Raw genomic sequence first — 115343 nt, 5'->3', positions numbered from 1 at the left:
GCCTGTACTGGATCATGGCCCCATCATCGCGCAAGGTATCGTGCCTGTGATAGCAGACGACACACCTGAAACGTTGGCGGGCCGCGTGCTGCAGGTGGAACACAAAGTCTATTCGAACGTGGTACGCTGGCTGGCCGAAGGGCGCATTTCGCTCAATTCCATGCAGCGCGTGCAGGTGCAAGGCATTGCCAGCCGCTCCTTCGTCTTGACGCCAGGCGGCGTCCAGCCATATCAAAGGTAATCATGAACAGTACAGACAAGCCTCGGCGCGCTCCGGGCAAACGCCCCGCGCCTGGCAGGCAAGAACACGAACGTGGCGGTGCGCGGGTCAGCCAGCGCGACCGTCACTCGCCCGCAGCACGCGGCAACGACACCGTGGCGCGACAGGCCGAGGGCGGCACTTACGTCAGCCGGCCTTACGTGATGGCTGCCGTGCGTATTGACCAGGTACGCAGCGTACTGGGCGAGATTCTGCAATGGAAGTTCCCCGCCGATGCGGTATTGTCGCGATATCTTCGCGCGAATCCAAAGCTGGGCGCCCGTGACCGCGGAGAAGTTGCCGAAGCGGTATTTGATGTATTGCGTCATTTACGTCGCTATCGGCAGTTCGCCGAAAGCGGCAGCGGGCCGGCTGCGCGCCGTCTTGCCATCCTCGGGCTGGCCTCAGTGTTCGAACGATCGATACTGGATGCCGGTCTTTCAGAGGACGAGCAACATTGGCTGGATCACGTCCAACGCATCGATGTAAAGAGCCTTTCCCGGGCAGTACGAGACAGTCTGCCTGACTGGCTGGATGAGCGTCTGTCCAAACTGCACGATGCCGATGCACTGATACAGGCGCTCAATAAGCCAGCCCCCTTGGATGTGCGTGTCAATCCTCTCAAGGTAGAGCGTGCCGGGATGCTGGAACTGCTGCGCAACGGCGCCGCCGCGCGCTATAACCCCGAGCCCACGCCTTATTCGCCTTGGGGTATACGCATGCAAGGGCGTCCCCCCATCAATCGATGGCCTATGTTTGAAAAAGGCGAGATCGAAGTCCAGGACGAGGGCAGCCAGATTCTAGCTGCCCTCGTGGCGCCCAAGCGTGGCGAAATGATCATCGATTATTGTGCAGGTGCTGGCGGAAAAACACTGTTGCTCGGTGCCCTGATGCGTTCCACCGGCCGTTTGTACGCCTTTGATGTGTCGGCTGCCCGCTTGGCACGGGCGAAGCCGCGCTTCGCCCGCAGCGGTCTGTCGAACATCGTGCCAGTCGTGATCAACCCTGAAAACGACCAGCGCGTGAAGCGGCTGCGGGGCAAGGCACACCGTGTGCTTGTCGATGCGCCTTGCAGCGGACTGGGCACATTGCGACGCAATCCCGACCTGAAGTGGCGTCAACACCCCGATTCGCTCGACGAACTGCGCCAGATGCAGGCCAGCATTCTTCGTCAAGCCTCGCGTTGTGTGGCACCCGGCGGACGCCTGGTCTATGCCACATGCAGCGTGTTGCCGGAAGAGAATGAAGAGCAGGTTGAGGCCTTTTTAGCCGAAAATCCCGATTTTAGCCTTCTTGATGCAAGCGCAATCGTGTCTGATCGTTGTAAAAATCTGACGCTCGAGGGACCTTATTTAAGCATGCGTCCCGATGTCCATAACACTGATGGCTTTTTCGCTGCGGTAATGGAACGAAATAAAGTGTCGGTTGTCGAATCCGGTGTTCAAAAACGCAAAGACACATCCGAGCACGACCCCGCGCTGGCCCCAGAGGCGGTCACAGATGAGCCCGACTCTGCCCCAGGGGCCGAACCAACCAAAGAGTCCCTTGCAACACCGCAGGTATGAAGGACTCGGCTGCCACATGCGAGACCGCTCGGGCAGTCAAGAATATCTTCGTCGGCCCTCAAAACAACCGTTATATCCAGGTTGTTGATAGGGAAAAGCCGCGTTAATACTTGATTTGCCTCAAAATTAATTTGAAACTTAACTGTCATAACTTGGGCAACTCAGCTACACTTTTGAGTGTCTTAACATGAGGCCTTAACTAGGTTTATGGACTACATATTTACATATTTGTCAGCCGGTTTGTTGCAGTGGTCATGGTGGCAGGTTGCCATCGCCGCATTGGTGTTCACACACATCACGATTGCTGGCGTAACGCTGTTTTTGCATCGGAATCAAACACACCGCGGCCTGGATCTCCATCCTGTCGTGATGCATTTTTTCCGTTTTTGGCTCTGGCTTACTACGGGTATGGTCACGAAAGAATGGGTGGCCATACACCGCAAGCACCACGCTTACGTCGAACGTGAAGGCGATCCGCATTCGCCCGTCGTTTTTGGCATAGGCAAGGTGTTCTTCCGTGGCGCCGAACTGTACCGCCAGGAATCCACCATGCCCGACACCATCAATCGATTCGGACACGGCACTCCCGACGACTGGATCGAGCGCAATCTATACACCCGCCACAGCCTGATGGGCATCCTCATCATGCTTGGCATCGACCTGGCCCTGTTTGGCGTATTGGGACTTACGGTGTGGGCTGTGCAAATGGCATGGATTCCATTCTGGGCAGCAGGGGTGGTCAACGGTCTGGGCCACTACATTGGCTATCGCAATTATGCCAGTCCCGATACCAGCACCAATGTGGTGCCCTGGGGTATTATTATCGGCGGCGAAGAGCTGCACAATAATCACCATGCACATGGCACATCGGCCAAGTTTTCGGCTAAATGGTATGAATTTGACCTGGGCTGGGCATATATTCAGATTCTACGGGTCTTTGGCCTTGCCAAAGTACGCAGGGTGGCACCCAAGCTGAAGCTTGATCCCGCTAAGAGCACCGTCGACGCAAGTACCTTGCAGGGTGTCATTACGCACCGATACGAAATCCTTGCGCGCTATACCGACTTGTTGAAAAAAGCGGCCAGCGACGAGCTCGCCAAGCTGAAACCAGCACGGCAGCAAGGAAGTCCCGATTGCCGCTGGGCTTTGCTCAGCCGCAGTAAAGAATGGTTAGGCCGCAACGACGAATCGCTGGAACCTGCGCAGCGAGCACAACTTAAAACTGTGTTGGACGAAAATCAATCGTTGTCCACCTTGGTGCAAATGCGCGGCGAACTGACCCGCCTGTGGGAAAGCTCCAGTGCCAGCAGCGAGCAACTGCTTGCCGATCTCCAGGCCTGGTGCCAGCGGGCACAGCAAAGCGGTATTGAAGGCCTCGAGCAGTTTGCCAACCGGTTGCGCCGCTACGCGGCATGATCTCCAGTCTCAACCCTGAACAGCAAGCCGCCGTAACACTCCCTCCCCGCCACGCTTTGGTTCTTGCAGGCGCGGGGAGCGGCAAGACCCGTGTCCTTACCACGCGTATGGCCTGGCTGATTCAAACCGGCCAGGCTAGTCCCTTTGGGCTGCTCGCTGTCACCTTCACCAATAAATCCGCGCGTGAAATGCTCACGCGATTGACTGCGCTGATGCCAATCAACACACGCGGAATGTGGGTCGGCACTTTTCACGGCTTATGCAATCGTCTGCTGCGCGCACATCATCGTGATGCAGGCCTTATTCAGACATTTCAGATTCTTGATACGGCTGACCAGCTGGCGGCCATAAAGCGCATGATCAAAGGTGCTGGTATCGACGACGAGAAGTTTCCGCCACGCGATGTTCAGCGCTTCATCAATGGAGCTAAGGAAGAAGGACTGAGGCCGCATAATGTGGCCGCCGATGATCCGCATCGACGCCGACTGGTCGAGATCTATCAGATGTATCAGGATCAGTGCGAGCGTGAAGGTGTCGTCGATTTTGCTGAATTGTTGTTGCGTGCATTCGAGCTATTGCAGCGTAACGCGCCGGTGCGTGAGCATTACCAGCGCCGCTTTCAGCATATTCTGGTCGACGAATTCCAGGACACGAACACTTTGCAGTACCGGTGGCTTACGCTGCTGGCGGGCGGCGGGGCATCCATTTTTGCAGTGGGTGACGACGACCAGTCAATTTACGCTTTCCGCGGTGCAAATGTAGGCAATATGGCGGACTTCGAGCGGGATTATGCACAAGGGAACGTGATCAGGCTGGAGCAGAATTACCGCTCTTATGGCCATATACTGGATTCGGCCAATGCCCTTATTTCGCACAATACCGCAAGGCTGGGCAAGAATTTGTGGACGCAGCAGGGTGAAGGCGAGCCTGTGCGCGTCACCGAGCAGGCGTCCGACACGCTCGAGGCCAGGTGGATCATTGATGAAATAAAGGCCTTGATCAACGATGGGCGCCTGAGGCGGGAAATCGCCATTTTGTATCGCAGCAACGCCCAATCGCGCATCATCGAGCACGCTCTGTTTTCAGCGGCCATCCCTTACAAGGTGTATGGCGGATTGCGCTTTTTCGAACGCCAGGAAGTCAAGCACGCGCTGGCTTATTTGCGGCTTATGGACAATCCGCATGACGATACGTCATGGTTGCGGGTGGTCAATTTTCCGGCGCGTGGCATAGGCGCGCGCACGCTGGAACAGCTGGCTGACATCGCGCGAGAGCAGAGTACGAGCTTGTTTCGGGCGGTACCTTTCATGGCGGGCAAGGGCGGGATCAATCTGGCGCGCTTCGCCGAACTGATACAGCAGCTGGCGCACGAGGCGCAGGTCCTGACTCTTCCTGAGCTTGTCGAGCATGTCGTCCACCATAGTGGCTTGCTGGCGCACTATCAGAACGACCGCGAAGGAGCCGACCGGCTGGAGAATCTCCAGGAACTGGTCAACGCCGCAGCAGCTTTTGTGGCGGAAGAGAATTTCGACAATTTGCCTGCCGGACGCATTGCCGATGATCGGGACACAACGATTGGCGACAATGCAGAACAAGGTTCTGCCATGTCACCGTTGGCGGCCTTTCTTACCCACGCATCGCTCGAGGCCGGCGACAATCAGGCTCAGGCTGGCCAGGACGCAGTTCAGCTAATGACCGTTCATGCTGCAAAAGGTCTTGAATTCGATTCAGTGTTCATCACTGGACTCGAAGAAGGGTTGTTCCCTCACGAGAACAGCCTGCTCGAGGCGGCAGGGGTGGAAGAAGAGCGGCGCCTGATGTACGTAGCCATTACCCGAGCCCGTGAGCGTTTGTACCTGACGCTGGCGCAGAGTCGTATGCTACACGGCCAGACTCGCTATGCGATGCGCTCGCGCTTTCTCGACGAAATTCCGGATGAGCATCTGAAGTGGCTTACTCCGAAAGAAGGGCGTGCCGCTGTGCGGGAAAATACCTGGAGCGGGGCTTTCCGGCGCGGGGACGCCTACAATCGGCCAGATAGTGGCACGCTGGCTCCACGCATGCCACGCAGTCTTACCACCGGCGTAACAGTGGGCGATCAACATTTCCGGATAGGGTCCGGCGTGCGTCACGCCAAATTCGGCGAGGGAACCGTTATCGGCTTGAGTGGAATGGGCCAGGATGCCCAGGCCCAGATTCAGTTCCGCGAGGCCGGCAGTAAAACGCTGGCGTTGGGCGTGGCCAAGCTGGAAATCATCGTCGGATAAGGGGGGGCAAGGTGCAAAACCCGACAGTGGTCCCGGCCTATCTTATTGGCCATATTGTCGTCAAAGACCCGCTCAAGTGGGCGGAGTATTGCAGCAAGGTGCCGGCGACCGTCGCTGCGTGGGGGGCCACACTGGTTTTCCGCGGCGCGCACGCACAGGTGCTGGCGGGCGATCATGCCTTTACCGATACCGTAGTCATACGCTTTCCCAGCCGCGCCGCCTTGAACGACTGGCATGAATCGGCGGCCTACCAGGCAATAGTTCCCATACGCTTGCAGGCCGCCGACGTCGTCATCATCAGCTACGACGAGCAATAAAACCTGGGCGTCAGGTCGGCCCTACGGCTAGGCGCTTGATCAACTTGCGGCAAGCGATTCCAGCTCTTCCTGCAGCGCCAGCCACTGCTCTTCGAGCATGCCGTGCTTCTTGCTTAATTCACCATGCTCGCTTAGCACTTTCAGGCGTTCGTCGCGGCGCGCGTCCGAATAGAATTCCGGATCGGCAATCAGGACGTCGAGGCGCTTCAAGCGGCGGCTTGCCGCTTCCATGTCGGCCTCGACCTTTTTCAGCTTGCTATCCAGAGGCTTGCGCAACAGGGCGATGCGCTGCCTTTCCTCGGCTTCGTGGCGGCGTTGCGCCTTGCGGTCCACGCTTGCCATCCCGGCATTTTCCCCTTGTGCTTCATTGCGCGCTTCGGCGCGTACCGTTGCGGCCCGCGCGGTCAGCCAGTCCCGGTAGTCTTCCAGGTCGCCATCGAATTCCTGCACCTGTCCATCGGCCACAATCCAGAAATTGTCGACTGTTGTGCGCAACAGATGGCGGTCATGCGATACCAGCAAGACACTACCCGCAAACTCCGCCAGGGCGGTGGCAAGGGCTTCCCGGGTATCGACGTCCAGGTGATTGCTGGGCTCATCAAGCAGCAGCAGATTCGGTTTTTGCCACACAATCAGCGAGAGGGCGAGCCGGGCCTTTTCACCGCCTGACATGGGAGCTACCTTGCTGTTGACCGTATCGCCGCTGAATCCGAACCCGCCCAGATAGTTGCGCAACTCCTGTTCCCGTGTTTGGGGCGCGAGCCGCATCAGATGCTGGAGCGGGGTCGATTCCAGCTCCAGCATGTCCAGCTGGTGCTGCGCAAAGTAGCCAATCTCAAGGCCTTTGGACGCCCGGCGTTCGCCCGCGAGCACCGGCAGTTCTTCAGCAAGTGTCTTGATAAGCGTGCTTTTTCCGGCGCCATTGACGCCCAGTACGCCGATGCGGTCGCCGCCGCGCACCATAAGCTGCAGATTGCGCAGAATGGGGCGCGCCTCGCCATTGGCGCTTGTATAGCCTGTCGACACTTTGTCGAGCACCAACAAGGGATCCGGCATACTGGTCGGAGCTGGGATACGTATGTCTATGCCTGATTCAAGTTTCAGGGGCGCCAGCACTTCCATGCGGGCCAGGGCTTTCACGCGGCTTTGTGCCTGCTTGGCTTTTGTGGCCTTGGCCTTGAAACGGTCGATGAAGCTTTGCAGCCTGGCGGTTTCCCGGCTCTGGCGATCCAGCGCCAGATGCGTCAAGCGTATACGTTCGGCGCGTTGCGTCAGGAAATCTTCGTAGCCTCCTTTGTACCGTATCAGCTTGCCCTGATCGAAATGCAGTATGGTTCTGGCGACGGCATCCAGAAATTCGGTGTCGTGCGAAATAAGCAGGACAGTACCCTCATAGGCGACCAGCCACCGCTCCAGCCATAGCATGGCGTCCAGATCCAGGTGATTGGTCGGCTCGTCGAGCAGCAGCAGATCGGAGGGCGCCATCAGGGCGCGGGCCAAGGCCAGGCGCATCTGCCAGCCACCGGAGAAACTGTTTACCGGGTTTGTCCATTGGTCGGGTGCGAAGCCTAGGCCGGCAAGTAACTGCTCGGCGCGAGAAGGGGCGCTCCATGCGCCTGCCTCGATCAAGGCGGATTCCAGTTCCGCGATGCGATGGCCGTCGGAGTCCGGCGTACTGGCGCGCTCGGCCTGGATAGCGCGTAGCTGCGTATCGCCGTCCATGACAAATTCCCGGGCCGGATTACTGTTGTGGCTGATTTCTTGTTCGACGCTGGCTATACGCCAGCCTGAGGGCAGGAACACAGACCCCGCATCGGCATCGAGCTTTCCTTGCAGCAATGAGAACAGCGTGGATTTTCCTGCGCCGTTCTTGCCCACTATGCCGACCCGCTCGCCGGGATTAACCACGAAATCAGTGTTATCCAGAAGCACTTTCGCGCCCCGGCGTAATGTCAAACCTGTAGCGCGGATCACGAGGCCAATTGTTCCCGGGTCAGCAGCAATATCTGATCTTCGGTATTGGCAGTGCTGAGCCACACCGGTTCAAGGGTCGGAAATGCTGCAATAAAGTTTTCATATTCATTTCCGATCTCGAGCACCAGTATGCCTTCCGGCGCCATGAAGTTCGGTGCTGCGCTCAACAGGCGGCGAACCAGATCCATGCCGTCTTCGCCACCGGCCAGCGCCATGGTGGGCTCATGCCGATATTCGGGCGGGAGCGCTTCCATGGAGTGGTTGTTGACGTAAGGGGGGTTGCATACGATAAGTTGGTACTCGCATAGTGGCAACTGATCGAACAGATCGCTGCGGTGCGTCGTGATGCGACCATCCAATCCAGATAGTTCGATATTCTGGTCTGCTACCTCGAGTGCATGCTCGGAAACGTCGACGGCGTCCACCTGGGCGTTCTCGAACGCCAATGCCGCCAGCACAGCCAGGCAACCGGAGCCCGTGCACAAGTCGAGTACGAACTCGACTTCATCGGGATTGGCAATCCATGGACTCAAGCCGTCGGACAATAGCTCCGAAATCGGCGAGCGCGGCACGATGACGCGCTGGTCCACCACGAAACGATGACCCTGCAGCCATGCTTCTCCTGTCAGATAAGCGGCCGGTACGCGTTCTTCCATGCGGCGTGCAATGAGCGTGAGGAAGCGTTCGCGTTCCTCGGGCAGCACGCGTGCGTCCATGAAGGGCTCCAGTGTGTCAAGAGGCAGGTGCAGCGTGTGCAGCAGCAGGTACGCCGCTTCATCCCAGGCGTTGTCACTGCCGTGGCCGAACGATAGGTTGGACGCATTGAACTGGCTGACTGCATAACGCAGCAGATCGCGAAGGGTGAATAGCTCGTGGTGGGCAGTGACTTGCATGCTGGCTCCGTTCAGACTTTATCGAGCAAAAGTTGCTCGAGGGTGCGGCGATAGATGTTTTTCAATGGTTCAAGGGTGTCCAGCCTGATGTGCTCATTAACTTGGTGAATACTGGCATTGATAGGCCCGAATTCGATGACTTGTGGGCATATCCGGGCGATAAAACGTCCATCGGATGTGCCACCTGTGGTGGAGAGTTGTGTATCGACGCCCGTTTCCTGCTTGATGGCATTTGCAAGGGCTGCACTCAGTTCACCCTTTGGGGTGAGAAAGGGTTTGCCGCCCAGAGTCCATTGCAAATCATAGTCCAGTTGATGTGCGAGCAGGATGGCCTGCACCCGGCTCTTGAGTGACTCTGGCGTGCTTTCAGTCGAAAATCGAAAGTTGAAATCGACGACCGCCGTGCCGGGCACGACATTTGTTGCCCCAGTACCCGCATGCAGGTTCGACACCTGGAACGTCGTGGCAGGAAAATAATCGTTGCCGGCGTCCCACTGCTGGGAGGTCAGTTCAAGCAGGGCAGGTGCCAGCAGATGAACAGAATTGCGTGCCAGCTGCGGATAGGCAACATGCCCCTGCTTGCCCTTGATCGTCAGCTTGCCGGACAACGATCCACGCCTCCCGTTTTTCACGGTGTCGCCCAGGGCGGCCACCGAAGTGGGTTCGCCGACGATGCAATAGTCAAGCTGTACACCGCGACGGCTGAGTTCGTCACAAACCTTGACGGTACCATCGACGGAAGGACCTTCTTCGTCTGCGGTGATGAGCAGGGCTATCGACCCTTTGTGATCGGGATGCGCAGCTACGAATTCTTCGGCAGCGACGACAAAGGCCGCAATCGAACTTTTCATGTCGGCGGCGCCGCGTGCATACAGCAAGCCGTCGCGCTCCGTGGGGATGAAGGGATCGCTATGCCATTGGTCCAGCGGCCCGGTCGGAACGACATCAGTGTGGCCGGCAAACACCAGCAAGGGCTGCGTCGTGCCGCGCCGCGCCCATAGGTTCGCCACCTCGCCGAAAATCATGCTTTCGCAGTTGAAACCCGCTGAATTCAAGCGGTTTGCCAACACGCCCTGGCAATCATGGTCCAAAGGAGTGACTGACGCCCTGGCCAGCAGGTCCTTGGTTAGTTGCAGCACGACGGAATCGGACATCAGGCCCTCAGCAATTCGTTGATGCTGGTTTTGGAGCGCGTCTGTGCATCGACACGCTTGACGATGACTGCGCAAGCCAGGCTGTGCGAGCCGTCAGCAGAAGGCAGCGAACCCGGCACGACGACGGAACCCGAAGGAATGCGCCCGTAGGTGATTTCGCCGGTGGCCCGGTCGAAGATTTTCGTGCTTTGTGACAGGAAAACACCCATGGCCAAAACCGAATTTTCTTCCACAATGACCCCTTCCACGACCTCGGAGCGGGCACCGATAAAGCAATTGTCTTCAATAATGGTCGGATTGGCCTGCAGGGGCTCGAGCACGCCGCCTATGCCCACGCCGCCGGACAGGTGGACATTTTTACCTATTTGCGCGCACGATCCAACCGTTGCCCACGTGTCGACCATGGTGCCTTCAGCGACATAGGCACCGACATTCACGTATGACGGCATCAAGACAACGTTTCTGCCGATGAAGCATCCTTTGCGTGCCACAGCGGGCGGCACCACGCGAAAGCCGCCGTCGGCGAACGCCTTCGCATCGTAGTTCTCGAATTTTGAAGGCACCTTATCGTAAAACTGAAGTGCACCCTGGCCCATTACGGTATTGTCTTCGAGCCGGAAGGAAAGAAGCACGGCCTTTTTTACCCACTGATGCACCACCCAGTCGCCATCGATCTTTTCGGCAACGCGAAGGCTTCCAGTGTCGAGGCAGGCGAGCGTTTCCTGTACCGCTGCGCGTACATCAGCATGCCCGGAGGTGGGGGAGAGCTCGGCGCGACCTTCCCAAGCGTTTTCTATAGTGGATTGCAGTTCGATAGTCATGGATTTTCTTTTATGTCTCTATTGAAGTGAACGTAAGTGTGTGATCGGATTCAAGGCGCGGCGGCGCGGGTAACGAATTCAGCGATGCGGCGCGCCGCATCGACGCATTGCTCCAAAGGGGCCACCAGGGCGATGCGTATGCGGCCAGCACCGGGGTTGACGCCATGGGCCTCGCGCGCCAGGAAGCTTCCCGGCAGCGCAGTGACCCCAGTCGCGCCGTACAGGTCGCGAACGAAATCCGTATCGGAGTAAGGTGTCTGAGCCCACAAATAAAAGGATGCATCGGGCCACCCGGTATTCAGCACCGGAGCAAGTATGGGCACCACTGCCTCGAACTTCTCGCGGTACAGCCGACGGTTCTCCACGACGTGGGCTTCATCGTTCCATGCCGCGATGCTTGCGCGGGACACCACGGCACTGATCGCGCTGCCATGGTACGTGCGATACAGCAGGAACTGTCCGATCAGCTTGCTGTCTCCGGCCACGAAACCTGAGCGTAGTCCCGGAACATTGGAGCGCTTCGAAAGACTGGAGAAAGAGACAAGATTGCGGTAATCGTGGCGTCCAAGCAGGCTGGCAGCCTGCATGCCCCCCAAAGGCTTGCTGGCTTCGTCAAGATAGATTTCGGAATAGCACTCGTCCGAGGCAATGGCAAAACCATATTCATCCGACAGGGTGAATATGATTTGCCAATCGTTCAGCGACATGACATTTCCGGCGGGATTGCCTGGTGAACACACAAATAGGAGTTGGGTCTTGCGCCATACTTCCGGGGGTACGGATTGCCAGTCATAGCCGAAATTGAGGTCGGCCCGCGCATTGATGAAATAGGGTTGGGCGCCAGCGAGCAACGCGGCCCCTTCATAGATCTGGTAGAAAGGATTAGGGCATACTACCACTGCGTCGGAGTTCGGGTCGATTACGGTCTGGGCAAACGCAAACAAGGCTTCGCGCGACCCCAAGGCAGGCAGTACCTGTGTTTCCGGGTCGGGTTGTGTTATGTCATAGCGGCGCGCGATCCAGGCGGCAATGGTGCCACGCAGGGCGGCATCTCCCTTTGTGGGCGGGTAGACCGACAAGCCGTCCATTGCGTCCTGCATGGCCTTAACGATGAATGGCGGAGTGGCGTGCTTGGGTTCGCCGATAGAAAGATTCACCGACGGAACCTGTTGTGCAGGCGTACCGGCCTGGGCAAGCAAGCGTCGTAGTTTCTCGAATGGATACGGATGGAGCGCGCTTAAATGGGGATTCATGGCTGCTGCAACAGAATGATAAGCTGGCGATTTTAGCAGGCTTGTCTTGCTGAGCGCCCCAAATTCGACGGCGGTATGTTTGCGCTGCCCAGCCTCGAGGCATCCTGTGCCTATCGGCACAACACCACGGCTAAACTTGAATAAGGGTGGTGCGAACGGAGAGACTCGAACTCTCACACCTCTCGGCGCCAGAACCTAAATCTGGTGCGTCTACCAATTCCGCCACGTTCGCATGTAAGGAAGCCCGCCAGTGTAGCTGAGCTTCGCTACGCATGCAAGTCTGATGGTAAACGTTTCAATAGATGGCGGCCTCGCCTGCGGGGCGGCGCTTGAAGCGCCGATGCACCCAGTAATATTGCTCCGGTGCCAGCCGAACTTGCGCTTCCAGGAATTGATTCATGCGTAAAGCGTCAGCCGTAGGATCGCCGCAAGGAAAGTTATCGAAGGGTTTGAAAATACTTAGCTTATAGCCGACATAACCAGGCGACACGCCGGTAATAAAGGGCACCACCCGCGCGCCGGCGAGGCGTGCCAGGCGCGATACGGCAGTCAGCGTACACGCCTGTACGCCGAAAAAAGGGACAAAGACCGAATCCCGCAGGCCAAAATCCATATCTGCCGCGAGCATGATGGGCTTGCCGGATTTCAGTACGTTGAGTATCTCTCGCGCGCTGCCGTTGCGTGCAATCATTTCGGTGCCAAAGCGACCGCGCTGCTCGCGCGAGATGTCTTCGGTGGACTGGTTGGACATGGGGGTATAGACGGAGGCTACAGGGTGCAATATCGAGTAATACATGCAGCCGGCTTCGATCGCCGTGAAATGAAAGCCCAGGAATATGGTGGGCTGTTCGTAATTGTCCTTGAGCTCGATGGCGCTTTCGAGCTTGACCAGCCTGGTAAGCGCCTTTGCGCTGCCATACCATTGAATCCCGCGCTCGAAGTAACTGCGGATAACGTGGCGGAATGTTGAGCGTGCCAATTCCTCGCGCTGACGCACGGTCTTCTCGGGAAAGCACAGGCGCAAATTTGTGTGGAGGATATGCTTGCGTTTGCCGGGTATCAGATAAAGCAGCGAACCAAGCGCCTCGCCGGCTCGGGCGACGAGTTCGTAGGGCAGGGCAGAGAACGTGCGGAGCAGCGAGGAGGTAAACGCGTTTTGTATTCTGTATTTCATTAATTCGGACGCTCAGGTGAGCACCCTTTAGTGGATTGATTTTAAAGTGATTTTATTTGTGGTTAGAATGCTAACACGCTACCCGGCCTATACGAGTAACAAAATACCGGTTGCCTGATCATGGTGTTTTTCGAATCAGGCTATAGTTTGCGTCAGGAGCCGTTACATCATTACCATTACTTTCCGGTAAAATGTCCTGTTCATTTGTTCAATTACTTATTTAAATAGGTCCCTAATGCAGCCTGCGGTTGAAATATTGTCCGGCCTGGAGCGCCGTGTTGATCTGGTCGTGTCGGTTGCCGACGTCGAAAAAGAAGTCCAGGCTCAACTGAAGCGCGTCGCACGCACTGCCAAAGTCCAAGGTTTCCGCCCGGGGAAGGCTCCGCTGTCCCTTATCGAGCGTAGTCATGGGGCTGGCATTCGCTACGACGTAATTAATACTGAAGTGGGTCGTTCGCTTGAGAAAGTCATCGGCGAAAGCAAGTTGCGCGTGGCTGGTACGCCCAACCTCGAACCCAAGACCGAAGGTGTCGATGAGGGCTCCATGGCGTTCTCGGCCACCTTTGAGGTTTATCCGGAAGTCGCCGTGCCCGATCTGACGACCCTGGAAGTCAAGCGTGCTCGTGTTGAAATTGGCGACACCGAAGTGCAGCGCACTATCGATATCCTGCGCAAGCAACGCGCCACTTACGAAGTCCGCGAAGACCGTGCTGCGCAAGACGACGATCGCGTTACGCTCGATTTCGTCGGCACTATCGACGGGGCGGCTTTCGATGGCGGTACTGCCGAGAAATTCCCGTTCGTCCTAGGTCAGGGCCGCATGCTTCCTGAATTCGAAACCGCTGTGCGCGGCATGAAATCGGGTGAATCCAAGACATTCCCGCTGACATTCCCCGAGGAATACGGCAGCAAGGAGGTCGCCGGCAAGACCGCTGAATTCAAGATTACCGTCACTGAAGTCGCCGAAGCTGTATTGCCCGAGATGAATGCCGAGTTCGCCAAGTCGCTGGGTCAGCCCGAGGGTGACGTCGAGAAGCTGGTGGCCGACGTACGCGCCAACATTGAACGCGAGGTCAAGTCGCGCGCCCAGGCACGCACTAAATCCAGCGTCATGGACGCCCTGATCGCAGCCTGCTCGTTCGACGTACCGAAGTCGCTGGTGCAGAACGATGCTCAGGGCCGGGTCGTCGCAGCGCGTGAAGAGCTCAAGCAACGCGGTGTACCGAATGCCGATTCCATGCCTATCCCGGCAGAAGCTTTTACCGCGGAATCCGAGCGTCGCGTGCGTCTGGGGCTGCTTGTTTCGGAACTTGTCCAGAGTGCCGACCTGCAAGCCAAGCCTGAACAGGTCCGCACCCGCATCGAGGAATTTGCGCAGAACTACGAGCAGCCTGCTCAGGTGGTAGCCTACTATCTTTCCGATCGTCAGCGGCGTGCCGAAATCGAAGCCATCGTCCTCGAAGATAACGTGGTCGAACACGTGTTGTCGCAGGCCAAGGTAACCGACGAAGATGTCGCTTTCGATGAACTCATGGGGACTAACTAAATGTCACGATTTACCGATTTTTACGCCTCTATGTATGGTGGTGACTCGGTGACCCCCTCGGGGTTGGGCTATGTGCCCATCGTGATAGAACAGTCGGGTCGCGGCGAGCGTTCCTACGACATCTACTCCCGTCTATTGCGCGAACGCGTAATATTCTTTGTCGGACCGGTCAATGACCAGTCCGCCAATCTGGTCGTGGCGCAGTTGCTGTTCCTCGAGTCCGAGAATCCCGATAAAGATATTTCCTTGTATATCAACTCGCCCGGCGGGTCGGTCTACGCCGGCCTCGCCATCTACGACACCATGCAGTTCGTGAAGCCCGATGTCTCTACGCTGTGCACGGGTATCGCGGCCAGCATGGGCGCGTTCCTGCTCGCTGCGGGTGCCAAGGGCAAGCGTTATACGTTGCCCAACTCACGCATCATGATTCACCAGCCATCAGGCGGTGCTCAGGGGCAAGCTTCCGACATCCAGATTCAGGCTCGCGAGATCCTCAGTCTGCGCGCGCGCCTGAACGCCATCCTGGCTGAAAGCACTGGCCAACCGGTTGAGCGCATTGAAGTGGACACTGAGCGTGATAATTTCATGTCGGCCGAAGATGCGGTATCGTATGGTTTGGTAGATAAAGTACTGGCCTCCCGCACTGACGAAGTGTAATTGGCCAGCCTCCTGGTAGCGCGTTGCGCACTACCGGTTATTACCGACAGGGCGCGTGTCCTGTCCACTGAACTGAACGAAGAGTTTTATGCCCGAAAAAAAAGGATCGTCGGACGATAAGGTTTTGCATTGTTCGTTTTGCAATAAAAGCCAGCACGAGGTTCGCAAGCTTATCGCCGGACCCTCGGTTTTTATTTGCGATGAATGCATCGACCTCTGCAACGATATCATTCTTGAAGAAACACAGGAAGCCGCCCGGGATGCCATACGCAACGAATTGCCGACGCCTCATGAAATCAAGTCATTTCTCGACGGCTACGTTATCGGGCAAGACACCCCCAAGCGCACACTTGCAGTAGCGGTTTACAACCACTACAAGCGCATCCGCTATGGCGACGTCAAGGGTGACGACGTGGAGCTGTCCAAGAGCAACATCCTGCTTATCGGGCCCACCGGCTCAGGCAAGACGCTGCTGGCGCAGACGCTTGCCCGCATGCTGGACGTTCCTTTTGTTATGGCAGACGCGACCACCCTTACCGAAGCCGGTTATGTGGGCGAAGACGTCGAGAACATCGTGCAGAAGCTGCTCCAGAACTGCAATTACGATGTCGAAAAGGCGCAACGCGCCATCATCTATATCGATGAAATCGACAAAATTTCGCGCAAGGCAGACAACCCATCCATCACGCGCGATGTGTCTGGTGAAGGTGTGCAGCAGGCGCTGCTGAAGCTCATCGAAGGCACCATCGCGTCTGTACCTCCCCAAGGCGGGCGCAAGCACCCCAACCAGGACTTTGTCCAGGTCGACACCACCAATATCCTGTTCATCGTAGGCGGTGCTTTCGACGGGCTGGAAAAGGTCATTCGCGATCGTACCGAGCGTTCAGGCATAGGTTTTTCGGCATCGGTGCGTGCCAAATCCGAACGGGGTGTGGGAGAACTTTTCGCTGAAGTCGAACCCGAAGACCTCATCAAGTTCGGTCTTATCCCGGAACTGGTCGGTCGTCTCCCGGTTGTCGCCACCCTCGAGGAGCTTCAGGAAGACACGCTGGTACGTATTCTTACCGAGCCCAAGAACTCTCTGCTCAAACAGTTTCAGAAACTGTTTGAAATGGAAGAGGTCGAACTCGATGTGCGCCCTGAGGCACTGGCCGCCATTGCCAAACGCGCAATCAAGCGCCGTACAGGCGCACGCGGCTTGCGGTCCATCGTGGAAGGCGCGCTGTTGGGAACCATGTATGAACTTCCATCGCAGAAAAACGTCAAACGGGTTGTGGTCGATGAAAACGCCGTAAGCGGCAAGGGTACGCCCCTGCTGATTTATCAGGACGATGCTGAGTCGCCCTCGCAGGTTCAGCAAGCCGTACCGAAGAAAATGAAGGATGCCGCGGCGTAGGCATTCCGGCAAATTAACCCTGGGGAACAGTATTCCGGATTGTGTCTTGAATATTTGGCTATCGTCACTACATACACCTACAGGTAGTACTGCAAAAGGGAGGCCCTGGCTTCCCTTTTGCATCTAGAGGTCTATTTTAAGGAAATTACTATGTCTGCGAGCCAGATTCTTACTTCGGAACCCACGGACTTGCCGCTGTTGCCCTTGCGCGATGTGGTGGTATTTCCGCACATGGTGATTCCGCTTTTTGTTGGGCGCCCCCGCTCGATCAAGGCCCTTGAACTGGCCATGGAAGCAGGCAACAACATCGTGCTGGTCGCCCAGAAGTCGGCCGGCAAAGACGATCCGACTCCCGAAGATTTATACGAAATCGGTTGTGCCGCCAGTATTCTGCAAATGCTCAAGCTTCCCGACGGCACCGTCAAGGTTCTTGTCGAAGGCTTGGAACGTGCCCGCATCAAGCAGGTAACTGATGTCGAAACGCATTTCATGGCACAAGTCGTGCAGGTCGAATCCGAGGTCACCGAAGGTGCCGAGTCCGAAGCATTGCGCCGTGCAGTCGTTGCACAGTTCGAGCAATATGTGAAGCTGAACAAAAAGATCCCCCAGGAAATTCTTAGTTCGCTCACAGGAATTGACGACGCTGGCCGTCTTGCCGACACTATCTCCGCGCACCTGCCATTGAAGCTCGAGCAGAAGCAGCAAATGCTCGAAGTCACCGGTACCATCCAGCGATTGGAAAGCCTGCTGTCGCAACTCGAATCGGAAATCGACATCCTTCAGGTCGAGAAGCGTATTCGTGGTCGCGTCAAGAAGCAGATGGAAAAGAGTCAACGCGACTACTATCTGAACGAACAGGTCAAGGCTATCCAGAAAGAACTGGGTGAGGGCGAAGACGGCGCCGATATCGAAGAACTTGAAAAGAAAATCGCGGCCGCGCAACTGCCCAAAGAAGCGCAAAAGAAAGCCGATTCCGAACTCAAGAAGCTCAAGCTGATGTCGCCGATGTCAGCCGAAGCTACTGTCGTGCGAAACTACATCGATACCCTCATCGCCTTGCCATGGCGCAAAAAGAATCGAATCAATAATTCGATTTCGAACGCGGAAAGCGTACTCGATGCCGATCACTACGGACTTGAGAAAGTCAAGGAACGGATTATTGAGTACCTCGCCGTGCAACAGCGTGTCGACAAGCTCAAGGCGCCCATTTTATGTCTTGTCGGGCCTCCGGGCGTCGGCAAAACGTCCCTGGGTCAATCCATTGCGCGTGCCACTAACCGAAAATTCGTGCGCATGGCCTTGGGCGGCGTGCGCGACGAGGCTGAAATCCGCGGTCATCGGCGCACCTACATCGGGTCCATGCCGGGCAAGATCCTGCAGAACATGAGCAAGGTGGGTGTACGCAACCCCTTGTTCCTGCTTGACGAAATCGACAAAATGGGCGCCGATTTCCGTGGTGATCCATCGTCGGCTTTGCTCGAGGTACTGGATCCGGAACAGAATCACACATTCCAGGACCACTACATCGAAGTTGACTTTGATCTGTCTGACGTGATGTTCGTGGCGACCAGCAATACGCTGAACATTCCGCCGGCCTTGCTTGACCGCATGGAGGTCATACGTCTGTCGGGCTATACCGAGGATGAAAAAGTGCATATTGCATTCGATCACCTTCTTCCCAAGCTTATGAAGAATAACGGTGTACAGGAAGGCGAGGTCACCATTGAAGAGTCAGCCGTGCGGGACATCGTGCGCTACTACACTCGCGAAGCAGGAGTCCGTGCGCTGGAAAGGGAGATCAGCAAGATTTGCCGGAAGGTCGTCAAAAAAATGCTGGCCTCCAATCCCGCACCCCGTGTACGGGGCAGGAAAGCCGCAGCTATCGCCGACATCGAGCGCGTAGTCGTCAATTCCGACAATCTTGCCGACTTCCTGGGCGTACGGCGTTTCAGCTTTGGCATGGCCGAGAAGGAAAACAAGGTTGGTCAGGTGACTGGCTTGGCATGGACTGAAGTGGGCGGTGATCTGCTGACCATTGAAGTTGCCGATATGCCGGGCAAGGGTGCTGTGCTGCGCACCGGGTCGCTTGGCGATGTCATGAAAGAATCCGTTGAAGCGGCGCGTACGGTAGTCCGCGCGCGTTCGCAGAAATGGGGTATTCCGAATACGTCCTTCGAGAAGCGTGACCTGCACGTGCACTTTCCTGAAGGCGCCACACCCAAAGACGGACCATCGGCAGGCATCGCCATTACCACTGCCATGGTGTCCGCACTAACTGGTATTCCAGTGCGCGCAGATGTAGCCATGACGGGTGAAATAACGTTGCGTGGCGAAGTGTTGGGTATAGGCGGCTTAAAGGAAAAACTTCTTGCGGCGCATCGGGGCGGCATCAAGCTGGTCATGATTCCCGAGGAAAACGTAAAGGACTTGGCCGAAATTCCGGACAACGTCAAGAACCACCTCGAGATCATTCCAGTACGCTGGATCGATCGTGTGTTGGAAGTGGCGTTGCAGAACATGCCAACGCCACTCTCTGACGAGGAAGTGGCTCGTTTGGCTGCGGAATCGCTGGCAAATTCCAAGCGTACTGATGAGTCTTCCGGTGGCTTGATGAAGCACTGAGACCGTTAAATCAGGTCGCATGACAAGAAAGGACATCCAATCGTGGATGTCCTTTCTTTTGGGAGACCTTGGTGGATTATTGCAAGGTTGTCGTTCGGATGAGACCGACCGCAATGCCTTCTAGCGAAAATTCGTCGTCGGGCGTGACGATAATTGGCGAAAAGTCCGGGTTTTCCGGTAGGAGTTCGATTCGGTTTCCCGTACGCGACAAGCGTTTGACCGTTACCTCGTCGCCCAGACGCGCCACGACAATTTGACCATTGCGAGCATCGGGTGTTTTCTTGACGGCAAGGAGGTCACCGTCAAGGATACCGACGTCGCGCATGCTGAGCCCGCGCACGCGCAGCAGGTAATCGGGGACCTGGCTAAAGAGGGAGGGTTCTATGCCGATCTCGCGTTCGACATGTTCGGCAGCGAGAATGGGGCTGCCCGCGGCAACGCGCCCGACCAGCGGAATGAGCATTTGTCTGAGGGTGCTGGACACGTGATCAAAAGCGTGGGCGGGGCCGTTGTCGGATGCCGGAATGAGGCGTATGCCACGCGATGCGCCAGCGGTGAGCTCGATGGCCCCTTTTTTTGCCAGGGCCTTCAGGTGATCTTCGGCAGCATTGGCGGACCGGAAACCCAGTGCATGCGCGATTTCGGCGCGCGTGGGCGGAAACCCTGTGCGCGAAATTTCGTTGCGGATAAGATCGAGAATTTGTTGCTGACGCTCGGTGAGCTTAACGGCCATGGCAATCCAGACTGTGTTTTTATACAGTCTGGATTTTGCAACACTTTAGAGAAAAGATCAAGCGACCAGCCGTGTCAAGCGAGCACCTTGGCAATCGAAGCAGCGACATAGTCAATATTGTGGCTGTTCAGGGCAGCGACGCAGATGCGGCCACTGCTGACGGCGTACACGCCGTATTCGTCGCGCAGCCGGTCCACCTGGGCGGCGGTGAGGCCTGAATAAGAGAACATTCCGCGTTGCTTCAACACGAAATCGAAATTTTGCTTAATGCCGTGGTCTTTGAGCTTTTGCACCAACTGGATGCGCATGGCGCGTATCCGATCGCGCATGCCGGCAAGTTCACTTGCCCACAATGTGTACAGTTCTGGTGTATTGAGCACAGTGGAGACGACGGTGCCACCGTGTGTCGGGGGATTCGAATAATTTGTACGAATGACGCGTTTGAGCTGGCTGAGCACCCGCGTGGATTCTTCTTTGCTGGAAGATACCAGTGTGAGGGCGCCAACGCGTTCGCCATACAGGGAGAACGATTTCGAGAACGAGGAGCTGATCAGCATGGTGAGATCGTGCTGCGCGAACAAGCGCACAACCGACGCGTCTTCTTCGATGCCGTCGCCGAAGCCCTGGTAGGCAATATCCAGGAAAGGCACCAGGTTTTTGGCTTTGACGATTTCAACGATTTGTTGCCACTGTTCGAACGTGGGATCGACGCCGGTAGGGTTATGGCAGCATGCATGAAAGAGGACTATGGTTTGCTCCGGCAATTTCTGCAGGCATTCCAGCATGCCGTTGAAGTTCAAGCCATGGGTTTCTGCGTCGTAGTACGGGTAGGTGTCCACCGTGAAACCAGCGCGCTCGAAGAGCGCACGGTGGTTTTCCCAGCTTGGATCGCTGATGACAACTTTTGATTGGGGTAGCAGCTGCTTGAGAAAGTCAGCACCGATCTTGAGCGCGCCAGTACCTCCCAGTGACTGGGCTGTCAAGACCCGGCCCGAGGCCAGAAGTTCAGAACCTTGTCCGAACAGCAAGGTCTGAGCTGCCGTGTTGTACCCAGGAATGCCTTCGATAGGCAGGTAGCCGCGAGCGGCGGCGGCTTCGATACGCCCAATCTCCGCCATGCGCACAGCTTGCAGCAAGGGCAGGCGGCCTTCATCGTCGTAATACACTCCGACGCCGAGATTGACCTTGCCCGCACGCGTATCTGCGTTATATTGTTCGTTCAGGCCAAGGATGGGGTCGCGCGGGGCGAGTTCGACGGATTCGAATAGTGAGTGCATTTTGAAGGATTGGGGGGCAGTAAGGAATGGATACGGAAAACCGCGGGATTAATGTGATAATAAGGGGTTTACCCTGAAAATGTCCAGTATGAACCTACCGGCGCCCGGTTTCATCGAATACCCCAACAGTCCGTTTCAGCTCTTTCGGCCGTATCCGCCAGCGGGCGACCAGCCTGCCGCCATTGATGCGCTGGTTGAGGGAATCAATGACGGTCTAATGTTCCAGACCTTGCTGGGCGTGACCGGATCCGGTAAGACATACACCATGGCCAACGTCATCGCCCGCACCGGTCGGCCGGCCATTGTGCTGGCGCCCAACAAGACGCTTGCAGCGCAACTGTATGCTGAAATGCGCGATTTTTTCCCGAATAACGCGGTGGAGTATTTTGTATCTTATTACGACTACTACCAACCGGAAGCTTACGTGGCGGCGCGGGACCTGTTCATCGAGAAAGACTCGTCTATAAACGAACATATCGAACAAATGCGGCTCTCTGCGACAAAGAGCCTGCTGGAGAGGCGCGACACCATTATTGTAGGCACCGTATCTTGTATCTACGGGATCGGCAATCCCGGCGACTATCACGCCATGGTGCTGACGCTGCGCGCCGGCGACCGTATTGCCCGCCAGGAACTGCTCGGTCGCCTGGTTGCGATGCAATACGAGCGCAATGATGTCGAGTTCGTGCGGGGTGCTTTCAGGGCACGTGGTGAAATCATCGATGTGTTTCCCGCCGAGCATGCGGAACTCGCATTGCGCATCACCTTGTTCGATGATGAAATCGAGACGCTGGAGATGTTCGATCCCCTCACTGGCAAGATCAAGCACAAGCTGCCTCGCTTCACCGTTTTCCCGAGCTCCCATTACGTGACTCCGCGCGGCACGGTGCTTCGGGCCATTGAAACCATCAAGCAGGAATTGCGTGAGCGCCTGGCGTTCCTCGTAGCCGACGGCAAACTGGTCGAGGCCCAACGACTCGAGCAGCGCACACGCTTCGATCTTGAGATGCTCCAAGAATTGGGTTTCTGCAAAGGCATTGAGAATTACTCCCGACACTTGTCAGGCGCCGCGCCAGGCGAACCGCCGCCCACGCTCATAGACTACCTTCCCGCCGATGCCTTGATGTTCATCGACGAAAGCCATGTGACCCTGGGGCAGCTCAGTGGCATGTACTTGGGGGACCGTTCGCGCAAGTCCACCTTGGTCCAATTCGGTTTTCGCCTGCCCTCGGCGGTCGACAATCGCCCGTTGAAACTCGAAGAGTTCGAGCAGCGGATGCGTCAGTGCGTCTTTGTGTCGGCCACACCGGCGGCATACGAAAAAGAACATTCTGACAATGTTGTTGAACAGGTCGTGCGCCCGACAGGCCTGGTTGACCCCGAAGTTGAAGTGCGGCCCGCCACTACGCAGGTCGACGACCTGGTGGGCGAGATCAAGAAGCGCGTGGAGGTCCAGGAACGAGTGTTAGTGACTACCCTGACCAAGCGGATGTCCGAAGACTTGACTGATTACCTCAGCGAGCATGGAATCAAGGTGCGCTATCTGCATTCCGATATTGATACGGTGGAGCGGGTCGAGATCATCCGCGACTTGCGCCTGGGCGTATTCGACGTCCTCGTCGGTATCAACTTGCTACGCGAAGGACTGGATATTCCCGAGGTGTCGCTGGTTGCAATACTGGATGCGGACAAGGAAGGTTTCCTTCGCTCCGAACGCAGCCTGATTCAAACCATGGGGCGAGCCGCGCGCAACCTGAATGGCAGGGCGATTTTATATGCTGACCGCATTACCGACTCAATGCGCCGCGCTATGGGCGAGACCGAAAGGCGGCGCTTGAAGCAGCTGGAGTTCAATGAAGTCAATGGGATTACGGCCCGCAGTGTCAGCAAGGCTGTGCGCGAAATGATAGATGGCGTGATGGTTACGCCTGTTGAGAAATCCGCTGCTGATGATATATCTCCGGATGTGCTGCATGACGACAAGTCATTGGCCAAGGAAATTCGACGCCTGGAGAAGCTCATGATGGACCATGCCAGGAATCTTGAATTCGAACAGGCGGCCGCCGCACGTGATGCATTGAATCGACTTAAACAAAAGGCGTTATTTTCCTAGTCTGCGTAAGGTAGGCCGATCGTACAGATGTCGTTAATGTGCAACATTATCCCGACATACATATCGTCGTAACAATTTTGATTGCGCTTTCAGGTCCTGGAAACCGCATATCATATCAAGATACATACGGGTTTACCCTCATTCATCGTCGTGTTTCCCGGACATGAATTCGTTTGGTGCAGCGCATGATCGCGTGCCCATATCTTGTTTTTTCAATGACCTATGCTGCGATCGCGGCCTCGTTCAAAAGCTGGTAAGGTGTTGTTGCAGCTACGTTTTTGGTTTTGTCAATGCGTGCCACGATGTATATGTTTGCTTGCAAAAACTCTTGCCTTATTGCGGGTTTTCCCTCACACTCTTACCTATGATGACTAAGGTACTTTTCGTTTGCATGGGTAATATCTGTCGCTCGCCAAGCGCAGAGGGTGTCTTTCGCCGTTTAATCGACGAGGCGGGGCTCTCTGGGGTCGTGGGCGTAGATTCAGCTGGCACCCACAGCTTTCATATTGGCGAGGCGCCCGACGCTCGCGCGCAGGCTGCCGCGCGCAAGCGCGGCTACGAATTATCCCATTGCGTTGCCCGGCAGATCACCGCCGACGACTTCCGGGAATTCGACCTTATTCTTGCCATGGACTGGGAAAACCTGTCGGCCATGCAGCAGCAATGCCCGAAAATCTATCAGCACAAGCTCATGTTGTTAATGCGCTTTGCCAACGAATTTGAAGAGGCCACCGTGCCCGATCCCTACTATGGCGGGCCAGAAGGGTTCGGCAAGGTGCTGGATTACCTTGAAGACGCGTGTCAGGGCGTGCTCGAAATGGTGCGCAAGCGCGCTACCCAATACCAGGCGGCATAAATTCATACACTTGCAACCAAAACCGTGCGACCGCACGGTTTTTTTTTGCCACGTTCCGGACGGACAACCGGAGACGCTCGCATTGACGATGAATTACCCTAGCAAATTAGTCGGGAATTGACTATACTTGAGTTAATTAGTCGGGTATGGCTCACTGGCTGATTTCATCTCCATCTGTAAAAGTTTTGGCAAGGAATTCACCATGCGTCTAACGACCAAAGGGCGTTTCGCCGTGACCGCCATGATCGACCTGGCACTACGCCAGCAAAGCGGTCCTGTCACCCTGGCTGGCATCAGCGATCGCCAGAATATATCGCTATCCTATCTTGAACAACTATTTGGGAAACTGCGTCGCCACGAGCTGGTCGAAAGCATGCGCGGGCCGGGTGGTGGCTACTCTCTCGCGCGGCTGGCCCGCAACATCACTGTGGCCGACATCATATTCGCGGTCGACGAGCCGCTGGACGCCACCAGCTGCGGAGGCAAGGAAGATTGCAATATCGGCCGGAATGGCAATAGCGGTAAATGCATGACACACGAACTGTGGTCCACGTTAAATCGTAAAATGGTAGATTATCTGGATTCGGTGTCATTGCAGGATCTGGTGGATCAGCAGCGTATGCGACTGCTACAAGAAGCGACCAAAGATCAAAAGACCGTGCGCGTAGACCGCCCCGCAACCATCGCCATAAAATCCATAGCGCCCGCCTAACAAACCAGGAACTTTCGTCCATGCCATCACGTCCGATCTATTTCGACTACTCGGCAACTACGCCGGTTGACCCGCGGGTTGCCGAGAAGATGATCCCGTGGTTGTCCCAGAATTTCGGCAACCCGGCATCGCGTAGTCACAGCTATGGATGGGATGCGGAAGAGGCCGTCGAATTGGCGCGCAGCCAGGTCGCTGAACTGGTCAATGCCGACCCGCGTGAAATCGTCTGGACGTCAGGTGCTACCGAGTCCAACAACCTTGCGTTGAAGGGCGCAGCAGCTTTCCATTCGGTGCGGGGCAAGCACATTATCACAGTGAAGACTGAACACAAGGCGGTTCTGGATACGTGCCGGGAGCTCGAACGACAAGGCTACGAGGTCACTTACCTGCAGGTTGAAGATTCCGGGTTGCTGGACCTCGACCTCTTCAGGGCGGCGTTGCGGCCCGACACCATCCTGGCTTCCGTGATGTTCGTCAATAATGAAGTTGGTGTGGTCCAGGACATCGCCGCCCTCGCACAGATATGTCGAGAGAAGGGCGTCATTTTCCACGTTGATGCAGCACAAGCCACCGGTAAAGTCGACATCGATCTACAGGCGCTCAAGGTGGACCTGATGTCCTTTTCCGCACACAAAACGTATGGACCGAAGGGCGTTGGTGCCTTATATATATGTCGCAAGCCGCGCATACGTCTTGAAGCTCAAATGCATGGGGGAGGTCACGAGCGAGGTTTCAGATCCGGCACGCTCGCACCGCACCAAATTGTAGGCATGGGCGAGGCGTTCAGTCTGGCCCGGCTCGAAATGCAGGCAGAGATCGACCGCATCCGGGTATTGCGCGACAGGCTTTGGGAAGGGCTGTCCAGGATTCCAGAGGTTTACCTGAATGGCGACCCTCTACAACGCGTGCCCCATAATCTGAATGTCAGCTTCAACTACATCGAGGGCGAATCACTGATCATGGCACTGAAAGAGATCGCCGTCTCCAGCGGTTCCGCGTGTACGTCGGCCAGTCTGGAGCCCTCGTATGTACTGCGCGCCTTGGGCCGCAGCGACGAGCTCGCACACAGTTCCATCCGATTCACCCTGGGGCGCTATACAACGGCCGCCGATGTGGATTTCGCGGTAAATTTGCTGACGACCCGCGTGGCACGGTTGCGCGATATGTCGCCGCTGTGGGAAATGTTTCAGGAAGGTGTCGACCTCGATACGGTACAGTGGGTCGCAAGTTAAGGGAAGGGTGACGCATACGATGGCTTACAGCGATAAGGTGATCGATCACTATGAGAATCCGCGCAATGTTGGCGCATTCGACAAGGCCGATATTCGCGTGGGAACCGGCTTGGTCGGTGCGCCCGCCGACGGTGAAGTGATGAAACTGCAAATCAGGGTTGACGAATCGGGTATCATTGAAGATGCATGCTTTAAAACGTATGGTTGCGGTTCAGCAATTGCCTCGAGTTCGCTCGTCACCGAGTGGGTAAAGGGAAAGACGCTGGACCAGGCAATACAGATCCGCAATACGGAAATTGCTCGGGAACTTGCTTTACCGCCGGTAAAGATTCACTGTTCCATTCTGGCCGAAGATGCCATCAAGGCGGCGGTCCGGAACTACAAGGAAAAGCACCAGGACTAATCATGGGAATTACGCTTACACAACAAGCGGCTGACCATATCAGCCGGTATATCGAGAAACGAGGCAAAGGGCTGGGCCTGCGCCTGGGCGTGCGTACAACAGGATGTTCGGGCATGGCCTACAAACTCGAGTACGTCGACGAACCAGCCCCCGGAGACCAGGTGGTCGAGCAGTTTGGCGTCAAGGTGTTTGTCGACCCCAAAAGCTTGCCTTTTCTTGAAGGAACGCAACTCGACTACGGTCGCGAAGGCCTCAACGAAGGCTTCAGATTCTCCAATCCTAACGAAAAGGCCACTTGCGGCTGCGGCGAATCGTTCACAGTTTGATTAGGGTCGATCGAACATATTGGGCATTGCCGCGGCAACGTCACATGCATTCAACCCAGCTCGGGTATAGTGATTGACTCCATCAATTTTCTATCACGAGCATGGCTAACACTACTTTACGCTTCGGTTTGGCGGCAAACCGTTTGCACCATGAAACCTATGGTGCCGCGATCTTTGAGTGGCTGGAATGCTCGGCCGCCGGAATACGTCAGCTTGGAATCGAGCTGCACACTGTCGGCCGAACTTACGATGCCATCCAGCGTTCAGACCTGCTGGAAGCCTATCCTGGCCTGATCCGCTATCCGTATGGCCGCGAGGGCGGTCTTATGAAACTCGTGGCAAGGGTCACCGAGGGGCGCGACGGCGCTTCGCCCTTTGACGGAGCAATTTATCTCATCGATCCCGTCGATCCATCGTCCATTTTTCCGGAAGCATTGGCGCTGAAGCGTCAGTGTATTACGCATGGCCGCCCATTTGTCTCGACCCTGATGGGTGCTATCGAATGGATAGAGGTGGAAAGGCTTTCGACGGGCCTCGATCCCAATCCTGCTTTGCAGCCGATGTTCGATTTTACGGGGCAAACGCTGGCCATGATCGCGCACGACGCCCTGAAAGACCAAATGGTGCAGTTCGCCAGCGTGCACTTTGATCTACTGTCCCGGTTCGCCATGCGGGTCGGTACCGGAACAACCAGTTCGCGCTTGAACGAGCTGGCGTGGTCGCGCGGTTGGCCTGGCGAACAGCCATGGGTGCAGCCGTATTTAAGCGGTCCCTTGGGTGGCGATGCGCAAATCGCCGAGCTGGTTCTTGAACGACGTTGCCAACGGGTCATATTTTTCGAAGACCCACATGTGGCGCGACAGCACGAGGCGGATATCCAGCTGCTGGAAAGGGCGGTCCGCGTCGTTACTGACAAGGCCAGTTGCATTGCGTCGCCGGCCGTTGCTCATAAATGGGCTACGGCAATGGCACGGCTTGCATGATGCCCCTTGGGCGATGATCGAGCCTGGTTGGCCCGGCACTCGCCTATAGGGGGATGCAGAACGCCATCGACGGGGGCATATGGACCAGCTGCGACGCCGCCAGCTAGTCTTCCTTGCGCAGATGCGGAAAAAGTATGACGTCCCGTATGCTGGCGCTGTCGGTCAACAGCATGACCAGGCGGTCGATGCCAATCCCGCAACCGCCGGTGGGCGGCATGCCATATTCCAGTGCACGGATATAGTCGGCATCATAAAACATGGCTTCCTCGTCGCCGGCGTCCTTGGCCTCGACCTGTGCCAGGAAACGTGCTGCCTGATCTTCAGGATCATTCAGTTCGGAAAAACCATTGGCAATTTCTCGGCCCGTCATGAATAGCTCGAAACGCTCGGTAACCCCTTCCTGCGTGTCGGACGCCCGGGCCAGCGGCGAGACCTCGACCGGATAGTCAATGATATAAGTAGGGTTCCACAACTTAGCTTCAGCAGTTTCTTCGAACAGCGCCAGTTGCAATGCGCCGATGCCGGCACGCGCAAGTACCGGTCCGTTCACATCGGCGCCCAAGCGATTTAGCTCAGTGCGTAGAAAGTGCTCATCCTCCAATTGGTCTGCGGCATACGTTGGCGCATATTTCAGTATGGCCTGCACGATGGTCAGGCGGTCAAACGGCTGACTGAGGTCCAACGTCTTTTCCTGATAGTTCAGCACAGCACTGCCTGTGGCTGCGATGGCCGCCACGCGTATGAGCGATTCGGTGAAGTCCATCAGCCAACGATAATCGGTGTAAGCCGCATAGAACTCCATCATGGTGAATTCTGGATTATGGCGAGGGCTCACACCTTCGTTGCGGAAGTTTCGGTTTACCTCAAACACGCGATCGAACCCGCCAACGACCAGTCGCTTCAGGTAAAGCTCCGGCGCGATGCGCAGGAACATTTCCATGTCGAGCGCGTTGTGATGCGTAACGAATGGCTTGGCGGCGGCGCCTCCCGGTATGGCGTGCAGCATGGGGGTTTCCACTTCGAGAAAGCCCGCATCGAGCATGAACTGGCGGATGCTGCCTACGGCCTTGCTGCGTGCGACAAACGTACGACGTGTTTCTTCGGTCATGATCAGGTCGACATAGCGCTGGCGATAGCGCAACTCCTGGTCTGCCACGCCATGGAACTTGTCGGGCAGTGGACGCAGCGACTTGGTGAGCAGTCGGACGGAGGTGGCGTGTACCGATAATTCACCCTTGTTCGTCTTGAATACCGTGCCTTCTATACCGAGTATGTCGCCAATATCCCAGGTCTTGAACTGGGCATAGACGTCCTCGCCGACATTGTTCTTGTCCAGGAAAATCTGGATGCGGCCGGTGCTGTCCTGCAAGGTGGCGAAGCTGGCTTTGCCCATCACGCGCTTGAGCATCATGCGGCCAGCCACCACGGTGTGCTTGGAAATTTCCGCCAAGGCTTCTTTATCGAGACCGTCGTAGTCCGTGTGCAGCGCTGCGGCGGTGTTATCGGGCCGGAAATCGTTGGGATAAGCAACGCCGGTAGCGCGCAGTTTTGCCAGTTTGCCGCGACGTTCCGCGATCAGGTGGTTCTCGTCAATGGCAAGTGGGGAGGGCGTAGGTTCGTTCATTATGGTTGGTTTCAAGCGTGATTTCGGATATCGTCGAGCACGGTGGTGCCGAAGCTGTCGTGCGCGATGTAGCGCAGTATTTTTTCGGCGATGGCGGCGGGAGTTGAGAGTTGGCCATGCTCGTGCATTTGAGCGAAGCGTTGCACGTTGGGGAATTGGCTGGGGTCGCTACTGCGTATTTTCGCTTGCATTCCGGTGTCGATGACGCCCGGCGCAAGGGATGCGACACGGACACCGTGATGTTCGGCATCCAGTACCTGCGTATAGTGATCCAGCGCCGCCTTCGTGGCGCAGTAGACACCCCAGCCTGGCGTGGGGTTGCGGCCGGCGCCGGAAGATATATTGAGTATGCGCCGGTCGGACGTTGCGGGTGCGGCACGGAGAAAGGCGGCAATGAGCACGATGGCGCTGGTCACGTTCAGATTGAATGCCCGGGCAATTGCCGAGGCATCGGAAAGGTCGCCAGCCTGGCTTATGGGTTCGACTGTCCCGGCATTATTGATGAGCACGTAGCGTTGCGCATGGCGAGGCAGCTGGAGCGCAATGCTGTCGGCACATGCCTGTGCGGCCAACGGGTCGGACAGGTCGGCGCACATTTGCTCGAGCACCGCGCCGGATACCGATGCCTGCTGAGTCAGTTCGGCGTTCTCGCTTCGGGCAATGCTGATGAGGTGCGTGCCGGGCTTCAAGAGGCTGGTGGCCAATGCCTTTCCCAGGCCGCGGGAGGCGCCGGTTACGATGGCGACCGTCGATGCTTCCACTTTATACTCCTTGTTTCAGACTGGCTTGAATGAAAGGATCGAGATCGCCATCCAGCACCTTCTGTGTATTGGATATTTCCACATTGGTGCGCAAATCCTTGATGCGGCTTTGATCGAGCACGTAGGACCGGATCTGATGTCCCCAGCCCACATCGGTCTTGGAGTCTTCCATCTTCTGCTGTTCGGCCATGCGATTGCGCATCTCAAGTTCGTACAACCGCGACTTCAACATTTGCATGGCTTCAGCGCGATTACGATGCTGCGAGCGGTCATTCTGGCACTGGACGACGATGCCGGTGGGCATGTGGGTCAGGCGCACGGCCGAATCGGTTTTGTTGATGTGCTGTCCGCCCGCACCGCTGGCGCGATAGGTGTCGACCCGCAGGTCTGCCGGGTTAATCTCGATTTCGACCGAATCGTCGACCTCGGGGTAGACGAACACGCTGGCAAAGGAAGTGTGACGGCCATTGGCGGAGTCGAATGGGCTTTTGCGAACGAGGCGGTGTACGCCGGTTTCAGTGCGCAGGAATCCAAATGCGTATTCGCCCATCACCTTGATGGTGGCGGACTTGATGCCGGCGACTTCACCGTCGGATACTTCAAGAATTTCGGCATTGAAATCCTTGCGCTCACAATAGCGCAAATACTGTCGAAGCAACATGGATGCCCAATCCTGCGCTTCGGTGCCACCGGCTCCGGCCTGGATATCCATGAAACAATTCAGCGGATCGGCAGGATTGGAAAACATCCGTCTGAACTCAAGATCTTCGAGTCGCGTTCCGATGGACTCGATATCGTGCTCGACCGCAAGCAATGTTGCCTCGTCATCGTCTTCGATGGCCATGTCGAACAGCTCTTGGGCATCGGCCAGGCCGATGCCGATTTCAGTCAGGGTGTGGACCGTGTTTTCCAGGCTTTTCTTTTCGCGGCCCAGCTCTTGTGCGTGTTTCGGGTCGTTCCAGACCTCGGCGCTTTCAAGCTCGGCGTTTACGACGTGCAGGCGTTCGGACTTGGCATCGTAGTCAAAGATACCCCCGTAGCGCCAGCTGGCGGTCCGCGTAGTCGTGCAGGCGGGCGGCGAGTTGGTTTTGACGTTCGGCTTCCATAACTTTTCCTGAATATGTTGAACTTGCAATGATGCGAGTAAGGGTGAACCAAATATTTTACCTTGTGCGAAGCGTAGAATGCGGCTTATCGCCGAGAACAGGTCGAATTAGCCATGAAAACAATAGATTCCTCACTACCATCCGGACATACTGACTCACCTTTCACAGCGCCGGAAAGCCATGGCGAAATTCCGGTTACGCTGCTTGGCATGTCGCCGGCGAACTTCGGCATGGTCATGGCGACGGGTATCGTGTCCTTGGCCGCCCATGCGTTAGGCTATGCGTCGGTTGCCATGTGGCTGCTCTGGCTGAATACCGGCATGTACGGTATTTTGTGGCTATTGACAGTCATGCGTGCCGTTCTGTATCCGCGCGCCGTTTGGGACGATTTGCTGGACCATCTTCGGGCGCCTGGCTTCTTCACGACGGTCGCGGCTACCTCCATTCTGGCCTGCCAATTCATGGTGCTGGCCCACGATACTCGTGTCGGGCTGGTTCTGTGGAGCGTCGCCGTGTTCCTGTGGTTTGTCTTTACCTACTGGATATTCACAGCGCTGACGGTCAAGCGTGACAAACCGACGCTCGACCGCGGCATTAATGGAGGTTGGTTGTTGGCGGTGGTGGCAACGCAATCGATAGCGGTGAGCAGCGCCTTGCTTGCCGCGGTCAGCGCCCAGCCTTATCGGCTTGAACTCAATTTCCTGGCCTTGTCCATGTGGCTCTGGGGCGGCATGCTTTATATATGGATGATGTCGCTGATTTTCTATCGCTATACCTACTTCCGGCTGGCGCCGGACGATCTTACGCCGCCGTACTGGATAAATATGGGCGCCATGGCAATCTCGACCCTGGCGGGATCATTGCTGGTGGCTAACTCGGCCGATGCGCCGTATCTGATCTCTTTGCTGCCATTTCTGAAGGGTTTCACCATTTTCTATTGGGCTACAGGAACCTGGTGGATACCCATGCTCCTGATACTGGGCGTGTGGCGCTACGTGTATAGGCGCTTTCCGCTGCGCTATGACCCGCTGTACTGGGGCGCGGTATTTCCGTTGGGCATGTATGCCGCCAGTACGTGGCAGCTCAATGCCGCCATGGGATTTGATTTCCTGAACGCCGTGCCCGCACTGTTCTTTTTTGTTGCGGTATTCGCGTGGAGCCTGGCGTTTATTGGAATGCTGCGGCGTGTTTTCAGGGTGCTTACTCCTTGATGGCGCCCGTCATGCCCGACACGTAGTATTCGACGAAGAACGAATACACAATCGCCACCGGCAATGATCCGATAAGTGCTCCGGCCATTAGCGCGCCCCAATGATAGACGTCCCCCTCTATCAGTTCCGTCACGATTCCTACCGGAACCGTCTTCATCTCGGTGGAGGAAATAAAGGTCAGGGCATAGATGAACTCATTCCATGACAGTGTGAAGGCGAAAATGCCGGCTGAAATCAGACCGGGCACCGACAGCGGAAGAATTATTTTTATAAGAATCTCCCATCGGGTGGCGCCGTCGATCAGGGCACATTCTTCGAGCTCGTAGGGTATGGACCGGAAATAGCCCATCAGAAGCCAGGTGCTGAATGGTATGAGAAATGTAGGATAGGTGAGGATCAACGCCATCCGGGTGTCGAACAGGCCCAGCTGGAACACGATGGCCGCCAGTGGTATGAACAGTATCGACGGAGGAACCAGATACGCGAAGAAAATGCCCAGACCTACTTGTTTGGACCCCTGGAAGCGCAGACGTTCGATGGCATAGGCGGCAAAGACGCTGGCCGCCAGGGAAATGAAGGTTGCCACGGTGGAGATGAGTATCGAATTCCACAGCCACCCTGGGAAGGGCGTTTCGAACATGAGTTTATAGAAGTGCTTCAAGGTTGGAGCGAGCACCCAGAACGGGTTGCCGGAACTCAGCGCCATTTCTTCATCGGGCTTGAACGCAGTGATGACCATCCAATAGAACGGAAACAGCAGCACGAATACGAATATGCCTAATGGAATGTAGATCGTGACCCAGCGTCGCGGAATCGATTGAAGATACTCCATACCCTGTTTTTCATTCTTGTCGTCTTTCTTTCGCTTTTGATCACTGTTCATCACTTGTCTCCGCCTTGTTGCCATGCACGCCGTTGCAAACCGAAGTAGGAAAACATGATGGCTGCCAGCAGGAACGGCACCATCATTATGGCCAGGGCGGCCCCCTCGCCGAGCGATCCACCCGGAATCGCCCGCTGGAAGGAAAGGGTAGTCATAAGATGCGTGGCGTTGAGCGGTCCGCCGCGGGTAAGGACATAGATCAGTTGAAAGTCAGTGAACGTGAACAGGACGGAGAACGTCATGACGACGGCAATAATGGGTGTCAGTAAGGGTAGGGTGACGAAACGGAATTGTTGCCAGGGCGTCACACCGTCGATCGAAGCGGCCTCGTACAAGGCGGGCGATATGGTTTGTAAGCCTGCAAGCAGCGTGATGGCCACGAACGGTATGCCCCGCCAGACATTGGCGATTATGGTCGAGAGGCGAGCCATCCAGGGGTCGCCCAGGAAGTTGATATAAGTGTCGATAATGCCGATCTTGACCAGCACCCAACTGATGATGGAAAACTGGGCATCGTAGATCCACCAGAACGCCAGGGCGGACAGCGCCGTCGGAACTATCCACGGCAGCAGCACGACGGAACGGAAAAACGCCTTGAACGGCAGATTCTTGTTCAGCAGCAGCGCAAGCCACAGGCCCAGCGCGAACTTCAGGACGCTGGCAATAAAGGTATAGAACAGGGTGTTGAACAAGGCCAGCTGCGCCACGGAATCGCCGGAGAGGTAAATGTAGTTTTCCAATCCTACCCATTCCCCGGCACGCCCAATCTTGGCGTCAGTGAAGCCCAGCCATATTCCGAGTCCAAGCGGGTAGGTCAGGAATAGCAAAAGCAGGACGGCGGTCGGAAGCATGAAAGCCAGGCCCAGCCAGTTTCTATTGTTCAGCACACGGGAAAGCATAGTCGTCCTCGGCAAGTTCCGCCGGTCTGCGCCGTGCAAATGCCGACGCAGACCATGGGGCAGACTCAAATCACTGCTATACGGGTTCGATTATTCAGGTCTTGTAGTAACGTTTGGCGCGTTCGGCCGCTTGTTCCGCTGCGTCTTTGGGTGACTTGGCGCCGCTCGCGGCGTTGGCGATCATATCGAGCAACACGTAGTCGGCCATGACTGCCGCGGAGGCAGTTCCAAGCGGACCCGCGTGGCCGTTATCGAGCATGAGCGCCGCCGCATCGCGATAAACCGTATGCTTGGGATCAACCGTCCAGACGGGGTTGGCCTCGTAGGCTTTCAAAGGCTGGCTGACGTAGCCGATGGCTGCTTCCATCCATGGGTTGTATTGTTCGGCCTCCAACATGAATTGCAGATACGCTTTGGCTGCATTCGGGTACTTGGTGTGCTGGAACAGCATCATTTGCGTGATTTGCATAAGTTCTGTGGGCTTGCCGATGGGACCTATGGGCAAATGCGCATGCTGGATGTCTTTGGCCAACGCTTGCCATTTGGGGTCGGTGGAATTCTTGGCGGCGTAGTAAACCGAGATGCCGTTGGCCGTGACGCTGACCTGATTGTCGAGGAACGCTTTGTTGTTGGACGGATCCTGCCACGACAGTGTGCCGGGGACGAAGGTTGCATACAGTTGCTTCGCGTATTCAAGCGCTTCCCACGTTTCGGGTGAATTGATGACCACATTGGCTTTTTCATCGACCATCATCCCCCCGTGTGACCATAGCAGCCAGTGCGCCCAGTTATTGCCGTCGCCTACCGCCTTGCCAAGTGCGAACCCCACAGGAGTGTCCTTCGCTTTCAGGGCCTGGCACAGCTTGAGGAAACCCGCCGTGTCTTTCGGAATACCATCGAATCCGGCGGCCTTGACCTGGCTCTCGCGATATACGATGGCGTTACCCACCACCCCCAGGGGCAGGGCGATCCATTTGTCGCCGCGCATGCCATACTTTTTGCATACGTCGTACCAGCCGCCATATTTCTTGTCGAGATAGTTGGCCAGTTCGGACAGATCGATCAGTTTATCGGGGTACTGATGCGGGTCGTCGAACCAGCCAATGACAATGTCGGGCCCGCTGCCGATATTGGCGGCAACCGCCGCCTTGGGTCGGACGTCTTCCCAGCCCTCAGAGTCCACCCGCACTTCGACGCCGGTTTTTTCCGTGAATTTTTTTGTGTTGGCGTTCCAGAGATCTTCGTCTCCTTGTACAAACCGTTTCCATCTGAGAACACGCAATTTCGCGCCATCTTCGGGCTTGTACACCAATTGGTTGCCGGTGGCGGCAAATGCATTGCCTCCCACAGCCGATGCGGCAGCAATACCTGCTGTCGAAACGAGGAAATCGCGTCTTGTAAGTTTTGTCATGTCATCCACTCCTTTGGTTAGTGGGACAACGTCCCATGCCGCGGTGCTACATCGTCAAAGCCTCCAGAAATCAGACGCGCGTCAGTGCGTTGCCGGACTGCGCATCGAACAAATGAGTGTGGTTGGCGTCGGGCGCCAGATGCAATACGTCGCCAGCGGCAAAGTCGTGCCGTTCGCGGAAGATCGAAATGATGTTGACATCGCAAAACCGCGAATAGACTTCGGTATTGGCGCCGGTGGGTTCTATGACGGTGACCACGGACTTCAAGCCGGCGCCAGGGGAACCGATAGTCAGATGTTCGGGTCGCACGCCGTAAATGACTTTGTCGCCATCCGACCCCATGCCTTGTGCGCTTGCCGGCGCGGGCAAGACAGTGCCGTCGGGAAACTCCACCTGTGAATCTGTTGCCCCGTGGCGCAGAATGCCTGGAATGAAATTCATGGCGGGCGAGCCGATGAAACCTGCCACGAACAGATTGCGGGGATGGTCGTAGATTTCCAGCGGCTTTCCGAATTGCTCGACGATGCCGTCGTGCATGACGACGATTTGATCGGCCATGGTCATGGCTTCGATCTGGTCATGTGTCACGTATACCGACGTGGTGCGCAGGCGCTGGTGCAAGGCCTTGATCTCGGCGCGCATCTGCACCCGCAATTTGGCATCCAGGTTGGACAACGGTTCGTCGAACAGGAACACTTGTGGATCCCGCACAATGGCGCGACCCATGGCCACGCGCTGACGCTGGCCGCCCGACAGTTGGCGCGGATATCGGTCCAGCAGCTCACCCAGGCCCAGCACTTCGGACGCCTTGTCGACGCGTTGCTTGATGACGGCTTTATCCGACCTGGCCAATATCAGTGAAAAGGCCATGTTGTCGTACACCGTCATGTGGGGATACAAGGCATAGTTTTGAAACACCATGGCGATGTCGCGTTCCTTGGGCGCCACATTATTGACCACTTTATCGCCGATAAGAATTTCCCCGTGCGTGATTTCTTCGAGCCCGGCCAGCATGCGCAACAGCGTGGATTTTCCACAACCGGATGGCCCCACCAGCACTGCAAATTCGCCATCCTTTATGTCGATGTTTACACCCCGGATGACCTGCGTACTTCCAAAGTATTTTTGTACGTTTCGAATTTGCACTGATGCCATGCCGCTTTCCTTTGTCTCGGGGGTTATCGGTCTTTGCTGCCCTACCTTCCTTCAACCACTACATAAGACGGGCGCCCATTGCTGGCCCAGTCGACCAGGTTCTGGGCCGCCTTGCGCCGGAGCTCTTTTTCGGCCACTACCGAATAGAACGCCGCATGGGGTGAGAGGAGAACGCGGGGATGTTGCACGATGCGTGCGTCCGTAGCGGGCGGCTCTTGCGGCAAGACATCCAGTGCGGCGCCGTCGAGGCGGCCTTCGTCCAGAGTGTCCAGCAAGGCGTCGATATCTACCACCGGGCCACGCGCCGTATTGACTAATACGCTGCCGGGCCTCATGAGATCGAGTACATCCTTGTTGACGATATTGCGTGTTTCCTCGGTGAGGGGAACATGCAAGGAGATAGCGTCGGCCCTGGAAAACAGTTCGTTCAGCGTGGCGCGCTCGACGTAGGATGGGAAGTCGCCATCGAGCAGATAAGGATCGCAGGCGATGACGTGCTTGAAGCTATTACGGCTGATATGTGCCATACGCTTGCCGATACGGCCCAGTCCAAGGATGCCAACGGTCATGTCGGAAACGCGGCGTATGGGGCCTGCCGAGGAAAAATGCCACATGCCGTTCTTGACGTCGCGATCGTAAAAGGTAATGTGCCGCAAGAGGGACAGCATCATGGCAAAGGCGTGGGTCGCCACTTCGCCCACGCCATAGTCGGGCGAGTTGCCCACCCATACGCCATGTGCTTTGGCGTCGGCGGTATTTACCGTGTCGAAACCGGCACCGTAGCGGCTTACGATGCGTATATTGGGGCGCGCCTGGAAGACAGCAGCATTGACCGGCGCATATTGCACCAGTAAACCGTGGCAGCCTTCAGAGGCCGCAATGACGTCGGCTTCCGTACGGCACTGCGCCGTGACGACTTCGATGCCTGCGTCGCGATACAGCGACTGTTCAAGTTCGAGGTCGGGAAAGTCATAGTCAGTGATTAGAATTTTCATGGCCTGCTTCGTGTTGTTCAACGCATTTACCCTCGAGTCGTGGTTGGGGTGGAGCCTGCTTACATGGTGGGACCCAGTATCCAGGGCGCGAACTCATCTTCACCCATGCCATGCTCTTCGCTTTTGGTGGCGGCTCCGGACGCGATCTCGATGATGCGGTTGAAAATCTCTTCACCTTTCTGTTGCACCGTGCTGGCGCCGTCAAGGATGTCGCCACAGTTGATATCCATGTCTTCGCTCATGTGGCCATACATCAATGAATTGGTGGCCAGTTTCAGCGAGGGGGAGGGCTTGCAGCCATATACCGAGCCGCGGCCGGTGGTAAAGCATATGACGTTGGCGCCTCCGGCGACCTGGCCGGTGGCGGACACGGGGTCGTAGCCGGGGGTGTCCATGAACACCAGGCCGCGCGTAGTGACAGGTTGCGCGTATTCGACCACGTCCGATAAATTGCTGGTGCCAGCCTTGGCAACGGCGCCAAGCGACTTTTCGAGTATGGTGGTGAGGCCGCCCGCCTTGTTGCCCGGAGACGGATTGTTATTCATTTCGCCGCCCAACCGCTCTGTATAACGTTCCCACCAGTGAATACGGTCGACCAGCTTTTCACCGATCGCGCGCGATACGGCCCTGCGAGTGAGCAGATGTTCCGCACCGTAGATTTCGGGGGTTTCGCTGAGGATCGCGGTGCCTCCATGCTGCACCAGGAGGTCCATGGCAGCACCCAGTGCGGGATTGGCCGTGATACCCGAATAGCCGTCGGAGCCGCCGCATTGCAGCCCGACTGTGAGGTGGCTGATGGGGAGGGGTTCGCGTGCGACCCGATTGGCGACAGGGAGGAGCTCGCGTACGAGTTCGATGCCGCGTTCGATGGTTTTTCGCGTGCCGCCAATATCCTGGATGGTCATGACGCGCAGGCGGTCGGACTCGGCCAGGCCTTCGGCGCCCAGCAGGGAGCTGACCTGATTCGATTCACACCCCAGTCCAATGAACAGTACCGCGGCAAAATTGGGATGCCGGATATAGCCGGCGGTGACGCGTCTCAAGACATCGATGCCTTCGCCGTTGCTGGCCATGCCGCAGCCCGTTTTGTGCGTGATCGACACAACACCGTCGACGTTGGGAAATGCTGCCAGCGCTTCGCCGCGAAAAGCATCGGCGATCTGGCGACAGACCGTGGCCGAGCAATTGACGCTGCTGATGACGCCTATGTAGTTGCGGGTTGCCACAGTGCCGTTCGGGCGCACGATGCCCTGGAACGTCCGTTGCTGGTCGGGAACAGGTGTGTCGATGACATCGGCGCAAAAGGCATAGTCGCGTTCGAAATCGTGCATGGCCAGATTGTGCAAATGGATATGCTGGCCGGGTGTGATGTCGCGTGTGGCAAAACCGATGATCTGGTTGTAGCGACGCACCGGCGCTCCGGTGGCAATGGACGTGGCGGCCAACTTGTGTCCGGCGGGGATGGCGTCGGACGACTTGATTAGATGGTCGGGTAACGGTGTGCCCGGCGGGATGTCGCGTGTCGCAATCAGTACGTCGTCGTTGGGATTGAGTCGAAGTGCAGCAGGCGCCATGCTGCGCCTGCTGATGGACTCGACTGCTATGGATATCTCTTGCGCCACGTTGTTTTTCCTGTGCGTTTGTCCGGATGGGTCGCTGTGGGTGTTGACGGGATGAATGCCTTTCTCCGCGCAGTCTATTACACCTGCGTTTGCAGGTAAAGTGGTATTACCAATTCGACTTCCTAGGATTTACCCGCAGATAAACATGGCGGGATTTGGCTTGACAACGCCATGCTGCTATGGAAATCTAGCCCTTGAATGCGGTCAGGCCAATTGACCAAATATCATCAGAATAATTCCAACAAGGAGAGCACAGGTGGCACAACGCAATCATTATGGTTTTACGGGTCGGCATGCCGTGGTGACAGGAGGGGCGGCGGGAATTGGATTGGCGATTGCTCATCGCTTGATAGAAGGCGGCGCAACAGTCAGCTTGTGGGATCGTGACGCCGCGATGCTGGAGGATGCACTGAAAACATTCAAGCAGAATGTGCCGCGCACTGTCAGCGTCGATGTTTCCCTTGAGGAGTCGGTCAACGCTGCCAGGGACGCCACGCTCGGTGCGGGCGATGCCATCGATATTCTTGTGAACAGCGCTGGCATTACCGGACCGAACACCACCGTTTGGGACTATCCGGTTGCAGACTGGGACCAGGTCATGAGCGTGAACCTGCGCGGCCCGTTCCTATGTTGCCGCGCCGTGGTCCCGGTCATGCGCAAGAAAGGTTATGGCCGAATCGTCAATATAGCGTCTATCGCCGGCAAGGAAGGCAACCCGAATGCCTCGGCGTATAGCGCCTCCAAGGCGGGCGTCATCGCCTTGACCAAGTCGTTGGGCAAGGAACTCGCGCAGACCGGCATCAACGTCAATTGCATTACACCTGCCGCAGTGCGTACGGGCATGTTTGCACAGATGACTCAGCAGCACATTGATTTCATGCTTTCCAAGATTCCCATGAACCGATTCGGCACCCCGGATGAAATCGCATCGATTGTGGCCTGGCTTTCCTCCGAAGAGTGCTCGTTTTCAACGGGCGCCGTCTTCGATATTTCCGGCGGACGGGCGACCTACTGATGACTGCACATCGATATTCCGCGCCGGACCTTGTCCGCTACGCCACCGACGTGCTGGGCGCCGCGGGCATGGACGCGGCACTGGCGACGGCTGTGGCCGAGACCCTGGTTGAAGGAGACCTGCTGGGGCACGATACGCACGGACTGGCCTTGCTTGCTCCTTATGTAAAGCAGATGCAGGGCGGCGCCATGGCGCTCTCCGGCTCAGCCGACGTGGTGTCCGACCGGGGCGCTTCTTTACTGTGGGATGGCCGCCGTTTGCCGGGCCCGTGGCTGGTGCACCAAGGACTCGACACCCTGGTGCCACGCGCCCGGCAGTACGGCAGTGCGACCCTGGTCATACGCCGCAGCCATCATATTGCCTGCCTCGCTGCCTACCTTCTGCGTGCCACCGAGCAGGGAATGATGTTGCTGCTGGCCAGTTCCGATCCAGCGGTGGCCAGCGTCGCCCCGTTTGGCGGGCGCCGGGCCGTGTTCACCCCCGATCCGATTGCAGCGGGTATTCCCACCTCCGGCAACCCGCTGCTTGTCGATATCTCGTCCTCTATCGTGACCAATGGGTTGAGCGCGCGTTTGCAGAAGGCTGGCCAAGCTTTCAAGTACGATTGCATGCTGGATGCACAGGGCAAACCTAGCCGCGATCCGGCTGTTCTGGAAACCGATCCGCCCGGTACCATCATGCCGATAGGCGGGCAGGAATACGGCCATAAAGGCTTTGGGTTGGCGCTTATCGTCGAGGCGCTGACCGGCGGACTGGCTGGCCATGGTCGAGCGGACGCGCCCGCGGGCTGGGGCGCCACCGTGTTCATGACGCTCTATGATCCATCCGCTTTTGCGGGCACTGACGCCTTCGAGCGCCAGACCGACTGGATCGCCGACGCATGCCGTAGCAACCCACCCGTGCCCGGCGTGGAGGCCGTACGGATGCCCGGCGATCGGGGCATGGTCCGCCGCGCCGAACAGCTGGCCGACGGGGTGGCGCTGCATGCTACCATCGGGCCGATGCTGGCTGAGTGTTCGGAACGTTACGGCATAGCGTTCCCATCTCCGATCGGTGGTTAAATGTAGCCCCGTATAGCAATCAATCCGCGGTGAATTCCTATTATGCCTATCAAGGTCATCGAGCCACAGCGCCTTTATCGGCAGATCAGCGATCAGTTGCGTACGCTTATTGTCGCCGGGGAGTTCCCCGTCGGTTCGCGGCTTCCTTCCGAGCGCGACCTGGCGGTGCAACTGGGGGTAAGTCGACCCTCGCTGCGCGAGGCCCTCATCGCTCTGGAGGTGCAGGGCTATATCGAGGTGCGGATGGGTTCGGGGATCTACATCTGCGAACCGCCGGCGCCATCCAGAAACCATCCTGACCTTTCCGGCGAAGAGGGGCCGCTGGAAGTCATACAGGCGCGCATCCTGCTGGAAGGCGAAGTGGCCGCGATCGCCGCGAAAGCGGGAGACAAGCCCCAGTTCGACGCCATCGAGGAAGCCATCGACATGATGGAAGCCGATGCCTTGGCGGGAATAAAACCCGTTGAAGCCGATAGGCTGTTTCATGTGCGTATTGCCGAGGCTACCGGCAACAGCGTGCTGGTCGATGTGGTAAAGCGCATGTTTGATTTTCGCATGGGGCCGCTTTTCGACCAGCTCGACAGCCACTTCGAGACCAATGACGTTTGGCAGGACGCCATCCGCGAACATCGCGCGATATTGAAGGCGCTGCGCAGCAAGAAGCCAGAACTGGCCAAGTCGGCCATGCAGAATCACATGGGCATTGCCTTCAAGCGCCTTACTTCCAGCCTTGTCACCGGCAGGAAGCCGGCTGCGCGGCGTCGGCGCGCCACCGTTGCGGAATCTACTGCGGTGAGCCCTCGTGCAGTCGCCTTGTCGCGCAAGGGAGGCAAGTGAGCCCGGCCGTGCTTGTGACAAGATTCAGCTAGAAAATTTTAAGTTCAGGCAGCCATAAGGAAATGGCGGGGATGTATGTAATCAACGCCAGGAAGCTCAGCAAGATCAACAGCCATGGCGAGGCTGCACGCATGACTTCCCCGATAGACATTTTGGTGATCCCTGCCGTAACGAAAAGGTTCAGCCCGATAGGAGGGGTGACCATGCCGATTTCCAGATTGACGACGATGATGATGCCCAGATGGACCGGGTCGATGCCCAATTGCATGGCGATGGGGAACAATATGGGAGCGAGAATCAGTATGATGCCCGTCGGCTCCATGAACATGCCGGCAATGAGCAGCAGGACGTTGACCACAATTAAAAACTGCCAGGCGGCCATATCCCATGCAATGATCTGTTCGGCGATGGCCTGCGGGATACGTTCGGTGGTGAGGACATGAGCGAAAAGCAGGGCGTTCACGATGATGAACATCAACATGACGGTGACTTTCGAGGCGTCCAGAAGCACTTCCGGCACTTGCCGCATTCCAATATCGCGGTACACGAAAACCGCAACGAAAAAGGCATACACGGCTGAGACGGCGGCGGCTTCGGTGGGCGTGAAGATTCCGCCGTAAATACCGCCCAGGATGATGACGATCAGCATCAGGCCCCAGAAGGAATCGCGCGCGGCGCTGAATGTTTCTTTCAATGACGCTCGGGGCTGGCGCGGCAGCTTCTTGACCCGGGCGACGATATAGATGGCAATCATCAGCAGCAGGCCCAGCAAAATACCTGGCACGACACCAGCCATGAACAGCTTGCCCACTGACGTTTCGGTGGCTGCACCGTATACCACCATGACAATGGAGGGCGGAATGAGTATGCCCAGCGTGCCTGCATTGCAGATGACGCCGGCGGCGAAGGCTTGCGGATAGCCCGATCGCACCATACCCGCGATGACAATGGACCCGACAGCAACCACAGTGGCAGGTGACGAGCCCGAAACGGCGGCAAACAAGCAGCACGCGAGGACCGATGCAATGGCCAGGCCGCCATGCAGGTGGCCGACTGCTGCAATGGCAAATCGGATCATGCGCTTGGCGACGCCGCCCGTGGTCATGAACGCTCCCGCCAATACGAAGAACGGAATGGCCATCAAGGTGAAGTGTTCCGACGTCTCGAACATTTTCAGGGAGAGCGAGGCGAGCGAATCATGACCAAAAAGAAGGATGGTCAGTATGGACGATAGCCCCAGTGACACGGCCACCGGCATGCCCATGAACATGAATGCGAACAACATGATGAAGAGAGCGGCAGTGGTCATTTTTGCTCCGTGGGCAGGTCTTCATCGCTGCGATACTTGAGCGCATCTTCGACTTCATCGCCAAGCAGCGCGGCATCCTTGCCGCGAAGCATGTTGTACATGACCTGCCCGAAACGCAGCAACAGCAGACCGAATCCAACGGGCATGACCAGACGGGGTATCCATTGCGGAATGGGGATGTCCTGAGCCAGTATGCCGATGTCATACATCTTGCTGACATAGATCCAACCGCCGACAAATACAATGCCGCTATACAGAATGCAAAGCAATGTAGCTGCCAGCCCGACGCGATGGGCCAGCTTGGGCGGCAGGATTTTGACGAGCGCATCCACGCCGATATGCGCACCCACCCTGACCCCGTAGGAAATCCCGAGGAAGATCAAGCCGCCAAACAGAAAGGTGGTCAGTTCCAGCGCCCAGACAAAGCTGTAATTGAATACATAGCGCGCTATGACCTGACTAAAAGTGACGAGCGTCATTGCGGCCAGCAAAAAGGCAATCAATCCCTCTTCCAGTCGCTCGAACCAGACTTTCTTCATCGTGTTGCTCCGGATGTCGGGCGTAAGCAAACGGCCGTGCCGGCACGGCCGTAATCTGGAATCTATGAATTGGATTTAAGCGCCGACTGGATCAGTTCCGGGCCAATGTCGCCTTCGAACTTCTTCCACACGGGCTCCATAGCCTTGCGCCAGGCGCCCACATCTTCCTTGCTGAGCGTCTGCACCTTGGCATTATTGGCCTCGACAATCCGCTTGCGATCACGCTCGTTGAGTTCAGCGGCAAGATTGTTGGCATAAGTCGTGGCTTCGGCCATGGCCTTTTCCAATCCGCCACGCACATCTGGCGGCAGCCCGTCCCACCATTTGGCATTTGTCACAACCATATAGTCGATGACGCCATGGTTGGTATTGGCGATGGTTTTCTGGACTTCGTGGAATTTCTGGGAGTAGATGTTGGACCAGGTATTTTCCTGTCCGTCCACCACGCCGGTTTGCAGCGCCTGATAAACCTCGCTGAAGGCAAGCTTTTGAGGATTTGCGCCCAACTGCCGGAATTGCGCTTCGAGAACGTCGGACGCTTGGATGCGGAATTTCAGGCCCTTGACATCTTCAGGCCGCGTAAGCTTGTCTTTATTGGTGGAGAGCTGTTTCAAGCCGTTATGCCAGTATGCAAGACCTTTGAGGCCACGATTGGTCATGGAATCGAGCAAAGCCTTGCCTTCTGCGCTTTGCTGGAAGCGGTCGACAGCCGCCATGTCGTCGAACAGAAAGGGAAGGTCGAACAGCTGGACTTTTTTAGTGTAGCGATCGAACTTGGACAGGGAAGGCGCTATGAACTGCACATCGCCAAGCAGGACGGCTTCGAGTTCCTTGGCGTCGCCAAATAACTGGGAATTCGGAAATACCTGTACCTGCACCTTGCCGGGCAAGTATTTTTCGGCGAGTTCCTTGAATTTGATGGCGCCTTGACCTTTGGGCGTGGCATCGGCCACGACATGGCTGAATTTGACGACGATAGCGTTTTGCGCGAATGCGGTAGCGGAAAATGACAGGGCAAGACTGCTGCCCAAGATTGTGAGTATCCTGGTTGCGGTTTTCATTTAGGGCTGTCTCCGTGTAGTTATCGCCGCTCGAACTGGCCGACTGTGCGTTAACTCTACCGGTCTACATTCACTATGTCAAAAATTAGTTACGCTTCATAGGTCAGATTGCCGGAATAAGGAGTGAAGTCGCGACGCGCCGGGTTTTCGTCGGGCGCTGTCGCATGCGGCTCTTCCGTCACAGGGTGGTACGCATTCGCAAGAGTGAACCTTGCCACGGTCGCGGCCAGACCATCGGCTTGTTCCTGTTGTGCCAGCGTGGCTTGGGCGGCCAGCTGTACTTGCTGTACATTTTCTTGCGTGATGGTGTCCAGGTGGCCCACTGCCAGCGCTATCTGCGCCATGCCATTGGCTTGCTCGCGCGACGCCGCGGCAATTTCTTTCATGATGCCTTGAACCTGCTGTACGGATTGCACAATTTCATTCATGGAGCTGCCTGCGTTGTCGACCAGGGACGCACCGGCGTCCATCTGCGCGGCCGACTCCGCTATCAGGTCTTCGATATCTCTTGATGCCTGGGCAGACCGCAACGCCAGGCTTCGAACCTCCGTGGCAACCACGGCAAAGCCCTTGCCTTGTTGGCCGGCACGCGCCGCTTCTACTGCAGCATTGAGTGCGAGGATATTGGTCTGGAAGGCGATACTGTTGATGAGCTTGACGATATCCGTCATTTTTCTCGAACCTCGACGAACTTGCTGCATGGTGTCCACGGCGATCTGCATGGTAGTGCTTCCACGCGCCGCGCACCCGGCCGCCTGGTTGCCGAGTTGCCAGGCGTGCTGCGCATGGTCGGCATTCTGCTTTACTGTGACGTTCAGTTGTTCCATTGCAGTCGCCGTTTGCTGCAGGTTGGCCGCCTGTTCGTCGGTTCGATGCGACAAGTCTCGATTGCCCCTGGATATACGGCGTGAGGCAATGGCTATATGCATGCTGCGATCCCGTACCTCGCCCACGGCGCGATTCAATCCCCGTCCTATGCCATTGAGTGCTTCGAGTAATTCGCCGAGTTCGTCGCGCCGGCTGATGCCGATCTCTGCGCTCAGGTTTCCGCTTGCGAGTTCCCGCGCAAGCCACACACCCTGGTCGAGAGGACGCTTGATAACCCGATAGAGTGCCCATAGAGCGAGAATGCTCGACACCAGCAGTACTGCAATGCTCAGGACCGCTACCCGATAGGCCATTTTGTTGGCCACCCCCGCCTGGCGCAGTTCCTGCTCGTAGCGTTCGGCCTGCATGGTGTCGAAATCGTCTATTGTGCGGGCAATGGCGTTCGAGGCATCGGTGTATTGTTGACCAAAGACCATGACCTTGGCCATCAGTGCGTTCGGCAGCGCCACCTTGATGCCGCCATGTCCATCATCGAATTGGCCGCTGGCCGTGCTTATCGCTTCTATCTCGGTTTTGGCCAATCCGGCACTTTGCGCAAGCGCCGATTCCAGCTTGCTCATCTCGGCGCTCGTGAATCCCGCCGATTGGAAGCGTTCGATCATGGATTGTTGAGTGCCCCGATCGTTGGTAGCCTCGCCGCGCAGGATAGCCGCATGATGCATATAGCTTTCCTGGAACTCGGGCTGCTCGGTCGCCACGAACGCCATGACATCCCGGGTCATGGCGCGGGTGATTGTCTTGTATTCAGTAGCCAGTTCGGTGGCCGCATAGCGCAATCCTTCTATTTCTTTCACCTTGTCCGCGCTTCGAGCCAGGTTATAGAGGGCGCTTAGGACCAGCAGCGACAATAACGTCAAGACGGCGAGGAAGAAAATAAAGCTTTTTTTTAGTGAGAAGAAATTCGACATATCTGCTTTTCTTGGCTGTCCGGTTTTTGTGCAGCCTGGACGCTTACGCCGCGGCCAGGCTGTTCGTGGTCGGCGAATTATTGCAGTGCATCATTGCAGGTATGTGACAGGAAGCAAACGACATGTTTGGCGGCATGCTACTGTTTTCCTCGTCGGTTCATTCATCCACAGAAGGAAACATACGTGAGATTCATCCATGCCGCGGATATACATCTGGACAGCCCCCTTACCGGCTTGAGCTCCTATGCCGATGCCCCGGTCGAAAGATTGCGCACGGCAACGCGCGACGCGTTCACCAACCTGGTCAGCCTCGCAATCGACGAACAGGTGGACTTCATGGTGATTGCAGGGGATCTTTATGACGGCAATTGGAAGGACTACAACACTGGGCTTTATTTTGTGAAGGAGATGGGGCGGCTGGACAAAGCCCATATTCCTGTTTACCTGCTTCATGGGAACCACGACGCGGAAAGCGAGATGACGCGCAAATTATTGCTGCCCAGAAACGTTTCTGTGTTCGAGAGCCGAAAGCCTAGCAGTTTTCGTCTGGACTCCCTGGGAGTTGTGCTGCATGGCCGCAGCTTCAAGGATGCCGCCACGCTGGAGAACCTGGCTGGCACCTATCCGGACGCTGTGCCAGGCCTGATCAATATCGGGGTTCTGCACACGGCTCTTGAGGGCAATGCCATGCATGCCACCTACGCACCTTGCAGCCTTGCCGAACTGCATGCCAAGGGCTACGACTACTGGGCTTTAGGACACGTGCACGAATACGCCTTGTGGCGTGGCGATTCCCTCGTGGTCTTCCCCGGCAATTTGCAGGGGCGCCATATCCGGGAAACAGGTCCCCGCGGCGCCGTACTGGTCGAATCTGGGCCGTCGGGCGCGTTGGATGTACAACGTGTCTATGTGGATGTCTTGCGTTGGCACCGGCTTGATGTCGATGTGGCCGGCTGTTCAAATTTTGAGGACGTGGCGCGCACCATAGGGCAGGCGCTGGAAGGCTTGGTGGAAGCCACGACGGAATCGATACCGCTGGCTGTTCGGGTAATCGTCAGCGGCAGAACGGCGGCGCATGGCGAACTCTTCAGTATGGAAGCGCAATTGCGCCAGGAGGTGCTCGCATCGATTGCGGCCCTGGGCAATGACAGGGTCTGGCTGGAAAAGGTTCGGCTGGATACCCATGCGATAGATGATGGCCAATCGTTGCGCGAACGCGCCGATGCGTTGGCCGATCTCCAGGACTTGTTGGCCGGCGCTCAGGACGACCCGGTTTTTCTGAAGGCCTTGCACGCCGATTTGTGCGGGCTGCTGGGCAAGGTGCCGCTGGAATTGAGAAATGCCGTGCCACATTTCGACGATATCAAGGGCGGCGATCTCACCGCGCTGATAGGCGAGATTCGGCCGTCGCTGGTCGCCCATCTGGCAAAGGGAGAATAGCGGCATGCGACTCAACCATCTGGAACTTTCACGTTATGGCAGGTTTACCGACAGGAATATCGAACTCCCTTTGGCCGCCCATGATTTTCACATGATCGTCGGCCCCAACGAAGCCGGAAAATCCACGCTGAGACAAGCGTTCTCGGATCTGCTTTTCGGTTTTCCGATACGTACCACGCTGGACTTCCTGCATCCCAAAAGCGAGCTCAGGCTCCAGGCCATCATCGAGCATGCTGGCGGCAGGCTGGATTTTCAGCGCGTCAAAGGCAATAAGAATACGCTGCGTGCACCCGACGGCACGCCTCTTCCCGACACCGTGCTGGATGCCTATCTGGGTACGGCCACCGGAGATTTCTTCGACAAGATGTTTGGTCTGGACCATCCGCGCCTGGTGCGTGGCGGCAACGATATGCTCAAGGCACAAGATGACGTTGGACAGGTGTTGTTCCAGGCGGCCGCCGGGGTGGCGAGCCTTGGAAAGGTATATGAAGCGTTGCAAGCCGAGGCCTCTTTACTGTGGTCGCCCAAGAAATCCAAGGAGCGCTTATGGTATATGGCGCAAGCAGAACTCGATGGGGCCAACGCTGCGCTGAAAGACGTAACCGTGCGGGCTCGCGAGTGGACAGAGGCGCACGGGCGCGTGCGGGACTTGGAGCAGGCAATGACCGAAGGGCGGGAGCGACAGCAGCAGCTGCTCGCGCAACGGGTGCGGCTCGAGAGAATACGGCGCCTGGCCCCTGCGGTGGCCGTGCTGGGGGAACATGAAAGGTCGCTACAGAGACTAGGAACAGTTATCCAGCTGCCAGTCGATGCGGCCGACGTTCTTGCGTCGGCCGAGATCGAATTGGCCAGGGCCGAGCAAAGAAAGAGCACTCATAGTGCACACGCGGCAAGGCTTGTGGCGGTTCTCAGGGACATCAGCATTGACGAAAAGGTGCTCTTGCTGGGCGCTGATATCGAGGCGCTCGATACCCTGCGTCATCGATATGCGACACATGAGCAAAATATTCAGCGTTACGAGGGGGAATGTGCGTCGCTATGGAAAGACGCTGTGGAAGCGGCTCTGGAATTGGGTTGGCCTGCTGCGGAATCCATGGACCCCGCCGCGATGCACGCGTGGTTACCGCCCCTTCCTGTGCGTCGGCGCATCGAACAGCTATTGAGAGATCTTGGCGGCCTGCGCCAGGCCTTGCAAGTGGCCAATCGCGCCGTGCAAAGCCGGGAGTCCGAGATCGCAGCGTGGCGAGCGAGATTGAATCAGTTGCCCGTCATTGACGTACCCGTTGAATTACGCGCTGCGCTGGACCGCGCTACAGCGCTGGGCGAGCCGCAAGCCGCGCTCGACAAGGCTGCCGTCGCGGTAGATAGGGCGCAGATGGACCTGGATAAGGCATTGGCAGCGCTAGGGACATGGTTCCATGATGTGCCGAGGCTCATTTCCTTGCAGTTACCATCCTCGCAGGCACTCGCGCGTCTGCTCGCGCAGCGCCAGGAGCTATCATCGGACGTGAAAGCAGCCAGGTCCCGGCTTGCCGAACTATCCGAAGCCGTCGGCCAACGCGAATTGGCATTACGTCAGTATCTGCAAATGCACCATCCGGTTACGGTCGACGATGTTCTCCAAGCGCGTGAGCATCGCGACGGCATGTGGCGTTCCTTGCGCAATGGCGCCGTATCGCTCGAATCTGGGGCGCCGGCATTCGAGGAGACCATGGTCCGGGCCGATTCGCTGGCCGATGCACGGCTGGACAATGCCCAGGAGGCGGCCGCGCTTCAAAGCCTGCAGCATCTATGCGAACAGGAGCGGCAAAAACAGGATTATGCCGGGCAACTGTGCCGTTCTGTCGAAGCAAGTTTGATGGAGTTCGACGATGCATGGCGCGACACCTGCCGCCGTCTGGGCGTGCCGGGCATGGCCCTGGACACCATGCCCGAATGGTCGGCACAAAAGGATAAAGCACTTGGGGCGTTGCAGCAGCTAGCCCTGACGCGGCAAGAACACGAATCCGTGTTGGCCGTTCAAAGAGGTGTGCTCCATGCCCTGCACAAGGCAATGAATGCAGCGGGATTACCCATATCGACCACCGACACGCTGACGGTCAGTTGCCTGCGGACCCACGAATACATCAATGCAGGCGAAGCCGCCCGCGTCAGGCGTGCAGCGCTGGCGGACCAGTTGACGGAAGCCCAACCCATATTGGCGGCATTGCAGCAAGCCGGTCGCGTCGCCGCCGGCGATATGGAGCAGTGGACGCTGGAATGGACGGCGGCCCTGGCCGAGGCAGGTCTGGCTGGCGAACGGGTGGCAGCGGAAGTTCAGGCGGCCTTGGGCTTAATGGAAACCATCGCGGACAAGCTCAAGTTGATACGGCAGAGACGGGTTGAGCAGATGGATGTCATGCGCAGCGAACTGCAGGGTTTCCAGAACATGGCCGCCCGGCTTCTGCAAGCTTTGGATCTCGATCCCGCGGGCGTCGAGCCGGGCCAGGCCAGTCGTGACCTGATGACCAGGCTGTACACGACCCGTCAAGCCCAGGAACAGAAAACGGTTTTACGCCGCGAGTTGCAGGATGTTCAGGCGCAACTGCAACAGGCCGACGAAGCGATTCTGTCCGCCAGCGCAAGGCTGCGTCCTTTGTTCGAGCGCGCAGGCGTCGTCAACAAAGACGAGTTGAGACAGGCGATTGCGCAATCGGACCGGCATAGAGCGCTCTCGGAAACGGTAACGAAGGGGCAAGCCGAACTCTGGACCATTGGTGATGGCTGCACCCGGACGCAGATCCAGGATGAAGTTGAAAGTGTGGATCACGCGCAATTGATCGCACAACTGGATGTATTGAATGCCGATATCGACTCCGGTACGATCGAGCAGACCCGTCTTGCCGTCGAACTGGCTGATGCAACTCGACGGCTCGATGCCATCGCGGGTACCGACGCTGCAGCCAAAGCCGAGTCGCAACGCCAGGAGGCGCTGGCGCGCATGGCCGACGTGACTGAGCGGTATATCAAGGTGTTCACCGCCGCGCGCCTGTTGCGATGGTCCATTGATCGTTATCGCGAGCAAAAGCAGGGCCCGATGCTGGCACGGGCGGGAACGATGTTTTCCAGCCTGACCTTGGGCTCTTTCGAGCGTCTCGCGGTCGACTTCGATCGCGAGCCCATGGTGCTCGAGGGCTTGCGCCGCGATGGGGTTCGGGTGGGAATTGGCGGCATGAGTGACGGGACACGCGATCAGCTTTACCTGGCATTGCGCCTGGCGGCGCTGGAACTCCACCTGCAACAGGCCCCAGCGTTGCCATTTATCGCTGACGACTTATTCATCAATTACGACGATGCGCGAGCCGAGGCGGGCCTGCGCGCACTTGCCGACCTGTCGCGGAGTACTCAGGTCATCTTTCTGAGTCACCACGATCATTTGCTTCCAACGGCGCGCAAGGTGTTTGGTGACGGCATGAACCTTGTATTGCTGTAATCCGGACTGCGAGTTCTATATTCCTTTCATGCATAAGCAAAGACGATAAAAGTTCTTGTGGCACATTAGCGGGCTTAGTAAAGTTCGATATAACCGATCCGTAATATGAGATGCAATGAAGCTGTCCTTCAAGAATATAGACAAACAGTTCTCCGGCTTGCCCGTTATTGAGAACTTCAGCCGCGACATACAAGACGGTGAACTGGTCGCTTTGGTCGGTCCATCGGGTTGCGGTAAGTCGACGCTGCTGCATATCGCCGCCGGGCTTGAAAAGCCATCGGCGGGTGTAATGCTGGTCGACGGTGTACCGATTTTGGGGCCGGATCCTGAACGTACCCTGATGTTCCAGGAAAACGCGCTGTATCCATGGCTGACGCTGGAACAGAACGTGTCGCTGGCGCTGGAGTTTCAGAGCATGAATAAGCAGCAGTCACGCGAACAGGCGCGCGAATGGCTGAAAAAGGTCAAGCTGCAGGGCTTTGAAGCATACTTTCCCCACCAGGTGTCGGGAGGCATGCGTCAACGCGCGGCGCTTGCGCGGGCCTTTATTTCGAATCCCAAAGCCTTGCTGCTTGACGAGCCATTTGGCGCGCTGGACGCGCTGACGCGCATGACGCTGCAAGATGCGTTGCGCCAACTGATACGCGAGACTGGACCGACTGTATTGCTGGTTACCCATGATGTGGACGAGGCATTGTTCCTGGCTGACCGCATCCTGGTTTTCAGTTCCCGTCCCGCGACGGTGCTCAAGGAATTCAGTCTGTCACGGCACGAAAAGACGCATGATCTGTCGGAATTTGCAGCCATGCGCAGGGAAATCCTAGGCCTGCTTGGCATTCACGCCGAGCAGGATGACGTTGCCAAATTAATCGAGGAAATGGAAGTATGAAGCTATCACGTTTATTGATCCCTGCACTGGCCGTGATGGCCATGGCCGGACAGGCTTTCGCCGCCGAAAAGTTCAAAGTCGGCTATCTGCGCGTCATGGACGACGCCCAGGTAATTGCGGCGTACGAAGGCGGGTTTTACAAGAAGCACGGCCTGGACGTCGAGCTGGTCGAGTTCAAGTCGGGGACCGACTTGATCAAGGCCATTGTGGGCGGCCAATTGGACACCGGTGTGCTTGGATTCACCAACGCTGCCTCGTGGTCATCCAAAGGCGCCGACTTGAAAGTCGTGGGTGGCGCCCAACATGGTTTCCATGCCATTTTGGTGCGTGACGATGCCAATATCAAGGATGTTGCTGGCCTGAAGGGTCATACGCTGGCCTCACAGAAAGAGGGCAGCACCGCAGATACCGTGCTGCGGGGCGTGGTGCTAAAGGATGCCAAGCTGGGTCCGGATGATCTGACTATTATGGGGGTAAGCCCCCAAGTGGCGGTCCAGTCGCTGGTCGGGGGCCGGGTGGATGCGGCTTTTCTGTTCGAGCCCCAAGCCAGCATTGCCCGTCTCATCGCGCCGGTCACACAAATCTACGAGATTGGCGAAGTCTGGCCTTTCCCATGCATGGTGGTTATCACTTCAGGCGACATCTTGAAGAAGAATAAAGAAGGCGTCTGGAAATCGCTTGATGCCCAGCGCGAGGCAATTGAACTGATGGAGCAAAAGCCTGATGAAGCCGCCAAGCTTATTGCCAGCTATTTTATTGCAGAGCCTACGCTCAAGACACTCAAGCATGGCGACGTGCCCCGCGAGAAAGTCATCAGCGATGCCATCAAGAGCCAGACGTTCAGTGCCGTGCTGACGCCCAAGGAATTGGATCGCATGCAGGAAATTGCCAACATCATGCAGGAGGCCGGTGCCTTGAAGACCAAGGACGGTTCCGAGTTCGTCGTCAGGAATATTGTCGATCTGGAATGGCAAAACACACGCAAGCTGTAATTGGTCGATAATTCCAGGCCTTGCGTTGCGGGTAGCCTCCCGCAGTCGCGTCCTATTGTTCGAAGATGGCCGGGATAGCCCGGCCATCTGAATTTAAAAGCATTTATGAGCACCCAGATTCGCCTCACCGGTTACCGAAAGAAGCTTGCCATGGTTGTCGCGGTCGCGGCCATATTATTGTTCTGGCAGGTTGCTGCCTGGATACTTCCCGACTTTCTCATGCCGGGCGTTCCCACGGTCATGGTCCGTCTTTGGGAAGACGTACAAACGGCCGAGTTCCGCAGTGTGCTGGCAGGCAGCTTGACACGGCTCGGTTTTGGCTACGGTTTTGCCTTGCTGTTCGGCATAGGCTTCGGTCTAATCGGTGCCGTTCTGTTTTTCTTTCGTGAAGTGCTCAAGTCGGCCATCATCATCCTGCAGTCCATTCCTTCCATTGCGTGGGTGCCCTTGTTCCTGATCATGATGGGGTTTGGCAATATGCCCATCATTGTCGTGATTGCCTTGGCCGCGTTCTTCCCGGCCGCATTGTCGGTGATGAATGCCACGGAAAGCGTGCAGAATGTTCACGTCTCCGCCGCACGCGTCATGGGGGCGAGCCGTTGGGAAATGCTCAAGCGTGTGTATTTACCGGCGGTCATGCCAGAACTCATTACCGGAGCCCAGCTGGCGTTTGGCAATGCCTGGCGGGCCTTGATTTCGGCCGAGATGCTGATCGGTTTCGGACAGGGGCTTGGCCGTTCACTTGCCTACGCAGGCGAAACGGCCGATATGATCGGAGTGATGGCCAACATTCTTACCATCGCCATTTTGGCAACCTTGATCGACCAAGTCATTCTGGAAAACTTGAAGCGCAAGCTGCTCCGCTACCAGTACGTATAGCCATGAACTATTTTGCCTTGCCACATCGCGCTGTCATGATCCGAGGAGTTGCGACGGTTGCCTTGTCGTATGCCAGCATGGGCATCGCATTTGGTCAATCGATGCCGGGCCAGCCCCCGGAGGATGCGCTGCTGGCCGGTGTGCAGTATGTGCCACCAGCGTTCGTTGCTGGTGAAAAGGTGCGCACGCCGGAGAGCGTTGCCGCGGCGCTGGTCCAAGACCTTGCCAAGCGCTTGGTCCTCCCAGGGCAAACCGTTAGCGTCGGTCTTGCCAAACCCGACGATGTGCTTGCTGCCGGGAAGGCCAGAGTGCTGCTTGTGCCGGTCGGCGACCCCGAAGCCCTGGCTCCCGCCACCAGGATGATTCCGACGGGGTATTCGTCGGGCGCCATGGCCATCATGCGTAATGACACGGACATCAAGACCTGGGAACAATTGAAGGGTCGCACGGTCTGCCTGGCAGAGGGTGGACGTTACTCGGGTCAAATCTCGGCCCGGTACGGTGCGGTCGAGAAGTCATTCAGGGCGCCCGCCGACTCACTGCTCGCCCTGCGTATTGGCAGTTGCGACGCTGCCGTACACGATAGCGCCATATTGAATGAGTTGATCAAGCTTCCCGAATGGAAAAAATTCTCTGCGCGCTTGCCGGTCAGAGACATGGCGCCCCTCGCCATAGTCATATCATCCAGTGATCCGCTGTCGCGCGGAGCACTAAGCGAGGTGACCAGGCACTGGGCGGACAGCGCCTATCTTCAGAAGCTTACGACGTCGGCGGCGCAGGACATTGCATTCGAGGTATACCTGGACCAGACGGTCACCGACTGCCATTAATCCGGTATGCCGCGGCGCTGGCGCATGGCGCGTCCAATGCGGGTGATTTCACTCTCGCTTAACAATCGCTTGGCCATGGGAAGCAGTTCGTCTTCTTCGAGCTTCATATGACGTTCGTACAGATGCGTGAACGAATCCACCTCATCCTGGTCCAGCAAGGCCGGCTTGCCCACTTCTACTTGCTGCAATGAAATCCGCAGGCCTTTCCACATCGCTTCGAGCCGGCGGTGGTCGGCCGTAAGGCCCCCGGTCAGTTCCCGGATGCAGACCGCGTCGGATCCGGCCATAGACTCGATGAGGGCGGGAAACAGGTTTTGCTCTTCGTCAGCGTGATGATGGAGCGCCGCAGTGTCGAAATAACGCAGGATGCCGGTGGCGGCCGTGCTGGCCTGTGTGTCGCTGCCGTGGAGGCGCAGGTGCGCAGCCAGGCGTTTCAGCGTGATGCATTGCCGCTGGATCCTGTGATGGCACGCGGCCAGCATCTCGAGTGGCACTTCGACACTGGCGGTCGGGCCGGAATAACCCGGAAAGTCTGTTCCCATGAAATGGTCCGTATTGCGGTTGGTCGTGGCAGAAAAACGAGCCTCTGAATCCTGTATTCTTCGATGTTTCCAACACACATCGACACCAGGCATCATGGGCACAGTTAATCATAGCGCGAAGCGCGACGGCTTCACATCAGGCTTTGGTGTATTGGCCGCCACATTGGGGTCGGCCGTCGGGCTTGGGAATATCTGGAAGTTCCCTTCCCTGACGGGCGCCAACGGCGGCGCCGGTTTTCTACTGGTCTATTTTCTGGCGACCCTGCTGATCGGCCTGCCCGTGATGATTGCGGAGATTTCGATCGGTCGTCAGGCCAAGGCAAATCCCATCACAGCCTTGCGCGGGCTTGCCCCGGGGAGGGCGTGGTGGTTGATCGGTGCATCCGGTGTGTTGGCGTCGTTCCTTATCATGGCCTTTTATTCCGAGGTCGTCGCCTGGGTCTTTGCCTATGTGCTCAAGGCGATGCGCGGATCCATCCTCAGCAACGATCCCGTCGTGACGCAACGGGCTTTCGATACGCTGATCAGCGACCCCTTGCAGTCCTTGCTGTGGCAGTGGCTGGTGCTGCTCTTCATCGGGAGCATCCTATTGTGTGGGGTCTCCAAGGGCATTGAAGCCGTCACCAAGCGATTGATGCCGCTACTTTTCCTGTTGCTGCTTCTGCTATGCAGTGTCAGCCTGTCTTTGGACAAGGCGGGCGATGGACTGGCTTTCCTGTTCAGCCCGGATTTCAGCAAGCTCAGCGCGTCCGTGGTGCTCACGGCCATGGGGCTTGCCTTCTTCAAGCTTTCCATAGGCATGGGCACCATGATGACCTACGGAAGCTATTTCCGTGATAACCAGAATATTCCGCGCACGGCATTCCGCGTCATGACTGCCGATCTTTGCGTTTCGCTGCTGGCGGGCATTGCCATTTTCCCGGCGGTGTTCACGTTTGGGTTTGCGCCATCCGCCGGTCCGTCGCTTGTGTTCATCACCATACCCGCGGTATTTGCCCAGATACCCATGGGACATGGACTGATGGTGGTGTTCTTTGTGTTGACGGCAGTGGCCGCGACGGGTGCGATGCTTTCCTTGATGGAAGTGCCAGTGCTTATCCTGCATGAGCGCTTCGGCTTGTCGCGAGCACGCGCAACGCTGTACACCCTGGTCATATTGGCGATCGTCGGGTCTGGCTGCGCCTTGTCCAATAACGCACTGGCAGAGTTCCGTGTATTCGGCCTGAACCTGTTCGATCTCAGTGACTACCTTTCTTCCAACATTCTCTTGCCGATAGGCGGAATATTCATTGCGCTATTCGTCGGCTGGAGCTGGGGACGGGAACGCTTCACGTTCGCCGTCTCGAATGGCGGCGCATTGAATAACGCCCGCCTTGCCGGTGCCATATTTTTCTTGCTGCGCTATGTGTCGCCGGTACTCATCCTGATTGTCATGTTGAGGGGACTGGGGTTGCTGTGAACGGCCGGATCACAGCTCTGCATGCCTTGGGAATCGGCTTGTGTCACGTGTCCGCCCGGCGGCACATCGTCGATGAGCCACACATTCCCGCCTACGGTGCATCCTTTGCCTAGGGTGACGCGCCCCAGTATTGTTGCGCCCGCATAGATGACGACATCGTCTTCGACGATGGGGTGGCGCGGTAGACCTTTTTCCAACTTGCCGTTGGCGTCGGTCGGAAAGCGCTTTGCGCCCAGCGTGACGGCCTGATAAATGCGAACCCGCTCGCCGATGATGGTGGTTTCTCCGATTACCACGCCGGTTCCATGATCGATAAAGAAGCTGGGGCCAATGCGCGCGCCAGGATGAATATCGATACCGGTTTGCGAATGGGCGAGTTCGGCCGACATGCGGGCCAGCAGCGGGAATTCCTGGATATAGAACTGGTGCGCAATCCGATGGTGGATCATGGCGAGGACGCCCGGATAGCAGAGCAGGACCTCGTCCACGCTACGGGCAGCGGGGTCGCCGTGATAGGCTGCCAATACGTCGGTGTCAAGCAAGCGGCGTATGTCGGGCAGGGCGGCGGCGAAGGCCTGTACAGCCGTGGTCGCCCTGGCTTCGATCTCCGGCTCGGTGAGCCCGTGGTGCCGCGTTTGATACCTGAGTTCGAGGCAAACCTGGCGTAGGAGGGCGTGCAGCGCCGAGTCCAATGTGTGGCCAATGTAGAAGTCCTCGCTTTCCTGGCGCAGATCCAGGGGACCCAGCCGCATAGGGAACAGCACGCCCTTGAGGTCATCCAGTATCTTGGTCAGGGCCTGGGGCGAAGGGAACTCACGCCCGCCCGGCTCGCGGGAGCGGCCCTGAGAAGTACGCCAATCCTGACGTATCGCATTGAGCGAATTAACGATGGGGCTGATGTCGAAAACTGCCATGGAATGATGGGCTCCGGCCTGGATTCTGCAACCAGGCGTCATATGCCTGGGGTAAGTAAGTATGATACCAATCTATTTGGCAGTGCTGGAACCGGATCCATGGATTACAAACTTACCCCCTCTACCGCATTCTTACTTCTCGTTCCGCCTTTTTTGTGGGCTGGTAATGCCGTGGTAGGGCGTCTGCTCAGCGACTTGATACCTCCGATCACGCTGAATTTTTTGCGCTGGGCGATCGCCTTCCTGATTCTGCTACCCATTGGCTATTCGATATTCCGCAGGACTAGCGGCCTATGGCAAAACTACAGACGCTATGCGCTACTCGGACTACTGGGCATCGGCCTTTATAACGCCTTGCAGTATATCGCGCTGCATACCTCCACTCCCATCAATGTGACCCTGGTTGGCGCCAGCATGCCTGTATGGATGTTATTGATCGGCTTTTTGTTTTTCGATGCCAAGGTAGCGCGCAAACAGGTCATAGGGGCCGTCCTGTCGGTATTCGGCGTGGTTATCGTGTTGAGCCATGGTGAATGGCATCAGCTATTGGGACTGCGTTTCGTGGTTGGAGACGTCTTCATGGTGGTAGCCACCGTGGTTTGGTCCTTTTATAGCTGGTCTTTGAGCCAGGCCAGGGATCCCGCCGAGATTCGCCGTAATTGGGCCACGTTCTTATTGGCACAGATTTCGTTCGGCGTGGTGTGGTCAGGGGTTTTTGCAGCGGGCGAATGGGCGCTCACCGACAGCGTTATACACTGGGGCTGGCCGTTGGTGGCGGGTCTGGCGTACGTGGCTGTGGGGCCTGCCATAATCGCTTTCCGCTGCTGGGGGCTAGGCGTGCAACGCGCCGGGCCGAACACGGCCGGATTCTTCAATAACCTGACGCCTTTGTTCGCCGCGCTGATGTCGTCGGCATTCCTGGGTGAAATGCCGCAGACATATCATGGTGTTGCGTTTGCGCTGATCGTCAGTGGCATCGTGCTGTCGTCGCGGCGCTAGTACCTCCAAATGCGCCTTCAGGCAGGCTGAACAATGCCAGGAACGATCGCACTATGGCTTTGTCGCCCGTCAGCGTGATGACGCCTTCCTGTAGCGCCTCGTCCAGGTCGATCTTGCCATAAGCCAGCCCGAGCAGCCCGTCTGTGCTGGCCTGAATGCGAGCGTCCGGACTGTCGGGCATGCCTCTGCCGAGTTCGATTCGCGATTCGGCGACCCTGGCAAAGAACACATCGTCCTCAAGGCGGATTTCCAAGGATGCGGATAAGTTTTCTGCATTTTCAGGGACAAACATGGTGCGCAAGGAAAGGATCATTGCGTCGGCGCCCAAACCGGAAGGGCGTGGAAAAGACGCTGATTGCACGCCCCAATGGGCGAGCTGCAGAACGATGGGTTCCAACTGCTGCCCCCACGGTGTGAGCTGGTATGCCCAAACACTGGCTGGCGGTGGCAATCTCAAGCGCTGAACGACGGCGGCCGCTTCAAGTTCATTCAGTCGTTGCGCCAGGACATTGGGACTGATGCCGGAGAGGCCGCGCCGCAGATCGCTGAATCTTTTGGGGCCAAGGAGAAGTTCGCGCACGACCAATAGGGCCCATCGTTCTCCGATAAGGTCGAGCGCATGTGCGGCGGCACATGCATCGTTGTAGCTTCGTTTTATTGCCATGCGTAAGAGTTTATCATTTTTAGGACTGATAGGTTGTTCTTTAGGACTACATGATAGTAAATTGTGATCGACGGGCCGCATTCGGCGGTCTGGCGCACGCCGTTCGAGCGCGTCGTCACTTCCAAAGGAGAGACATTATGGATACAGTAACCAGTGCGAACACCGAAGCCCAGGCGCAGATCAGGACACGGGTGGAAAGTTGGCTGAAGGCGGTGGAAGCGAACAATCTGAAGATGATCATGTCGCATTACGCGCCTGATGTGGTGGCATTCGACGCCATCGTTCAGTTGCAATTTAAAGGGGCTGACGCATATGGCAAACACTGGGAAAATTGCATGCAGATGTGCAACAGTTCCATGACCTTCCAGCTGCGCGAACTGGACATTGCGGTGGACGGCAACCTGGCTTTCGCCCATTGCCTGCTCAGTTGCGGTGCAAAGGATGAAACAGATGAGCAAAGGGTGTCCTGGATGCGCATGACCACATGCTACAAAAAGACGGGTAGCGCATGGCTGATCGCCCACGAGCACATATCCGCGCCCTTCGATGTTCAAACCAATAAAGCATTGTTCGACATAGAACCTGACGGATCAATCAAGCTCATGGCCACGCCTCGTGGCATGAACACGGTCACGCCGCATCTTGTATGTGCGGGCGCCGCCAATGCAGTCGAATTCTATAAAAAGGCGTTCAATGCCACGGAAATGGGCAGGCTGGCCGGGCCTGACGGCAAGCTTATGCATGCCGCCGTCCGCATCGGCGATTCGGTGGTCATGTTGATGGACGAGTTCCCCGAATGTGGGGCCGTGGCACCCACGACGCTGAAAGGCACGCCGGTATCAGTGCATCTTTACGTGGACCACGTCGATATGGCAATAGAACGCGCCGTGGCGGCTGGCGCGAAAGTCATCATGCCTGCCGATGACATGTTCTGGGGCGACCGCTATGGCGTGCTCGAAGACCCGTTCGGACATCACTGGTCCATTGCCACGCATATCCGTGACCTTAGTCATGAAGAAATAGTGGAAGCATCCAAATCGGCCATGTGCGGCGCGGACGCCCAGCAAAAGACTTAGCCGCCCACCTGATTACGGCTGACAGAAACAAGCCCGTGACACCACTTATGGTGCGACGGGCTTTTTCCTACTTGACCGGTTTCGCCGCAGTCAATGTTGCGGTGTCGACATAGGCCTCGTCGTTGCTGAAGCGCTGGTAGAGGGTGGCGACCAGCGGCCCCGAAATGTTGTGCCAAACGCTGAAGATGGCGCTCGGCACCGCCGCAAGCGGAGAGAAGTGTGCAGTCGCCAGCGCCACGCCAAGCCCGGAATTCTGCATGCCGACCTCGATCGACATTGTTTTACGCTTGGCCACGCTCAGGCCGGTGACTTTTGCCAGCCAGTAGCCCAGCAACAGTCCCAAGCCGTTGTGAAGCACGACTACGGCAAAAATCATCAGGCCGCTCGTCGCAATTTTTTCCTGATTGCCCGCCACGACGGCGGCCACGATGGCCACGATGGCCACGACAGACACCAGCGGCAGCACGTCCACGCAAGCTTTCACCTTTTCGCGCAACAGTGATTGCGCAACGACACCTAATGCGATCGGCAGAAGCACGACTTGTACGATCGACCAGAACATCGCGCTCGCGCTGACTTCAAGCCATTGGCTGGCCAGCAGGTAGATGAGGGCCGGCGTCACTATCGGCGCCAACAACGTTGTTACGGAGGTTATTGCGACCGATAGTGCGACATCTCCGCGCGCCAGGAAGGTCATGACATTCGAAGCGGTGCCCCCAGGGCAGCAGCCGACGAGGATCACACCGACAGCGATTTCCGGCGGCAGTTGCAAGCCGGTGCTGAGTCCCCATGCCAGGCCTGGCATGATGATGAACTGCCCAAGTACGCCGATCAGGACAGTGCCTGGGCGCTTGAATACCTCGGTGAAGTCGGCCTTGGACAGTGTCAATCCCATTCCGAACATGATAATGCCCAACAGAGGCACAACGTAGGGGCCGATCCAACGGAATTGTGCGGGGGCGAAAAAAGCAAGTATTGCAAACAGCAATACCCAGATTGCAAATGTCTTGCCAACAAAGTGGCTCAGGCGGGCAATAGCCTGCATGGTGAACTTCCTCAGTGCGTAAGTAGGATGGAGCAGTCGCGATTTGCCCACGCCAATTCGGTACATGGCGTAATGGCGAAGCGGGTGCAGGATGCATGCGATACCGCGCACGATGGCGGTAAACCCTTATTGTACTCTCCGATGAAATGCGCTTGATTCCGGTGGAGTGATTGCGCTTGCACGTATTCCAGGGTGCGTCATAATTTCGGGTCCATGAATTCAAATGATTCCCGATGAGTATTCCCAGAACCCGCCTGGTTGCCTACGCATGTCTTGCTCTCAGCATGTCCCTGGTGGGCTCTTACGTTGCGTTGTCCAAGCCGCTGGCGTTGGTATTTCCGGTTTTCCTGTTGGGATGGTTACGCTTTGGCATTGGTGTTATTGCGATGTCGCGATGGCTGCATAAGCCGGCAAGCGAACCACAGCTCTCGATCCACACAAGAATTCTTATATTCCTTGAGTCGTTCCTCGGGAATTTCCTGTTCACGATATGCATGTTGTATGGCGTTAGCATGACGACCGCGGTATCGGCGGGTGTCATCATGTCCACGATCCCCGCCGCTGTAGCCCTCATGAGCTGGGTTTTTTTGAAAGAAACCATCGGACTGCGCGTATGGGGCGCGATCGTATGTGGTGCGTTGGGAATAGGGCTGCTTTCGTGGGGAGGCGTGCAAGCGAGCCTTCAAGGCGGCGACACGCTGGGGCAGACGGCGGCGCCGGCGATGGCTTGGCTTGGGGACTTGCTGATCGTCGGTGCTGTGCTGTGTGAAGCAGCCTATGCCGTGATTGGCAAGAAACTCACGGCAGTCATGGGACCCAAGCGGATCAGTGCCGTCATCAATCTATGGGGTTTCTTACTGATGACCCCATTTGGTATTCATGCGGCCCTCGACTTCGACTTTACTGGCGTCCCGTTTCAAATGTGGTTGCTGCTCTTGTTCTATGCGCTGGCTGCCAGCGTGTGGACAGTCTGGTTGTGGATGACCGGCTTGAAATCCGTGCCCGCGTCGCGCGCAGGCGTCTTCACGGTCATGCTTCCTGTCACCGCGGCCCTGGTCGGTGTCATGTTGTTAGGCGAAGCATTGGGCGTGGTGCAGATAGTCGCTTTCGCGCTTGCGCTCGGAGGCCTGCTGTTGGCCACATTGCCGGCAAAAGATTCCACAGCCAGATGACGCAGCGCCAGCTGCGAGGGCGGCGTGACCGGCGCCTGTTCTTACTGGCGGTAGTCGGTCGCACAGGCGTGTTCGATGATCAGTTGTGCCGACACGACTCCGTTCCAGACGTTCTGGTCCAGCCGGTATGCCACATCGGCGTACTCCGGCAGCATGTCGGCGTGATTGAACCAGATGGCGTCGAAGCGTTGATTGCCTCGTTCGAGGTTCAACTTCAAGTGCTTGTCTTTCAGCAGCCGCTGTTGCCGCACGTGGAAGGTATCGCGGAAGACGGGCGCGGGGAAACCTGCACCCCAAACTTGTTGCTGCAGCAATCCTGCCACCTCCGCATTGGCGTATCCGGTTTCCAGTGATCCGTCGGTTTCGATGACGGGATCAAAGCTGGCCTTGCCGCTCAGCTCAATCACCGCCGCGTCGAAACCTTCAATGAACTGCGCGTACGCATCTTCACGCAGCGTCAGTCCAGCGGCCATGGCGTGGCCTCCGAACTTCAGGATGATGCCTGGATAGCGTTTGGATACCAGGTCAAGGACGTCGCGCAAATGCACATCCGGAATGGAGCGGCCGGAGCCGCGCAATTCGCCCGAGTCCGAACGGGCGAAGGCCAGCGTCGGACGCCAATAGGTTTCTTTCAGGCGTGACGCGACCAGGCCAACGACGCCCTGGTGCCACTCGGGATGATAGACACATACCGTGGCGCCGATGACCGGCGTGGATGCCTCGATTGCCGCAAGCGCTTCTTCACGCATGGTCGTTTCAATGCCACGACGCTCCTGGTTCATGCCATCGAGCTGCCGAGCGAGCTCGAGCGCTTCCCCTTCGTCATCCGTAATCAGGCAGTTGATGCCTATGCTCATGTCAGCCAGTCGCCCCGCGGCATTGATGCGGGGTCCCAGGGCAAAGCCCAGATCAAAGCCACTGGCTTGGCGTGGCTCGCGCCCGGATACGGCGAACAACGCGCGGATGCCTGCCTGCATCTTTCCGGCCCGCATTTTCTGCAGGCCCTGTGTGACAAGCACGCGATTGTTGGCATCGAGCTTGACCACGTCGGCCACCGTGCCCAACGCCACCAGGTCGGCCAGGCTGTCAAGTCGGGGACCGCCATCTTTGGGATAGACGCCGCGCTGCCGCATTTCGGCGCGCAGGGCCAGCAAAAGATAGAAAATGACACCTACGCCGGCCAGATTCTTGGATGGAAACCCACAGCCCGGTTGATTCGGATTGACGATAGCGAGCGCTTGAGGCAGCGTATCTCCCGGCAGGTGATGATCCGTGATGACCACATCGATGCCGGCGAGCTTTGCAGCCTGGACACCGTCGACGCTGGCAATGCCATTGTCCACGGTGATGAGAATATCAGGCTTACCCGACGGGTGCTGAACGGCCAGGCTTACCACCGCCGGTGAAAGCCCGTAGCCGGTTTCGAACCGGTTCGGCACCAGGAAATCGACAATGGCACCCATGCTGCGCAGGCCGCGCATGCCGACCGCGCAGGCGGTTGCGCCGTCGCAATCGTAGTCAGCCACGATCAGCAGGCGCTTGCCATTGTGGATGGCGTCAGCCAGAATGCTGGCGGCATGCTGGATGTGGGTGAGTTTTCCCGGCGGAATCAGGGCGCCCCAGACAAGCTGGGTATCGCCAAGGCAGCTTACGCCTCGCGCTGCCCACAAACGCGCAAGCAATGGATGTATGCCTGCCGCCTCGAGGGCTTGACTGGCCTGGAAGTCGGCCAGCCGATTGCTTAGTTTTGGGGTGACCACCACTTTCTCCATGCTAGACGACTGCCCGGAAGCCATTGTATCCATTGCCCCCATGGCATTGGTTGGACCTCCACGATGCGGTCCGTTCCCATCAATACGACGCCTGGGGTCGGCCCGCCTGCCAAGGGCTTGAACACGGCAGCTTCCAGCTGCTGAAGCGCGGCGAGCCATCCCCCCCAGTCATGGCTCGTGGCCGGCGCAAGCAAGGCATCGTGCGTCTGCGCGTCGCTTGTCTTGTCCTTGCCGAACGTTAATTGTTCGGCGCTGGCACCGCCGAACAGCCAGAGGCTGTTAATGGGCACCAGACTTTGCCTGTAACGCGTCTGGTTGACAGGGTGTTCGAACCAGGCCATCTGCAGTTCATTGACCAGGCGCCGCCAGGGGCGTGCGTCCACGTCCTGCGGCCACCAGTCGTTCACCGTACTTATGCTGACGAGCGCCGGGCTGGCGCTTTGCGGCGCAAATCCGGCGGGCAATTCAAGCCGCCAGCGTTCGATGCTGTCGGCATGTAGCGTAAAACCCGAATCGGCAAACAAGGGTTGCGCCGATTCGAACAAGGCTACACTCTGCTCTCGCGTGATCGCGAGCTCACGAGCCGGCAGCAAGGCGGCGCCATCCCGGGACGGCGATACATGCACCAATTCGGTCAGCCAGACAGATGTATTGTCTGCCACTGGCTGCTGCAGCCACAGAGGAGCCAGGCCTGCGCTAAGATTCTGTTCTTTCCGGGGCTTGAATCCACTGGCGGCCAACAACCACTGCTCGTGTGGCGTGCAGCCGCTCGATGCCGGATCGGCCGCAATGGTGCGGGCGCGTCCTTGCTCAAGCCAGCGCACAAGTGTCGGTGCGGCGTTTTGCAGATAGGAAGTCAGTTCGCGCGCCTCGCGAGGGTCGGGCAATGCCCCAGGTAGTACGATTTGCATTCCTGGATTGTAGTGTTAATGGAAAACGGTGGCTTCAACAATGGCATATGAATTTTGGATAGGCGCGCGCTATGCGGGCTTGGCGCGTTCGAAGCGTCGTGTCGGCAGGGGCGACCGTTTCGTTTCGTTTATTGCGGCCAGTTCGATGGCCGGTATCGCGTTGGGCGTGGCCGCGTTGATCGTGGTGCTTTCCGTCATGAACGGATTCCAGACTCAGGTCAGGGACCGCATGTTGTCGGTGTTGCCCCACATCGAACTTTATGTGCCTCGCACCGATCCCGAGCAGGTGCTTATGCAATGGCAGGCGATCGCGGATATGGCGAAGGAAAATCCGGAAGTCACTGGTGCAGCGCCTTTTGTTGCAGCACAAGCCATGATAGTGCGCGGCGAAGCCTTGAGCGGGGTGCAATTGCGCGGTATCGATCCACTGCGTGAAAGTGACGTTTCGGATGTCGGGGGTCAAATGATTGCGGGAGATATCTCCGCACTGAAGGCGGGCAGCTACTCAATAGTCCTGGGCAACCAATTGGCCACAACGTTGGGGGTCAATGCGGGCGATACCGTCATGGTGCTTGCTCCCCAAGGATCCATTTCGCCCGCGGGGTTCACCCCGCGCATGCGCCAATTCACGGTCACTGGACTGTTCTCTTCCGGTTACTACGAATACGATGCCACGCTGGCTTTCATCAATTACGAGGATGCCGCCAAGGTGTTCAGGGATAGTGGAACCAGCGGTGTGCGATTGCGTATTTCGGACATGCAGCGGGCACCCTTGGTCGCCCGGAGTTTGAGCAAGGCCTTGCCGCCATTCGTGCACGCGCAAGACTGGACGTTGAATAACCGTACATGGTTTGCCGCCGTTCAGACCGAGAAACGCATGATGTTCCTGATACTTGCCTTGATTGTGGCGGTGGCGGCCTTCAACCTGTTGTCTTCGCTTGTCATGGCGGTCAAGGACAAGCGCTCCGATATCGCCATATTGCGCACATTGGGTGCCAGTCCACGCGAGATCGCGAAGATATTCCTGGTCCAGGGCTCGCTTATTGGTATCGTTGGAACCCTGCTGGGGCTCGGCTTCGGAACCCTGGTGGCGTATAACATTGACGTCATTGTTCCCTTCATTGAACGTATGCTGGGCGTGCAATTCCTGCCGCAGCAAATTTATTTCATCAGCGAGCTGCCCTCCAATCCACAGATCAACGACATTCTCGTTGTAGCCCTTACGTCGCTGGTATTGTCCCTGCTGGCTACCCTTTATCCCAGCTGGCGTGCGTCCAGTCTGCAACCGGCAGAGGTGCTGCGCCATGATTGATACACCCGTCGTCCACGCGCTGAGCGCGCGTAATCTGGTCAAGACATATCATGAAGGCGGCGTGGCCATCGAAGTCCTACGCGATGTAAGCCTGCACGTGGATGCGGGCGAAATGGTAGCCATTGTAGGGGCCTCGGGCTCGGGGAAAAGCACCTTGCTGCATACCCTTGGTTTGCTCGACCTCCCGACCTCAGGCTCGGTATCGATCAACGGTGAGTCAGCCGACGGCCTGAACGAGGCCCAGCGCAGCAAGCTGCGGAATCGAAGCCTGGGTTTCGTTTATCAGTTCCACCACCTTCTATCCGAGTTTTCGGCGCTGGACAATGTCGCGATGCCGCTTATCGTGCGGCGTGAAAAACGCGGCCTTGCCCGGGAACAGGCTCAACTCGTGCTGGAACAAGTTGGGTTGTCGGCCCGTATTGACCACTATCCAGGACAGCTATCGGGAGGTGAACGTCAGCGCGTGGCGTTGGCCCGCGCTTTGGTAACGCGGCCGACCTGCGTGCTGGCCGATGAGCCCACCGGCAATCTTGATCGCAATACCGCTGAAAGCATGTTCGAGTTGCTGGTGCGCATGAATCGGGATTTCAATACAGCCTTTGCCATCGTCACACACGATCCGGCACTGGCTGCCCTGGCGCATCGCCAACTGGCCATGGAGAAGGGTCGGCTCGTCGACCCCGAGGTGCCTCCACTGAATTTGGAGAAATGAAAAATTGGGTAGCGCGCTCAAGGAATTGCGATGTTGATCGACACGCACTGCCACCTTGATGCCAGTGAGTTCACGGCAGACCGTGCCGCGGTAATCGAGCGTTCCGGCGAGAAAGGCGTGGGTGGCATCGTGATTCCTTCGGTGGCACGTTTCAATTTTGAGATTGTGCGTGAGCTTGCGCATTCGTTCAGAGGTGGCAGCTATGCGCTGGGAATACATCCCATCTTCATACCCGATGCCCAGCACTCGGACCTCGCCGAACTTGAGATCCAGATACGGCAGTCGCTGGATGACCGACGCTTTATCGCAATAGGCGAGATCGGGCTGGACTTCTTCGTTCCCGCATTGAAAACGCCTGAGATGCGCGAGAAACAGGAAACGTATTATTCTGCCCAGCTGGATCTTGCACAGCGCTACGGCTTACCGGTGCTGCTGCATGTGCGACGCTCACAAGATATATTGTTGAAGCATTTGCGCCGGCGGCCTCGCATCGGCGGAATCGCCCACGCCTTCAATGGCAGTTTCCAGCAAGCGCAACAGTTTATCGATTTGGGTTTCGCGCTGGGTTTTGGTGGCGCAATGACCTATGGCCGAGCCCTGCAGATACGACGCCTGGCAACGCAGCTACCCATGGAGTCGTTGGTGCTGGAAACTGATGCGCCGGATATCCCACCGGCATGGCTCAGCCGACCAGGAGAAGCGATACCGCGCAATGAACCGGCTGAAGTGGCCGGAATAGCGCAAGTGATGGCGCAGCTTCGCAATGCAGATCTTGAAGACATTATTCTTGCATCGGCGGCAAATGCCAGGCGGGTGTTGCCGCGCCTGGCGGGGGCGGCTTAATTTATCTTGAACCCGGTCTTCTTCACGACTTGCGCCCAGCGGGCCTGTTCAGCGATCAGCAAGTCGCCCAATTCACATTGAATGTCGGTATGTCCATGATGGCTTGCGTCGGTGATATCCGAAGGGAGTTTCATGTCCGTCTAGTACGTCATTTCCACCAGCTCCGACAGTACGCTAGTCGATTTGGAGCATGCGAGCGTGACTGGGCGTATCTGTCTGCTGGCTTTCGTCGCTGCGACCGGGGCGGTGCAGTGTCTGCCCGAACTGCCCACGCAATCGCTATGGTGGGGAATCCTGGCAGGCGCGGGGCTCTTGTCTTCTACGGTTTGTTTACTTGGGCCTGCGATTCGGTGGCGTGTGCTGCTACCGGTGTGGGCCGCGCTGGTCGGGCTGCTCATCACTGTAGCCAGGGCGGAACACAGGCTGGCGGATGAACTTCAGCCTATCAACGAAAATCAAGTATCGAGGGTTGTGCTGCGTATTGCCGCGTTACCCAAGTCCAGTCACGAAAGCCGCCAATTCGAGGCGGAGGTTCTATCCTCCAAGCCTGAGGGTGTGCCCTCGCGCATCCTGGTCACCTGGACGGCCCCGAACTGGGCTGGGCCTTATAGCGGAGCGGGCCGAAATGCCGGCCTAAGCGCAGCCGCCCATGCCGTCTTTCCTGACCTGAGGCCGGGTCAGATCTGGCGTATGGCGTTGACGTTGAAAAAACCTCATGGCAACCAAAATCCGCATGCGTTCGACTATGAAGCGTACATGTTCGCGCGGGGCCTGAGGGCGACTGGGAGCGTACGCGGCGAGCCCCGATATATCGGCGACGATCCCTGGGCGAGTCTGTCGATCATCGCGCAACGAGCACGCTATCACGTGCGGTACGCCATGCAGCCCTATCTGGAAGGCAAGCGCTATGGCGCCGTGCTGCTCGCGCTGGCAATCGGGGATCAGGCCAGTGTCGATGCTTCCGACTGGTCGGTATTCAATCGAACAGGCATTACACACCTGGTCTCAATCAGCGGATCCCACATTACGATGATCGCGGCGCTTGGAGGCAGCCTGGTCTACTGGCTATGGCGACGCATACGAATACGCGGTCACTATCTGGCCGAAAGGTTCCCAGCGCAGCTGGCTGGGGCCATGGCGGCGTTGGTGGTCGCATGGGTTTATTGCCTGCTGGCGGGGTGGGGGGTTCCGGCCCGCCGAACTTTCCTGATGCTGGCTGTAGTGGCAATCGCTTATATGTTGCGCCTGCCCCTGAACGCATCGCGGTTGCTCTCGCTCGTGGCATTTTCAGTCGTGCTTCTGGATCCCTGGGCATTGCTCGCCAGTGGATTCTGGCTGTCGTTTTCCGCCGTGTATATCCTGATGGCAAGCGCCGGGTGGTGGGGACAATCGGCGCGACGATCCTCAGCCACACGAGGCCAGCGGTGGCTCCGCTTCGCGGCTACCGCCACGCGTTTGCAACTGGCCATCACGGTGGGTTTGATGCCTTTATTGGCATTGATTTTTCACGAGGTGTCCCTGATTTCGCCGCTGGCCAATGTCTATGCCATCCCAGTCATCAGCTTGATTGTCACACCCGTTTCCTTGTTGCTGGCGACGGCCGCATTTATTCCAGGGCTGGAGTGGCTGGCTACGGCCCTGGCATGGGTGGGACATCTTGCGCTTGACTGGACGATGGTGCCTACAGTGTGGCTCTCCGATTTTCGGGCGGCCAGCTTTAATGCGGCGGCAGCACCGCTGTGGCTGACATTGTTTGCCATGCTGGGGCTGATGCTCGCCGTCCTGCCATACGGGTTGCCTTTTCGTAATGCGGCGTGGCTGTTTACGCTGCCGGCCTTGTTATGGACACCGCAGAGGCCACCGCAGGGAGGCTGGGACTTGTATGCGCTGGATGTCGGACAGGCCAGCGCCATCGTAGTGCAGACAGCCGGCCACTCCTTATTGTTCGATACCGGATTGCGCAGCAGCGCCAGTTCTGATGATGGCGCTCGCACCATAGTGCCGTTCCTGCGATCACGCGGTATCAGGAAGCTCGATACGCTGGTGATCTCGCATGCCGATATCGACCATGCTGGCGGCTTGCGCAGCATCCTGAGCGGGCTGGCCGTGGGACAGTCCTATAGTTCATTCGATGCGGCGCACTACCTGTCACGCGAGGCGCGGCTTCTCGGCGTCCCTCAGCAAATACCGCCCGCGCCGCTGGCGATGTCGCGGTGCGAATATGGAGTTTCCTGGCAGATCGATGGAGTGGCATTCGAGTTTCTATGGCCTCTCAAGTCCGTTCCGTCCAAGCCGTCGCGATCGCGCAAGAACCGCAATGACGACACCTGCGTGTTGCGCATTCGGGGAAGCCACCATTCTGTGTTGCTTCCTGGTGATATCGGCGCCGCGCAGGAATTTTTGCTGGTCGACAGGGGGCTGGAACGTCTGGATGTCGTGCTGGCAGCGCATCATGGATCAAAGAACTCGTCGAGCCCGCAGTTCGTCAGTGCTGCACAGCCCGGCCATGTGGTGGCTCAGGCGGGCCTATGGAATCGATATGGTCATCCCAGTTCGCTGGTGGTAGGTCGCTGGAAAGCGGCAGGTGCGAGGGTATGGCGCACCGATCAACACGGTGCCGTCACAGTCACGTCCCGCCCGGCAGGCTTGTTGGTTTCTGGCGAACGCGGTTCTGCACGCCGATATTGGCATGGCCGCTAGGGTTGCCCCCACCCCCGGGCGCTTGCGGATAGCAGCCGGATCGGCGATGATTGAAGCAGCTGTTCAAAAGACGGTTAAGAAAAAACCATCGGTTCGAAAATTCCATAAGACATTTTCTGAAGCAAGCATGAGACAAACTATCCCGTTACGACTGCACGTGCCCGAACCCTCCGGGCGACCCGGCCACGCCACCGACTTCTCCTATTTGCGGCTAGCCGATGCCGGCGCGGTACGCAAACCTCCGTTGGACACATCAGCAACCGACACGACCGACATGGCGTACACGCTGGTGCGCGTGCTGGACGACGATGGCAACGCGCTGGGGCCATGGTCACAAGACATCGACCCGCAGCTGCTGCGCAAGGGCCTGCAATCCATGATCAAGACGCGCATCTACGATGCGCGAATGTTGATTGCCCAGCGGCAAAAAAAAATGTCGTTCTATATGCAAAGTCTTGGCGAGGAAGCCGTAGGCACTGCCCAGGTCATGGCCCTTTCCAAGGGCGACATGTGCTTTCCGTCTTACCGCCAACAGAATCTCCTGATTGCGCAAGACGTCCCCTTGTTCGACATGATGTGCCAGTTGTTTTCCAATGACCGCGACAGCCTGAAGGGGCGGCAACTGCCTGTGATGTACTCCATGCGCGAGGCGGGTTTCTTTTCGATTTCCGGCAATCTCGCCACGCAGTTCGTCCAGGCTGTCGGGTGGGCCATGGCGTCGGCCATCAAGGGTGATACAAAAATCGCATCGGCCTGGATTGGCGACGGCGCCACCGCGGCGGCGGATTTCCAGACGGCGCTGACCTTTGCCCATGTCTATCAGGCGCCGGTGATACTTAACGTCATCAATAATCAGTGGGCAATATCCACATTCCAGGCGCTCGCAGGGGGCGAAAGCACAACCTTTGCGGCGCGCGGTGTCGGCAGCGGCATTGTGTCGCTGCGTGTCGATGGCAATGACTTCCTGGCCGTTTTTGCGGCTTCGCAATGGGCCATCGAGCGCGCACGCAGCAATCTCGGCCCCACGCTTATAGAATGGGTTACCTACCGGGCCGGGCCGCATTCGACCTCCGACGATCCCACCAAGTACAGGCCTGCTGATGACTGGGCACGCTTTCCTCTGGGCGATCCCATCGCACGTCTGAAGCAGCACCTGATGCGGATTGGTGCATGGTCCGAGGAAGAACATCAACGCACGCAGAAAGACTACGAGGCGGAAGTCATTGCCGCGCAGAAACAGGCCGAAAGTCATGGTACGCTGGCGACCGGGCAGACCTCCAGTGTCGCGACCATGTTCGAGGACGTCTATAAAGACATGCCTTGGCACTTGCGCCTTCAACGTCAGAAAGCGGGGGTGTGACCATGCCGGCCAAGCAACAAAAAACGACTCCGATGACAATGATCCAGGCGTTGCGTTCCGCAATGGATGTGATGCTGGAACGCGACGGGAATGTTGTCATCTTTGGACAGGATGTCGGCTACTTCGGCGGCGTGTTCCGATGCACAGAGGGTTTGCAGGCCAAGCATGGGCGCCATCGCGTCTTTGACGCGCCCATCTCGGAAGGGGGCATTGTCGGCGCGGCGGTCGGGATGGGCGCCTATGGCTTGCGTCCTGTGGTGGAGATCCAGTTTGCTGACTATTTCTATCCTGCCACCGACCAGATCGTTTCGGAAGCGGCAAGGTTGCGATACCGATCCGCAGGCGATTTCATCGCGCCGCTCACAATACGCATGCCCTGCGGCGGCGGCATTTATGGTGGCCAGACCCATAGCCAAAGTCCCGAGGCATTATTCACTCACGTCAGTGGTTTGCGTACGGTCATGCCGTCCAATCCCTACGATGCGAAAGGCTTGCTGATCGCCTCTATCGAATGCGACGATCCGGTCATCTTCCTGGAACCGAAGCGCCTGTATAACGGTCCGTTCGACGGGCACCACGATCAGCCCGTAGTGCCGTGGTCCAAGCATCCCCTGGGAAATGTACCAGAAGGGTATTACACCGTTGCGCTTGAATCGGCCTCGATTTTCCGGTCCGGGGCCGACCTGACCGTCCTTACCTACGGCACCATGGTCTATGTGGCCGACGAGGCCGCCAAGCTGTCGGGTATTGATGCCGAGGTCATTGATCTGCGCAGTCTTTGGCCTTTGGACCTCGATACGATAGTCAATTCGGTCAAGAAAACCGGCCGTTGCGTCGTCCTCCACGAAGCCACGCAGACCAGCGGATTTGGTGCGGAACTCACGGCGCTTATCCAGGAACATTGTTTTTATCATCTCGAAGCGCCTATAGAACGGATTGCCGGTTGGGATACGCCATACCCGCATGCCCACGAATGGGCATATTTCCCCAGCCCCCAACGGGTAGCCGAGGCCTATCGCAGGGTGTTGCGTGAAGCAGGGGAGCAATGAGCATGGGTATTCATACGATAAAAATGCCGGATATCGGCGAAGGCATTGCCGAGGTGGAGTTGGTCGAATGGCACGTCAAACCGGGCGATACGGTGGTCGAAGATCAGCTCCTGGCCGATGTCATGACCGACAAGGCGACAGTGCAAGTGCCTTCACCCGTTCATGGAACAGTGGTCTCGCTCGGCGGCGCCGTGGGAGAGGTCATGGCGGTGGGTTCCGAATTGATACGGCTGGAGGTTGAGGGCGCGGGCAATGCGTCTAGCTCAAAAGGGTCGGGGCGCGCGTCGTCCTTGTCGTCTTCCGCTCCGGATGCTGTTATCTCCGCCGCGAAATCCGTGGTTGTGCCTGACTCCAAGCCCGGTCCTGAATCCGCACCTGAAACTACAATCGAAGTCGGGGTGCGGCCTATGTCCGAGCGGGGCGACGCGCCACGGCGAGATGCCGCACAGCCTAACGCCGCCGCGCCAGGTGCTGCGGTCCGCAAGGCCGGTGAAAAGCCATTGGCATCTCCCGCGGTGCGCAAGCGCGCATGGGATCTGGGTGTCCAGTTGCAATACCTCGTCGGTACGGGTGTGGCGGGGCGCATCACCCACGCCGACCTGGATGCCTATGTCGCGCAAGGTGCCTACACCGCGGTGGCAACCGGGCGAGGCGCGGCCTACTTGCTGCGCGATGAGGAAACCCAGGTTCCCATCATAGGCTTGCGGCGCAAAATAGCCCAAAGAATGCAGGAGTCCAAACGGCGCATTCCGCACTTTACCTATGTAGAGGAAGTCGATGTCACCGAGCTGGACGCATTACGCGAGCGCTTGAATATAAAGTGGGCGTCGCAGAGAGGCAAACTGACGATTCTGCCCTTTCTGGCCAGGGCCATGATCCTGGCCCTGCGTGAATTCCCGCAGATCAATGCACGATTCGATGATGACAATGGAACGGTCACGCGCTACGCCGGAGTCCATTTAGGGATTGCCGCCCAGACCGATGCCGGTCTGATGGTGCCGGTGTTGCGGCACGCGGAAACGCACGACCTTTGGTCTTGTGCCGTTGAAATCAAGCGCCTCGCGGATGCGGCGCGCAATGGAAATGCCGTTCGCGATGAACTGTCGGGCTCCACCATCACGCTTACCAGTCTGGGAGCCTTGGGCGGCATTGTTTCAACGCCGGTCATCAACCATCCCGAAGTGGCTATTGTCGGTGTGAACAAGGTGGTTGAACGCCCCGTCATACTCAATGGCGCTGTGGTGGCGCGCAAGATAATGAATCTGTCTTCGTCATTCGATCATCGGGTGGTCGATGGCATGCATGCCGCCGAATTCATCCAGCGCATACGGGGCTTTCTTGAATGCCCGGCCATGCTGTTCATCGAATAGGAAGCGAAATGCAAACAAGCCAGTTACTGATACTCGGCGGTGGCCCAGGTGGATACGTGGCCGCCATACGCGCGGCGCAACTGGGTATTCAAACCGTTCTCGTCGAGAATGAAAATGTGGGCGGAACCTGCCTGAACGTCGGTTGTATCCCGTCCAAAGCTCTCATACATGCTGCCGAAGAATTCCACAAGCTAGCGCGCTACGACACTGAATCGCCCCTGGGCATACAGGCAGGTTCACCAATCGTTGATATCGTTCGCACTACGGCGTGGAAAGATGGCATTGTCGAGCGGCTGACGGGGGGCGTGGCATCACTGCTGAAGAAAAGCGGCGTTCAGGTCGTCAAGGGATGGGCACGCATCGTTGATGGTAAAACTGTCGAGATAGTGAGTTCACCAGCGGCCCAGCCTGGCAGCGGGCTGCGCATCTCCTGCGAACATTTGCTGCTGGCTACCGGGTCCGAGCCCGTCGCATTGCCCTCCATGCCGTTTGGTAGCCAGGTCATTTCTTCTACACAGGCACTGTCGCCGGGCGCATTGCCGACGTCTATGGCCGTGGTCGGCGCCGGCTATATCGGGATGGAATTGGGCATGGCCTACCGCAAGCTGGGCGTGGAGGTCACCATCGTCGAAGCGCAGGAACGGATTCTACCCGCCTACGATACCGAGCTGTCCAAGCCGGTACTCGCTTCCCTCAAGAAGCTGGGTGTCTCCTTGCACCTTTCGTGCAGCGTACTGGGGCTGGACGATGCCGGCCACTTGCGAATAAAGGATGCTCAGGGTGCCGAATCGACGCTGGCCGTCGAGCAGATCCTAGTCGCGATAGGGCGGCGTCCGCGCATCGCGGGGTTTGGCCTTGAATCCCTGTTGCTCGATATGAACGGCTCCGCGGTACGTATCGACGATCAATGCAGGACATCGATGCGGGGTGTCTGGGCTATTGGCGATGTGGCTGGAGAGCCTATGCTTGCCCATCGCGCCATGGCGCAGGGCGAGATGGTCGCCGAGATTATTTCAGGGAAACATCGCCGCTTTGTCCCGGCCTCGATTCCGGCAGTCTGCTTCACGGATCCCGAAATTGTAGTGTCTGGCCTGTCGCCCGGCGAAGCCGAAACAGCAGGGGTGGATGCAATCAGCGCCAGCTTTCCCTTCTCGGCAAACGGCAGGGCCATGACGCTCGAATCCAGCGACGGCTTCGTTCGGGTGGTCGCCCGTCGTGACAACCACTTGATTCTTGGCTGGCAGGCGGTGGGCGGGGGCGTATCGGAACTGAGCGCCGCTTTTTCGCAATCGCTCGAAATGGGCGCGCGCCTGGAGGATGTGGCGGGCACCATCCACGCTCATCCTTCCCTGGGTGAAGCAATCCAGGAAGCGGCAATGCGCGCATTGGGCCATGCACTGCATATCTAGTGCTACGCTACAATCTGAGCTCCATTCTGCAGTGAGGGGCTACATGATCGATACCACATACATGCGCAGTGAACAGCCAGGGCCCAGGCTCGACTACGTCATGTGTGCCAGCCTGGCTGGCACACACCGCATGGCCTATTGGGAATGGGGCGATCCCGATAATGACCGTGTCTTGCTATGTGTACATGGACTGACCCGCACCGGTCGCGATTTTGATCTCCTGGCGCAGCGCCTGGCCACTCATTATCGGGTGGTCTGCCCCGATGTCGTAGGTCGGGGGAAGTCCGATTGGCTCATCAATGCGGCGAGTTACGTCGTACCGCAGTATGTCGGCGATATGATCACCCTTATTGCACGCCTTAAACCGACTCAGCTGGACTGGGTGGGAACTTCCATGGGAGGTCTCATCGGCCTGGGATTGGCAGGTGCGCTGACGATGTCGGCATTGGCCAGACCGGATCGCGGCAGTTGCGGTTTGCCGGCGGAGAACACGATTTCCCTGGGCAAGATGGTTCTTAACGATATAGGCCCCAAGTTAAGCTTTGCAGGCTTGACCCGTATTGCCGAATATGTGGGCGAGCCGCTGAAGTTCGATACGTTCGAGAAGGCTGTCGGATACGTACGCACGGTATCGGCCGGCTTTGGAAATCATGATCAGAACGGATGGGAAGATCTCACCAGGCATGTGTTCAATAAGCAAGGCGACTGCTGGGTCAAGCACTATGACCTGCGGATCGCAGAACCTTTTGCCAATGAATCCGAGGCTAAGATTCAGGCATCGGAAGCCATATTGTGGGCCGCCTACGAGAGTATCAATACACCCATACTAGTGGTGCGCGGCGAAGAATCCGATCTGCTGACCGCCGAAGTTGCCACTGAAATGCTCCAGCGCAATCGCCATGCCAGCCTGCACAATGTGCCTAATGTGGGTCACGCTCCAACCTTCCGCAGCGCTGACCAAATCGATCCATTGGTCGAATTTTTACTCGAAAACTAAACGGCGTACACTAAGAATTCCGACGGCATGTTGCCTTCGGAATTCTTTCGCATCGCAAGAGTGAATATTAAAGTCGACCTGCATTCCCACTCCGTCGTTTCCGATGGAGTCCTCGCGCCATCGGAGCTGGCCGCCCGCGCGCACGCCAATGGCGTGCAGCTCTGGGCACTGACCGACCACGACGAACTGTCGGGCATCGCCGAAGCCCGGCAATCGGCTACGTCCCTCGGTATGTCCTATGTGTCGGGCGTCGAAGTCTCCGTCACATGGGGAAGACAAACGATCCACGTGCTCGGACTCAATGTGGACGAGACCAATGCTGGCTTGAACGCAGGCTTGGCGGAAATACGAGCGGGCCGTAGTGTTCGGGCCAGGGAAATGGCGGACAGGCTGACATCCATGGGGGTGCCGGATAGCTACGCCGGCGCCATGAAATTTGCGGGCAATCCGTCGCTGATCAGCAGAACTCACTTTGCCCGCTTTCTGGTCGAGCAGGGATACTGCAAGAACATGCAGATGGTGTTCGATAAATATCTGGGGGAGAACAAGCCCGCCAATGTGCAAGTGCATTGGTCCACGCTTGCACAAGCGGTCAGCTGGATCGTTGCGGCGGGTGGCCGAGCCGCGATTGCGCACCCGGGACGCTATGATTATTCGCCCATGCAATTTGACGCCCTGTTTGATGAGTTCAAGGAACTTGGCGGCACCGCAATCGAGGTCATCACGGGCAGTCACACGTCGGCACAATACGTGCAATATGCCGGCGTGGCCCGACGTTACGGATTCCTGGCGTCTTGCGGTTCCGATTTCCACAGTCCTACTGAAGCGCGGCTCGATCTCGGCGAACTTCCTTCGCTTCCATCCGACCTGACGCCGGTGTGGCACGATTGGGTATGACCATGAACAAAGCTTTTGTAAAAGAATCCGATAACGACGATGATGACGACCTGGGTCCTGAGACGGTAAAGCTCCCTCCAGGTACGAAGAACTACATCACCACGCAAGGCTATCAGCGGCTGCGTGATGAGCTCGCTCATCTGATCACGGTCGAGCGTCCGTCGATCGTGCAAATCGTTTCTTGGGCGGCATCCAACGGCGATCGTTCAGAGAACGGCGACTATCTCTACGGTAAAAAACGATTGCGTGAAATCGACAGGCGCATGCGCTTCCTGACCAAGCGCCTCGAAATTGCCGAGGTCGTTGATCCGGCGGCGCAGCCCAATCGGGATCAGGTTTTCTTCGGTGCCACCGTCGTATATTCCGATAGGGCAGGCGAAGAGTTCCGGGTCACCATTGTAGGCGTGGACGAGGCCGAACCCCTGGCCGGCAAGATCAGCTGGATTTCGCCTGTTGCGCGGGCGCTGACCAAGGCACGCGAAGGTGACACGGTCACGTTGCGTACACCCGCCGGCATTGATGAACTGGATATTCTGGAAGTGCATTACCCGTGAGCCTCGGGGTTCAACCCGGCGGGCTATCCGCCAGCCGGGCTGCCCGTTAAACGGCTTGTTAAGCAAGCAGGTAAAATGGGCGTTTCCCCTCTATTGCCTGCGTCGTATCGTGAATCCTATCCAGTATCTCCTCGGCTCTTCAGTCCTGTCTTCGTTTCGCCGCGAGCAGTTGCTGCAACGGTTTATTGAACTTGATCTGCCGGTTGCCGATATCTCCGGTCGCTACGAACATTACGTGTGGACTGATGCCGTCCTGACCCCTCCCGATCAGTCCAAACTTGAACAGCTCCTTGATTACGGCAGTCTTCGCGAAGATGGAAAGCAAGGAAAGAGCGACCTGGTCCTGCGTGTCGTGCCGCGTTTCGGCACAGTTTCTCCATGGGCCAGCAAGGCGACCGACATTGCTCACAATTGCGGCTTGCCGGTCGTGCGCCGCATCGAGCGGGGAATTCGCTACACGATCACTCCAGCGCGTGGCTTGCTCGGCGCCAAGTCCATCGATGCCGGACAATTGGCCCAGATAGCAGACTGCCTGCACGACCGCATGACTGAAACCGTAGTGGATGCGGAGTTCAATGGCGAAGCCTTGTTTGCTTCCTTGCCGGGCAAGCCCATTCAGACGATAGACGTGATCGGCCGGGGCCAGGAGGCCCTTGAACAGGCCAACCGCGCATTGGGGCTGGCGCTCTCGGACGACGAGGTCGACTATCTGGATACGGCGTTCAAGCAGTTGGGGCGCAATCCCACTGATGTCGAGTTGATGATGTTTGCGCAAGCCAATAGCGAGCATTGCCGCCACAAGATTTTCAACGCGCAGTGGGTCATCGACGGCATAGCGCAGCAAAATACATTGTTCGGCATGATAAGGGCCACGCATGCCGCGCAGCCGGAAGGCACTGTGGTGGCGTACTCCGATAATTCCGCCATCATGACGGGCGGACCGGCAACGCTGTTCCACGCCGGGAAAGCATCATCGTCCTCCGTGTACGAGCACCATGATGCTCTGGTGCATACGCTGATGAAGGTGGAGACGCATAATCATCCCACCGCTATTGCGCCTTTCCAGGGCGCCGCGACCGGCGCGGGCGGTGAAATCCGAGACGAGGGTGCTACAGGCCGTGGTTCCAAGCCCAAGGCAGGACTGACCGGGTTCACGGTATCCGACCTGTGCTTCAAGGATGCGCCCGAACCATGGGAAACGGATCCCCATGGTTCGCCCGACCGCATCGCGAGTCCGCTGGATATCATGATTGAAGGGCCACTGGGCGGGGCCGCCTTCAATAACGAATTCGGGCGTCCCAATTTGCTGGGCTATTTCCGGACCCTGGAGCAAACGGCCGGCGACACGCGCTGGGGCTATCACAAGCCCATCATGATTGCCGGCGGCCTGGGCTCTATCGATGATCGCCTCACCCATAAAGATCCCATACCGCCTGGCGCCTTGCTGATCCAGTTGGGCGGTCCTGGCATGCGCATAGGCATGGGCGGGAGCGCAGCATCCAGCATGAGCGCCGGCACCAACAGCGCCGAGCTGGATTTTGACTCGGTACAGCGGGGCAACCCCGAGATCGAGCGCCGTGCCCAGGAAGTCATCGACCGCTGCTGGCAGCAAGGAGAAAGCAATCCGATCATCGCCATCCATGATGTCGGGGCGGGAGGCCTATCCAACGCCTTCCCGGAACTGGTCAACGATGCCGGGCGCGGTGCCATTTTTGAACTTCAGCAAGTTCATCTTGAAGAGTCGGGACTGTCGGCAGCTGAAATTTGGAGCAATGAATCGCAGGAACGCTATGTCCTGGCGATCCAGTCCGAAGATTTGGCGCGATTCGACGCAATCGCGCGACGCGAGCGCTGCCCATACGCCGTGGTCGGCGTGGCCACGCAAGAGCGTCAGTTGCGCGTCACCTATGGTGAAGGCTTGCCCGGTGTTTCGCCGGCCGGGGCCATGCACGAGGCCGTCGGCTTTCGTCCCGTCGACGTCCCGGTCGATGTGATCCTTGGCAAGCCCCCTCGCATGACCCGCGATGTCCAGCGCACGAAAGTTGTGGGCACCGAACTTGATATCACCGATATACCGCTAGCTGAGGCCATCGACCGGGTGTTGCGTCACCCCACGGTGGCCAACAAAACCTTCTTGATAACCATAGGCGATCGCACGGTGGGCGGTCTTACCAGCCGGGACCAGATGGTCGGACCGTGGCAAGTGCCTGTTGCCGATTGCGCAGTCACCCTGGCGGACTACGAAGGTGTCCGCGGCGAGGCCATGTCCATGGGCGAACGTACGCCGCTGGCCATGATCGATGCGCCCGCTTCGGGACGGATGGCCATCGTCGAAGCCCTGACCAACCTCGTGGCCAGCGATGTGCAATCGCTGAAAGACGTGAAGCTTTCCGCCAACTGGATGGCGGCTTGCGGGGCGGCCGGTCAGGATGCGGCCTTGTATGACACCGTCTCGGCAATCAGCGACTGGTGCCAGCAACTGGGCTTGTCCATACCGGTGGGCAAGGATTCACTGTCCATGCGTACCGCATGGTCACGCAATGGCGAGCAGCGCGAAGTTCTGGCGCCTGTTTCGCTTATTGTTACAGCCTTTGCACCCGTCGCCGACGTGCGCGCCACCCTGACGCCACAGCTGCGCACCGATGCCGGCGATACCGCGCTGATCCTTATCGATCTCGGCCTGGGGCAACAACGCCTGGGCGCCTCGATCCTGGCGCAGGCATTCAACCGGGTCGGCGTCACAGTACCCGACATGACGAATGCACCATTACTCATCGCCTTCTTCAAGGTGCTGCGCCAGCTTGCCGCCGATGGGCACATTCTGGCCTATCACGACCGTTCCGACGGGGGATTGCTGGCTACCGTCTGCGAGATGGCTTTTGCCGGGCATGTCGGGGTATCGATCAACCTCGATATGCTGACCATTGATCCGGTGGCCGCGGACTGGGGCGATTATAAAATCCGCTCCGAACAGATATCGGTACAGCGCGATGAACTTACGCTCAAGGCCTTGTTTGCGGAGGAAGCCGGCGCCGTCATCCAGGTGCCGCTGACGCAGCGCAACATCGTACTGCAGCAGCTGCGTGCCCACGGCTTGTCGGCACATTCCCATGTGATCGGCGGTCTGAACACGAAAGACGAGATCCAGATTTTCCGCGACGGGAACTGCATATATCAGAAGCCGCGCGAAGAGTTGGGCCAGCAATGGAGCGAAGTCAGCCGACGCATCATGGCGTTGCGCGATAACCCCGAATGCGCGCGGTCCGAATTCGATACATGGAAAGACAATTCCGATCCTGGCATGGCCGCATCGGTGTCCTTCAATCCGCAGGAAGACGTCGCGGCCCCATATATTCTCACCGGCAAGCGGCCCAAGGTCGCCATCCTGCGCGAGCAGGGGTGCAACAGCCAGGTGGAAATGGCATGGGCCTTCGACAAGGCGGGTTTCGAAGCACAAGACGTGCACATGACCGACCTCTTGTCGGGCAGAACCCGACTGGAGGATGTGCAGGGACTCGTTGCCGTGGGCGGCTTCAGCTATGGCGATGTACTCGGGGCCGGCGAAGGCTGGGCGCGAACCATACGCCATAACGATCAGCTGGCGGACCAGTTTGCCGCTTACTTTGGCCGGTCAGATACCTTTGCGTTGGGCGTCTGCAACGGTTGCCAGATGATGGCTGCATTGGCCAGCATGATCCCTGGCGCGCAACACTGGCCGCGCTTTACACGCAATCAGTCGGAGAAGTATGAAGCACGCCTGTCCCTGGTTGAGATTCCCGAGTCGCCTTCTTTGTTCATGCAAGGCATGGCCGGCACACGTGTGCCAGTGGCTGTCGCGCACGGCGAGGGCTATGCCGACTTTTCGACGCAAGGGGATCTTGCACAGGTGCATAGTGCCTTGAACTTCATCGATAACCGGGGCCAGCGTACCGAGCAGTATCCGGCCAATCCAAATGGCAGTCCTCAAGGCCTTACGGGGGTCACGACGAAAGATGGGCGCTTCACGGTGCTTATGCCTCACCCGGAACGGGTTACGCGGAATGTCACGATGTCCTGGGCGCCCGAGAGTTGGGGTCCGCTGGACACCGGTGGCAAGGATACCCTCCACGGAGGCTATAGCCCGTGGCTGCGCATGTTCCGTAATGCCCGGGTTTGGCTGGGATGATAGGTAAAGACCCTAGGTTCGCGTATAATCTTGCTTTGCACGGAGCTCGTTCATGCGTCTAATCAAAAAAGCGCTCACCTTCGACGATGTGTTGTTGGTTCCCGCGTACTCCGATGTATTGCCTCGCGATACGTCACTTGCCACTCGTTTCACCCGCGATATCACGTTGAATATCCCGTTGGTTTCCGCCGCAATGGATACCGTGACTGAATCACGCCTGGCCATTGCCATGGCGCAGGAAGGCGGCATAGGCATCGTCCATAAGAATCTAACCGCCGACCAGCAGGCGCGCGAAGTCGCTCGCGTCAAGCGCCACGAGTTCGGCATCGTGATTGATCCGGTTACCGTCACGCCTACCATGAAAGTCCGAGATGCGATTGCATTGCAACGCCAGCATGGGTTCTCGGGCCTGCCGGTCGTTGAAGCAGGTAAACTGGTGGGTATCGTGACCAATCGCGATCTCCGGTTCGAAGACAGACTCGATCTTCCGCTGCGCGACGTCATGACGCCGCAAGATCGTCTGATCACCATGAAAGAGGGCGCGACGCTGGATGAAGCGCAGTCCCTCATGCACAAGCACCGCCTTGAACGCGTACTGATCGTCAACGATAAATTCCAGTTGCGCGGCCTTGCAACGGTCAAGGACATCGTCAAGAACACCGAACACCCCAGCGCTTCGAAAGACAGCCAGGGCCAGTTGCGCGTAGGCGCGGCCGTAGGGGTGGGTGAAGGTACCGAGGAACGGGTCGAAAAGCTTGCTGCCGCGGGTGTCGACGTCATCGTGGTCGATACGGCGCATGGCCATTCCGCCGGCGTCATCGAACGTGTGCGTTGGGTCAAGAAAAACTACCCTAAAATCCAGGTCATCGGTGGCAACATTGCCACCGCCGGCGCGGCCAGGGCTTTGGTTGAAGTGGGTGCCGATTGCGTCAAAGTCGGTATCGGTCCGGGATCCATCTGCACCACGCGTATTGTTGCCGGTGTGGGCGTTCCACAAATAACGGCCATAGCCGACGTTGCCAAGGCGCTTCAAGGCACCGGTGTCCCACTCATCGCCGACGGCGGCATCCGTTATTCCGGCGATGTTTCCAAGGCACTGGCGGCCGGCGCCTCAGCCTGCATGATGGGCGGCATGTTTGCGGGCACTGAAGAAGCGCCGGGCGAGGTCGTTCTGTTTCAGGGCCGCTCATATAAATCCTATCGCGGCATGGGCAGCCTGGGTGCGATGGCCGATGGCTCGGCCGACCGCTATTTCCAGGATCCCAGTAACAATGTCGACAAGCTCGTTCCCGAAGGGATAGAAGGCCGCGTACCCTACAAAGGCAGTGTTATTGCCATCATCTATCAATTGATAGGCGGCATTCGCGCTTCCATGGGTTATTGCGGTTGCGCTTCAATCGAAGAAATGCGCACCAAGGCCGAGTTCGTGGAAATCACATCGGCGGGCGTGCGCGAATCGCACGTGCACGACGTGCAAATCACCAAAGAAGCGCCCAACTACCGCGCTGAATAAGCCGCGCCCAGGCGCTCGGCCGATAGGCCGGGCGCCGACAATCGTGTGTCGTATTGCCGGACACTTCAGGATTTCAGCAGCAAGTAGCTGCTTAGCAGTAGTCCCATGGCCGCCAGCCCCAGTGCGGACCCCAGCCCTGCTGAAATGTACTCATTGGTCAGGCTGAAAATGATAGGCCCCGCAAGTTGACCGGCGGCGAAGGCGGCTGTCAGGGCACCCAACAGCTTGCGAGCCTGACCCGTGCGGGCTGTTGCATGGGCTTCCTGCATTCCAAGCATCGTAACCACCATGAAGGTTCCGCCCACGCACACGGCCGCGATCCCAATCGAAATCAGGCTCGGCCAGACGATGGGCAGAAGGAGGCCGGCCGCCATGATCAACTGGGCCACCGCCCAGACGGCACGCCGCGTATAAACCGCAGTTAGTCGGCTTGTCAGTAGCGTTGACACTGCCGCAGCGAGCCCGAATAGCGGCCAGGCCAGGCCGAAGAGTGCAGGATCCGCCACCAGCAGCTTCGCCTGTGCCGGCAAGAACGTGGCCGGCAATATATATCCGAACCCGAAAAGCCCATAGCAAAGTATCAGCTTCCAGTGGGACTTGAGAACGAAGGTTTTTGCCGAAGGGTCAGGGTTGGGTTGTGCAGCGGCCGCCGCACCAGTTGGGCCCGAAGGCGTGATCCACAAACTGCGTGTGCCCCAGGCACCCAGCAGGGCGGTTAGACCAAGCATCAGCCATGCAAAAGACGAGGAGACGGCTGCTATCGTCATGATCAAGCACAACAGGCCCGCCACGGCTATGCCGCTGCCCACACCGGCAAAGACCTGGCCGGCCCTGCGCGACTGTCCCAGTGACGCCAGCCGGGTCAGGCAAAGCGACGAAGTGCTGACCAGCACCCAGGCGCTGGCCACGCCGGCAGTGAATCGCCATACTAGCCAGCTGGTCCAACTGTCGGTGATGCCCATCGCCGCGGTGGTCACGATGACAATCGCCAGCCCGGCTCGCAACTGCACCGTTGCTGACCATGGCATGTTTGCCGCCATCAGGGCCCCGACCAGATATCCCAAATAGTTGGCACTGGCAAGCCATCCCCCTTCGGCCAGCCCGAGCCCGGCATCGGACTGCATCATCGGCAGCATGGGCGTGAACGCGAATCGCCCGATGCCCATGGCGACTGCAAGCGCAATGAAACCTGAAAACGAAAGAACGGCGGCCGATTGCCTGGTTTGCATGGAGACTCCCTGTTACATCGAACTGTAGCCGTATTGGGCCAGATCTTCCAGCGTAACGCTGCTCAATACGTTACATTAACGCCTTGCTTTCTTTTTTTCTTTCCTGCCATGCACCAGCGCATTCTCATCCTCGATTACGGCTCTCAAGTCACTCAACTCATCGCTAGACGCGTACGCGACGCTGGCGTCTTTTGCGAAATCCACCCCGGTGACGTCGACAATGCCTTCATCGAGTCGCTGGAGGGGCTCAAGGGTATCATCCTGTCGGGCAGCCACGCTTCTGCCTACCACGAAGAATCGCTGAAAGTGCCCACCAAGGTTTTCGAAGCGGGTGTGCCGGTCCTGGGCATTTGCTATGGCATGCAGTCCATGGCGGCTCAGTTGGGTGGCAAAGTCGAATGGTCTGATCATCGCGAGTTCGGCTATGCCGAGGTCCGGGCCCATGGTCATACGCGTCTGCTCGATGGCCTGCAGGATTTCATGACGACCGAAGGCCATGGCATGCTCAAGGCATGGATGAGTCACGGGGACAAGGTAACGGCGCTGCCGCCTGGCTTCACGCTGATGGCATCCACGCCTTCATGCCCAATTGCTGGCATGGCCGACGAGGAACGTGGTTTCTACGGTCTGCAATTCCATCCCGAAGTCACGCACACCACTCAGGGCGAAGCGATACTTGCCCGATTCGTCACCGAAATCTGCGGCTGCAGTCGGGATTGGAACATGCCGGACTACGTCGAGGAGGCCGTTGCCAACATCCGTGCCCAGGTCGGCACGGAAGAAGTCATCCTGGGCCTGTCGGGCGGGGTGGACTCGTCGGTGGCGGCTGCACTGATACATAAAGCCATCGGCGACCAGCTTACGTGCGTATTCGTGGACCATGGACTACTGCGACTCAACGAAGGCAAGCAAGTCATGGAGACCTTCGCCGATCACTTTGGCATAAAGGTCATTCATGTCGACGCTACTGAGCAATTCATGGGCAAGCTGGCCGGGGTGTCTGATCCTGAAGCCAAGCGCAAGATTATCGGCCGCGAATTCGTTGAAGTCTTCCAGGCCGAAGCAGGAAAGCTGGCCAACGCCCGGTGGCTCGCGCAAGGCACGATTTATCCCGATGTCATCGAATCGGCCGGCGGAAAAACCGGCAAGGCGGTGGCCATCAAGTCGCACCACAATGTAGGCGGTTTGCCCGATACACTAAATATGAAGTTGTTGGAGCCTTTGCGCGAGCTCTTCAAAGATGAAGTACGCAAGCTGGGCGTGGCGCTGGGCCTGCCGCCTCCCATGGTGTATCGCCACCCATTTCCGGGTCCGGGCCTGGGCGTGCGCATTCTGGGTGAGGTCAAGCACGAATTCGCTGATCTGTTGCGCTCCGCCGACGCGATCTTCATCGAAGAGCTGCGCAAAACTATCGACCCTATCAGCGGCAAGAGCTGGTACGACCTGACCTCGCAGGCATTCGCCGTATTTCTGCCGGTGAAATCGGTGGGCGTGATGGGGGACGGTCGCACCTACGATTACGTCGTGGCCCTGCGCGCTGTACAGACATCCGATTTCATGACGGCTGATTGGGCTGAGCTGCCATATGCGCTGTTGAAGAAGGTTTCGTCGCGCATTATCAACGAAGTGCGGGGCATCAACCGGGTGACTTACGACGTGTCCAGCAAGCCGCCGGCTACGATTGAGTGGGAGTAAGACTGTATATTTATACAGTAAAATTCAAGGCATACACTGATAAAAGAAGACGGCATGCCGAAGTCGGTAATTACTTAGAACGCATGCCGCTGGTTTGTAGTTTGGGTATAAACAGCTTGTCGATATTGGTCAGCTGAATCGTACTTCCAGTTTGTTCCCAGGGCGGCTGCATACTTCTGAAGCGTAGCAAGTGACGGGGAATGCTTGCCGGTTACCAGCGAGTTTTCCAGCCGTGCCACAGCTGGGGCCTTGGTACCCATGCGTTCGGCTACTTGGGCTTGTGTGAGCTCGGCTCCAGCGCGAGTCCTTAGGATGGTATCCAACCTCGGCATTTCCTCGCGGTCGATGCGCTCGTACTCGGCGCGTACGGCTGGATCCATCATCATCTTCTTGATCAATTCATCGCGCTAAAAGCTCGTTATCAGTTATTGGCACGCCGAGCCGCCTAGCGGCCGCCCGAGAGGCGGCGTCGTTTCCCCCACCTTCGTAGCCAAGTCGAATCGTATCTGTTCCACCCCTCCACGGGTAAGCGATAGCCAATAGAGCATCCCACTGGATGCAAACAATCCCGTGCCTCCGACAGGATGCCAACTCACCAATTTGCCGCCGCTGGGCGCAAGCAGTCCGGACAAGGTAAGGGAGGTGGGTTCGACACGCAGTTGCATTAGTCGTCCGTTGGCGGCAGGGATATAAGCGTAGGCGGTCGCATTGATGCTGCCTCCATCCTGCACCGCAATACCCGCCTCGCGCACGGTAGCTGGCAGACAGGAAAGTGACGCAGTAATGCGCCCGCGGCTGTCGATGACGCGGGCAAAACCATGGCCGTCGGCAGTACCAACCACCAAAAATCGTTCAGGTGCCTTTAACCAGCTTACATTGTATGTGTAGTATTGGACTGCATTATGTAAGAGTGTCGCGGGCCCCAATTCGCCCGAACCGGCATCAATGAGCGCAAATTTAAGCTGAGGCAGTTTGCGGCGACCGACCAGTTCTTGCCAGGCCACCATGGCATGTGTTTTGCCGCCAGCCACAACAGGCCACCAGGCACGTTGTGCGTGGACGATGTCGATTTGGTGCAGCTCAACCCCGCTTCCGTCATACACCTTGGCGTATACGCCGTTGCCGCTACCCAAATTGTCCTGGCCGCCGAAATTCACCCAGCCATCCGAATATGCCACGACGAAAGAATCACCCACGGCGGCGACATGGCCAGAATGTCCGCCAGGCTCGACCTCGACGGGATAGGGCCGAACCGGTTCCAGATGTTTGTCGTACACGCCATAGCGCTGTGTCACATCGTGATCGGCCTTCCAACCGTCTTCCAGTGTCAACATGATGTTGCCGCTGGCGTTCTGTGCCACAGAAACTGGCTCTTGAGCTTCTGGTTCGCCAATAAATATCCGGCTCGAACCAAGCTCGCCAGATGCGGCATTCCAAACGGCAACGTAAACATCATGCGACCAGGGAACTTGGCTGTCTTCTGCATCAGGCGCCAAGGATGAACGGCTATAGAAGATATACACATCTTGATGTCCGCTGTGGGCTGCGCCTATGCCGTGAGTGAAACGACGTGGGTCTGCCAGCGATGTGGACCGTTCATCCAAGGCACTTTTGTCGGCATAGGCTGTGGCGGCGAGCCCCAGCAACGTTACGGCTACGAGCGAGACGGCGACCTGGCGCATAAGACCTGCTCCATTTACCACGATGAAAGAATCACCCGCTGGCAAAATGCCGAGCGGGTTCCGAGTTCCGAGGTGCGTAAGCGCGCCGCCTCGTTGATGCCCACGCATGATGTATGGGGCCGTACGCATCGGACAGGCCTGGTTAAAAGTCGATTCGGCATGGGTGCTGATGTGGTTTGAACTGTAGCGGTCCAGCCCAGCTCAGAACGGATACTTCCTCGGCTCGTACTGCAACGTGATCCACTGCGCCCGGGTGAATTCGTCGATCGCCCAATCGCCGTTGAAGCGGCCCAGGCCGGAGTTCTTTTCACCGCCAAACGGCGCGTTGGTCTGGTCGTCCACTGACATCCCATTGATGTGTGTCATACCGGCGACGATCCCACGCGCAAATCGCACGCCGCGCTCAAGGTCCCTGGTGAATACGGCACTGGACAGACCGTACTCCGTGTCATTGGCCAGTTCCAAGGCGTGCTGTTCGTTTTGCGATTTAATGATGGGCAAGACCGGACCGAAGCTTTCTTCTTTCGCGATGGACCACGACGGATCGACGTTGCAAAACAGGTGAGGCGGAAGAACGTTGCCTACTGCGTCGCCTTCGGCAATAGCTTGGGCACCATCGGCTTTTGCCTGTTTGATGCGTTGCTGAATGTTCGCTAATTGTCGGGCATTGATGATGGGGCCTACGACAGTTTTGGGGTCGCTTGGGTCGCCATAAGGCAAGGCGCGTACTCTCTGTGCGGCGGCATCGACGAAGGCATCGTGGATGCTGGCGTCAACGATAACGCGATTTGTGCTCATGCAGATCTGGCCTTGATGCAAGAAACGTCCGACGACGGCAGCGTGCACGGCCTGTTCGATATCCGCATCTGCCAGGACGACCAGGGGGGCGTTACCGCCCAGTTCCAGGGCGACGCGTTTGATATGTCGTCCACCGCTGGCGATGCGCCCAACGTTGCGGCCCACATCGGTCGAACCTGTGAAAGAAATCAGTCGGGGTATACGGTGCGCAACAAAAAAGTCACCGATTTCGCTGCCGGCGCCGATAACTACACTCAATACGCCGGGTGGCAGGCCCGCCTCTTCGAAAATTTTGGCCAGTAACAGGCCTCCGGTGATGGGGGTGTCGCTGGCGGGTTTTAGCACAACGCTATTACCCAGAGCCAGCGCAGGGGACACCGAACGCATGCTTAAGTGAAAGGGGAAGTTCCAGGGACTGATGATGCCGACAACGCCCAAAGGCTCGCGATAGACGCGGCTTTCCTGGCCTTTGACACTTGACGCCAGGATACGGCCTTCGACACGGTTGGGAAAGGTGGCGGCTTCGACGGTAATGGCACGGGCGCTGCCAAGCTCGATGGCGGCCTTGGTATGTGTGCTGCCCGATTCGCGCGTGATCCAAGAACGGATTTCATCGGCGCGAGTGTCCATGATTTCGATAGCTCGGCGTAGCACCTGGGCGCGCTCGTCCGGAAGGCGCGCCGACCATTCGCGTTGGACGCTCGCGGCTGCGTTGTAAGCGGTATTTATATCGTCTTGATTGGCTAGCTGGATCTTGGCCAGTACTTCACCATTAAAGGGGTTGGTGTCGGTCTGTACGCGGTCGGAACGCCCGCTTCGCCACTCGCCTGCAAGGTATTGCTTGTCAAAACCACTGTATGGGGAAAGGGATTCAGAGACAGGATATGCATTGGCTGACATGGCATGGTCCTTCTGTGTTGAGGATGTACAGACTTTTGTAGCCAGGTAGTATGTACGAGTTCTTATAGCGAGGTAGTAAACAGTCTACAGCGACTCGATAAAGTTGGGGTTTAGCAATTATCGATCTCGCAGGTGCAGAGCCGTGGTTGATGCGCCCGCCGTCACCCACAATCAAGCGACCGAAAGATAGTCCTGCGTGGATTTTACGGTGCTGTAGCCGAACTCAAAGGCTGCCATCATCGCCGCGTGCACATGCGCTGCGGGTACCGTTACGCCGTTGAAGCTAAGACCAAGCGTAGCGCAGGCGTCATGCAACACCGTGGCCGGGTAACCCATGTCGACCGCGGCGCGTACGACCGCGTCAATACACATGTGGCTCATTGCACCGACAACTACAATCTCTTCGACACCTTTCGCATCGAGCTGTTGCCTGAGATCGGTTTCGCGGAACGAATTGATGTGGTTCTTGACGATGACCGGCTCGTCTCCGACCGGAGCCACGGCCGGCTGAATCTGCACGCCATCGGAGCCCGGAACAAACAAGGGGGCATCGGCAGTGGCAAATTCGTGGCGGATATGGAAAATCGGAATGCCCTTGCTGCGGGCGTCGGCGATGGCTAGCGCCGCATTGGCGGCGGCATCCTCGATACCCGACAATGGTAGCTTGCCAGTGGGCAGGTATTCGTTTTGCAGATCGACGACGATTAGACCGTGCTTCTTCATGGTTCCATTCTCCTGATTTGAGTGACTGAGAACCTGTATTTTCGCCTGTAAACCGTTCGACGTGGTGTCATCGACAACATAAGGGGCGATAGCGACACACGCCAGCGCAGCGGATGTTATAGACGACCCCTTCATACTTATTTGACGGCGCCGTGGCCAGCACTAAAGCGGCGACTGCACTTTGAGTACCGCCGCATCGCCGTGCGTCAGGCGGGGAGAGAACACGCTGTAGTAGCGTTGTTCGCGGGGAGTGATGTGCAGCGCAGGCACTCTTTCTTTCTGGTAGGAAGCCACAATCCGGTTCACGACGCCGATACCTCTGTGGAAGCCGGTTATAGGCGCTTTGCGTTTGACGCCGCGCGGATACTGGGCCATCATCGTTAGCCTTATGGGCAGTATGTTCGTTGCCGACTGGCGGTCCAGACTACACAAACAATGGAGGAGCGCCATGCCCGTTGTGTCCTTGCAAGGAGCAATCATCAAGCTGAGCCGCTTGCCTGCGGCACTACTTATTTGCTGCTTGCTGAGCATCGGTTCTGCCCTCGCCGCGCAGGACACAGGTCCCGAAGCCATCAATGGCGACGCCAGGTCCGAAGCGCCAGCATCTGGCACCGGCTTGTTCCAATCTCCGGGCGGCGACCTCCAAGCGAGGGCTTGGGCGTATTCCTGTGCAACCTGCCACGGCGCCGGGCATTCCCCGACAGCAGGCATTCCTACACTGGCCGGAATGCCGACGGACGATATCGTGAAGGCCATGCTGGCATATGCCAGCGGCGAGCGGCCAGGGCTGCTCAAGCGCCAGATTTCGCGCGGCTATGACGAAGCTATGCTGCGGCGTATCGGTAAATGGTACGAAAACCTGCCTCGCGACCAGGGAGGACAGCCATGAAACGTCGTTCTTTCATCAAGGCTCTCGCTGGCCTGGCGGCAGTGTCGTATCCGATGCTGGCGCACGCCGGAACAGCTGGACAGCCGCATGTGGTGGTCGTTGGCGGCGGTTTTGGCGGAGCCACGGCCGCAAAGTATCTGCAATTGTTTGGTGCTGGGCGCATACGCGTAACACTCGTGGAGCCGAGGGCCAGGTTTGTTTCCTGTCCCATGTCCAATCTTGTGCTTGAGGGCAGACTGTCCATGACGGATATTTCGCGCAGCTATGACGGGCTAGCGCAATATGGCGTACGCCATGTCCGCGATGAGGCCCTGTATGTGGATGCCGCGCAGCGCAAGCTCGTGCTCAAGGGTGGCGATGCGCTTTACTGGGATAGGCTGATACTTGCGCCGGGCATAGATTTCATGTGGGATCGCATCCCGGGTCTGAAGACGGAGCGCGCCCGCAGCGCCATGCCGCATGCATGGAAAGCGGGCCCCCAGACGTTATTGTTAAGACAGCAGCTCGAGGCTATGCCCGATGGAGGTCGTTTCATCATGACCATTCCCGAAGCTCCCTACCGCTGCCCACCAGCGCCATATGAGCGGGCATGCCTGGTGGCCGCTTATTTCAAGCAATACAAGCCCCGAGCCAAAGTGCATATCTTCGACGCCAATGCCGACGTTACTTCCGAAGCCGAACAGTTCCGCAGAGCGTGGGAAGAACGCTACCCCGGCATTATCGAGTACAACCCCGGCTTCAAGGCGGTGGACGTGGATGCGAATAGCCGTACTGTCATCTTCGAGCTTGGCGAGGAGGAGCAGGGCGACGTGGTCAACGTGCTGCCGCCCATGCGAGCCGGCAATATTGCAAAACAGGCAGGGCTGACCACTGCAAACGATCGTTGGTGCGAGGTGGATTTTCTGACTTTTTCTTCGATAGTCCATGAACGCATTCACGTATTGGGAGATTCTGTGCAAATCGCACCGGTAATGCCAAAATCGGGACATATGGCAAACCAGCATGGCAAGACCTGTGCAGCGGCAGTAGCTGCTTTGCTGCTCGACCTTGAGGTAAATAGGGACCCCATCTATTCCAGCACCTGTTACAGCTTCGTGGGTGCGCGAGATGCCATGCATGTTGCCAGCGTGCATCGCTATAGCCAGCAGGAGCGCACCATGCTGCCGGTTAAAGGTGCGGGCGGTGTTTCAGAGAACGCGACGGCAGCGGAAGGCCAAATGGCACTGGATTGGGCGCACGCCATATGGGCCGATATGCTGACGTGACGCGGGCATCCTGCAGATTTCTTCTCCTTTAGGACTCAATAGTCGGAGCATGAAATTTCCAAGCTCGCTTGAATTTGTCAAGCGTCTTTGTAGGGGGGATTTCCCTTGTTTATAACTTTAGGCTATTAGCTTATTCTAAAAGCATAGAGTCATTCCAGGAGAAAGAGTGTGAGTCGTGCTGGCAAGGAGCGATCAATCCCTATTGGTCGCCTGAAGAAGGCGCCCGAAAATTTCGTGCCGCCTGCATTGGCGAATGAAATCAGCGCCAACGGTATGAGCGGGGAGCGGCGGGGCTTCCTGAAGAGCACCTTTCTTGCTGCGGCGGCGCTTGCGACGGGGCCGACACTGGCTGCATCGGCCCAGCAGGCCGTCGGGGATCCCATGATTCTCGAGCCGCGTCCATGGAGCACCAAGCTGGGCTATCCCGTGGCATTCAAGCCATATGGGCAACCCTCGCCCTTTGAGGCGAACCTGCAACGCAGGCAGTCGCCAGGGTTGACGCAAACTACTCAGGCTTCTGTATCGTTCGCACCGCTGCAGGGGTTTTTCGGCATCATTACACCATCCGGCCTGCATTTTGAGCGCCATCACCAGGGCTGGGTCGATGTTGATCCCGAACAGCATCGGCTGATGGTCAACGGCATGGTCGAAGAGGCCAAGGTCTACACCATGGATGACTTGATGCGCCTACCGTCGGTGTCCCGCATCCACTTTATCGAGTGCGGGGCCAATACTGGAATGGAATGGGGGAATGCCGCCGTGCCGACTGTGCAATACACGCATGGCATGCTGTCCTGTTGCGAGTTCACTGGCGTACCGCTCAAGGTACTGCTTGACGATTGCGGCGCTGATATCAAGAATGCGCAGTTTGTTTTGGCTGAGGGCAATGACGGGTCAAGCATGACGCGCACGATTTCCATGGAGGCCGCGCTGGATGACGTGCTGGTGGCCTGGGGCATGAACGGTGAAATGTTGCGCCCCGAAAATGGTTATCCGCTGCGACTGGTTGTGCCGGGTGTGCAGGGCGTGTCTTGGGTGAAATGGCTGCGTCGCATTGAAGTCGGCGACAAGCCTTGGAACTCCAAGGACGAGGCGTCTCATTACGTTGACATGATGCCTGATGGCATCCATCGCCAATACACCTCGATCCAGGAGTGCAAGTCGGTGATCACCTCGCCCTCAGGTGGCCAGGCATTGATGGGCAAGGGTTTCTACAACGTCAGCGGCCTGGCCTGGTCCGGCCGCGGCAAGATCAAACAGGTCGATGTGTCCTTTGATGCAGGCAGGAACTGGAAGACAGCCCGGCTTGAAACCCCGGTACTGGATAAGTGTCTCACGCGATTTAATATTGATTGGGTGTGGGACGGTTCGCCGGTTATTTTGCAAAGCCGCGCCACGGACAGCACTGGCTTTGTCCAGCCTCGCTATCGCCAGTTGCGGGAAGTACGGGGCACGCGATCTACCTATCACAACAATGCGATCCAGTCCTGGCAAGTCGCGCAAAGCGGAGAGGTTTTCAATGTTCAGATGGACTAAGCGCGCTCTACTGTCATGCGCGCTGGGCGCTGTGTTCTCTACCTCCGCATTGGCCGACAATGCTGCCGCGACGAAATACGGTGTTGGCAGACCTGCAACCGAGACTGAACTCAAGGCCTGGGATATCGACGTGCGGCCGGATTTCAAGGGATTGCCAAAAGGCAGCGGTACGATCGATCAGGGAGCGGATATCTGGGATTCGACCTGCGCCAGTTGCCATGGTTCCTTCGGCGAAAGCAACTCGGTGTTCACGCCGCTGGTAGGTGGCACGACGCTGGACGATATTGTGACCGGCCGCGTGGCGGCGCTGACCGGGGGGGGGCAGCCGTCGCGCACGACCCTCATGAAGGTGCCGACGGTGTCTACGTTGTGGGATTACATCCACAGGGCCATGCCCTGGGACAACCCCAAATCGCTCGAGCCGGACGAGGTCTATGCCGTGCTGGCTTATCTGCTGAATCTGGCGGAAATCGTGCCTTCTGACTTCACCTTGTCCAACGAAAATATCGCGCAAGTGCAGGAGAAAATGCCCAACCGCAACGGTATGAAGTCTTGGGAAGGGCTGTGGAAGGTTGATGGCAAGCCGGACACAGGCAACGTTATCTGTACGAGTGATTGCGTTACCGCGGACCAGCCATCGTCGACACTTCCGCCGCAGGCCCGCAATACGCACGGAGACTTAGCTGCACAAATGCGGATCGTCGGTCCGGTGCGAGGTGTCAATACACAGGCGCCGGCGCTGTCCGGTTCGGTGGACGACAATCTGGAACAGGTGCGTGAGCATGCCCGTGGCACGTTAGCGACGACGCAAGCGCCGGGTGCCGTCGACCAAGGCGACGCCAAGGAAGCCCCGACTGATGAATCAGCCCAGCCGGTCATGGCGCTACTGACCGACAGCGGCTGCATGGCCTGTCACGCCAAGGACAAAAGAGTGCTTGGGCCTTCATTCGTAGATATCGCCGCCAAATACAAGGGACAGGACGGTGCTGCCGACAAACTGATCGCTAAGGTGCAAAAAGGAGGTGCCGGCGTATGGGGAGCCATTCCGATGCCCTCACATTCGACGCTATCCGATGACGATGCCAAGAGCATGGTCGAGCGGATGCTCGCCGAAGCGGGGCAGTAAACACAAGTTTTCAATAAGCGTATCCGATTCAACAGGGGAGTAGGAAATGAACAAGCAGCGTAGAAATGTGCTCAAACTATGCACGGTACTTAGCCTTGCGGTCACAGCTGGTATTTTGCGACCCGAGCAGGCCTGGGCCGTGCAGGATGAGTGGAACAAGGAAGCCTTTAAGGCCACCAAGCTGGATGATGTGATTAAGGCTTTTGGTGGCGATCAAGCGGCCGAGAGCGACAAAATCACATTGGTGGCGCCTGATATCGCCGAGAACGGTGCCGTCGTGCCGGTGGGGGTGAACAGCGATCTGCCCAACACGACACAGATCTCAATTTTGGTACCCAAGAACCCCAACGCGCTGACTGCCCATTTCGATATACCCGACGGCACGCTGCCTGAAGTGGCAACGCGTATCAAGATGGGTGGAACGTCCGACGTCTATGCGCTGGTCAAGTCCGATGGCAAGTTCTACACCGTACACAAGGAAATCAAGGTAACGCTGGGCGGCTGCGGCGGTTGATCGCATTGCCAACCGACCCATCATCCTGAATCAACGATATACAAGGAGTAATCATGGCAGCCAGACCAATGCGCATCCGCGCTGTACAGAAAGACGACGTCACCGAAGTCAAAGCATTAATGAGCCACATCATGGAAACCGGCCAGCGCAAGGACAGCGAGGGCAACCTCGTTCCTGCCCATTTCATTGCCGTGCTCGAAGCCAAGTGCAACGATAAAACGGTGATGTCCGCCCAGTGGGGGCCGGCGGTATCGCGCGATCCCTTCCTGTCTTTCAAGTTTAAGGGTGGCAACAAGGGCGACAAGGTAACGATCTCCTGGAAGGACAACAAAGGAGAGAGTCGCACCGATACGGCAGAGATCCGCTAGGATCCGCTGTTTGCGTAAAAGAAGAGCACGATAAAGGCATACGCATCCAACAGGGAGGTAGGAGACATGAAGAGAAAACTGAGCTGCGCCGCGGCGCTGACGCTCGCAACCGGCGTGGTGCTTGCGGTTTCAACCACAACAGCCGTATACGCGCAGGCCGCCAGCACGCAGGAGAGCACATCCGACGGCATCGCGGAATATCGTGAGATGCTGGGCGAGGGCGGCAACCCAGCCGAGTTGATCGAGATGACGGGAGAGGAGCTATGGGCCGAGAAGCGAGGGCCCAAGAACGCATCGCTCGAACAATGCGAATTGGGGCAGGGCCCAGGCGTTGTCAAGAATGCCTATGCGCATCTGCCACGCTATTTTGACGATGCCGGGCGCGTGATGGATCTTGAGTCTCGTCTGGTGTATTGCATGGTCACGCTGCAGGGGATGAGTGAAAAGGAAGTCACCAAAAAGCCGTTTTCGGGCAGTGGCGACTACTCAACCGATCTGGAGGCGCTGGTCGGCTATGTCGTTGGCCAATCGCGCGGCACACTGCTTGCCGTGCCTCAGGAGCATCCACAGGAGAAGGCCGCCTTTGAGCGCGGCAAACAGATATTCTTTTTCCGTGGAGGCCCTTATGACTTTGCCTGTGCGTCCTGCCATAGCGTAGATGGCCAGCGAATTCGCTTGCAAGACCTTCCCAACCTGACCGAATCCGGTCCGGCTCGTGCAGCGTATACGTCGTGGCCCGCTTACCGCGTATCGCAAGGCGCATTGCGCTCGATGCAATGGCGGCTCAATGACTGCTTCCGACAGCAACGCATGCCTCATCTTAAGTACGGCTCCCAGGCCTCCATCGACCTGCTGGTGTTCCTGGCGGCCAATGCAAACGGTGGCGAGATGGCTGCACCAGGTCTCAAACGATAAGCGGAGAAGCTCATGAAAATTTCTACAATCGCATCGCTCGTCGCTCTGGCAGGCCTGTTGCTCGCTAATACCGGTGCTTATGCTGATGAACCTGTGGCAGGCACCAGCCCGGAAGATGTGCTAGCCGTGCTCAAGGCATCTTTCCAGGAAAAGGGCATCGCTAAGATGGACCGACTGGACCAGTCAACGATGCAGAAAGCTTGTTCTGAGGCTGATATGAAAGGCAAGCCGTTGTCGAAGGAAGATACTGCCAAAATCACCAAAGAGGCGCTGGCATCCGTTAAATATCCGGCCGACGGCAAGTATGTGGGCGACTGGAAAGCTGGCGAGCAGGTGGCGCAGAATGGGCGCGGCCTGCAACTCAGCGACAAGCCGGGCGCTGCCAACGGAGGCAACTGCTATGCCTGCCACCAGATGACCAAGACTGAGATCTCTTTCGGAAATATCGGGCCTTCGCTGCTGCATTACGGCAAGCTGCGCGGAGCTTCCAAAGAGATCTTGGAATACACATGGAACAAGATCTACAACTCCCATGCTTCTGCGGCCTGTTCGACAATGCCGCGTTTTGGCGCTGCGGGCATTTTGACCGAGGCCCAGCTAAAAGATGTGATGGCGCTGTTGTTTGATCCGGAATCGCCGGTCAACAAGGATAGCGTCGCGCAATAAGTTAGGCATAAGGAAACATGCATGTGGAAATCAAGATTTGCGGCATTGTTGGCGGGGGTCGGACTGGTAGCCAGCGTCGCAGTCGTACCGATGGCGCAAGCTGCCGTGACGGTTGGCGATTCTGTGGAGCTTCCTGAGATCCAGTTTCTGGATGGAAGGAAGCTCCCCAAAGGGCATTTCAATGGCAAGCCCGTCATCATTGCGTATTGGGCGTCTTGGTGCCCTTACTGTGGCCGGCAGAATCCTTATGTCCAAAAACTGTGGGAGCAGTCGCAGGGCAAAGGTCTGGAGATCCTGACTGTCAGCATAGACCGGGTCGAAGGGGATGCCGTCGGCTACGTGGAAAAATATGACTACACGTTTCCCGTGGCCATGGAGACCGAGGCCTTGCGTGAGGTCTTGGGTAAAAGGAAAGTCATACCCAATATTTTCGTCATCAAGGCGGATGGCCGGATTGCCGAGGTAATTCCAGGCGAAATGTTTGAGGAAGATGTGCTGGACCTTATCAAATATACCTCCGGACCAGTCAAAGCCAATTAGTCCCGGCCGGCCTGCCAGCGGTTGCGTTGCTCAGTTTTCTGACCCCTTGGGCCAATTTTTTTAATCAGCAGGAAGCCGTTTTTATGATTAGTCGTCGCGAGTTCCTACAAGTGCTGGGTATTGCAGCAGCAGGTGGAATGACTTTTTCCCATTCCGCGCGAGCGGCCGAAGAAGCCGCCACCAAGTTTTATGATCTTCCACGTTTCGGTAATGTGCATTTTCTGCATTTCACGGATTGCCACGCGCAATTGCAGCCAATTTACTTTCGCGAACCCCGTGTGAATATTGGGCTTGGTATCGCTCGGAATCGACCGCCCCACCTTGTGGGAGAACATTTCCTGTCGCACTACGGCGTAAAGCCTGGTACGGCGCAAGCTCACGCCTTTACCTGCTTGGACTTCGAGAATGCCGCGCGTCAGTACGGAAAGGTCGGCGGGTTCGCGCACATGGCGACGTTAGTTAAACAAATGAAGGCGAGCCGGCCCGGTGCGCTGCTGCTAGACGGCGGAGACACCTGGCAGGGGTCTGCCACGGCGTTGTGGACCAAGGGTCAAGACATGGTGGATGCCTGTTTGGCGCTGGGCGTAGATATCATGACGGCCCATTGGGAATTCACGCTAGGGGCGGACCGTGTCGAAGAAATCATCGCCAAGGACTTCAAGGACAAAGTCGAGTTCATTGCGCAGAATGTCCAGACGTCCGACTTCGGTGACCCTGTTTTCTCGCCCTATACCTTGCGCGAAATGAATGGCGTGCAAATAGCGGTCATCGGTCAGGCATTTCCGTACACGCCTATTGCCAATCCTGGCTACTTGGTGCCGGACTGGACTTTCGGCATCCAGGAAAGCCAACTTCAGCAGATCATCGACGAGGTGCGAGGCAAGGGTGCCAAGGCAGTGGTACTGCTGTCGCACAACGGCATGGACGTCGACCTCAAACTGGCTTCCAGGGTACGTGGCCTGGATGCCATCCTGGGTGGCCACACGCACGATGGAGTGCCCGAACCCGTGGTGGTGGAGAACGCTGGCGGCAAGACGCTGGTCACCAATGCCGGTAGCAATGGCAAGTTTCTGGGCGTGCTGGATTTTGATGTCAGGGATGGCAAGGTTTCCGACTTCCGCTACAAGCTCATGCCGGTGTTTGCCAATTTTCTCGACGCCGACCCTGACATGGCTGCGCTTATCGACAAAATTCGCTCGCCTTTCGCCGGAAAACTGGCCGAGAAATTGGCGTTCACCGACGAGTTGCTGTATCGCCGCGGCAACTTCAACGGCACGTTCGATCAGCTCATTCTCGATGCGCTACTTATCCAGAAAGAGGCGCAGATAGCGTTCTCTCCCGGCTTTCGCTGGGGCACCAGCCTGCTGCCTGGATCGGATATCACGATGGAGCATCTCATGGACCAGACGGCGATTACCTATCCTTATACAACGCTTAGCGATCTCCCGGGCCGTCAGCTCAAGGTGATTCTCGAGGATGTCGCTGACAACCTGTTCAATCCGGATCCCTATTACCAACAAGGGGGCGATATGGTGCGTGTCGGTGGCATGCAGTACACAATCGATCCGCTCAAAGAGGCTGGACAGCGTATCAGCGACATGATGCTTGATGGCAAGCCGATCGAGGCCGACAAGACATACAAGGTTGCTGGCTGGGCGCCTGTTGCTGAAGGCGTTGATGGTGAGCCGGTGTGGGAGGTGGTGGCGCGCTACCTGCGCGACAAGAAAACTATTACCGCGATACAGGTGAACGAACCTCGGGTTAAAGGGGTGGGCGCAAATCAAGGCATTGTGTGATGCACAATCTGACACCGTCCATTTTCTCAGGAGATACACCGTGAATAAAATCGCCACGCTTTCGTTTGCCCTGGGTCTTGCCCTGTCGGGTGCCGTACTTCCGGTATGTGCCCAGGGTTCAACGACTGCGGCCAGCAGCGAACAGGCCAAGGTCATCTATCACATCAATGATTCCGCAGGCCAGGCGCTAGCCGCGTTACGCAATATGCGCAATCAACTGGACACCGATCCCAAGGCCAGAATAGTGGCAGTTGCGCACGCGGATGGTATTGAATTCCTGGAAACAGATTACAAGGATGCTGATACGGTCGGCCCCCTGATCTCGGGATTGGCGTCGCGCGGCGTCCAGTTCGAAGTCTGCGAAATCACCATGGAACGCAAGGAGCTGACCAAAGACGATTTTGTGATGGAAGCACAGTTCGTGCCTTCGGGTGTGGTGCGCATCACGGAGCTGCAAAACAAAGATGGCTACGCTTATATCAAGCCCTAAGCGGCGACCTGCATCACACTGTCTCCGAAATACTGCCAAAAGAGGGAGCTCGTTATGGCATATGTCCTGCAGGGCGGCCTTGCCGCCTTGGTCGCGTGTATTGCCTTAGGATTTGTCCCGGCAACGGCCGATGAAACACCACTCGAGCTCAAGCCCATACAAGTCAGCCCCCATGTGTATTACTTCGGTGGCGAATCCAGCATGGCGAGCGCGGCGAATAAAGGCTTTATGTCCAATGCCGGCTTTGTGGTCACCGACGACGGCGTCGTGGCGTTTGATGCCCTGGGAACACCAGCACTGGGCGAGGCAATGCTGGCCGCGATTAGGAAGGTTACCGACCAGCCGGTCAAACGCGTGGTTGTCAGTCATTATCATGCCGATCATATCTATGGCCTGCAGGTTCTCCGCGCGGCGGGAGCAGATATCTGGGCACATACCAAGGGACAGGGCTATCTACATTCCGATATTGCACGGGAGCGACTTGAGCAGCGCCGGACAGACCTAAGACCTTGGGTGGATGAGAACACCAAGCTGGTCCCGGCGGACCGCTGGCTGGATTTCAAGGACGGCAAAACGATCTCGTTCACGCTGGGCAATATGCATTTCCAGATTATCGATGTCAGTGGTGCGCATTCCGATGACGACATCATGATGTATGTAGAAGAAGACAAGGTGCTGTTAGCCGGTGATCTGTACTTCACGGGCCGTATTCCGTTTGTAGGCGATGCGGACAGCAAGGCTTGGCTCGTGGCGCTGGACAGTATGCTGGATGTGGATCCCGAGGTGGTGATTCCCGGCCACGGCGCGTCCTCCACGAATACCAGGGAAGACATGGCGCTGACGCGCGATTATCTAGAGTATCTACGTAAAGAGATGGGCGCGGCCGTTGAAGACATGACTGGGTTCGAAGAAGCCTACGCAACGACGGACTGGGGTCAATTCGAATCCTATCCTGCGTTTGATGATGCAAATCGTATCAATGCTTATGGACAATACCTGGTCATGGAACGGGAAAGCCTGGAAGGTAAATAATCTCTCGATTGCGGTTAGCCGCAAGCTTCATACACGGAGATCGCCTGTAGGGGCGGCTTTGCCGCGCGTTCGGCAACTCATTGAAAATCCAGATCCGCCTGAATTGCATCGATGCCAGCCTGGGCGCAGATTTCGTCGGCATCGCCGCTCGGTGCGCCAGAGATGCCGATGGCGCCCACCAGCGATCCGGCTGCCTCAATGGGCAAGCCGCCGCCCAGGGCAAGAATGTGATCGAGGTGTCGAATACCCGACGTCGCCTTGCCCGTTTGCGTAGCCTCTGCCAAGTCAGCAGACGACATGCGAAAACTGGCGGACGTATAGGCTTTCCGGTTAGCGGTTTCGGGGGTATGGGGGCCGGCATAGCGATCGCGAAGCACGACGATCGGCGTGCCCGATCGGTCGGTTACGCTGACAGCGACCTGATATCCGCTTTCGCGGCACGACGCAAGAGCCGCCTGTGCCGCCCTCAGGGCAGCTTCGGTAGTCAAGGTTACGCTGGTGTAGGTGGCTTCGGCCGCCTGCACGGTGCCACAGGTCAAACAGGCCAAGCCTAATGCGGCCATGATCTGGTGTTGTCTCTTCATCTCGCTTCTCCTTCCGATTGGCCCGATAATGAGCATTATTTGATATTATTTTTAGGTATTAGTTTATATTACTATGGATATATGGGCTCTTGAATGAAGAAGGCAATGCGATTAACGTTCATATTTATCATTTGCGCCGCAAGCTTGGAAACAATATCGTTAAAACGGTGCGCGGGCTGGGCTATAAACTCGGCACGGCCAGGAAAGTAACCGAATCATGAGTCTGCGTCTGCGGCTTCTGCTGATCATCGGACTCTCATTGTCGGTATTGTGGGGCGCGGTGGCCGCCTGGATGTTCGTGGATGCACGGCAGTCCTTGCGCGACGCGCTGGACAATCGGTTGGCCGCCTCTGCTCGGATGGTGGCCGGGCTGGTCTCTCAGTTTCCCGAGCCTAGAGATATCGCTGCAAGCAGCAGTAAACCTTTGGACGTCGTGGCGCGCGATGGGGTGGCTTGTGAAGTGAGCCTTGTGCGTGGCGAAGTGACGATCGAAACCGTCGCCCGTACAGCAGGCAGCCCCGACCTGACTCGGGCTACTCCGGGGTTTGGCACGCATGCATACGGAAATAAGCGTTGGCGAACTTATGTGCTGCGTCAAGGCAGTATTCAGATTGCCACGGCAGACAGCATCGACGTCCGAGAGGCCCTGGTTAAAGAGTTGGTGCTATCGGCGGGCTTGCCATTTGTTGTCGCTTTGTTTGGAACGCTGATCCTGCTCTGGATTGGCATTACTCACGGACTGGCCCCCGTAGAACGTATTCGCCTTTTGCTGGCTCAGCGCCGTCCGGGTGACGATAGTACGTTGCCCAAAGTGAAGGCGCCGGTCGAACTCCAGCCGCTCCTGCATACAATCGAGCAGCTCATCGAGAGATTGCAGGGTGCAATAGTGCGCGAACGCCGATTCACGGATAGCGCTGCACACGAATTGCGTACGCCCCTTACAGGTATAAAGACGCATATTCAGGTCGCAAAGCTTGCGGCGCAACGGCCCCATGAAAGTGCAACGCTGGAAGCTGCGCTGGTTAAAGCAGATCTAGGGGTACAGCAATTGCAGAATATTCTTCAACGGTTACTTGATCTGGCGCGGCTGGAAGGCCAGCTTATCGAAATGGAGGCGAGCGAGCTGATGGACGCGGTGTATGCCGCGATCGAGGCGGTGCAGCCTCTTTACGGCGATTCTATAAACAGGATAGTCGTGCAAGGCGCCGCTGATTCCCGCCCAGTACGAGTTGCACGTCTCCTTTTACTTGCCGCGCTTCAGAATCTAATTGATAACGCGATGCGCTATGCGCCTGCAGATACACCGCTGATTGTTCGTATCGAGCGGCAAAGCGATGCTGCTATGCAGATCAGTGTGCTTGATGAAGGGCCTGGTCTGAATGCAGAAGAACGGATTCAAGCCGTTAACCGGTTCTGGCGTGGGGACGTAAGAATACCGGGCTACGGTTTGGGCTTGTCGATTGTTGAGGCGATTGCACGTCGGCATGGAGGGACACTTAACCTTTTAGAGCGTAATGGCGGGGGCCTCGAAGCCCGGCTTGTGCTGCCCATTGCGCTCGAGGCTACGCCGTCTTGATTCTCCGTCCTGCCTTTTTCAGATATATCCCTACGCCTTAATTTTCTCTTAACTCTGCTGGCCCATCATCTAAGGAAGTTTACTTGGAGGAGTCCAGTTTGTCTGTCTATCGGATCGCCCGTGCAGCGTTGATTCTGTGTTGTTTTGCTGTTGGAAGTGCCTGGGCAAGCAGCAGTCTATTCTCTTCGGGTAACGAGCCCGAATTTCTTGATCCTGCGGATGTCTTCACGTTGGAGCAAGTGCAACAGCAAGGAGACGAGTATGTGGTGCAAGGGCATGTTGCCGATCGCTACTATGTTTACCGTCATTCATTGAAGTTGGTCGATGACCAAGAGAATGACGTCAAGTTGGCTCTTCCTGCAGGAACCCCCAAGCACGACGAGTTCTTTGGCGACACGGAAATCTATACAGCCAACACCGCCCGCCTGCGTTTTCCCGCGACAGCATCTGGCCCGTTGACACTACATTGGCAAGGATGTGCGGAAGATGGTATTTGCTATCCGCCGCAGACCATGCAGATCAGCGCAGTAGCGGCAACTGCGGTTGTTGACGGTCAGGCGGTAGAACAACCGCCTGGGGCATCTGAGGCCGAATCCGGCTCAGATGGCGAGCGTGATTCGGCCAGCATATCTTCGGGTGCCAACGTCGCCGAGGATCAGGCGGCGGCTCAGCGGCTTGCGTCGCTCGGGCCTGTCGCTGGCACACTGCTGTTCTTTGGCTTTGGCCTGCTACTGGCTTTCACGCCTTGTACTTTGCCAATGATTCCCATCGTCTCCAGCATGGTCGTTGGTAGCCAGGCTAAGCCGCGCCGGGCTTTTGTTCTGTCTTTGTCGTACATCCTGGCGATGGCTGGCACGTACGCGGCGGTAGGGGTGGCCGCTGGGTTGGCGGGCGCGAATCTTCAGGCCACGTTGCAGTCGCCATGGCTGCTCGGCTCCTTCGCCGCGCTGTTCCTCATTCTGGCCAGCTCGCTATTCGGCCTATTCGAATTGCGCTTGCCATCCGCCGTGGTGAATCGCCTCCAGTCCGCGGGGCGGACAGGGTCGGGCGGTAGTGTCAGCGGTGCGGCGGCGCTAGGATTCCTATCTGCCCTCTTGGTCGGTCCGTGCATGACCGCACCCTTGGCAGGCGCGCTGCTGTACATCGGGCAGACCGGCAGTGCGTTCCAAGGCGGTCTGGCCCTGTTTGCGCTAGGTCTGGGCATGGGCTTGCCATTGCTGGCGATTGCAGTGTTCGGTGCCCGTGTCCTACCCAAGCCGGGCGCATGGATGGATCGGGTGCGTGTCGCCTTTGGCTATGCCATGGTGGGGATGGCGGTAATGATGCTGGCGCGTTTCCTGACAGGCACGGTGAGTCTGGTGCTCTGGGGCGCCTGGGTGCTGTTGGTGGCAGTGGGCCTCGTCGCTTGGGCGCAAGCCGTGGCGGCCAGGCAACGGTTGGTGTGGGCCTTGCGTTCGGGAGCGGTATTAACTGGCCTGTGGTCCTTATTTATGCTGGTGGGTGCCGCATCAGGGGGCGGCTCTATTTTGCAGCCCCTGACGCATCTGCGCGGTGCGCCGGTTGCGGCTGCGGCAACCGCCAAGGTCAGCTATGTTCAGGCGAAATCGGTGGCTGACGTGGATGCGCGCCTAGCGCAAGCGGCTGCGCGTGGCCAGTGGGCCTTGATTGACTTCTACGCCGACTGGTGCGTCAGCTGCCATGTGATCGAGCGCAATGTGTTCGGCGATCCCGCCGTGGCGGCGCGGATGGCGTCCATGCAGATCGTGCGGCCCGACGTGACGCACAATGACACCACGGATAAGGAACTGCTCAAGCACTGGGGCGTCATGGGGCCGCCCACACTCATACTGGTGGGGCCAGATGGCACGGAACGCCGGGATCTGCGCGTGGTGGGCGAGATCAATGCGAGTGATTTTCTGGAACGCCTGAACACGGCAGGTGTGTCATGATCGGTATCGGCCCATTCCCTATACAGGTCGTCACCATCATCGCGGCCGTGCTGCTGGCCTGGTTGACGGCGCGCATGGTCGGTCGGCGGATGCCTGGCGCGCCTTACAAAGCCGCGGGATCAATGATTCTTGACGCGGTGGTTTGGGGGCTGCTGGCGGCCCGGCTGGCATATATCGCACAGTGGTGGGAGGAGTACTCGGCCACGCCCATGGCGATGATTGCCCTCGGTGATCGTGGATTTACGTGGTGGGTCGGTGTCTTGGTGGTGGTGGCCTACATCTGGCGGCGAACTCGTTTGACCCAGGCGCTGCGCGCTCCTGTGCTGGCGGGCGCAATGGGGGGTGTCGTCGCCTGGGTTGTCGCGGGTGGTGTGCTCGATTTGATGCAAGGCTCCGCGCCACCCTTACCAGATTTACAGTTGGCGACGCTGGACGAGAACCCCATTTCACTGAGCGAGTATGCGGGGCGTCCTATCGTGCTTAACCTTTGGGCCAGTTGGTGTCCACCATGCCGGCGCGAGATGCCGGTATTCGAGCAGGTTCAGACGGAATTTCCGGACGTCGCCTTCGTCATGGTTAACCAGGGGGAAAGCGCGCGGCAGGCGCAGGACTTTCTTGATAGCGAAGGCCTGAATTTGACGGATGTTCTGCTTGATCCATCATCCACCGCCATGCAAACGATGCGATCGCGCGGCTTGCCCACCACATTGTTCTTCGATGCACAGGGTCGCCAAGTGGACTCGCATTTAGGCGAGATCACTATGCCTAGCCTTAAAGACAAGATGTTGCGCCGTTTTAATTCATCTTCCGAATCCGGTACCGACAAGTGATAACCATGTTTACACAGCCTTTACGTTTGTCCCTCATTGTTGCTGCCAGCCTCTTGCTGATGGTTGGCTGCAATCAAGCGGACCACTCAGCAAATTCCGTAGCCATCCAAGAATTGGAAACCGACAAGATGGCGCAGCAGGCCGTACGGCTCTTGCCGGATTTGGAGCTAATGACGCTGGAGGAGCGTCCTGCCCGCTTAAGTTCTTATATGGGAACGCCGGTGGTGCTAAATCTTTGGGCCACATGGTGCCCGCCATGCCGGCGCGAGATGCCGATACTTGAGCAGGCCCAGACGGCGTTTCCCGAGGTTGCCTTCGTCTTGATCAACCAAGGGGAAATCGCGCAACAGGCCATGACATATCTTGAGAGCGAAGCCCTGAGTTTGACGGATGTTCTACTCGATCCATCGTCTGAGGCTATGCGAGAAATGCGAACGGGTGGCTTGCCCACCACCTTCTTTTTCGATGCGCAAGGGCGCATGGTGGACTTGCATTTAGGCGAGATCACGATGTCCGATCTCAAAGACAAGATATCACGCCATTTTTGACTAATCATTGAGTCCAATACTGACAAGGAATAACTATGTTTGCACAGCGGGTGCTGTTCTCTTTCATTACGGCGGTTCCTCTCATTTTGATGCCGAGTGGCGGTCAGGCCCAGACTACGGACAAGCCGCCGGTTATCGAGGCGTTGGAAAACCAAGGGGTCATCTTCAAGCAGGAATTCGACGCGGGTAAAGGCGTGCGTGCCTTCGCCGGAATCGTGGACGACAGTCCCGTCGCGGTCTATGTTCTGGCGGATGGCAATGCCGTTGCGGGCACGCGCCTTAATGCCAAGGGCGAGCCGGTTGACCAAGCGACACTGCAGAACTTGGTTGCCAAGCCGATCAGCGACCAGGCTTGGGCAGAACTGGAGGCAGCCACATGGGTGTTGGATGGCAAGGCCGATGCGCCACGCGTTATCTATACTTTCACCGATGCCAACTGTCCCTATTGTCACCTATTCTGGGAGGCCGCACGTCCGTGGGTGGATGGCTGGAAAGTCCAACTGCGTCACCTGCTGGTCGGGATCATCAAAGAGGACAGCCCAGCCAAAGCGGCGGCGATTCTCAGCGCATCCGATCGCTCAGCGGCGCTGCGAGAAAACGAGATCAAGTTCGATCAGGGCGGCATAACGCCCGCCAATAGCGTTCCGGACGATGTGCAGCGGACCCTTGCAGGTAATCAGATGCTCATGCTTTCCATGGGATTTCGAGGTACGCCTGGCATTATCGTTCGGGATGACGAGGGGCTGATCCAGAAATACAACGGGATGCCGCAGGAGGGCGCTCTGACCGAAGTATTGGGCCCACGCTGATGAGTAACCCGAATGCAGACGTGCGGACATATTTGTCCGTTGGCGATACATGATGCTCATTGGTGGGCTGCTCGGTCTTTTAATTGGCGCTGTTCTGGGATTGACATGGGCTGGAGGCGGCATCTTCGCAGTACCGGCATTGGTGACTGCCAGTCTCCGAACGTTATTTCTTGCCGTAAGCGCCGTCGTGGTCTTTGTGTAAAGCCAGAAGGCGTATTCCGTTACCGTCTCTTGTAACTACGGCTCGGTAAGGCTGAGATACCCGTATCGTGTATTTTCCTGTGACCGTTTTTACCTCTTTCCAGTGCAGCCGCTTATCCCGAAATACTTCATTCCAAGTCAGAGACTTGAGTTTTCTAAGGGTTTTAAGGATTTTTAATGTCAGGCGCTTCCAGCACTAATAAATCATCTTGAAACGATGGAAAGCTCATCCAGCAGAACCTTCTCGTTGTGCCACCCCTCATGCAGTGGTACTCAGGCTGTCTTCCAAGTGGCCAAGATCTGTTTCTTTGAACGGGCAGGAATGACGATGGCGCGTTTCAGGATAATGTCGCCGTCGGGCAACTCTTCCAGGATGAAATCGATACCAGCTAGCGCTTTGCCCTGAATACTATCGTGGTACCTGTCTGGTATAAGATACGCAAAAAGCACAATCCCAATACCACGATCGGGCGATTTGCCACAAACAACGCCATATATGCACGAAAACGTGTAATCCGTCCAAACTCTCGGTAGCACCAAGCAATCGCAAGCAAGGTGAAGCAAACTTTTGGGGATGGTATTTTGGCTGGAGTTGGCAATAACGGCTTGGGATAAACACTATTAAATCAACGGTGTTATTGAGCTATTAACCATTGAGTGGGAGTAAGGTTCTGTCCATAGGAATACAGATTTGTGATCTAGAGCCACCTGGCTGTGAGAAACACGGCGAGGACGGAACATGGTGCCGCATTGCTCCATGACCTTCAAGCATTATAATTTTTGATGAAATCCGACTCCCCCACGCCGCTGTGCAATTTCGTTGACCTCTTGATGGATGCCGTCTTCGCGGTCGATGCCGACGCCCGTGTCGTTTTTGCCAGCGCATCATGTGAACGCATTTTCGGATATACGCCGAACGAAATGGTCGGCAAGAACATGTTCGACATGATGCTCCCTGAGGATCAGGAGCGGACCCGCGACTCAGTGGGGGATGTCATGTCAGGCCGTCCTCAATTTCATTTTGAGAACCGCTATATCCGCAAGGATGGGCAAGTCGTCCACATCATGTGGTCAGCCCGCTGGTCACCGGCCGATCAGTTGCGGATTGGCGTTGCGCGTGACATTACCGAGCGCAAACGGGCCGAATCGTTGCAGGCGGCGCTCTATGCCATCTCCGAAGCCGCACACGCCGCCGAGGATCTCCCCATGTTGTTTCAACGCATTCATCAGATCATCGGCACACTGCTGCCAGTGGATAATTTTTCGGTTGCGTTGTACGACAATGGAACAAGCCAACTGTCTTTTCCATACCATGTGGATGAGCACCTGCAGGCACCAGAACCTTTTACACTGGCGCCGGGCGCACTCTGGGCCGAAATTGTTCATACCGGTCAGCCGCTACTGCTGACTTCCGGGAAGGGGATTGCCCGCCTCGAAGCGTTGCAGGTCTCCGCTGGCACGAGCCCAATCTGCTGGCTGGGCGTTCCACTCAAATTGCATGAAGAGACGATCGGTGTGCTTGTGGTCAAAAGCTACCCGGGTGGCGTGTGTTATGGCCAGCAAGACAAGGAGCTGCTGCAGTTTGTCTCGACTCAAATCGCTACGGTGATAGAGCGTCAGCAAATGCAAGCCCGACTGAAATACATGGCACAGCATGATCAACTGACCTCTCTTCCTAATCGGGGCTTCCTGCACGACCGTCTGAAAACTGCGCTTTCAACCGCAAGACGAGAGCAAGGGCGATTTTCATTGCTTTACATCGATCTCGATAAATTCAAACAGGTCAACGATACGCTGGGCCATGGCGTGGGAGACCAGTTGCTGCAGGAGGTTGCAGCGCGCTTGAAGCTGTGCGTGCGCGAATCAGATGTGGTCGCTCGCGTCGGTGGCGATGAATTTGTGGTGCTGCTTCAGCACACACCATTGCGCCAGCAAGCCACACGAGTGGCGGAAAAAATTCGCAGCACTCTAAACGATGCGTTTACCTTGGACGGCCACAAACTGAACATCGTGCCGAGCATCGGGATTGCACTCTATCCCGACGATGGTGACAACGAGCAGCAGCTCCTTGAACATGCCGACAAGGTCATGTATGTGGCGAAGAACACGGTAAGTAAGTGGATGATTTCTGCTCCACGTTAAAAACGGATAAATAGTCGCCAGCACACACAGAGCCAGTACGCGATGGTATTGGCCAGCTTAGCGACGAGTTATCCAACTTGAACCAATACTATCGCTTCATCCTAGCTTGGCGACGGACGATGGTAATGAATTCAATAGAATCAATGGCATTATTAGGCTATTGATAATTGAGCAGACAGGAGTTAACCATGACCGCTCGGATAAAGATTGATTTCGTCTCTGATGTTTCTTGCCCCTGGTGCGCCGTGGGCCTTAGTTCGCTGGAACTCGCGCTGGCCCGGCTTGACGGCCAGCTACAGGCCGAGATCCATTTTCAGCCCTTCGAACTGAATCCGGACATGCCACCCAATGGGCAGGACACGGTGGAGCGGCTTTCGCGCAAATATGGAATGACGCTGGAACAAGTGCGGCGCAACGGCGAGATCATAACGGCGCGAGGCCGTGAGGTCGGTTTCACATTCAACATGGACAAACGCACGCGTACGTACAACACCTTAGATGCGCATAGACTCTTGTACTGGGCCGACCTTGAAGGACATCAACGGGAGCTGAAGCATGCGCTTTTCAAGGCATATTTCACCGATGGCGAGGACCCCAGTGCGCATGACGTGTTGATCAGGCTGTGCAGCCAGTCGGGGCTCAATGCCGAACGCGCCAGGGAAATCCTTGATTCCGACGAGTACACCGCTGATGTGCGTGAGCGCGAACGTTTCTATATGGACCATGGAGTCAATTCCGTACCAGCAATCATTATGAATGATCGGCATATTATCCAGGGCGGCCAAGAGCCCGAAGCATTCGAGCATGCACTGCGTCAGGTGGCAGGCCTCATGGCCTAATTTCCGTGACAGATTTTAGCGCCGCTTCCCCAGCTCGCACCCGACCGAGCGCCGCATCGCGCGTACCGTTTTATGCGATATCCAGTCTTTGACCAGTTCGCTGAATTCCAGGAAATGTCTGGAGCGCATATGGGCCTGGATCGCTTCTTGATTCTCATAGAGCTCGTACAGAAAGAACACTGTCGGGTCTGCTGGATCCCGGCATACATCGAAGAACTTGCAGCCAGGTTCCTCGTTGAGAGAGGTGACTGCGTTTTGCATCAGGGCTGATTCAAATCGTTCCACAAAGTCCGGTTTGATATCGAATTGGACAATCAAGGCTTCAAGCATGGTGACTCTGATAAGTTGGTTTTTTGGAAAGAGCGCCAGCCGGCAGCGCGTACCGGCCTACATGATAGAGGAATCCGGCGTGATCAGAACCTGTACGTTGCACTGGCCACGATGGAACGACGCGACCCGTACCAGCAGTCACCTCGGCTCAGGCAGGTGCTGACGTAGGTTTTATCGAACAGGTTGTTGGCATTGATCGCATAGCGCCAAGACGGCGTCTCGTAGGCGAGCATGGTATCGACCAGGGTCACGCTGGACGTGCGAGGTGCATCCCCATCTTGGAAGTCACCAAGCCAGCGGACGCCGGCGCCGGCCGACAGTCCATTCACGCTGCCGATGGAGAATCGGTATTTGCCCCAGAGCGACGCTTGATGCTTGGGCATGCCTTCAAGCTGCTCGTCCAGGTCAATGTAGTTATAGTTGGCAATCAGGTCCAATTGCCGACCAATTTCAGTCTTGAGCTCAAGTTCAATGCCGCGATTTCGGGTCTCGCCGAGTTGCGCCTGCCTGGTGGGATTGACCGGGTCGGCGATCAAGCGGTTTTGTTCCCGCAACGTGTAGGCCGCAGCGTTGACCATCAGACCGCCATCGACAGATTCGTACTTGACACCGGCTTCCAGCTGCTTGCCACGGATAGGAACAAACGATGTCCCCGCCGCATCGTGGCCGAGTACCGGCGTAAATGATTCGCTATAGCTAAGATAGGGCGATAAGCCGTTGTCGGCTGCGTACATCAGGCCCAATCGCTTGGATGTGGCGCGGCTGACGTGGTCTTCTCTGTCATCGACGACGTTTTTTGAGCGGTCTCGCCGCAGCCCGGCCACGGCGATCCAGTTGCCGTAACGCAGTTGATCCTGCAAATAGACGCCCATGTCGTGCTGGCGCACCGTCGGCTGATGATCATTGAAGGCAGGTGGCGTATAGGCGGGGTAGATCGGATTGAAGGCATCGATTAGCGGCACCGCGTCCGGTGATTCGAACGCTGACACCTTGTCTTCGCTGGAGTATGTCACGTCGAAACCGAGGAGCATTTGATGCTTGATGGGGCCGGTATCGAAAGAGCCTTCAAGGTGTTGGTCCGCCGATGCCATCTTGACCGTGGTGATCGTACCGTCCGCGTAGCGGCTAAGCAGTCGTTTGTTGACCGGATCGGCCGGCCAGCCGTCTGCGCCGTTGAACGCATTGGCATACAAGCTGCGGTAGTCGACTTCGTTATGCGACCAGCGCGTATTCTGGCGTACCGTCCAGTTGTCGTTGAAGGTGTGCTCAAAGCTCCACCCTATGGCACGCCGACTCGAATTGTAGCGGTCCCATTCCGGATCGCCGATAAAGGCGTCGGTCGGGATCTTTCCATTCGGATTCGGCAGGGAAACGCCTTCCCAGGGAAAGAACTGTGCCGTCGAGCCCGACTTGTCTTCCTGCAGCAGGGCGCGCAAGGTGAATGAAGTGCTGGCGGTGGGCTGCCATGTCAGAGATGGCGCGAGCACCCAGCGATCGTCCGGCACATGCTTGACTTGTGTGTCCGAAAGACGGCCGAGCGCGACAACGCGGTATAGCCACTCGCCATCCTCGTCGATAGGGCCGGTGAGGTCAGCGTGCAACTGCCGGCGGTTATGCGAGCCATACGATACGCCGAACTCGCGCACGGGCTCCGCCAGGGGGCGCTTGGTGACCATGTTCACCACGCCGGCTGTGCTGCCCTGGCCATAAAGCATGGACGCGGGGCCGCGCAATACCTCGATGCGTTCGAGCGTATAGGGCTCAGTGCGTGTGGTGCTGGTGTACCAGTTGTAGTTAGTGCGTAGGCCATCCAGGAATACGGACGGCTCCGAGCCCCGAATACGGAAGCTGTCGGCGCGGGAATCGAGACCGTATGCATCCGAACGGACGCCAGCGGCATAGTTGAGAGCATCCTGCAGATTGGTGGCGCCCTGGTCCTGGATCTCATCGCTGGTGATCACGGTGACCGATTGCGGCGTTTCGTGCAGCGGGGTGTTCGTCTTGGTGGCCGAGATCGAACGCTTGGCAATATAGCCGTCCAGCGGGTTGAAAGGGGATTCCGGCGACGGTTGCCCCCTCTGTCACAATAGATGTCCGGTCACTTGAACCTAATAGATGAGGGGGCGGTTGGAGTGTTTTCATGTCCGCCTATAGCCCTGAGCTCAAAGAGCAAATCGTCAGGAAAATGATGCCACCTAA

101 protein-coding genes, 1 tRNA gene and 1 pseudogene (1 of these 103 running past the window's edge) are annotated in these 115343 nt (G+C 57.4%); 65 read left to right on the top strand and 38 right to left on the bottom strand.

From position 1 onward, the window contains the following. The 5 genes from purN to CR155_RS11925 form a co-directional block, all read left to right on the top strand. Positions 1-241, top strand: partial view of a phosphoribosylglycinamide formyltransferase gene (gene purN / locus CR155_RS11945; RefSeq protein WP_255399269.1) — the final stretch only. 446 nt of this gene lie to the left of the window's left edge; 241 of the gene's 687 nt are visible here — the last part of the coding sequence; its start codon lies beyond the left edge, outside the window; its stop codon occupies positions 239-241. Between the two features lie 2 nt (positions 242-243). After that, entirely contained in the window at positions 244-1824 is a 1581-nt protein-coding gene (locus CR155_RS11940; protein WP_233214204.1) for an RsmB/NOP family class I SAM-dependent RNA methyltransferase, read from the top strand. A 207-nt stretch (positions 1825-2031) separates the two neighbouring features. Next, the gene (locus CR155_RS11935) at positions 2032-3240 is read left to right on the top strand and encodes a DesA family fatty acid desaturase (protein ID WP_102070261.1); all 1209 of its coding nucleotides are present in this window, start codon (positions 2032-2034) and stop codon (positions 3238-3240) included. Further along, complete coding sequence (locus CR155_RS11930) at positions 3237-5507, top strand: UvrD-helicase domain-containing protein (protein WP_102070260.1); 2271 nt, start codon at positions 3237-3239, stop codon at positions 5505-5507. The genes CR155_RS11935 and CR155_RS11930 overlap by 4 nt, the downstream gene beginning before the upstream one ends. Positions 5508-5518: 11 nt before the next feature. Continuing rightward, positions 5519-5824 (top strand): DUF1330 domain-containing protein, encoded by a 306-nt coding sequence (locus CR155_RS11925; RefSeq protein ID WP_233214202.1) that lies wholly within the window; start codon positions 5519-5521, stop codon positions 5822-5824. A gap of 39 nt (positions 5825-5863) precedes the next feature. On the opposite strand, the gene CR155_RS11920 is transcribed toward CR155_RS11925, so the two are convergent. The 7 genes from CR155_RS11920 to CR155_RS11890 all read right to left on the bottom strand — a co-directional run bounded on the left by CR155_RS11920 (position 5864) and on the right by CR155_RS11890 (position 13093). Then, positions 5864-7798: an ABC-F family ATP-binding cassette domain-containing protein gene (locus CR155_RS11920; protein ID WP_102070259.1), complete on the bottom strand. Its 1935-nt coding sequence runs from the start codon at positions 7796-7798 to the stop codon at positions 5864-5866. Beyond that, positions 7795-8691: a 50S ribosomal protein L3 N(5)-glutamine methyltransferase gene (prmB, locus tag CR155_RS11915; RefSeq protein WP_102070258.1), complete on the bottom strand. Its 897-nt coding sequence runs from the start codon at positions 8689-8691 to the stop codon at positions 7795-7797. The genes CR155_RS11920 and prmB overlap by 4 nt, the downstream gene beginning before the upstream one ends. 11 nt (positions 8692-8702) lie before the next feature. Then, positions 8703-9845, bottom strand: coding sequence for a succinyl-diaminopimelate desuccinylase (dapE, locus tag CR155_RS11910; protein ID WP_102070257.1), 1143 nt, complete (start codon positions 9843-9845; stop codon positions 8703-8705). Then, the gene (gene dapD / locus CR155_RS11905) at positions 9845-10666 is read right to left on the bottom strand and encodes a 2,3,4,5-tetrahydropyridine-2,6-dicarboxylate N-succinyltransferase (protein ID WP_102070256.1); all 822 of its coding nucleotides are present in this window, start codon (positions 10664-10666) and stop codon (positions 9845-9847) included. Before dapD ends, dapE begins: the two co-directional genes overlap by 1 nt. 50 nt (positions 10667-10716) lie before the next feature. After that, positions 10717-11919: a succinyldiaminopimelate transaminase gene (gene dapC, locus CR155_RS11900; RefSeq protein ID WP_102070427.1), complete on the bottom strand. Its 1203-nt coding sequence runs from the start codon at positions 11917-11919 to the stop codon at positions 10717-10719. 147 nt (positions 11920-12066) lie between these two features. After that, positions 12067-12151, bottom strand: a tRNA-Leu gene (locus tag CR155_RS11895). A gap of 63 nt (positions 12152-12214) precedes the next feature. Continuing rightward, the gene (locus CR155_RS11890) at positions 12215-13093 is read right to left on the bottom strand and encodes a lipid A biosynthesis lauroyl acyltransferase (protein ID WP_102070255.1); all 879 of its coding nucleotides are present in this window, start codon (positions 13091-13093) and stop codon (positions 12215-12217) included. A gap of 235 nt (positions 13094-13328) precedes the next feature. On the opposite strand from CR155_RS11890, the gene tig reads away from it, so the two are divergent. The 4 genes from tig (at position 13329) to lon (ending at position 19314) form a co-directional block, all read left to right on the top strand. Beyond that, positions 13329-14639, top strand: a complete 1311-nt coding sequence (tig, locus tag CR155_RS11885; protein WP_102070254.1) for a trigger factor — start codon at positions 13329-13331, stop codon at positions 14637-14639. Then, positions 14640-15296 carry an ATP-dependent Clp endopeptidase proteolytic subunit ClpP gene (gene clpP / locus CR155_RS11880; protein WP_102070253.1) on the top strand — a complete coding sequence of 219 codons (657 nt, stop codon included), beginning with the start codon at positions 14640-14642 and terminating at the stop codon, positions 15294-15296. It begins immediately after the preceding gene. Positions 15297-15384: 88 nt separating this feature from the next. Then, positions 15385-16692, top strand: a complete 1308-nt coding sequence (gene clpX / locus CR155_RS11875) for an ATP-dependent Clp protease ATP-binding subunit ClpX (protein WP_102070252.1) — start codon at positions 15385-15387, stop codon at positions 16690-16692. Positions 16693-16842: 150 nt separating this feature from the next. Then, complete coding sequence (lon, locus tag CR155_RS11870) at positions 16843-19314, top strand: endopeptidase La (RefSeq protein WP_102070251.1); 2472 nt, start codon at positions 16843-16845, stop codon at positions 19312-19314. A 76-nt stretch (positions 19315-19390) separates the two neighbouring features. On the opposite strand, the gene lexA is transcribed toward lon, so the two are convergent. Together lexA and CR155_RS11860 are read right to left on the bottom strand one after the other, a co-directional pair. Beyond that, positions 19391-20047 carry a transcriptional repressor LexA gene (lexA, locus tag CR155_RS11865; RefSeq protein ID WP_102070250.1) on the bottom strand — a complete coding sequence of 219 codons (657 nt, stop codon included), beginning with the start codon at positions 20045-20047 and terminating at the stop codon, positions 19391-19393. A gap of 74 nt (positions 20048-20121) precedes the next feature. Beyond that, positions 20122-21324, bottom strand: coding sequence for an amino acid aminotransferase (locus tag CR155_RS11860; RefSeq protein ID WP_102070249.1), 1203 nt, complete (start codon positions 21322-21324; stop codon positions 20122-20124). A 79-nt stretch (positions 21325-21403) separates the two neighbouring features. Here CR155_RS11860 and uvrB point away from each other — a divergent pair, with 79 nt between their 5' ends. The 7 genes from uvrB (at position 21404) to CR155_RS11825 (ending at position 27949) form a co-directional block, all read left to right on the top strand. Further along, complete coding sequence (gene uvrB, locus CR155_RS11855) at positions 21404-23437, top strand: excinuclease ABC subunit UvrB (protein ID WP_304528517.1); 2034 nt, start codon at positions 21404-21406, stop codon at positions 23435-23437. A 364-nt stretch (positions 23438-23801) separates the two neighbouring features. Continuing rightward, positions 23802-24293, top strand: a complete 492-nt coding sequence (locus tag CR155_RS11850; protein WP_102070247.1) for a low molecular weight protein-tyrosine-phosphatase — start codon at positions 23802-23804, stop codon at positions 24291-24293. A gap of 202 nt (positions 24294-24495) precedes the next feature. Next, positions 24496-25005, top strand: a complete 510-nt coding sequence (iscR, locus tag CR155_RS11845; protein WP_102070246.1) for a Fe-S cluster assembly transcriptional regulator IscR — start codon at positions 24496-24498, stop codon at positions 25003-25005. 20 nt (positions 25006-25025) lie between these two features. Beyond that, positions 25026-26237, top strand: coding sequence for an IscS subfamily cysteine desulfurase (locus CR155_RS11840; RefSeq protein WP_102070245.1), 1212 nt, complete (start codon positions 25026-25028; stop codon positions 26235-26237). Between the two features lie 19 nt (positions 26238-26256). Then, a complete protein-coding gene (gene iscU, locus CR155_RS11835) occupies positions 26257-26640 on the top strand; it encodes a Fe-S cluster assembly scaffold IscU (protein ID WP_102070244.1) in 384 nt (127 codons plus the stop codon). A gap of 2 nt (positions 26641-26642) precedes the next feature. Then, a complete protein-coding gene (iscA, locus tag CR155_RS11830) occupies positions 26643-26966 on the top strand; it encodes an iron-sulfur cluster assembly protein IscA (RefSeq protein ID WP_102070243.1) in 324 nt (107 codons plus the stop codon). Positions 26967-27067: 101 nt separating this feature from the next. Beyond that, positions 27068-27949, top strand: a complete 882-nt coding sequence (locus CR155_RS11825; protein ID WP_102070242.1) for a methylglyoxal synthase — start codon at positions 27068-27070, stop codon at positions 27947-27949. Between the two features lie 103 nt (positions 27950-28052). Here CR155_RS11825 and lysS read toward each other — a convergent pair whose 3' ends face one another. The 3 genes from lysS to prfB all read right to left on the bottom strand — a co-directional run bounded on the left by lysS (position 28053) and on the right by prfB (position 31440). Next, on the bottom strand, positions 28053-29573 hold the full coding sequence (lysS, locus tag CR155_RS11820) for a lysine--tRNA ligase (protein WP_102070241.1): 1521 nt from the start codon (positions 29571-29573) through the stop codon (positions 28053-28055). Positions 29574-29584: 11 nt separating this feature from the next. Further along, a complete protein-coding gene (locus CR155_RS11815) occupies positions 29585-30334 on the bottom strand; it encodes an SDR family oxidoreductase (protein WP_102070240.1) in 750 nt (249 codons plus the stop codon). Position 30335: 1 nt separating this feature from the next. Beyond that, positions 30336-31440 (bottom strand): peptide chain release factor 2 gene (prfB, locus tag CR155_RS11810; RefSeq protein WP_143705199.1). Its coding sequence is split into 2 segments (ribosomal slippage): positions 30336-31358 and positions 31360-31440, totalling 1104 coding nucleotides; the frame shifts between segments, so codons are not numbered across the junction. 113 nt (positions 31441-31553) lie between these two features. Here prfB and CR155_RS11805 point away from each other — a divergent pair. Next, a complete protein-coding gene (locus tag CR155_RS11805) occupies positions 31554-32651 on the top strand; it encodes a tellurite resistance/C4-dicarboxylate transporter family protein (RefSeq protein WP_199171744.1) in 1098 nt (365 codons plus the stop codon). Here the strand turns inward: CR155_RS11805 and CR155_RS11800 are convergent. The 6 genes from CR155_RS11800 to CR155_RS11775 form a co-directional block, all read right to left on the bottom strand. Then, a complete protein-coding gene (locus tag CR155_RS11800; RefSeq protein WP_102070239.1) occupies positions 32641-33534 on the bottom strand; it encodes a carbohydrate ABC transporter permease in 894 nt (297 codons plus the stop codon). The genes CR155_RS11805 and CR155_RS11800 overlap by 11 nt on opposite strands. Then, positions 33534-34433 (bottom strand): carbohydrate ABC transporter permease, encoded by a 900-nt coding sequence (locus CR155_RS11795; RefSeq protein WP_102070238.1) that lies wholly within the window; start codon positions 34431-34433, stop codon positions 33534-33536. Before CR155_RS11795 ends, CR155_RS11800 begins: the two co-directional genes overlap by 1 nt. Before the next feature lie 94 nt (positions 34434-34527). Continuing rightward, a complete protein-coding gene (locus tag CR155_RS11790) occupies positions 34528-35844 on the bottom strand; it encodes an ABC transporter substrate-binding protein (protein ID WP_102070237.1) in 1317 nt (438 codons plus the stop codon). 70 nt (positions 35845-35914) lie between these two features. Then, positions 35915-37000 carry an ABC transporter ATP-binding protein gene (locus CR155_RS11785; protein ID WP_102070236.1) on the bottom strand — a complete coding sequence of 362 codons (1086 nt, stop codon included), beginning with the start codon at positions 36998-37000 and terminating at the stop codon, positions 35915-35917. A 41-nt stretch (positions 37001-37041) separates the two neighbouring features. Further along, positions 37042-37995: a C-terminal binding protein gene (locus CR155_RS11780; RefSeq protein ID WP_102070235.1), complete on the bottom strand. Its 954-nt coding sequence runs from the start codon at positions 37993-37995 to the stop codon at positions 37042-37044. Between the two features lie 59 nt (positions 37996-38054). Beyond that, positions 38055-39569 (bottom strand): UxaA family hydrolase, encoded by a 1515-nt coding sequence (locus CR155_RS11775; RefSeq protein ID WP_102070424.1) that lies wholly within the window; start codon positions 39567-39569, stop codon positions 38055-38057. 304 nt (positions 39570-39873) lie between these two features. Here CR155_RS11775 and CR155_RS11770 point away from each other — a divergent pair, with 304 nt between their 5' ends. From CR155_RS11770 to CR155_RS11760, 3 genes are read left to right on the top strand one after another with little or no spacing between them, the layout of a single operon-like run. Beyond that, positions 39874-40632, top strand: coding sequence for an SDR family NAD(P)-dependent oxidoreductase (locus CR155_RS11770; protein WP_102070234.1), 759 nt, complete (start codon positions 39874-39876; stop codon positions 40630-40632). Then, positions 40632-41693, top strand: coding sequence for an Ldh family oxidoreductase (locus CR155_RS11765; protein ID WP_102070233.1), 1062 nt, complete (start codon positions 40632-40634; stop codon positions 41691-41693). Before CR155_RS11770 ends, CR155_RS11765 begins: the two co-directional genes overlap by 1 nt. A 42-nt stretch (positions 41694-41735) precedes the next feature. Beyond that, complete coding sequence (locus CR155_RS11760) at positions 41736-42530, top strand: FadR/GntR family transcriptional regulator (protein WP_102070232.1); 795 nt, start codon at positions 41736-41738, stop codon at positions 42528-42530. 28 nt (positions 42531-42558) lie between these two features. Here CR155_RS11760 and CR155_RS11755 read toward each other — a convergent pair whose 3' ends face one another. From CR155_RS11755 to CR155_RS11740, 4 genes are all read right to left on the bottom strand, one after another. After that, positions 42559-43839, bottom strand: coding sequence for a TRAP transporter large permease (locus CR155_RS11755; RefSeq protein ID WP_102070231.1), 1281 nt, complete (start codon positions 43837-43839; stop codon positions 42559-42561). Further along, the gene (locus CR155_RS11750; RefSeq protein ID WP_102070230.1) at positions 43836-44378 is read right to left on the bottom strand and encodes a TRAP transporter small permease; all 543 of its coding nucleotides are present in this window, start codon (positions 44376-44378) and stop codon (positions 43836-43838) included. The genes CR155_RS11755 and CR155_RS11750 overlap by 4 nt, the downstream gene beginning before the upstream one ends. A gap of 62 nt (positions 44379-44440) precedes the next feature. Beyond that, on the bottom strand, positions 44441-45439 hold the full coding sequence (locus CR155_RS11745) for a TRAP transporter substrate-binding protein (RefSeq protein ID WP_102070229.1): 999 nt from the start codon (positions 45437-45439) through the stop codon (positions 44441-44443). Positions 45440-45528: 89 nt separating this feature from the next. After that, positions 45529-47235 (bottom strand): methyl-accepting chemotaxis protein, encoded by a 1707-nt coding sequence (locus CR155_RS11740; protein WP_102070228.1) that lies wholly within the window; start codon positions 47233-47235, stop codon positions 45529-45531. Between the two features lie 183 nt (positions 47236-47418). On the opposite strand from CR155_RS11740, the gene CR155_RS11735 reads away from it, so the two are divergent. From CR155_RS11735 to CR155_RS11710, 6 genes are all read left to right on the top strand, one after another. Continuing rightward, the gene (locus CR155_RS11735; RefSeq protein WP_102070227.1) at positions 47419-48675 is read left to right on the top strand and encodes a metallophosphoesterase family protein; all 1257 of its coding nucleotides are present in this window, start codon (positions 47419-47421) and stop codon (positions 48673-48675) included. 4 nt (positions 48676-48679) lie between these two features. After that, a complete protein-coding gene (locus tag CR155_RS11730) occupies positions 48680-52147 on the top strand; it encodes a YhaN family protein (RefSeq protein WP_102070226.1) in 3468 nt (1155 codons plus the stop codon). A 115-nt stretch (positions 52148-52262) separates the two neighbouring features. Continuing rightward, a complete protein-coding gene (locus CR155_RS11725; protein ID WP_102070225.1) occupies positions 52263-53036 on the top strand; it encodes an ABC transporter ATP-binding protein in 774 nt (257 codons plus the stop codon). Further along, positions 53033-54028, top strand: coding sequence for an ABC transporter substrate-binding protein (locus tag CR155_RS11720; RefSeq protein WP_102070224.1), 996 nt, complete (start codon positions 53033-53035; stop codon positions 54026-54028). The genes CR155_RS11725 and CR155_RS11720 overlap by 4 nt, the downstream gene beginning before the upstream one ends. Positions 54029-54133: 105 nt before the next feature. Then, the gene (locus tag CR155_RS11715; protein WP_102070223.1) at positions 54134-54907 is read left to right on the top strand and encodes an ABC transporter permease; all 774 of its coding nucleotides are present in this window, start codon (positions 54134-54136) and stop codon (positions 54905-54907) included. 2 nt (positions 54908-54909) lie between these two features. Beyond that, positions 54910-55737, top strand: a complete 828-nt coding sequence (locus CR155_RS11710; protein ID WP_102070222.1) for a type 2 periplasmic-binding domain-containing protein — start codon at positions 54910-54912, stop codon at positions 55735-55737. On the opposite strand, the gene CR155_RS11705 is transcribed toward CR155_RS11710, so the two are convergent. After that, complete coding sequence (locus CR155_RS11705) at positions 55734-56279, bottom strand: hemerythrin domain-containing protein (RefSeq protein WP_102070221.1); 546 nt, start codon at positions 56277-56279, stop codon at positions 55734-55736. The genes CR155_RS11710 and CR155_RS11705 overlap by 4 nt on opposite strands. A gap of 94 nt (positions 56280-56373) precedes the next feature. Here CR155_RS11705 and CR155_RS11700 point away from each other — a divergent pair, with 94 nt between their 5' ends. After that, positions 56374-57738, top strand: coding sequence for a sodium-dependent transporter (locus CR155_RS11700; protein ID WP_102070423.1), 1365 nt, complete (start codon positions 56374-56376; stop codon positions 57736-57738). Here the strand turns inward: CR155_RS11700 and epsC are convergent. Beyond that, entirely contained in the window at positions 57681-58652 is a 972-nt protein-coding gene (gene epsC, locus CR155_RS11695; RefSeq protein ID WP_102070220.1) for a serine O-acetyltransferase EpsC, read from the bottom strand. The two genes, CR155_RS11700 and epsC, sit on opposite strands and share 58 nt — an antisense overlap. Positions 58653-58751: 99 nt before the next feature. Here epsC and CR155_RS11690 point away from each other — a divergent pair, with 99 nt between their 5' ends. Further along, a complete protein-coding gene (locus CR155_RS11690) occupies positions 58752-59651 on the top strand; it encodes a DMT family transporter (RefSeq protein WP_102070219.1) in 900 nt (299 codons plus the stop codon). Here CR155_RS11690 and CR155_RS11685 read toward each other — a convergent pair. After that, positions 59620-60315 (bottom strand): winged helix-turn-helix transcriptional regulator, encoded by a 696-nt coding sequence (locus CR155_RS11685; RefSeq protein ID WP_102070218.1) that lies wholly within the window; start codon positions 60313-60315, stop codon positions 59620-59622. The genes CR155_RS11690 and CR155_RS11685 overlap by 32 nt on opposite strands. Positions 60316-60365: 50 nt before the next feature. Between CR155_RS11685 and CR155_RS21215 the strand changes: the two are divergent. Beyond that, positions 60366-60848, top strand: a pseudogene (locus tag CR155_RS21215) (YybH family protein); the annotation flags it as partial. A 69-nt stretch (positions 60849-60917) separates the two neighbouring features. Next, a complete protein-coding gene (locus CR155_RS20895; RefSeq protein ID WP_233214235.1) occupies positions 60918-61391 on the top strand; it encodes a VOC family protein in 474 nt (157 codons plus the stop codon). 67 nt (positions 61392-61458) lie between these two features. On the opposite strand, the gene CR155_RS11675 is transcribed toward CR155_RS20895, so the two are convergent. Further along, complete coding sequence (locus tag CR155_RS11675) at positions 61459-62436, bottom strand: bile acid:sodium symporter family protein (protein ID WP_199171743.1); 978 nt, start codon at positions 62434-62436, stop codon at positions 61459-61461. Between the two features lie 233 nt (positions 62437-62669). Here CR155_RS11675 and CR155_RS11670 point away from each other — a divergent pair, with 233 nt between their 5' ends. Then, positions 62670-63608 (top strand): DMT family transporter, encoded by a 939-nt coding sequence (locus CR155_RS11670; RefSeq protein WP_102070216.1) that lies wholly within the window; start codon positions 62670-62672, stop codon positions 63606-63608. A gap of 41 nt (positions 63609-63649) precedes the next feature. On the opposite strand, the gene recJ is transcribed toward CR155_RS11670, so the two are convergent. Together recJ and CR155_RS11660 are read right to left on the bottom strand one after the other, a co-directional pair. Further along, positions 63650-65368 carry a single-stranded-DNA-specific exonuclease RecJ gene (gene recJ / locus CR155_RS11665; protein ID WP_102070215.1) on the bottom strand — a complete coding sequence of 573 codons (1719 nt, stop codon included), beginning with the start codon at positions 65366-65368 and terminating at the stop codon, positions 63650-63652. Continuing rightward, positions 65350-66291 carry a hypothetical protein gene (locus CR155_RS11660; protein ID WP_102070214.1) on the bottom strand — a complete coding sequence of 314 codons (942 nt, stop codon included), beginning with the start codon at positions 66289-66291 and terminating at the stop codon, positions 65350-65352. The genes recJ and CR155_RS11660 overlap by 19 nt, the downstream gene beginning before the upstream one ends. 40 nt (positions 66292-66331) lie before the next feature. Here CR155_RS11660 and CR155_RS11655 point away from each other — a divergent pair, with 40 nt between their 5' ends. From CR155_RS11655 to CR155_RS11645, 3 genes are read left to right on the top strand one after another with little or no spacing between them, the layout of a single operon-like run. After that, positions 66332-67603 (top strand): lipoprotein-releasing ABC transporter permease subunit, encoded by a 1272-nt coding sequence (locus tag CR155_RS11655; protein ID WP_102070213.1) that lies wholly within the window; start codon positions 66332-66334, stop codon positions 67601-67603. Beyond that, positions 67596-68315, top strand: coding sequence for an ABC transporter ATP-binding protein (locus tag CR155_RS11650; RefSeq protein ID WP_102070212.1), 720 nt, complete (start codon positions 67596-67598; stop codon positions 68313-68315). Before CR155_RS11655 ends, CR155_RS11650 begins: the two co-directional genes overlap by 8 nt. A 30-nt stretch (positions 68316-68345) precedes the next feature. Then, entirely contained in the window at positions 68346-69158 is an 813-nt protein-coding gene (locus tag CR155_RS11645; RefSeq protein WP_102070211.1) for a TatD family hydrolase, read from the top strand. On the opposite strand, the gene CR155_RS20790 is transcribed toward CR155_RS11645, so the two are convergent. Next, complete coding sequence (locus CR155_RS20790; protein ID WP_158238262.1) at positions 69155-69292, bottom strand: hypothetical protein; 138 nt, start codon at positions 69290-69292, stop codon at positions 69155-69157. The two genes, CR155_RS11645 and CR155_RS20790, sit on opposite strands and share 4 nt — an antisense overlap. Before the next feature lie 64 nt (positions 69293-69356). Here CR155_RS20790 and CR155_RS11640 point away from each other — a divergent pair, with 64 nt between their 5' ends. The 10 genes from CR155_RS11640 to guaB all read left to right on the top strand — a co-directional run bounded on the left by CR155_RS11640 (position 69357) and on the right by guaB (position 85172). Continuing rightward, entirely contained in the window at positions 69357-71858 is a 2502-nt protein-coding gene (locus tag CR155_RS11640) for a DNA internalization-related competence protein ComEC/Rec2 (RefSeq protein ID WP_102070210.1), read from the top strand. Between the two features lie 127 nt (positions 71859-71985). Then, positions 71986-73218, top strand: a complete 1233-nt coding sequence (locus CR155_RS11635) for a 3-methyl-2-oxobutanoate dehydrogenase (2-methylpropanoyl-transferring) subunit alpha (protein WP_102070421.1) — start codon at positions 71986-71988, stop codon at positions 73216-73218. A gap of 2 nt (positions 73219-73220) precedes the next feature. Next, the gene (locus CR155_RS11630; RefSeq protein WP_102070209.1) at positions 73221-74267 is read left to right on the top strand and encodes an alpha-ketoacid dehydrogenase subunit beta; all 1047 of its coding nucleotides are present in this window, start codon (positions 73221-73223) and stop codon (positions 74265-74267) included. Between the two features lie 2 nt (positions 74268-74269). Then, a complete protein-coding gene (locus tag CR155_RS11625; RefSeq protein ID WP_102070420.1) occupies positions 74270-75637 on the top strand; it encodes a dihydrolipoamide acetyltransferase family protein in 1368 nt (455 codons plus the stop codon). A gap of 8 nt (positions 75638-75645) precedes the next feature. Continuing rightward, positions 75646-77046: a dihydrolipoyl dehydrogenase gene (lpdA, locus tag CR155_RS11620; protein WP_102070208.1), complete on the top strand. Its 1401-nt coding sequence runs from the start codon at positions 75646-75648 to the stop codon at positions 77044-77046. A gap of 43 nt (positions 77047-77089) precedes the next feature. After that, a complete protein-coding gene (locus CR155_RS11615; protein ID WP_233214201.1) occupies positions 77090-78043 on the top strand; it encodes an alpha/beta fold hydrolase in 954 nt (317 codons plus the stop codon). A gap of 27 nt (positions 78044-78070) precedes the next feature. Continuing rightward, positions 78071-78940 carry a 3',5'-nucleoside bisphosphate phosphatase gene (locus tag CR155_RS11610; protein ID WP_102070207.1) on the top strand — a complete coding sequence of 290 codons (870 nt, stop codon included), beginning with the start codon at positions 78071-78073 and terminating at the stop codon, positions 78938-78940. A 2-nt stretch (positions 78941-78942) separates the two neighbouring features. Then, positions 78943-79494, top strand: coding sequence for a transcription elongation factor GreB (gene greB, locus CR155_RS11605; protein WP_102070418.1), 552 nt, complete (start codon positions 78943-78945; stop codon positions 79492-79494). Positions 79495-79603: 109 nt separating this feature from the next. Beyond that, positions 79604-83659: a phosphoribosylformylglycinamidine synthase gene (gene purL / locus CR155_RS11600; protein WP_102070206.1), complete on the top strand. Its 4056-nt coding sequence runs from the start codon at positions 79604-79606 to the stop codon at positions 83657-83659. Between the two features lie 52 nt (positions 83660-83711). Next, positions 83712-85172 carry an IMP dehydrogenase gene (gene guaB, locus CR155_RS11595; protein WP_102070205.1) on the top strand — a complete coding sequence of 487 codons (1461 nt, stop codon included), beginning with the start codon at positions 83712-83714 and terminating at the stop codon, positions 85170-85172. A 65-nt stretch (positions 85173-85237) separates the two neighbouring features. On the opposite strand, the gene CR155_RS11590 is transcribed toward guaB, so the two are convergent. Next, positions 85238-86401, bottom strand: coding sequence for a YbfB/YjiJ family MFS transporter (locus CR155_RS11590; RefSeq protein ID WP_102070204.1), 1164 nt, complete (start codon positions 86399-86401; stop codon positions 85238-85240). Positions 86402-86509: 108 nt separating this feature from the next. Between CR155_RS11590 and guaA the strand changes: the two genes are divergently transcribed. Further along, positions 86510-88096, top strand: a complete 1587-nt coding sequence (gene guaA / locus CR155_RS11585) for a glutamine-hydrolyzing GMP synthase (protein ID WP_102070417.1) — start codon at positions 86510-86512, stop codon at positions 88094-88096. 74 nt (positions 88097-88170) lie between these two features. Here guaA and CR155_RS11580 read toward each other — a convergent pair whose 3' ends face one another. The 5 genes from CR155_RS11580 to CR155_RS11560 form a co-directional block, all read right to left on the bottom strand. Next, on the bottom strand, positions 88171-88479 hold the full coding sequence (locus tag CR155_RS11580) for a helix-turn-helix domain-containing protein (protein ID WP_439650441.1): 309 nt from the start codon (positions 88477-88479) through the stop codon (positions 88171-88173). Between the two features lie 42 nt (positions 88480-88521). Beyond that, positions 88522-89778, bottom strand: a complete 1257-nt coding sequence (locus CR155_RS11575; protein ID WP_199171742.1) for a hypothetical protein — start codon at positions 89776-89778, stop codon at positions 88522-88524. 201 nt (positions 89779-89979) lie between these two features. Next, positions 89980-91476 (bottom strand): aldehyde dehydrogenase family protein, encoded by a 1497-nt coding sequence (locus tag CR155_RS11570; RefSeq protein ID WP_102070202.1) that lies wholly within the window; start codon positions 91474-91476, stop codon positions 89980-89982. A 171-nt stretch (positions 91477-91647) separates the two neighbouring features. Further along, entirely contained in the window at positions 91648-92199 is a 552-nt protein-coding gene (locus tag CR155_RS11565; protein ID WP_102070201.1) for a cysteine hydrolase family protein, read from the bottom strand. Positions 92200-92361: 162 nt separating this feature from the next. After that, on the bottom strand, positions 92362-92649 hold the full coding sequence (locus CR155_RS11560) for a hypothetical protein (protein WP_143705198.1): 288 nt from the start codon (positions 92647-92649) through the stop codon (positions 92362-92364). On the opposite strand from CR155_RS11560, the gene CR155_RS11555 reads away from it, so the two are divergent. From CR155_RS11555 to CR155_RS11500, 12 genes are all read left to right on the top strand, one after another. Then, positions 92648-93088: a c-type cytochrome gene (locus tag CR155_RS11555; protein ID WP_102070199.1), complete on the top strand. Its 441-nt coding sequence runs from the start codon at positions 92648-92650 to the stop codon at positions 93086-93088. The two genes, CR155_RS11560 and CR155_RS11555, sit on opposite strands and share 2 nt — an antisense overlap. Further along, positions 93085-94353 (top strand): NAD(P)/FAD-dependent oxidoreductase, encoded by a 1269-nt coding sequence (locus CR155_RS11550; RefSeq protein WP_102070198.1) that lies wholly within the window; start codon positions 93085-93087, stop codon positions 94351-94353. Before CR155_RS11555 ends, CR155_RS11550 begins: the two co-directional genes overlap by 4 nt. Before the next feature lie 168 nt (positions 94354-94521). Next, positions 94522-95889: a sulfite dehydrogenase gene (gene soxC, locus CR155_RS11545; RefSeq protein WP_233214197.1), complete on the top strand. Its 1368-nt coding sequence runs from the start codon at positions 94522-94524 to the stop codon at positions 95887-95889. Then, complete coding sequence (locus CR155_RS11540; RefSeq protein WP_102070197.1) at positions 95873-97015, top strand: c-type cytochrome; 1143 nt, start codon at positions 95873-95875, stop codon at positions 97013-97015. The genes soxC and CR155_RS11540 overlap by 17 nt, the downstream gene beginning before the upstream one ends. A 46-nt stretch (positions 97016-97061) precedes the next feature. Continuing rightward, positions 97062-97529 carry a thiosulfate oxidation carrier protein SoxY gene (soxY, locus tag CR155_RS11535; protein WP_102070196.1) on the top strand — a complete coding sequence of 156 codons (468 nt, stop codon included), beginning with the start codon at positions 97062-97064 and terminating at the stop codon, positions 97527-97529. A 53-nt stretch (positions 97530-97582) separates the two neighbouring features. After that, positions 97583-97897, top strand: coding sequence for a thiosulfate oxidation carrier complex protein SoxZ (gene soxZ, locus CR155_RS11530; protein WP_102070195.1), 315 nt, complete (start codon positions 97583-97585; stop codon positions 97895-97897). Between the two features lie 66 nt (positions 97898-97963). After that, complete coding sequence (gene soxA / locus CR155_RS11525) at positions 97964-98812, top strand: sulfur oxidation c-type cytochrome SoxA (RefSeq protein ID WP_102070194.1); 849 nt, start codon at positions 97964-97966, stop codon at positions 98810-98812. A gap of 12 nt (positions 98813-98824) precedes the next feature. Then, positions 98825-99478, top strand: a complete 654-nt coding sequence (gene soxX / locus CR155_RS11520; RefSeq protein ID WP_102070193.1) for a sulfur oxidation c-type cytochrome SoxX — start codon at positions 98825-98827, stop codon at positions 99476-99478. Between the two features lie 21 nt (positions 99479-99499). Then, positions 99500-100018: a redoxin domain-containing protein gene (locus tag CR155_RS11515; protein ID WP_102070192.1), complete on the top strand. Its 519-nt coding sequence runs from the start codon at positions 99500-99502 to the stop codon at positions 100016-100018. An 86-nt stretch (positions 100019-100104) separates the two neighbouring features. Continuing rightward, complete coding sequence (soxB, locus tag CR155_RS11510; protein WP_102070415.1) at positions 100105-101814, top strand: thiosulfohydrolase SoxB; 1710 nt, start codon at positions 100105-100107, stop codon at positions 101812-101814. Between the two features lie 40 nt (positions 101815-101854). Next, positions 101855-102304, top strand: a complete 450-nt coding sequence (locus CR155_RS11505) for a DsrE family protein (RefSeq protein WP_102070191.1) — start codon at positions 101855-101857, stop codon at positions 102302-102304. A 54-nt stretch (positions 102305-102358) separates the two neighbouring features. Continuing rightward, on the top strand, positions 102359-103336 hold the full coding sequence (locus tag CR155_RS11500) for an MBL fold metallo-hydrolase (RefSeq protein WP_102070190.1): 978 nt from the start codon (positions 102359-102361) through the stop codon (positions 103334-103336). Positions 103337-103413: 77 nt separating this feature from the next. Here the strand turns inward: CR155_RS11500 and CR155_RS11495 are convergent, their stop codons facing one another. Further along, complete coding sequence (locus CR155_RS11495) at positions 103414-103920, bottom strand: GlcG/HbpS family heme-binding protein (RefSeq protein ID WP_233214195.1); 507 nt, start codon at positions 103918-103920, stop codon at positions 103414-103416. Positions 103921-104009: 89 nt separating this feature from the next. On the opposite strand from CR155_RS11495, the gene CR155_RS11490 reads away from it, so the two are divergent. The 8 genes from CR155_RS11490 to CR155_RS11455 all read left to right on the top strand — a co-directional run bounded on the left by CR155_RS11490 (position 104010) and on the right by CR155_RS11455 (position 112814). Then, positions 104010-104141, top strand: a complete 132-nt coding sequence (locus CR155_RS11490; protein WP_439650438.1) for a winged helix-turn-helix domain-containing protein — start codon at positions 104010-104012, stop codon at positions 104139-104141. After that, complete coding sequence (locus tag CR155_RS11485) at positions 104138-105496, top strand: ATP-binding protein (protein WP_102070189.1); 1359 nt, start codon at positions 104138-104140, stop codon at positions 105494-105496. Before CR155_RS11490 ends, CR155_RS11485 begins: the two co-directional genes overlap by 4 nt. Before the next feature lie 98 nt (positions 105497-105594). Then, the gene (gene dsbD / locus CR155_RS11480) at positions 105595-107445 is read left to right on the top strand and encodes a protein-disulfide reductase DsbD (protein WP_233214193.1); all 1851 of its coding nucleotides are present in this window, start codon (positions 105595-105597) and stop codon (positions 107443-107445) included. Next, positions 107442-108275, top strand: a complete 834-nt coding sequence (locus CR155_RS11475) for a TlpA family protein disulfide reductase (RefSeq protein ID WP_102070187.1) — start codon at positions 107442-107444, stop codon at positions 108273-108275. The genes dsbD and CR155_RS11475 overlap by 4 nt, the downstream gene beginning before the upstream one ends. Before the next feature lie 5 nt (positions 108276-108280). Further along, positions 108281-108823: a TlpA family protein disulfide reductase gene (locus CR155_RS11470; protein ID WP_102070413.1), complete on the top strand. Its 543-nt coding sequence runs from the start codon at positions 108281-108283 to the stop codon at positions 108821-108823. Between the two features lie 35 nt (positions 108824-108858). Further along, on the top strand, positions 108859-109632 hold the full coding sequence (gene dsbG / locus CR155_RS11465) for a thiol:disulfide interchange protein DsbG (RefSeq protein ID WP_102070186.1): 774 nt from the start codon (positions 108859-108861) through the stop codon (positions 109630-109632). 1032 nt (positions 109633-110664) lie between these two features. Beyond that, positions 110665-111975 carry a sensor domain-containing protein gene (locus CR155_RS11460; RefSeq protein ID WP_199171741.1) on the top strand — a complete coding sequence of 437 codons (1311 nt, stop codon included), beginning with the start codon at positions 110665-110667 and terminating at the stop codon, positions 111973-111975. Positions 111976-112163: 188 nt separating this feature from the next. Beyond that, the gene (locus CR155_RS11455; RefSeq protein ID WP_102070184.1) at positions 112164-112814 is read left to right on the top strand and encodes a DsbA family oxidoreductase; all 651 of its coding nucleotides are present in this window, start codon (positions 112164-112166) and stop codon (positions 112812-112814) included. A 15-nt stretch (positions 112815-112829) separates the two neighbouring features. Here CR155_RS11455 and CR155_RS11450 read toward each other — a convergent pair whose 3' ends face one another. Together CR155_RS11450 and CR155_RS11445 are read right to left on the bottom strand one after the other, a co-directional pair. Next, positions 112830-113144, bottom strand: a complete 315-nt coding sequence (locus CR155_RS11450; RefSeq protein ID WP_102070183.1) for a putative quinol monooxygenase — start codon at positions 113142-113144, stop codon at positions 112830-112832. A gap of 83 nt (positions 113145-113227) precedes the next feature. Next, a complete protein-coding gene (locus tag CR155_RS11445; protein WP_255399271.1) occupies positions 113228-115132 on the bottom strand; it encodes a TonB-dependent siderophore receptor in 1905 nt (634 codons plus the stop codon). Positions 115133-115343 lie beyond the last annotated feature (211 nt).

It is taken from the genome of Pollutimonas nitritireducens, assembly GCF_002849615.1.
GTDB classification, from domain to species: domain Bacteria; phylum Pseudomonadota; class Gammaproteobacteria; order Burkholderiales; family Burkholderiaceae_B; genus Pollutimonas; species Pollutimonas nitritireducens.
The sequence above is the reverse complement of the archived record's forward strand: the minus strand, read 5'-3'. Positions and strand labels throughout refer to the sequence as shown.

Excerpts from the sequence above, each read along its gene's own strand:
- prmB (WP_102070258.1), bottom strand. The coding sequence starts at position 8,691 with ATGCAAGTCACTGCCCACCACGAGCTATTCACCCTTCGCGATCTGCTG.
- CR155_RS11700 (WP_102070423.1), top strand. The coding sequence starts at position 56,374 with ATGGGCACAGTTAATCATAGCGCGAAGCGCGACGGCTTCACATCAGGC.
- CR155_RS11570 (WP_102070202.1), bottom strand. The coding sequence starts at position 91,476 with ATGTCAGCCAATGCATATCCTGTCTCTGAATCCCTTTCCCCATACAGT.
- CR155_RS11615 (WP_233214201.1), top strand. The coding sequence starts at position 77,090 with ATGATCGATACCACATACATGCGCAGTGAACAGCCAGGGCCCAGGCTC.
- soxY (WP_102070196.1), top strand. The coding sequence starts at position 97,062 with ATGAACAAGCAGCGTAGAAATGTGCTCAAACTATGCACGGTACTTAGC.
- CR155_RS11785 (WP_102070236.1), bottom strand. The coding sequence starts at position 37,000 with ATGGCATCAGTGCAAATTCGAAACGTACAAAAATACTTTGGAAGTACG.
- CR155_RS11725 (WP_102070225.1), top strand. The coding sequence starts at position 52,263 with ATGAAGCTGTCCTTCAAGAATATAGACAAACAGTTCTCCGGCTTGCCC.
- CR155_RS11485 (WP_102070189.1), top strand. The coding sequence starts at position 104,138 with ATGAGTCTGCGTCTGCGGCTTCTGCTGATCATCGGACTCTCATTGTCG.
- CR155_RS11760 (WP_102070232.1), top strand. The coding sequence starts at position 41,736 with ATGCCTATCAAGGTCATCGAGCCACAGCGCCTTTATCGGCAGATCAGC.
- CR155_RS11575 (WP_199171742.1), bottom strand. The coding sequence starts at position 89,778 with ATGCGCCAGGTCGCCGTCTCGCTCGTAGCCGTAACGTTGCTGGGGCTC.
- CR155_RS11625 (WP_102070420.1), top strand. The coding sequence starts at position 74,270 with ATGGGTATTCATACGATAAAAATGCCGGATATCGGCGAAGGCATTGCC.
- CR155_RS11800 (WP_102070239.1), bottom strand. The coding sequence starts at position 33,534 with ATGAACAGTGATCAAAAGCGAAAGAAAGACGACAAGAATGAAAAACAG.
- CR155_RS11610 (WP_102070207.1), top strand. The coding sequence starts at position 78,071 with ATGTTGCCTTCGGAATTCTTTCGCATCGCAAGAGTGAATATTAAAGTC.
- iscU (WP_102070244.1), top strand. The coding sequence starts at position 26,257 with ATGGCTTACAGCGATAAGGTGATCGATCACTATGAGAATCCGCGCAAT.
- CR155_RS11690 (WP_102070219.1), top strand. The coding sequence starts at position 58,752 with ATGGATTACAAACTTACCCCCTCTACCGCATTCTTACTTCTCGTTCCG.
- CR155_RS11590 (WP_102070204.1), bottom strand. The coding sequence starts at position 86,401 with ATGCAAACCAGGCAATCGGCCGCCGTTCTTTCGTTTTCAGGTTTCATT.
- CR155_RS11475 (WP_102070187.1), top strand. The coding sequence starts at position 107,442 with ATGATCGGTATCGGCCCATTCCCTATACAGGTCGTCACCATCATCGCG.
- iscR (WP_102070246.1), top strand. The coding sequence starts at position 24,496 with ATGCGTCTAACGACCAAAGGGCGTTTCGCCGTGACCGCCATGATCGAC.
- CR155_RS11935 (WP_102070261.1), top strand. The coding sequence starts at position 2,032 with ATGGACTACATATTTACATATTTGTCAGCCGGTTTGTTGCAGTGGTCA.
- CR155_RS11635 (WP_102070421.1), top strand. The coding sequence starts at position 71,986 with ATGAGACAAACTATCCCGTTACGACTGCACGTGCCCGAACCCTCCGGG.
- CR155_RS11930 (WP_102070260.1), top strand. The coding sequence starts at position 3,237 with ATGATCTCCAGTCTCAACCCTGAACAGCAAGCCGCCGTAACACTCCCT.
- CR155_RS11580 (WP_439650441.1), bottom strand. The coding sequence starts at position 88,479 with ATGATGGATCCAGCCGTACGCGCCGAGTACGAGCGCATCGACCGCGAG.
- CR155_RS11740 (WP_102070228.1), bottom strand. The coding sequence starts at position 47,235 with ATGTCGAATTTCTTCTCACTAAAAAAAAGCTTTATTTTCTTCCTCGCC.
- CR155_RS11755 (WP_102070231.1), bottom strand. The coding sequence starts at position 43,839 with ATGACCACTGCCGCTCTCTTCATCATGTTGTTCGCATTCATGTTCATG.
- epsC (WP_102070220.1), bottom strand. The coding sequence starts at position 58,652 with ATGGCAGTTTTCGACATCAGCCCCATCGTTAATTCGCTCAATGCGATA.
- tig (WP_102070254.1), top strand. The coding sequence starts at position 13,329 with ATGCAGCCTGCGGTTGAAATATTGTCCGGCCTGGAGCGCCGTGTTGAT.
- CR155_RS11790 (WP_102070237.1), bottom strand. The coding sequence starts at position 35,844 with ATGACAAAACTTACAAGACGCGATTTCCTCGTTTCGACAGCAGGTATT.
- CR155_RS11655 (WP_102070213.1), top strand. The coding sequence starts at position 66,332 with ATGGCATATGAATTTTGGATAGGCGCGCGCTATGCGGGCTTGGCGCGT.
- CR155_RS11460 (WP_199171741.1), top strand. The coding sequence starts at position 110,665 with ATGGATGCCGTCTTCGCGGTCGATGCCGACGCCCGTGTCGTTTTTGCC.
- CR155_RS11470 (WP_102070413.1), top strand. The coding sequence starts at position 108,281 with ATGTTTACACAGCCTTTACGTTTGTCCCTCATTGTTGCTGCCAGCCTC.
- CR155_RS11840 (WP_102070245.1), top strand. The coding sequence starts at position 25,026 with ATGCCATCACGTCCGATCTATTTCGACTACTCGGCAACTACGCCGGTT.
- guaA (WP_102070417.1), top strand. The coding sequence starts at position 86,510 with ATGCACCAGCGCATTCTCATCCTCGATTACGGCTCTCAAGTCACTCAA.
- CR155_RS11455 (WP_102070184.1), top strand. The coding sequence starts at position 112,164 with ATGACCGCTCGGATAAAGATTGATTTCGTCTCTGATGTTTCTTGCCCC.
- lexA (WP_102070250.1), bottom strand. The coding sequence starts at position 20,047 with ATGGCCGTTAAGCTCACCGAGCGTCAGCAACAAATTCTCGATCTTATC.
- CR155_RS11710 (WP_102070222.1), top strand. The coding sequence starts at position 54,910 with ATGAACTATTTTGCCTTGCCACATCGCGCTGTCATGATCCGAGGAGTT.
- CR155_RS11540 (WP_102070197.1), top strand. The coding sequence starts at position 95,873 with ATGTTCAGATGGACTAAGCGCGCTCTACTGTCATGCGCGCTGGGCGCT.
- CR155_RS11675 (WP_199171743.1), bottom strand. The coding sequence starts at position 62,436 with ATGCAGGCTATTGCCCGCCTGAGCCACTTTGTTGGCAAGACATTTGCA.
- CR155_RS11795 (WP_102070238.1), bottom strand. The coding sequence starts at position 34,433 with ATGCTTTCCCGTGTGCTGAACAATAGAAACTGGCTGGGCCTGGCTTTC.
- CR155_RS11705 (WP_102070221.1), bottom strand. The coding sequence starts at position 56,279 with ATGGGAACAGACTTTCCGGGTTATTCCGGCCCGACCGCCAGTGTCGAA.
- uvrB (WP_304528517.1), top strand. The coding sequence starts at position 21,404 with ATGTCCAGTATGAACCTACCGGCGCCCGGTTTCATCGAATACCCCAAC.
- CR155_RS11565 (WP_102070201.1), bottom strand. The coding sequence starts at position 92,199 with ATGAAGAAGCACGGTCTAATCGTCGTCGATCTGCAAAACGAATACCTG.
- CR155_RS20895 (WP_233214235.1), top strand. The coding sequence starts at position 60,918 with ATGGCCACGCCTCGTGGCATGAACACGGTCACGCCGCATCTTGTATGT.
- CR155_RS11765 (WP_102070233.1), top strand. The coding sequence starts at position 40,632 with ATGACTGCACATCGATATTCCGCGCCGGACCTTGTCCGCTACGCCACC.
- greB (WP_102070418.1), top strand. The coding sequence starts at position 78,943 with ATGAACAAAGCTTTTGTAAAAGAATCCGATAACGACGATGATGACGAC.
- CR155_RS11650 (WP_102070212.1), top strand. The coding sequence starts at position 67,596 with ATGATTGATACACCCGTCGTCCACGCGCTGAGCGCGCGTAATCTGGTC.
- CR155_RS11660 (WP_102070214.1), bottom strand. The coding sequence starts at position 66,291 with ATGCAAATCGTACTACCTGGGGCATTGCCCGACCCTCGCGAGGCGCGC.
- dsbG (WP_102070186.1), top strand. The coding sequence starts at position 108,859 with ATGTTTGCACAGCGGGTGCTGTTCTCTTTCATTACGGCGGTTCCTCTC.
- guaB (WP_102070205.1), top strand. The coding sequence starts at position 83,712 with ATGCGTCTAATCAAAAAAGCGCTCACCTTCGACGATGTGTTGTTGGTT.
- soxZ (WP_102070195.1), top strand. The coding sequence starts at position 97,583 with ATGGCAGCCAGACCAATGCGCATCCGCGCTGTACAGAAAGACGACGTC.
- CR155_RS11560 (WP_143705198.1), bottom strand. The coding sequence starts at position 92,649 with ATGGCGCTCCTCCATTGTTTGTGTAGTCTGGACCGCCAGTCGGCAACG.
- CR155_RS11450 (WP_102070183.1), bottom strand. The coding sequence starts at position 113,144 with ATGCTTGAAGCCTTGATTGTCCAATTCGATATCAAACCGGACTTTGTG.
- lpdA (WP_102070208.1), top strand. The coding sequence starts at position 75,646 with ATGCAAACAAGCCAGTTACTGATACTCGGCGGTGGCCCAGGTGGATAC.
- clpP (WP_102070253.1), top strand. The coding sequence starts at position 14,640 with ATGTCACGATTTACCGATTTTTACGCCTCTATGTATGGTGGTGACTCG.
- CR155_RS11645 (WP_102070211.1), top strand. The coding sequence starts at position 68,346 with ATGTTGATCGACACGCACTGCCACCTTGATGCCAGTGAGTTCACGGCA.
- CR155_RS11780 (WP_102070235.1), bottom strand. The coding sequence starts at position 37,995 with ATGAAAATTCTAATCACTGACTATGACTTTCCCGACCTCGAACTTGAA.
- iscA (WP_102070243.1), top strand. The coding sequence starts at position 26,643 with ATGGGAATTACGCTTACACAACAAGCGGCTGACCATATCAGCCGGTAT.
- soxA (WP_102070194.1), top strand. The coding sequence starts at position 97,964 with ATGAAGAGAAAACTGAGCTGCGCCGCGGCGCTGACGCTCGCAACCGGC.
- CR155_RS11825 (WP_102070242.1), top strand. The coding sequence starts at position 27,068 with ATGGCTAACACTACTTTACGCTTCGGTTTGGCGGCAAACCGTTTGCAC.
- CR155_RS11715 (WP_102070223.1), top strand. The coding sequence starts at position 54,134 with ATGAGCACCCAGATTCGCCTCACCGGTTACCGAAAGAAGCTTGCCATG.
- CR155_RS11730 (WP_102070226.1), top strand. The coding sequence starts at position 48,680 with ATGCGACTCAACCATCTGGAACTTTCACGTTATGGCAGGTTTACCGAC.
- CR155_RS11890 (WP_102070255.1), bottom strand. The coding sequence starts at position 13,093 with ATGAAATACAGAATACAAAACGCGTTTACCTCCTCGCTGCTCCGCACG.
- dapE (WP_102070257.1), bottom strand. The coding sequence starts at position 9,845 with ATGTCCGATTCCGTCGTGCTGCAACTAACCAAGGACCTGCTGGCCAGG.
- CR155_RS11495 (WP_233214195.1), bottom strand. The coding sequence starts at position 103,920 with ATGAAGAGACAACACCAGATCATGGCCGCATTAGGCTTGGCCTGTTTG.
- CR155_RS11500 (WP_102070190.1), top strand. The coding sequence starts at position 102,359 with ATGGCATATGTCCTGCAGGGCGGCCTTGCCGCCTTGGTCGCGTGTATT.
- CR155_RS11750 (WP_102070230.1), bottom strand. The coding sequence starts at position 44,378 with ATGAAGAAAGTCTGGTTCGAGCGACTGGAAGAGGGATTGATTGCCTTT.
- CR155_RS11850 (WP_102070247.1), top strand. The coding sequence starts at position 23,802 with ATGATGACTAAGGTACTTTTCGTTTGCATGGGTAATATCTGTCGCTCG.
- CR155_RS11685 (WP_102070218.1), bottom strand. The coding sequence starts at position 60,315 with ATGGCAATAAAACGAAGCTACAACGATGCATGTGCCGCCGCACATGCG.
- CR155_RS11670 (WP_102070216.1), top strand. The coding sequence starts at position 62,670 with ATGAGTATTCCCAGAACCCGCCTGGTTGCCTACGCATGTCTTGCTCTC.
- CR155_RS11550 (WP_102070198.1), top strand. The coding sequence starts at position 93,085 with ATGAAACGTCGTTCTTTCATCAAGGCTCTCGCTGGCCTGGCGGCAGTG.
- lon (WP_102070251.1), top strand. The coding sequence starts at position 16,843 with ATGTCTGCGAGCCAGATTCTTACTTCGGAACCCACGGACTTGCCGCTG.
- CR155_RS11805 (WP_199171744.1), top strand. The coding sequence starts at position 31,554 with ATGAAAACAATAGATTCCTCACTACCATCCGGACATACTGACTCACCT.
- dapD (WP_102070256.1), bottom strand. The coding sequence starts at position 10,666 with ATGACTATCGAACTGCAATCCACTATAGAAAACGCTTGGGAAGGTCGC.
- CR155_RS11720 (WP_102070224.1), top strand. The coding sequence starts at position 53,033 with ATGAAGCTATCACGTTTATTGATCCCTGCACTGGCCGTGATGGCCATG.
- lysS (WP_102070241.1), bottom strand. The coding sequence starts at position 29,573 with ATGAACGAACCTACGCCCTCCCCACTTGCCATTGACGAGAACCACCTG.
- clpX (WP_102070252.1), top strand. The coding sequence starts at position 15,385 with ATGCCCGAAAAAAAAGGATCGTCGGACGATAAGGTTTTGCATTGTTCG.
- CR155_RS20790 (WP_158238262.1), bottom strand. The coding sequence starts at position 69,292 with ATGAAACTCCCTTCGGATATCACCGACGCAAGCCATCATGGACATACC.
- CR155_RS11555 (WP_102070199.1), top strand. The coding sequence starts at position 92,648 with ATGCCCGTTGTGTCCTTGCAAGGAGCAATCATCAAGCTGAGCCGCTTG.
- dapC (WP_102070427.1), bottom strand. The coding sequence starts at position 11,919 with ATGAATCCCCATTTAAGCGCGCTCCATCCGTATCCATTCGAGAAACTA.
- CR155_RS11940 (WP_233214204.1), top strand. The coding sequence starts at position 244 with ATGAACAGTACAGACAAGCCTCGGCGCGCTCCGGGCAAACGCCCCGCG.
- soxX (WP_102070193.1), top strand. The coding sequence starts at position 98,825 with ATGAAAATTTCTACAATCGCATCGCTCGTCGCTCTGGCAGGCCTGTTG.
- CR155_RS11745 (WP_102070229.1), bottom strand. The coding sequence starts at position 45,439 with ATGAAAACCGCAACCAGGATACTCACAATCTTGGGCAGCAGTCTTGCC.
- CR155_RS11630 (WP_102070209.1), top strand. The coding sequence starts at position 73,221 with ATGCCGGCCAAGCAACAAAAAACGACTCCGATGACAATGATCCAGGCG.
- CR155_RS11860 (WP_102070249.1), bottom strand. The coding sequence starts at position 21,324 with ATGCACTCACTATTCGAATCCGTCGAACTCGCCCCGCGCGACCCCATC.
- CR155_RS11775 (WP_102070424.1), bottom strand. The coding sequence starts at position 39,569 with ATGGCGCCTGCTGCACTTCGACTCAATCCCAACGACGACGTACTGATT.
- CR155_RS11515 (WP_102070192.1), top strand. The coding sequence starts at position 99,500 with ATGTGGAAATCAAGATTTGCGGCATTGTTGGCGGGGGTCGGACTGGTA.